The sequence below is a fragment of the Stenotrophomonas maltophilia group sp. RNC7 genome, assembly GCF_030910085.1.
Lineage (GTDB): Bacteria > Pseudomonadota > Gammaproteobacteria > Xanthomonadales > Xanthomonadaceae > Stenotrophomonas > Stenotrophomonas sepilia.
Genome location: NZ_JAVFVN010000888.1, coordinates 1 through 110,802, shown reverse-complemented (window position 1 = coordinate 110,802; position 110,802 = coordinate 1). Strand labels below are relative to the sequence as shown.

Annotated in this window: 112 protein-coding genes and 1 pseudogene (1 of these 113 only partly in view); 69 read left to right on the top strand and 44 right to left on the bottom strand. The window is 65.6% G+C overall.

Annotated elements, in window-relative coordinates; translation table 11 throughout:
- A protein-coding gene (locus tag RCF13_RS22365; protein WP_134967798.1) for a sigma-54 dependent transcriptional regulator crosses the window boundary here: on the top strand, nucleotides 1–828 show its 3' portion. 528 nt of this gene lie to the left of the window's left edge; 828 of the gene's 1,356 nt are visible here — the last part of the coding sequence; its start codon lies off the left edge, out of view; it ends in the stop codon at nucleotides 826–828.
- Nucleotides 829–835: 7 nt separating this feature from the next.
- Here RCF13_RS22365 and RCF13_RS22360 read toward each other — a convergent pair whose 3' ends face one another.
- On the bottom strand, nucleotides 836–1,717 hold the full coding sequence (locus RCF13_RS22360) for a PD40 domain-containing protein (RefSeq protein WP_134967797.1): 882 nt from the start codon (nucleotides 1,715–1,717) through the stop codon (nucleotides 836–838).
- Complete coding sequence (locus tag RCF13_RS22355; protein ID WP_231352122.1) at nucleotides 1,714–2,754, bottom strand: hypothetical protein; 1,041 nt, start codon at nucleotides 2,752–2,754, stop codon at nucleotides 1,714–1,716. The genes RCF13_RS22360 and RCF13_RS22355 overlap by 4 nt, the downstream gene beginning before the upstream one ends.
- Nucleotides 2,755–2,845: 91 nt before the next feature.
- Between RCF13_RS22355 and RCF13_RS22350 the strand changes: the two genes are divergently transcribed.
- Genes RCF13_RS22350 through RCF13_RS22335 form a run of 4 tightly spaced genes read left to right on the top strand, consistent with a single transcriptional unit; the run spans nucleotide 2,846 to nucleotide 4,893 of the window.
- Nucleotides 2,846–3,772 (top strand): LysR substrate-binding domain-containing protein, encoded by a 927-nt coding sequence (locus RCF13_RS22350; protein WP_134967796.1) that lies wholly within the window; start codon nucleotides 2,846–2,848, stop codon nucleotides 3,770–3,772.
- Entirely contained in the window at nucleotides 3,769–4,230 is a 462-nt protein-coding gene (locus RCF13_RS22345; RefSeq protein ID WP_061478312.1) for an AraC family transcriptional regulator, read from the top strand. Before RCF13_RS22350 ends, RCF13_RS22345 begins: the two co-directional genes overlap by 4 nt.
- 10 nt (nucleotides 4,231–4,240) lie before the next feature.
- Entirely contained in the window at nucleotides 4,241–4,666 is a 426-nt protein-coding gene (locus tag RCF13_RS22340; protein WP_061478311.1) for a VOC family protein, read from the top strand.
- Nucleotides 4,663–4,893: a hypothetical protein gene (locus RCF13_RS22335; protein WP_134967795.1), complete on the top strand. Its 231-nt coding sequence runs from the start codon at nucleotides 4,663–4,665 to the stop codon at nucleotides 4,891–4,893. Before RCF13_RS22340 ends, RCF13_RS22335 begins: the two co-directional genes overlap by 4 nt.
- Nucleotides 4,894–4,900: 7 nt before the next feature.
- On the opposite strand, the gene RCF13_RS22330 is transcribed toward RCF13_RS22335, so the two are convergent.
- The 3 genes from RCF13_RS22330 to RCF13_RS22320 form a co-directional block, all read right to left on the bottom strand.
- Nucleotides 4,901–5,596, bottom strand: coding sequence for an HAD family phosphatase (locus RCF13_RS22330; protein WP_134967794.1), 696 nt, complete (start codon nucleotides 5,594–5,596; stop codon nucleotides 4,901–4,903).
- A gap of 104 nt (nucleotides 5,597–5,700) precedes the next feature.
- On the bottom strand, nucleotides 5,701–6,441 hold the full coding sequence (locus RCF13_RS22325; protein ID WP_061478308.1) for a DNA/RNA non-specific endonuclease: 741 nt from the start codon (nucleotides 6,439–6,441) through the stop codon (nucleotides 5,701–5,703).
- A 311-nt stretch (nucleotides 6,442–6,752) separates the two neighbouring features.
- On the bottom strand, nucleotides 6,753–7,766 hold the full coding sequence (locus tag RCF13_RS22320) for a DUF4034 domain-containing protein (protein ID WP_134967840.1): 1,014 nt from the start codon (nucleotides 7,764–7,766) through the stop codon (nucleotides 6,753–6,755).
- Nucleotides 7,767–7,925: 159 nt separating this feature from the next.
- Here RCF13_RS22320 and RCF13_RS22315 point away from each other — a divergent pair, with 159 nt between their 5' ends.
- Nucleotides 7,926–9,500, top strand: coding sequence for an alpha/beta fold hydrolase (locus RCF13_RS22315; RefSeq protein WP_134967793.1), 1,575 nt, complete (start codon nucleotides 7,926–7,928; stop codon nucleotides 9,498–9,500).
- A gap of 4 nt (nucleotides 9,501–9,504) precedes the next feature.
- On the opposite strand, the gene RCF13_RS22310 is transcribed toward RCF13_RS22315, so the two are convergent.
- The gene (locus RCF13_RS22310; protein ID WP_235643208.1) at nucleotides 9,505–9,717 is read right to left on the bottom strand and encodes a hypothetical protein; all 213 of its coding nucleotides are present in this window, start codon (nucleotides 9,715–9,717) and stop codon (nucleotides 9,505–9,507) included.
- 25 nt (nucleotides 9,718–9,742) lie between these two features.
- Between RCF13_RS22310 and RCF13_RS22305 the strand changes: the two genes are divergently transcribed.
- Both RCF13_RS22305 and RCF13_RS22300 read left to right on the top strand, forming a co-directional pair.
- Nucleotides 9,743–9,955, top strand: coding sequence for a hypothetical protein (locus RCF13_RS22305; protein WP_134967791.1), 213 nt, complete (start codon nucleotides 9,743–9,745; stop codon nucleotides 9,953–9,955).
- A gap of 106 nt (nucleotides 9,956–10,061) precedes the next feature.
- On the top strand, nucleotides 10,062–10,631 hold the full coding sequence (locus RCF13_RS22300; RefSeq protein ID WP_231352120.1) for a hypothetical protein: 570 nt from the start codon (nucleotides 10,062–10,064) through the stop codon (nucleotides 10,629–10,631).
- Here RCF13_RS22300 and RCF13_RS22295 read toward each other — a convergent pair.
- From RCF13_RS22295 to msuE, 3 genes are read right to left on the bottom strand one after another with little or no spacing between them, the layout of a single operon-like run.
- Entirely contained in the window at nucleotides 10,588–11,622 is a 1,035-nt protein-coding gene (locus RCF13_RS22295; RefSeq protein ID WP_134967790.1) for a methionine synthase, read from the bottom strand. The two genes, RCF13_RS22300 and RCF13_RS22295, sit on opposite strands and share 44 nt — an antisense overlap.
- 39 nt (nucleotides 11,623–11,661) lie before the next feature.
- The gene (locus RCF13_RS22290; RefSeq protein ID WP_134967789.1) at nucleotides 11,662–12,639 is read right to left on the bottom strand and encodes a DUF1852 domain-containing protein; all 978 of its coding nucleotides are present in this window, start codon (nucleotides 12,637–12,639) and stop codon (nucleotides 11,662–11,664) included.
- Between the two features lie 56 nt (nucleotides 12,640–12,695).
- Nucleotides 12,696–13,283: an FMN reductase gene (gene msuE, locus RCF13_RS22285; protein ID WP_134967788.1), complete on the bottom strand. Its 588-nt coding sequence runs from the start codon at nucleotides 13,281–13,283 to the stop codon at nucleotides 12,696–12,698.
- A gap of 75 nt (nucleotides 13,284–13,358) precedes the next feature.
- Between msuE and RCF13_RS22280 the strand changes: the two genes are divergently transcribed.
- Together RCF13_RS22280 and RCF13_RS22275 are read left to right on the top strand one after the other, a co-directional pair.
- Nucleotides 13,359–14,273, top strand: a complete 915-nt coding sequence (locus RCF13_RS22280; protein ID WP_134967787.1) for a LysR family transcriptional regulator — start codon at nucleotides 13,359–13,361, stop codon at nucleotides 14,271–14,273.
- Nucleotides 14,273–15,142, top strand: coding sequence for a methylenetetrahydrofolate reductase (locus RCF13_RS22275; protein ID WP_061478299.1), 870 nt, complete (start codon nucleotides 14,273–14,275; stop codon nucleotides 15,140–15,142). Before RCF13_RS22280 ends, RCF13_RS22275 begins: the two co-directional genes overlap by 1 nt.
- Nucleotides 15,143–15,148: 6 nt before the next feature.
- Here the strand turns inward: RCF13_RS22275 and RCF13_RS22270 are convergent, their stop codons facing one another.
- Nucleotides 15,149–15,427, bottom strand: a complete 279-nt coding sequence (locus RCF13_RS22270) for a hypothetical protein (protein WP_061478298.1) — start codon at nucleotides 15,425–15,427, stop codon at nucleotides 15,149–15,151.
- A gap of 205 nt (nucleotides 15,428–15,632) precedes the next feature.
- Between RCF13_RS22270 and RCF13_RS22265 the strand changes: the two genes are divergently transcribed.
- Together RCF13_RS22265 and RCF13_RS22260 are read left to right on the top strand one after the other, a co-directional pair.
- Nucleotides 15,633–16,160, top strand: a complete 528-nt coding sequence (locus tag RCF13_RS22265; RefSeq protein WP_061478297.1) for a DUF6622 family protein — start codon at nucleotides 15,633–15,635, stop codon at nucleotides 16,158–16,160.
- Between the two features lie 108 nt (nucleotides 16,161–16,268).
- A complete protein-coding gene (locus RCF13_RS22260; RefSeq protein ID WP_134967786.1) occupies nucleotides 16,269–16,649 on the top strand; it encodes a hypothetical protein in 381 nt (126 codons plus the stop codon).
- Nucleotides 16,650–16,710: 61 nt separating this feature from the next.
- On the opposite strand, the gene RCF13_RS22255 is transcribed toward RCF13_RS22260, so the two are convergent.
- Nucleotides 16,711–17,613, bottom strand: a complete 903-nt coding sequence (locus tag RCF13_RS22255; protein WP_134967785.1) for a LysR family transcriptional regulator — start codon at nucleotides 17,611–17,613, stop codon at nucleotides 16,711–16,713.
- A gap of 109 nt (nucleotides 17,614–17,722) precedes the next feature.
- Here RCF13_RS22255 and RCF13_RS22250 point away from each other — a divergent pair, with 109 nt between their 5' ends.
- The 5 genes from RCF13_RS22250 to RCF13_RS22230 all read left to right on the top strand — a co-directional run bounded on the left by RCF13_RS22250 (nucleotide 17,723) and on the right by RCF13_RS22230 (nucleotide 23,154).
- Complete coding sequence (locus RCF13_RS22250) at nucleotides 17,723–18,844, top strand: 4-oxalomesaconate tautomerase (RefSeq protein ID WP_231352757.1); 1,122 nt, start codon at nucleotides 17,723–17,725, stop codon at nucleotides 18,842–18,844.
- A gap of 75 nt (nucleotides 18,845–18,919) precedes the next feature.
- On the top strand, nucleotides 18,920–19,978 hold the full coding sequence (locus tag RCF13_RS22245; protein WP_231352119.1) for an ABC transporter substrate-binding protein: 1,059 nt from the start codon (nucleotides 18,920–18,922) through the stop codon (nucleotides 19,976–19,978).
- Nucleotides 19,979–19,992: 14 nt separating this feature from the next.
- The gene (locus RCF13_RS22240; RefSeq protein WP_134967784.1) at nucleotides 19,993–20,826 is read left to right on the top strand and encodes an ABC transporter ATP-binding protein; all 834 of its coding nucleotides are present in this window, start codon (nucleotides 19,993–19,995) and stop codon (nucleotides 20,824–20,826) included.
- Entirely contained in the window at nucleotides 20,810–21,586 is a 777-nt protein-coding gene (locus RCF13_RS22235) for an ABC transporter permease (RefSeq protein WP_005409726.1), read from the top strand. Before RCF13_RS22240 ends, RCF13_RS22235 begins: the two co-directional genes overlap by 17 nt.
- Nucleotides 21,587–21,720: 134 nt before the next feature.
- On the top strand, nucleotides 21,721–23,154 hold the full coding sequence (locus RCF13_RS22230) for a porin (RefSeq protein ID WP_231352118.1): 1,434 nt from the start codon (nucleotides 21,721–21,723) through the stop codon (nucleotides 23,152–23,154).
- A gap of 24 nt (nucleotides 23,155–23,178) precedes the next feature.
- On the opposite strand, the gene RCF13_RS22225 is transcribed toward RCF13_RS22230, so the two are convergent.
- The gene (locus tag RCF13_RS22225) at nucleotides 23,179–24,426 is read right to left on the bottom strand and encodes an arsenic transporter (protein ID WP_231352117.1); all 1,248 of its coding nucleotides are present in this window, start codon (nucleotides 24,424–24,426) and stop codon (nucleotides 23,179–23,181) included.
- 294 nt (nucleotides 24,427–24,720) lie between these two features.
- On the opposite strand from RCF13_RS22225, the gene RCF13_RS22220 reads away from it, so the two are divergent.
- The 3 genes and pseudogenes from RCF13_RS22220 to RCF13_RS22210 all read left to right on the top strand — a co-directional run bounded on the left by RCF13_RS22220 (nucleotide 24,721) and on the right by RCF13_RS22210 (nucleotide 25,437).
- Entirely contained in the window at nucleotides 24,721–24,912 is a 192-nt protein-coding gene (locus RCF13_RS22220; RefSeq protein ID WP_134968613.1) for a hypothetical protein, read from the top strand.
- Nucleotides 24,888–25,118 (top strand): annotated as a pseudogene (locus RCF13_RS22215) (penicillin-binding protein); the annotation flags it as partial. The gene RCF13_RS22220 and the pseudogene RCF13_RS22215, both read left to right, overlap by 25 nt.
- A gap of 106 nt (nucleotides 25,119–25,224) precedes the next feature.
- Complete coding sequence (locus RCF13_RS22210) at nucleotides 25,225–25,437, top strand: hypothetical protein (protein ID WP_134968614.1); 213 nt, start codon at nucleotides 25,225–25,227, stop codon at nucleotides 25,435–25,437.
- Nucleotides 25,438–25,534: 97 nt separating this feature from the next.
- Here the strand turns inward: RCF13_RS22210 and RCF13_RS22205 are convergent, their stop codons facing one another.
- Nucleotides 25,535–26,095 carry a fasciclin domain-containing protein gene (locus RCF13_RS22205; RefSeq protein ID WP_061478290.1) on the bottom strand — a complete coding sequence of 187 codons (561 nt, stop codon included), beginning with the start codon at nucleotides 26,093–26,095 and terminating at the stop codon, nucleotides 25,535–25,537.
- A gap of 415 nt (nucleotides 26,096–26,510) precedes the next feature.
- Between RCF13_RS22205 and RCF13_RS22200 the strand changes: the two genes are divergently transcribed.
- The 8 genes from RCF13_RS22200 (at nucleotide 26,511) to RCF13_RS22165 (ending at nucleotide 40,131) form a co-directional block, all read left to right on the top strand.
- Nucleotides 26,511–29,639 carry a TonB-dependent receptor gene (locus RCF13_RS22200; protein WP_188218361.1) on the top strand — a complete coding sequence of 1,043 codons (3,129 nt, stop codon included), beginning with the start codon at nucleotides 26,511–26,513 and terminating at the stop codon, nucleotides 29,637–29,639.
- A 130-nt stretch (nucleotides 29,640–29,769) separates the two neighbouring features.
- Nucleotides 29,770–30,528 (top strand): SapC family protein, encoded by a 759-nt coding sequence (locus RCF13_RS22195; RefSeq protein WP_134968615.1) that lies wholly within the window; start codon nucleotides 29,770–29,772, stop codon nucleotides 30,526–30,528.
- Between the two features lie 3 nt (nucleotides 30,529–30,531).
- The gene (locus RCF13_RS22190; protein WP_134968616.1) at nucleotides 30,532–31,554 is read left to right on the top strand and encodes a cupin-like domain-containing protein; all 1,023 of its coding nucleotides are present in this window, start codon (nucleotides 30,532–30,534) and stop codon (nucleotides 31,552–31,554) included.
- Nucleotides 31,555–31,565: 11 nt separating this feature from the next.
- Complete coding sequence (locus RCF13_RS22185) at nucleotides 31,566–33,098, top strand: tryptophan halogenase family protein (RefSeq protein ID WP_231352116.1); 1,533 nt, start codon at nucleotides 31,566–31,568, stop codon at nucleotides 33,096–33,098.
- 165 nt (nucleotides 33,099–33,263) lie between these two features.
- Nucleotides 33,264–34,757, top strand: a complete 1,494-nt coding sequence (gene xylB, locus RCF13_RS22180) for a xylulokinase (protein WP_235643209.1) — start codon at nucleotides 33,264–33,266, stop codon at nucleotides 34,755–34,757.
- 43 nt (nucleotides 34,758–34,800) lie between these two features.
- The gene (xylA, locus tag RCF13_RS22175; RefSeq protein ID WP_134968617.1) at nucleotides 34,801–36,135 is read left to right on the top strand and encodes a xylose isomerase; all 1,335 of its coding nucleotides are present in this window, start codon (nucleotides 34,801–34,803) and stop codon (nucleotides 36,133–36,135) included.
- A gap of 31 nt (nucleotides 36,136–36,166) precedes the next feature.
- Complete coding sequence (locus tag RCF13_RS22170; protein WP_134968618.1) at nucleotides 36,167–37,576, top strand: sugar porter family MFS transporter; 1,410 nt, start codon at nucleotides 36,167–36,169, stop codon at nucleotides 37,574–37,576.
- Nucleotides 37,573–40,131 carry an exo 1,3/1,4-beta-D-glucan glucohydrolase gene (locus RCF13_RS22165; RefSeq protein WP_308141557.1) on the top strand — a complete coding sequence of 853 codons (2,559 nt, stop codon included), beginning with the start codon at nucleotides 37,573–37,575 and terminating at the stop codon, nucleotides 40,129–40,131. The genes RCF13_RS22170 and RCF13_RS22165 overlap by 4 nt, the downstream gene beginning before the upstream one ends.
- A gap of 8 nt (nucleotides 40,132–40,139) precedes the next feature.
- On the opposite strand, the gene RCF13_RS22160 is transcribed toward RCF13_RS22165, so the two are convergent.
- Nucleotides 40,140–41,198: a LacI family DNA-binding transcriptional regulator gene (locus tag RCF13_RS22160; protein ID WP_181357884.1), complete on the bottom strand. Its 1,059-nt coding sequence runs from the start codon at nucleotides 41,196–41,198 to the stop codon at nucleotides 40,140–40,142.
- 92 nt (nucleotides 41,199–41,290) lie between these two features.
- Here RCF13_RS22160 and RCF13_RS22155 point away from each other — a divergent pair, with 92 nt between their 5' ends.
- Genes RCF13_RS22155 through RCF13_RS22125 form a run of 7 tightly spaced genes read left to right on the top strand, consistent with a single transcriptional unit; the run spans nucleotide 41,291 to nucleotide 53,321 of the window.
- Nucleotides 41,291–43,465, top strand: coding sequence for an alpha-glucuronidase family glycosyl hydrolase (locus tag RCF13_RS22155; RefSeq protein ID WP_308141556.1), 2,175 nt, complete (start codon nucleotides 41,291–41,293; stop codon nucleotides 43,463–43,465).
- A 32-nt stretch (nucleotides 43,466–43,497) separates the two neighbouring features.
- Nucleotides 43,498–45,450, top strand: a complete 1,953-nt coding sequence (locus RCF13_RS22150; protein ID WP_231352756.1) for a sialate O-acetylesterase — start codon at nucleotides 43,498–43,500, stop codon at nucleotides 45,448–45,450.
- 53 nt (nucleotides 45,451–45,503) lie between these two features.
- A complete protein-coding gene (locus RCF13_RS22145) occupies nucleotides 45,504–47,198 on the top strand; it encodes a glycoside hydrolase family 43 protein (protein WP_134969005.1) in 1,695 nt (564 codons plus the stop codon).
- Nucleotides 47,195–49,888: a glycoside hydrolase family 3 protein gene (locus RCF13_RS22140; protein ID WP_231352113.1), complete on the top strand. Its 2,694-nt coding sequence runs from the start codon at nucleotides 47,195–47,197 to the stop codon at nucleotides 49,886–49,888. Before RCF13_RS22145 ends, RCF13_RS22140 begins: the two co-directional genes overlap by 4 nt.
- 59 nt (nucleotides 49,889–49,947) lie before the next feature.
- Complete coding sequence (locus RCF13_RS22135) at nucleotides 49,948–51,432, top strand: MFS transporter (RefSeq protein ID WP_134969006.1); 1,485 nt, start codon at nucleotides 49,948–49,950, stop codon at nucleotides 51,430–51,432.
- A 16-nt stretch (nucleotides 51,433–51,448) separates the two neighbouring features.
- Nucleotides 51,449–52,486 (top strand): glycoside hydrolase family 43 protein, encoded by a 1,038-nt coding sequence (locus RCF13_RS22130; protein WP_134969007.1) that lies wholly within the window; start codon nucleotides 51,449–51,451, stop codon nucleotides 52,484–52,486.
- Nucleotides 52,476–53,321, top strand: coding sequence for an aldose epimerase (locus RCF13_RS22125; RefSeq protein WP_061478278.1), 846 nt, complete (start codon nucleotides 52,476–52,478; stop codon nucleotides 53,319–53,321). Before RCF13_RS22130 ends, RCF13_RS22125 begins: the two co-directional genes overlap by 11 nt.
- 89 nt (nucleotides 53,322–53,410) lie before the next feature.
- On the opposite strand, the gene RCF13_RS22120 is transcribed toward RCF13_RS22125, so the two are convergent.
- The 4 genes from RCF13_RS22120 to ptsP all read right to left on the bottom strand — a co-directional run bounded on the left by RCF13_RS22120 (nucleotide 53,411) and on the right by ptsP (nucleotide 59,938).
- Entirely contained in the window at nucleotides 53,411–54,664 is a 1,254-nt protein-coding gene (locus tag RCF13_RS22120) for a carbohydrate porin (protein ID WP_061478277.1), read from the bottom strand.
- A 14-nt stretch (nucleotides 54,665–54,678) separates the two neighbouring features.
- Entirely contained in the window at nucleotides 54,679–56,385 is a 1,707-nt protein-coding gene (locus tag RCF13_RS22115; RefSeq protein WP_134969008.1) for a fructose-specific PTS transporter subunit EIIC, read from the bottom strand.
- 86 nt (nucleotides 56,386–56,471) lie between these two features.
- A complete protein-coding gene (locus tag RCF13_RS22110; protein ID WP_231352111.1) occupies nucleotides 56,472–57,428 on the bottom strand; it encodes a 1-phosphofructokinase family hexose kinase in 957 nt (318 codons plus the stop codon).
- Nucleotides 57,425–59,938 carry a phosphoenolpyruvate--protein phosphotransferase gene (gene ptsP / locus RCF13_RS22105; RefSeq protein ID WP_134967936.1) on the bottom strand — a complete coding sequence of 838 codons (2,514 nt, stop codon included), beginning with the start codon at nucleotides 59,936–59,938 and terminating at the stop codon, nucleotides 57,425–57,427. The genes RCF13_RS22110 and ptsP overlap by 4 nt, the downstream gene beginning before the upstream one ends.
- A 157-nt stretch (nucleotides 59,939–60,095) precedes the next feature.
- Between ptsP and RCF13_RS22100 the strand changes: the two genes are divergently transcribed.
- From RCF13_RS22100 to RCF13_RS22085, 4 genes are all read left to right on the top strand, one after another.
- A complete protein-coding gene (locus RCF13_RS22100) occupies nucleotides 60,096–61,079 on the top strand; it encodes a LacI family DNA-binding transcriptional regulator (RefSeq protein ID WP_134967935.1) in 984 nt (327 codons plus the stop codon).
- A gap of 96 nt (nucleotides 61,080–61,175) precedes the next feature.
- Nucleotides 61,176–61,796 (top strand): hypothetical protein, encoded by a 621-nt coding sequence (locus RCF13_RS22095; protein ID WP_231352110.1) that lies wholly within the window; start codon nucleotides 61,176–61,178, stop codon nucleotides 61,794–61,796.
- 45 nt (nucleotides 61,797–61,841) lie between these two features.
- A complete protein-coding gene (locus tag RCF13_RS22090; protein WP_231352109.1) occupies nucleotides 61,842–62,288 on the top strand; it encodes a Rap1a/Tai family immunity protein in 447 nt (148 codons plus the stop codon).
- A 147-nt stretch (nucleotides 62,289–62,435) separates the two neighbouring features.
- Complete coding sequence (locus tag RCF13_RS22085; RefSeq protein ID WP_061478271.1) at nucleotides 62,436–62,669, top strand: hypothetical protein; 234 nt, start codon at nucleotides 62,436–62,438, stop codon at nucleotides 62,667–62,669.
- Nucleotides 62,670–62,684: 15 nt separating this feature from the next.
- Here RCF13_RS22085 and RCF13_RS22080 read toward each other — a convergent pair whose 3' ends face one another.
- From RCF13_RS22080 to RCF13_RS22070, 3 genes are all read right to left on the bottom strand, one after another.
- The gene (locus RCF13_RS22080; RefSeq protein ID WP_134967933.1) at nucleotides 62,685–63,236 is read right to left on the bottom strand and encodes a cysteine hydrolase; all 552 of its coding nucleotides are present in this window, start codon (nucleotides 63,234–63,236) and stop codon (nucleotides 62,685–62,687) included.
- Between the two features lie 3 nt (nucleotides 63,237–63,239).
- The gene (locus tag RCF13_RS22075) at nucleotides 63,240–63,878 is read right to left on the bottom strand and encodes a DUF6766 family protein (protein WP_134967932.1); all 639 of its coding nucleotides are present in this window, start codon (nucleotides 63,876–63,878) and stop codon (nucleotides 63,240–63,242) included.
- 100 nt (nucleotides 63,879–63,978) lie between these two features.
- Entirely contained in the window at nucleotides 63,979–64,167 is a 189-nt protein-coding gene (locus RCF13_RS22070; RefSeq protein ID WP_134967931.1) for a hypothetical protein, read from the bottom strand.
- Nucleotides 64,168–64,315: 148 nt separating this feature from the next.
- On the opposite strand from RCF13_RS22070, the gene RCF13_RS22065 reads away from it, so the two are divergent.
- The 8 genes from RCF13_RS22065 (at nucleotide 64,316) to RCF13_RS22030 (ending at nucleotide 70,197) form a co-directional block, all read left to right on the top strand.
- Nucleotides 64,316–65,479, top strand: coding sequence for a zinc-dependent alcohol dehydrogenase (locus RCF13_RS22065; RefSeq protein WP_134967930.1), 1,164 nt, complete (start codon nucleotides 64,316–64,318; stop codon nucleotides 65,477–65,479).
- A 10-nt stretch (nucleotides 65,480–65,489) separates the two neighbouring features.
- Nucleotides 65,490–65,987 carry a hypothetical protein gene (locus tag RCF13_RS22060; RefSeq protein ID WP_134967929.1) on the top strand — a complete coding sequence of 166 codons (498 nt, stop codon included), beginning with the start codon at nucleotides 65,490–65,492 and terminating at the stop codon, nucleotides 65,985–65,987.
- A 109-nt stretch (nucleotides 65,988–66,096) separates the two neighbouring features.
- Nucleotides 66,097–67,038, top strand: a complete 942-nt coding sequence (locus tag RCF13_RS22055; RefSeq protein WP_134967938.1) for an acyl-CoA dehydrogenase — start codon at nucleotides 66,097–66,099, stop codon at nucleotides 67,036–67,038.
- Nucleotides 67,026–67,784, top strand: a complete 759-nt coding sequence (locus tag RCF13_RS22050) for a PIG-L family deacetylase (RefSeq protein ID WP_308141555.1) — start codon at nucleotides 67,026–67,028, stop codon at nucleotides 67,782–67,784. Before RCF13_RS22055 ends, RCF13_RS22050 begins: the two co-directional genes overlap by 13 nt.
- The gene (locus RCF13_RS22045; protein WP_231352108.1) at nucleotides 67,781–68,368 is read left to right on the top strand and encodes an SAM-dependent methyltransferase; all 588 of its coding nucleotides are present in this window, start codon (nucleotides 67,781–67,783) and stop codon (nucleotides 68,366–68,368) included. Before RCF13_RS22050 ends, RCF13_RS22045 begins: the two co-directional genes overlap by 4 nt.
- Complete coding sequence (locus tag RCF13_RS22040) at nucleotides 68,365–69,054, top strand: glycosyltransferase (protein WP_134967927.1); 690 nt, start codon at nucleotides 68,365–68,367, stop codon at nucleotides 69,052–69,054. Before RCF13_RS22045 ends, RCF13_RS22040 begins: the two co-directional genes overlap by 4 nt.
- Before the next feature lie 177 nt (nucleotides 69,055–69,231).
- Nucleotides 69,232–69,660, top strand: coding sequence for a BLUF domain-containing protein (locus RCF13_RS22035; protein WP_134967926.1), 429 nt, complete (start codon nucleotides 69,232–69,234; stop codon nucleotides 69,658–69,660).
- Between the two features lie 138 nt (nucleotides 69,661–69,798).
- Entirely contained in the window at nucleotides 69,799–70,197 is a 399-nt protein-coding gene (locus tag RCF13_RS22030; RefSeq protein WP_134967925.1) for a BLUF domain-containing protein, read from the top strand.
- A gap of 15 nt (nucleotides 70,198–70,212) precedes the next feature.
- Here RCF13_RS22030 and RCF13_RS22025 read toward each other — a convergent pair whose 3' ends face one another.
- Complete coding sequence (locus RCF13_RS22025; RefSeq protein ID WP_061478260.1) at nucleotides 70,213–70,605, bottom strand: response regulator; 393 nt, start codon at nucleotides 70,603–70,605, stop codon at nucleotides 70,213–70,215.
- A 133-nt stretch (nucleotides 70,606–70,738) separates the two neighbouring features.
- Here RCF13_RS22025 and RCF13_RS22020 point away from each other — a divergent pair, with 133 nt between their 5' ends.
- The 3 genes from RCF13_RS22020 to RCF13_RS22010 all read left to right on the top strand — a co-directional run bounded on the left by RCF13_RS22020 (nucleotide 70,739) and on the right by RCF13_RS22010 (nucleotide 72,780).
- The gene (locus RCF13_RS22020) at nucleotides 70,739–71,152 is read left to right on the top strand and encodes a hypothetical protein (protein WP_271162700.1); all 414 of its coding nucleotides are present in this window, start codon (nucleotides 70,739–70,741) and stop codon (nucleotides 71,150–71,152) included.
- Nucleotides 71,153–71,310: 158 nt separating this feature from the next.
- Nucleotides 71,311–71,832, top strand: a complete 522-nt coding sequence (locus RCF13_RS22015) for a ferritin-like domain-containing protein (protein ID WP_231352104.1) — start codon at nucleotides 71,311–71,313, stop codon at nucleotides 71,830–71,832.
- A 39-nt stretch (nucleotides 71,833–71,871) separates the two neighbouring features.
- On the top strand, nucleotides 71,872–72,780 hold the full coding sequence (locus tag RCF13_RS22010) for a manganese catalase family protein (RefSeq protein WP_049416476.1): 909 nt from the start codon (nucleotides 71,872–71,874) through the stop codon (nucleotides 72,778–72,780).
- 121 nt (nucleotides 72,781–72,901) lie between these two features.
- Here the strand turns inward: RCF13_RS22010 and RCF13_RS22005 are convergent, their stop codons facing one another.
- The gene (locus RCF13_RS22005; protein WP_134967924.1) at nucleotides 72,902–73,219 is read right to left on the bottom strand and encodes a KGG domain-containing protein; all 318 of its coding nucleotides are present in this window, start codon (nucleotides 73,217–73,219) and stop codon (nucleotides 72,902–72,904) included.
- Nucleotides 73,220–73,522: 303 nt separating this feature from the next.
- Here RCF13_RS22005 and RCF13_RS22000 point away from each other — a divergent pair, with 303 nt between their 5' ends.
- From RCF13_RS22000 to RCF13_RS21990, 3 genes are read left to right on the top strand one after another with little or no spacing between them, the layout of a single operon-like run.
- Nucleotides 73,523–73,990 carry a BLUF domain-containing protein gene (locus tag RCF13_RS22000; RefSeq protein WP_134967923.1) on the top strand — a complete coding sequence of 156 codons (468 nt, stop codon included), beginning with the start codon at nucleotides 73,523–73,525 and terminating at the stop codon, nucleotides 73,988–73,990.
- Nucleotides 73,987–74,754, top strand: a complete 768-nt coding sequence (locus RCF13_RS21995) for a DUF72 domain-containing protein (RefSeq protein WP_134967922.1) — start codon at nucleotides 73,987–73,989, stop codon at nucleotides 74,752–74,754. The genes RCF13_RS22000 and RCF13_RS21995 overlap by 4 nt, the downstream gene beginning before the upstream one ends.
- The gene (locus RCF13_RS21990; protein WP_134967921.1) at nucleotides 74,747–75,481 is read left to right on the top strand and encodes a DNA-formamidopyrimidine glycosylase family protein; all 735 of its coding nucleotides are present in this window, start codon (nucleotides 74,747–74,749) and stop codon (nucleotides 75,479–75,481) included. Before RCF13_RS21995 ends, RCF13_RS21990 begins: the two co-directional genes overlap by 8 nt.
- A gap of 39 nt (nucleotides 75,482–75,520) precedes the next feature.
- Here the strand turns inward: RCF13_RS21990 and RCF13_RS21985 are convergent, their stop codons facing one another.
- The 3 genes from RCF13_RS21985 to RCF13_RS21975 all read right to left on the bottom strand — a co-directional run bounded on the left by RCF13_RS21985 (nucleotide 75,521) and on the right by RCF13_RS21975 (nucleotide 76,798).
- Nucleotides 75,521–76,018 carry a DUF892 family protein gene (locus RCF13_RS21985; RefSeq protein WP_134967920.1) on the bottom strand — a complete coding sequence of 166 codons (498 nt, stop codon included), beginning with the start codon at nucleotides 76,016–76,018 and terminating at the stop codon, nucleotides 75,521–75,523.
- Between the two features lie 112 nt (nucleotides 76,019–76,130).
- Nucleotides 76,131–76,547, bottom strand: a complete 417-nt coding sequence (locus RCF13_RS21980) for a low affinity iron permease family protein (RefSeq protein ID WP_134967919.1) — start codon at nucleotides 76,545–76,547, stop codon at nucleotides 76,131–76,133.
- Nucleotides 76,544–76,798, bottom strand: a complete 255-nt coding sequence (locus tag RCF13_RS21975) for a hypothetical protein (protein WP_134967918.1) — start codon at nucleotides 76,796–76,798, stop codon at nucleotides 76,544–76,546. The genes RCF13_RS21980 and RCF13_RS21975 overlap by 4 nt, the downstream gene beginning before the upstream one ends.
- Before the next feature lie 270 nt (nucleotides 76,799–77,068).
- On the opposite strand from RCF13_RS21975, the gene RCF13_RS21970 reads away from it, so the two are divergent.
- Nucleotides 77,069–79,750, top strand: coding sequence for an excinuclease ABC subunit UvrA (locus tag RCF13_RS21970; RefSeq protein WP_231352102.1), 2,682 nt, complete (start codon nucleotides 77,069–77,071; stop codon nucleotides 79,748–79,750).
- On the opposite strand, the gene RCF13_RS21965 is transcribed toward RCF13_RS21970, so the two are convergent.
- Nucleotides 79,747–80,028 (bottom strand): hypothetical protein, encoded by a 282-nt coding sequence (locus RCF13_RS21965; RefSeq protein ID WP_134967917.1) that lies wholly within the window; start codon nucleotides 80,026–80,028, stop codon nucleotides 79,747–79,749. The two genes, RCF13_RS21970 and RCF13_RS21965, sit on opposite strands and share 4 nt — an antisense overlap.
- A 313-nt stretch (nucleotides 80,029–80,341) precedes the next feature.
- Between RCF13_RS21965 and RCF13_RS21960 the strand changes: the two genes are divergently transcribed.
- Both RCF13_RS21960 and RCF13_RS21955 read left to right on the top strand, forming a co-directional pair.
- The gene (locus RCF13_RS21960) at nucleotides 80,342–80,557 is read left to right on the top strand and encodes a hypothetical protein (protein ID WP_019659700.1); all 216 of its coding nucleotides are present in this window, start codon (nucleotides 80,342–80,344) and stop codon (nucleotides 80,555–80,557) included.
- Complete coding sequence (locus RCF13_RS21955; protein WP_061478250.1) at nucleotides 80,545–80,844, top strand: hypothetical protein; 300 nt, start codon at nucleotides 80,545–80,547, stop codon at nucleotides 80,842–80,844. Before RCF13_RS21960 ends, RCF13_RS21955 begins: the two co-directional genes overlap by 13 nt.
- A gap of 43 nt (nucleotides 80,845–80,887) precedes the next feature.
- Here RCF13_RS21955 and RCF13_RS21950 read toward each other — a convergent pair whose 3' ends face one another.
- On the bottom strand, nucleotides 80,888–81,199 hold the full coding sequence (locus RCF13_RS21950) for a hypothetical protein (RefSeq protein WP_061478249.1): 312 nt from the start codon (nucleotides 81,197–81,199) through the stop codon (nucleotides 80,888–80,890).
- Nucleotides 81,200–81,436: 237 nt separating this feature from the next.
- The gene (locus RCF13_RS21945) at nucleotides 81,437–82,390 is read right to left on the bottom strand and encodes an alpha/beta hydrolase (RefSeq protein ID WP_061478248.1); all 954 of its coding nucleotides are present in this window, start codon (nucleotides 82,388–82,390) and stop codon (nucleotides 81,437–81,439) included.
- Between the two features lie 168 nt (nucleotides 82,391–82,558).
- Here RCF13_RS21945 and RCF13_RS21940 point away from each other — a divergent pair, with 168 nt between their 5' ends.
- The 8 genes from RCF13_RS21940 (at nucleotide 82,559) to RCF13_RS21905 (ending at nucleotide 90,172) form a co-directional block, all read left to right on the top strand.
- Nucleotides 82,559–83,128 (top strand): TetR family transcriptional regulator, encoded by a 570-nt coding sequence (locus RCF13_RS21940; protein WP_134967916.1) that lies wholly within the window; start codon nucleotides 82,559–82,561, stop codon nucleotides 83,126–83,128.
- Between the two features lie 62 nt (nucleotides 83,129–83,190).
- Complete coding sequence (locus tag RCF13_RS21935; protein WP_021202431.1) at nucleotides 83,191–83,667, top strand: nuclear transport factor 2 family protein; 477 nt, start codon at nucleotides 83,191–83,193, stop codon at nucleotides 83,665–83,667.
- A 78-nt stretch (nucleotides 83,668–83,745) separates the two neighbouring features.
- On the top strand, nucleotides 83,746–84,477 hold the full coding sequence (locus tag RCF13_RS21930; protein WP_134967915.1) for a hypothetical protein: 732 nt from the start codon (nucleotides 83,746–83,748) through the stop codon (nucleotides 84,475–84,477).
- Between the two features lie 223 nt (nucleotides 84,478–84,700).
- A complete protein-coding gene (gene paoA, locus RCF13_RS21925; RefSeq protein WP_231352099.1) occupies nucleotides 84,701–85,348 on the top strand; it encodes an aldehyde dehydrogenase iron-sulfur subunit PaoA in 648 nt (215 codons plus the stop codon).
- A complete protein-coding gene (locus RCF13_RS21920) occupies nucleotides 85,345–86,295 on the top strand; it encodes a xanthine dehydrogenase family protein subunit M (RefSeq protein ID WP_134967913.1) in 951 nt (316 codons plus the stop codon). Before paoA ends, RCF13_RS21920 begins: the two co-directional genes overlap by 4 nt.
- Nucleotides 86,295–88,499: an aldehyde oxidoreductase molybdenum-binding subunit PaoC gene (gene paoC / locus RCF13_RS21915; RefSeq protein WP_134967912.1), complete on the top strand. Its 2,205-nt coding sequence runs from the start codon at nucleotides 86,295–86,297 to the stop codon at nucleotides 88,497–88,499. Before RCF13_RS21920 ends, paoC begins: the two co-directional genes overlap by 1 nt.
- A 9-nt stretch (nucleotides 88,500–88,508) precedes the next feature.
- Nucleotides 88,509–89,570 (top strand): XdhC/CoxI family protein, encoded by a 1,062-nt coding sequence (locus tag RCF13_RS21910; RefSeq protein WP_134967911.1) that lies wholly within the window; start codon nucleotides 88,509–88,511, stop codon nucleotides 89,568–89,570.
- Nucleotides 89,546–90,172, top strand: coding sequence for a nucleotidyltransferase family protein (locus RCF13_RS21905; protein WP_134967910.1), 627 nt, complete (start codon nucleotides 89,546–89,548; stop codon nucleotides 90,170–90,172). The genes RCF13_RS21910 and RCF13_RS21905 overlap by 25 nt, the downstream gene beginning before the upstream one ends.
- 104 nt (nucleotides 90,173–90,276) lie before the next feature.
- Here RCF13_RS21905 and RCF13_RS21900 read toward each other — a convergent pair whose 3' ends face one another.
- From RCF13_RS21900 to RCF13_RS21875, 6 genes are all read right to left on the bottom strand, one after another.
- The gene (locus RCF13_RS21900; RefSeq protein WP_134967909.1) at nucleotides 90,277–90,747 is read right to left on the bottom strand and encodes a hypothetical protein; all 471 of its coding nucleotides are present in this window, start codon (nucleotides 90,745–90,747) and stop codon (nucleotides 90,277–90,279) included.
- Complete coding sequence (locus RCF13_RS21895) at nucleotides 90,748–91,104, bottom strand: hypothetical protein (RefSeq protein ID WP_134967908.1); 357 nt, start codon at nucleotides 91,102–91,104, stop codon at nucleotides 90,748–90,750.
- Nucleotides 91,105–91,561: 457 nt separating this feature from the next.
- Entirely contained in the window at nucleotides 91,562–92,317 is a 756-nt protein-coding gene (locus RCF13_RS21890) for a tetratricopeptide repeat protein (protein ID WP_134967907.1), read from the bottom strand.
- Between the two features lie 186 nt (nucleotides 92,318–92,503).
- A complete protein-coding gene (locus RCF13_RS21885) occupies nucleotides 92,504–93,775 on the bottom strand; it encodes a caspase family protein (RefSeq protein ID WP_134967906.1) in 1,272 nt (423 codons plus the stop codon).
- A 2-nt stretch (nucleotides 93,776–93,777) separates the two neighbouring features.
- On the bottom strand, nucleotides 93,778–94,398 hold the full coding sequence (locus tag RCF13_RS21880; protein WP_146136443.1) for a hypothetical protein: 621 nt from the start codon (nucleotides 94,396–94,398) through the stop codon (nucleotides 93,778–93,780).
- 45 nt (nucleotides 94,399–94,443) lie between these two features.
- Entirely contained in the window at nucleotides 94,444–95,529 is a 1,086-nt protein-coding gene (locus RCF13_RS21875) for a site-specific integrase (protein ID WP_308141554.1), read from the bottom strand.
- A 103-nt stretch (nucleotides 95,530–95,632) separates the two neighbouring features.
- Here RCF13_RS21875 and RCF13_RS21870 point away from each other — a divergent pair, with 103 nt between their 5' ends.
- The gene (locus tag RCF13_RS21870) at nucleotides 95,633–96,550 is read left to right on the top strand and encodes a DNA-binding protein (RefSeq protein WP_134967903.1); all 918 of its coding nucleotides are present in this window, start codon (nucleotides 95,633–95,635) and stop codon (nucleotides 96,548–96,550) included.
- 258 nt (nucleotides 96,551–96,808) lie between these two features.
- Here the strand turns inward: RCF13_RS21870 and RCF13_RS21865 are convergent, their stop codons facing one another.
- On the bottom strand, nucleotides 96,809–97,231 hold the full coding sequence (locus tag RCF13_RS21865; protein ID WP_308141553.1) for a hypothetical protein: 423 nt from the start codon (nucleotides 97,229–97,231) through the stop codon (nucleotides 96,809–96,811).
- A 196-nt stretch (nucleotides 97,232–97,427) separates the two neighbouring features.
- Here RCF13_RS21865 and RCF13_RS21860 point away from each other — a divergent pair, with 196 nt between their 5' ends.
- Both RCF13_RS21860 and RCF13_RS21855 read left to right on the top strand, forming a co-directional pair.
- Nucleotides 97,428–97,790, top strand: coding sequence for an SEC-C metal-binding domain-containing protein (locus RCF13_RS21860; protein WP_197637399.1), 363 nt, complete (start codon nucleotides 97,428–97,430; stop codon nucleotides 97,788–97,790).
- A gap of 16 nt (nucleotides 97,791–97,806) precedes the next feature.
- Nucleotides 97,807–98,451: a hypothetical protein gene (locus tag RCF13_RS21855; protein ID WP_308141552.1), complete on the top strand. Its 645-nt coding sequence runs from the start codon at nucleotides 97,807–97,809 to the stop codon at nucleotides 98,449–98,451.
- Between the two features lie 124 nt (nucleotides 98,452–98,575).
- Here the strand turns inward: RCF13_RS21855 and RCF13_RS21850 are convergent, their stop codons facing one another.
- From RCF13_RS21850 to RCF13_RS21815, 8 genes are all read right to left on the bottom strand, one after another.
- Complete coding sequence (locus RCF13_RS21850; protein ID WP_126412179.1) at nucleotides 98,576–99,121, bottom strand: hypothetical protein; 546 nt, start codon at nucleotides 99,119–99,121, stop codon at nucleotides 98,576–98,578.
- Between the two features lie 826 nt (nucleotides 99,122–99,947).
- Nucleotides 99,948–100,994: an ATP-binding protein gene (locus tag RCF13_RS21845; protein ID WP_072167141.1), complete on the bottom strand. Its 1,047-nt coding sequence runs from the start codon at nucleotides 100,992–100,994 to the stop codon at nucleotides 99,948–99,950.
- A 22-nt stretch (nucleotides 100,995–101,016) separates the two neighbouring features.
- Nucleotides 101,017–102,867, bottom strand: coding sequence for a hypothetical protein (locus RCF13_RS21840; protein WP_024956856.1), 1,851 nt, complete (start codon nucleotides 102,865–102,867; stop codon nucleotides 101,017–101,019).
- Nucleotides 102,860–103,576, bottom strand: a complete 717-nt coding sequence (locus RCF13_RS21835) for a hypothetical protein (RefSeq protein ID WP_049401583.1) — start codon at nucleotides 103,574–103,576, stop codon at nucleotides 102,860–102,862. Before RCF13_RS21835 ends, RCF13_RS21840 begins: the two co-directional genes overlap by 8 nt.
- A 375-nt stretch (nucleotides 103,577–103,951) precedes the next feature.
- The gene (locus tag RCF13_RS21830; RefSeq protein ID WP_024956858.1) at nucleotides 103,952–104,275 is read right to left on the bottom strand and encodes a hypothetical protein; all 324 of its coding nucleotides are present in this window, start codon (nucleotides 104,273–104,275) and stop codon (nucleotides 103,952–103,954) included.
- Nucleotides 104,276–104,995: 720 nt separating this feature from the next.
- A complete protein-coding gene (locus tag RCF13_RS21825; protein ID WP_126412177.1) occupies nucleotides 104,996–105,235 on the bottom strand; it encodes a hypothetical protein in 240 nt (79 codons plus the stop codon).
- Nucleotides 105,236–106,151: 916 nt separating this feature from the next.
- A complete protein-coding gene (locus tag RCF13_RS21820; RefSeq protein WP_126412175.1) occupies nucleotides 106,152–106,898 on the bottom strand; it encodes a Pycsar system effector family protein in 747 nt (248 codons plus the stop codon).
- Between the two features lie 597 nt (nucleotides 106,899–107,495).
- Nucleotides 107,496–109,028: an adenylate/guanylate cyclase domain-containing protein gene (locus tag RCF13_RS21815; protein ID WP_043033494.1), complete on the bottom strand. Its 1,533-nt coding sequence runs from the start codon at nucleotides 109,026–109,028 to the stop codon at nucleotides 107,496–107,498.
- 133 nt (nucleotides 109,029–109,161) lie between these two features.
- Here RCF13_RS21815 and RCF13_RS21810 point away from each other — a divergent pair, with 133 nt between their 5' ends.
- Together RCF13_RS21810 and RCF13_RS21805 are read left to right on the top strand one after the other, a co-directional pair.
- Nucleotides 109,162–110,082 (top strand): TIR domain-containing protein, encoded by a 921-nt coding sequence (locus RCF13_RS21810; protein WP_134967901.1) that lies wholly within the window; start codon nucleotides 109,162–109,164, stop codon nucleotides 110,080–110,082.
- A 2-nt stretch (nucleotides 110,083–110,084) separates the two neighbouring features.
- On the top strand, nucleotides 110,085–110,666 hold the full coding sequence (locus tag RCF13_RS21805; protein WP_181357854.1) for an adenylate/guanylate cyclase domain-containing protein: 582 nt from the start codon (nucleotides 110,085–110,087) through the stop codon (nucleotides 110,664–110,666).
- Nucleotides 110,667–110,802: the final 136 nt, after the last annotated feature.

Genomic DNA, 110,802 nt, shown 5'->3' with positions numbered 1-110,802 from the left:
GGCAAGGAGCTGGCGGCTCACGCGCTGCATGCGTTGTCCGGCCGTGCGGGCAAGCCGTTCATCGCGGTCAACTGCGGTGCCATTCCGGCCAACCTGGTGCAGTCGGAGCTGTTTGGCCACGAGCGCGGCTCGTTCACCGGCGCCGACAAGCGCCAGATAGGCGTATTCGAAGCCGCACACGGCGGCACCGTGTTCCTCGACGAGGTGGGCGACCTGCCGGCGGAGGCGCAGACCAGCCTGCTGCGCGTGCTGCAGGAAGGCACCTTCGAGCGCGTCGGCAGCAGCCAGCCGCTGCGGGCCGACGTGCGTGTACTCGCGGCCACCCACGTCGAACTGGAACACGCGGTGGCGCAGGGGCGGTTCCGTAGCGATCTCTACTATCGGCTCAATGTGCTGCGCCTGCTGATGCCGCCCTTGCGCGAGCGTGGCGCCGATGTGCAGCTGCTGGCCGAGCACTTCCTGCGCTGCTTCCGCCTGCGCCACAGCGTGCGTGCACGTGGCTTCGCGCCCGCTGCGCTGCAGGCGATGCGGCGCTTCGGTTGGCCCGGCAACGTGCGTGAACTGCTCAACCGGGTGCAGCGGGCGGCGATCATGGCCGAAGGCGAGCTGATCAGCGAGCGTGACCTTGAACTGGGTGGGGCCGAGCATGCGCCGCCGGGCGCGATGCTGCAGGATGCCCGCGGCCAGGCCGAGCGCGATGTGCTGCTGCAGACCCTGCGCCAGACCGGCTACAACGTCTCCGAGTGCGCACGGCAGATGCAGATCTCGCGGGTGACCGTGTATCGGCTGTGCCGCAAGCATCGTCTGGAACTGCCGGCGCAGCGTTGAGTGCGGATCATGGTTCGCCCGAACGGTAGCGGATGCGGTACAGGTCCAACCCCGCACCGTCTGCGCGCCGCGCCGAATAGGTCAAAGTGTCAGGTTGCGAGCCATCCAGCATCGCACCGTAGCTGTCGCCGGAGGCTTCGTTCACCGGGGAGGGCAATGCATGGCCCGCGTCATAACGGCCTCCACGCTCGTAGGCAATGAACTGGCGGACCGGTGCAGTGGCGAAGTCCAGGGCGCGGGCAAACACCACCGTTCGGCCGTCGCCCAGGAACGTGGCATCGAACTCCTGTGCGGCGGTATTGATGCCACCCGCCAGCGGCCGCGCCGGCTGCGCCACGCCGCCGATCATCGTGGCGCTGTAGAGGTCATGGCCGCCGGCACCGCCCGCGCGATCGCTGGAGAACAACAGCGTACGACCGTCCGGCGAGAGCATCGGCGCGAACTCGTCGGCCGCGCTGTTCACCGCGGGGCCCAGATTCTCCGGTTCGCCGAATCGACCGTCACGTCCAATGCTGACCCGGTACAGATCGTCGCCGCCCTGGCCGCCTGCTCGATCCGAACAGAAATACACCGTACGGCCATCGGCAGAAAAGGCGGGATCGAAGTCTCGTCCCGGCGTGTTGAACGAGACCGGCGTCGCCGGCCGCCAGCGCTGCCCGTCGTGGCGGGAGACCCAGATGTCATACCCGCCCGGACCGCCGGGACGGTTGCGGCTGAACCACAGCGCGGTGTTTCCGTCCGGGCTCAGGGTCAGTCGAATCTCGTCGTACTGCGTGGATGCAACGCCCGGCGCAAAGCGTTCAGCGGAGCCGACGATCTGCAGCACCCTTGAGGGAGTCGCGGGGGGCGACGCAGCAACCAGCAGCATCACGGCCAGCCGCGCTTTCATGCCTGCCGCTCGAAGTCGCTGACCCAGTTGGTTTCCCAACTGCGTCCCCCATCGGTCGAAGCCGCCTGTTCCCAGCGCGCCGAGCGCGGGGTAATGCGTGACCAGATCACCCGCGTCTGGATCGCCCGTCCGTCGTGCTGGTCTTCGCCGAAGAAGCGGCCGACACCGGCCTCGAAACCACCGCGCAGCGGCGCGCCGATCCGGGTCGGCTCCCGGCCATCCAGCCACCAGCTCAGCCAGTGCCGCTCAGCGGCGTTCCAGGCGCGGATACCCATGCCGCGCAGCGGTGCTCCCGGCACGTCCATAAGGTTGTCGCCTACGTTGCCGAATCCTCCCAGTACCGCCCAGTTGTGCAGGGTGCCGTTAAACGCGTCCCACGCATCACTGCCTGCCAGCCGAGCGCGCAGGCGACGATGGCGCACGTTCCAATGGCCCACCAGGAAATCAAAATCGCGCGGTGCATCCGGCAGCTTCGGAAGCGGAGAGGGGACCGCCGCAGTGCGGCGGAACCAGTTGCGCCAGTTCACTTCCCAGTGCGCGCCGGCATCGTCGGAGAACGCCTGCTCCCACCACGGCTCCTCGCCATGGATGTCATGCCAGCGGAACCAGACGTCGATGGGGCGTCCCTTGAAGTGATCACGACCACGGAAGCTGCCGCCATCGCCTTCGAAGACGCCGCGCACGGGCGCTTCGATATGGGCAGGGTTGCGCCCATCGATCCACCAGATCGACCACGTGGAAGACACTGGATCAAAAGCACGCACGCCCAGGCCTCTGTACGGGCCCGAAGGCAGCGCCATGACGTTGTCATCGATGGTGCCGAGCCCGCCCAGGGTGAGCCAGACCGCGCTGGCGCCGGTGAAGGCTTCCCAGCGGGTGTCGCCCACCAGGCGCTCCTTCAGGCGTTGGTGCCGGACCTGCCAGTTGCCCTGCAACCATTTCCAGTCTTCGCTGTGGCTGGACAGGGGCCGCCCCGAGGGTAGGGCGCTTGAGGCTGCCACTGCGGCCAAGGTGGCCAGGAACTGCCGTCGATCCATGTGCGTGACCCCTTGCCGGAAGTGCCTCCATCGTTGCGGGTGCGAGGGGGATTGACCACGCAGATATCCGGGCTCAGGCTAAGCCACACTTATGGTGACCCAACGCCAGCTTCCATCGCTTGCCGCCATCCGCGCCTTCGAAGCGGCGGCGCGGCTGGGCAGTTTTGCCCGTGCCGCCGAGGAGCTCGACACCAGCGCGGCATCGGTGAGTTACCACGTGCGCCGGCTGGAGGCCCAGACCGGCACCTGCCTGTTCCTGCGCCATGCACAGCACGTAGAACTGACGGCGACGGGTGCCAGCGTCGCGCAGGAGGCCACCCGGGCATTCGATGCACTGCGTGCCAGCTTCATGCGCGCCGCAGACATGGATGCGGCGCGACTGCGCCTGTCCGTGCTACCCACGCTGGGCACCAGTTGGCTGACACCGCGGCTGGGCAGTTTCCGCAGCCGCCATCGGAGCATCGTGCTGGAACTGGACCTGTCGGCAGAGCCGCAGGACCTGGCCGCCGGGCATTTTGATGCTGCCATCCGCAATGGGCATGGCGAGTGGCCCGGGCTGCAGGCCACGCCCCTGTTCCCCAGCATTTTCACCCCGTTGTGCGCGCCAGCGCTGCTGCCGGCGGCAGACGGGCTCGGGCGCCGGGCCTTGGAGGTTCCGCTGCTCGGCAGGCCCGACTGGTGGGCACTGTGGTTTTCCGCACATGGCGCGGTTCCGCCGCCGGCCGAGGCGAGCCTGGTCAGCCCCTTTGCGGTAGAGCATCTGGATGTCGGCGCGGCCATTGCCGGGCAGGGCATCGCCATTGCCTCGCCAATCCTGTTCCAGGCCGAACTGGACAGCGGGCGCCTGGTGCAGGCACATCCCGGTGTGGCCAGCGACGGGCGTGTCTTCTGGTTCGTGGCACCGACGGCGCGCAGCCGGAGCGCCAAGGTCATTGCATTCGGTGACTGGCTGGGCGAGCAGGCCGCGCAGGCCAGGCATGCGGCGCGACATCATCTGGCGCGCACGGTGGCGGCATGAACCAGAGCCCTGAACTGCTGAGACGCCTGCTGCGTGCCAAGGACCGGATGGACCATGCCAGCCACGAGGACTGGCCGGTGGCCCGCCTGGCCGAAGTGAGTGCCGTATCGCCCGCGCATTTCGCGCGTTCGTTCAAGCAGGCCTTCGGGCTGCCGCCGCACCGCTACCTGCTGAGCCGCCGCATCGAACGGGCCGTGGCGATGTTGCGTGACACCGATCTGCCGGTCACCGAGATCGCCGCGCAGACCGGCTGGAGCAGCCTGGGCACCTTCGGCCGCATCTTCCGTGACATCACCGGCGACAGCCCGGGCAACGTGCGCGAGCGTGAGCGGGCCGGCCAGGCGACGCCGGCCTGCGTGCCGGAGTGCCACGCACGTGCCGCGCAGCGACCGGACCTGAACATGGCAGTTTTGGAGAAGCGCCGGCGCGCGGCGGTTGCTAACGTGGATCCCACGTGAGGGAGGTCCCATGACAAACACTGTGAACACGGTCGGCCTCTATGTGCGCGACCAGGATGAAGCGCTCGCGTTCTACGTCGGCATGCTCGGTTTCGAAGTGCACACCGATGTGCGCAATGGCAGCTACCGTTGGCTGACGGTACGCAGCCCCGACCAGGACGGATTCCAGCTGGGGCTGTTCGTTCCGGGCCCGCCCACACACGACGCGGCCACCGCGCAGGCACTGCAGCAGCTGGTGGCGAAAGGCGCAATGCCGCCGCTGGTGCTGGCCGTCGATGACTGTCGGGCGCGCTATACGCAATGGCTGGCACGGGGCGTCGAGTTCACCCAGGAGCCGGTCGAACGCTATGGCGCCATCGATGCCGGATTCCGTGACCCGTCCGGCAATGGCTGGAAGATGATCGAAGCCCGCTCCGAAGCGAGGCGCCGTCAATGAGCCGGGGTGGCTGGGCGCGGCCCGTGCATCGCTGGACCTCGATCGTCTTTACCCTGGCGGTGATCGCCAATTTCGCCGCTCGCGGGCTGGGGCAGGGCGAGCCGGCAGCGTGGATCACCTATTCGCCGCTGCCGCCATTGTTCCTGCAGCTGTTCACTGGCCTGTACCTGTTCGTGCTGCATTACACCGGGACACGCCGCAGCGCCACGCTGGGCGCTGCAGGCTGAGGCCGCCTCAGGCAGCAGCGTCGGCGGCGTAGGCCGCCAGCAATGCCGGCAGCTGGTCCATGCGCTGGAAGATCACCTTCGCACCCGCAGCGCGCAGGGCCTCCGGCGTGCTGTGGTGCGGGCCGCCCTCGCTGAAGCCAAACACGGTTGCACCCGCCGCGACGCCGGCGGTCGCGCCGGTCACGGTGTCTTCAATGACCGCGCAGCGCTTCGGATCCACACCCAGCGCGGCAGCGGCCGCCAGGTAGACGTCCGGGTGCGGCTTGGTGTTCGGCATGTCCTGGCCGCTGTAGACGTGGTCGCCGAATGCATCGAGGATGCCGACCTTGCCCAGCTGCAGTTTCACCTTGATCAGGTCGGCACCGGACGCGCAGGCAATGCGGCCACCGGTCGCTGCGGCGATCGCACGCACGGCCTCGGGTGCCCCCCGGATCGGCTCCAGATCCCGTTCCAGCGCCCGGTTGCGCTGCTGGCGGAACTCCTCCAGCCATTCCTCGGTGAACGGCTTGCCGGTGCGCTCTGCGATCAGCCCGGCCAGATGGGCCACGGATTGGCCCAGGAAGACCTCGCCGGCCTGCGCAGGCGTCAGCGGCCAGCCGCGTGCGGTCAGCATTTCCGAGAGCACGCGGGCCACCAGCGGCTCGGAATCGACCAGTACGCCGTCGCAGTCGAACAGCACGGCATCGAAGGGGAAAAGGGGCATCTACAACTCCAGGGCGCAATGCGGTGGTGCAATTGCCCGTCATTTTCCCACAGCCATCCTTGCCTGGCACCCGGACCGGGTGCCACGCATTCCCGGCAGGCCGATCAGCCCAGATCACAGCCCGCCGGCTGCGGCCAGGTGCTGGCAGGCAGCATGTTCTTCAGCGAGGTCGGTGCGTTGATCGCCACATAGCTGGCGCCCAGCAGCTCCTCCAGATCGGCAATCGTCACCAGGTAGTTGTCCAGGCTGCCCAGGTTGGCCTCGTTGGGAATGATCCAGCTGATCGCCTTGGCGGTTCCGGTGTTCGGGTCACGGGTGATGATCGTCTTCCAGAAGAACTCCGGGGTCGGGATGCCATGGCTGGCCAGGAAGTAATCGTTGGCGGCGTCGCCGTAGACCACGCCACCGTAGACGTCCACTGGTGCGATGTCGCGGTAGCACTCGGCCACGTTCTCGGCCTTCACCCAGATGCCCTGGTTGAAGCTGGACACCTGCGGCACGATGTTGGTCATGTAGTTGGCGCGGCGGATGTAGGTCGCGTCGTAGTCCATGTGGTTGGACGTGACCAGATGGCCACGGTCATAGCCGGATCTGATGCTGGCGTAGGACGCGGTGCTGGTCTGGCCCAGGCAACCGGCCGGCAGGTCCGGGTCCTTGTAGAAGCTGGACGGCCGTGCGGCCGAACCGGTATCGGCGGTAAGCGTGTACTCGTAGCGGGTGGCGCTGTGGATGCTGCAGTCGTAGGTCAGCACGAAGCCGCCCTTGTTGAGGGTGACCACCTGGGCCTGTGCAGCACCGGCAAAAGCACTGAGTACGAAAGCAAAGACAAAGCTTGCAAAGCGCATTTCGATTCTCCAGCAGAAGATTCAGGGCGCAGCCGCCCGTCACGACCTGGCCGGGGCGAGGACATGCGGAGATGCTGCGGAGACGGGTGCTGCGGATTGCGGTGGAACCTGGCCGCGTTGTTGGGCCATCAGCCCTGCGGTGTCATAAGCGTCACAAGCTGGCGCCTTGTGGTCAATGACGAAAGGGCGAAGCTGTGATCATGCGCAAGCACTGGTGATATGTCAGATCACGCGGCGCGTGGATGACACGCGCGCGTGCTAGGCGCCTGGCAGGCCTGCCAGCTGCGCCCCTGGGCCTGCGGCGGCGGGCGCTACAGGAATGTTTCCTGTTCTTCGTCCGGCGCCAGGCATGCGGCCTTGCTTTGCTCGGTCGAGTGCGCAATGGCCGCCTCGTCGAAACCGGCGCGGCTCAACCACAAACGATTCCAGCGGACCAGTGCGTCGCCGTCGCGTGCCAGGCAGGCATAGCGGACGATCGATTCCAGGTTGTCGATGGTCGGGTACTGCTGGGCGATTTCGTCCAGCCCCTGGCGCATCAGCGGCCAATCGGGCTTCGCTGCGCGGAAGTGATCGGGCGAATATTCGGTGGCCGACCAGTACAGCCGTGCGTAGCGCATGGCCCCCTTCTTCTTTGGTGCACTGGCCATCGAGTGCCGCGCGAAGGCTCCCATCTTCTGCGCGCTGCCACCCCAGGCCGGCGTGAAGTACTCCATGGCAATGAGGTGCAGTGGTTCGTAGTCGGGGAAGGCCTTCGCTGCGCGATCAACGAGCGCCAGCATTTCGTCGTCATCCGCGCTTTCGCGCAGCGCGATCAGCACGTTCATTTCGTGCCAGAACGGGTCGCCGCCGGCAACATCCTCATGCGATTGCAGGTAGGCCCGCGAAACCGCGTTGTACTCATGGAACTGTGCCCAGTCTTCGGCGTTGACGGTGTTGGCGTAACCGTTGCCGCGGTAGCTCCAGGCCAGGTTGAGTGGAATCCGTGCGGTGATCAGGTGGGCCGCCGCAGACTTCGGCGCGTGCTGAACCCAGCGCGCCGCCCATGCAGACCAGTCATTCCAGGCTTGAACCTCCTGCCGCGACGTGCCGATTGCACGCGACATGCAGATGTAGAAACGGCCGAGCCGGGATTGGCCGGCGGCGTTGAGCTCGCCCTTGCGGAAACGCGCGGCCATCGCGTCGAGTGCCGCAAAGTCGTCGTTGGCCATCAGTCGCGCAATCTCCGCGCAGTCGTTGGCCGGTTCGGGGGCATCTTCCGCCAACACTGAAGGGGCGAACAGACAGGCGACGCTGGAGAGCGTGCCTGCGACGAGCATCCTGTGCATCGGGGGCGTCCTTGCTTTGATGGGAGACTGCGGAGGGCCCGCAGTGCCTCGAAGCATAGCAAGGCGCGCTTTGCGGCATGTTGCGTCGCAAGGTGCCAGCCACCATTCGCACTGGTACGGTCCGATCCGTTGCACCACCACCGACGGGGAGAGACAACGATGCGCAAGGTTCTGCTGCTGTTGATCCTGCTGACCGGGCTGGCGCCCGCGGCCCTGGCGGCCACGGTCAAGACCACCCATCGCACCATCCCCAGCTGGGATGGCACGCCCCTCGGGGCCTTCGTCATCGAACCCCAGGATGCCGGCAGTGGCCGCTATCCGCTGCTGGTGATGCCCAGCAGCTGGGCAGTGCCCAGCGTGGAGTACGTGGGCGTGGCACAGTCGCTGGCGCAGCGCGGCTATGTGGTCATCAGCTACAGCTCGCGCGGCTTCTGGGAGTCCGGCGGCAGCATCGACATCGCCGGGCCCGCCACGGTCGAAGACGTCAGTGCCCTGATCGACTGGGCGCTGGCCAACACCCGGGCCGATCCGGCCAGGATCGGTGTCTCTGGCATCTCCTACGGGGCCGGCACCAGCCTGCTGGCGGCGGCACGCGATCCGCGCATCAAGGCCGTTGCCGCGCTGAGCGGCTGGGCCGACCTGCAGGCGTCGCTCTACAGCCATGACACGCCCAGCGCACAGGGCATCGCCCTGCTGGTGGCAGCGGGCCTGGCGACTGGCCGCCCCGGAGCGGAGCTGACCACCATCAACCGCAATGTGCTGGTCGGCAACTACCAGGGGGCGGTGGACTCGCTGCTGCCGGTAGCGGCACAGCGCAGCCCGGCCAGCAGCCTTGATGAGATCAATGCCAACCAACCCGCGGTATTCCTCGCCAACGCCTTCAACGACAGCCTGTTCCCGCCGGGCCAGCTGGTCGACTTCTTTACCCGCCTGAAGGGACCCAAGCAGTTGCAGCTGCGCCATGGCGACCACGCCCTCAACGAAGCCTTCGGTGCGCTCGGCATTCCCAATGAAGTCTATGCCGTGGTGGGCGACTGGTTCGACCACTACCTCAAGGGCGTGGCCAATGGCATCGACCGCCAGCCGGCGGTGCAGTTGAAGTCGCAGAAGGGCAGCTGGAGCCGTTATCCGGACTGGCAGGCCACCTCTACCGGCGCCGTAAGCTACGGGCTGACCGCGCCGACCGGGCTGCTGCTGCCCACCGGAGGGCTGGCCGAGAGCGGTGGCGGCACCGGTTGGAACTACCGGATCGGCAGCGGCCTGCTGACTGCCGCCAACTCCGGCGTGGTGATGGCGTCCGGCGCGCTGCAGATGTTCAACCTGCCGCCCGGCGCCTATGTGCCGTTCGTTGGCCGCAACGCCGCAGGCGTCTGGCAAGGCCCGATCTACTGGAGTGCACGCCGCCTGGATGGCGCACCGGAAGTGCGGCTGACGGTGACGCCCACGCGCGCCAACACCACGCTGTATGCCTACCTGTATGCCGAGGATATGCTGGGCAACGGCCAGCTGATCAGCCACAAGCCGTACACCCTGCGCGGTGCCACGCCCGGCCAGCCGAGAACCATCGATCTTCGCCTGGAAGCCAGCAGCTGGAACCTACCGACCGGCAGCCGGCTGACCCTGGTGGTCGATACCGTGGACCTGCGCTATGCGGGCATCAGCCAGCTCGGCGGTGCGGTCACCTTCAGCTCGCCGGCCAACGCGCCTTCGGTGCTGAAGGTGCCGCTGCATTGATGGGTCAGTGCAGGTCCAGTGGATTCATCGAAGCGTCGCGGACACAGGGATCACCGGCGTCCGGTGTCAGGCGCGCCTCGATGTCCGGTGGAAACCGCGGAATCCTGCTGGTCTGCATCACCACCCAGCGCATGATCGTGTGGCGTGCCCGGTAACCACGCTCCACGAACGTTTCTTCGGCGCTCTTCACCACCTCCCCGCATAAGGTGGGAGCCATTCAGGGCGTTGCGGTGGACTCAACGATGTTCGACTACCAGGACTGGACCTTCAACGCCAATGGCCGAACCGGGGTGCCCCGGGTGGAACTGGATGGCGACGGCGGCGGCACCATCAACCGTTACCGGTTGACCCTCGGGCCCGCCCAGTCCGGGCTGTGCATCAAGGTGGCCTCGCAGGAGGAAGCCGCCAAGAGGCTCGAAACCGAGGTGGAGAAACTGCTCGGCCCAGAGTGGTAAAGAGGGGAGTGGTAAAGAGGGCTTCACTGCGGCAGATGCGTTGTGAGGTTGCCAGCGCCACTCCGCAATCTCAGTCCATGCGACGGCCGACCGTATTCTTACGGCCATGCATTCGCCCTCCAGCGCTCCCGATTTCATGATAGCCCGCCGGCCCTCGGGCTGGGTGCAGAGCGGCGAGCGCTGGGACCTGTGGTGGAACGGGCGTTCCGTAGCCAACATCGTGCCGCATGCCGTGCTCGGGTTCCGGGTGTACCTGGACGCACGCAAGATGTCCCAGACCAAGGTGGTGGCCGCCACGAATGTGCGGCAGGCCAGGCGCTACGCCGAGCGCTGGTGTGCCGCGCGGCTTTGCCCACAGCTGCGGCTGCGCGAGGCGGTGGCACGCCTGGTGGACGTGGCGCCGGAATCAAAGGCTGCGCCGTCGCCCGCACTTTCGCGGGAACAACGGCAGCAGGCCCGCCGGCTGGCCGAGGCTGGGGCGGGTGAGGTGGTACGGATCAAACAGGCACTGACGCCGCGACAGCCCGCGATGAAGACCCGGCCGGAGCTGCAGGGGCGAGGTGGAGCCTGGTCGATACCCGGGCAGGCTCCGTCAAGCCGGCATTCGAACGGCAATGCCTCCCCGGCCAGGCTTATGCCGAGAGTTCCTCGCGCACGATCCTCGCCCCCGCGCTGAGTGCGCGCAGCTTGCCCCTGGCCACATCGCGCGCCAGCGGCGCCATGCCACAGTTGGTGCTCGGGTAGAGCTTGTCGGCATCCACGAACTGCAGCGCCCTGCGCAGGGTGTGGGCCACATCCTCCGCCGATTCCACCGTGTTGCAGGCCACGTCGATGGCACCGACCATCACCTTCTTGCCACGCACCAGCTCGATCAGGTCCATCGGCACGTGCGAGTTCTGGCATTCCAGCGAGATGATGTCGAGGTTGGAGGTCTGCAGCTTGGGGAACGATTCTTCATACTGGCGCCATTCCGATCCCAGCGTCTGCTTCCAGTCGGTGTTGGCCTTGATGCCGTAGCCGTAGCAGATGTGCACGGCGGTCTCGCACTTCAGTCCTTCGATCGCACGCTCCAGCGCGGCCACGCCCCAGTCGTTCACTTCGTCGAAGAACACGTTGAAGGCCGGCTCATCGAACTGGATGATGTCAACGCCGGCGGCCTCCAGCTCCTTCGCCTCCTCGTTGAGGATCTTCGCGAACTCCCAGGCCAGTTTCTCGCGGCTCCTGTAATGCGCGTCGTACAGGGTATCGATCATCGTCATCGGGCCGGGCAGCGCCCACTTGATCGGCTGCGTGGTCTGGCGGCGCAGGAACTTCGCATCCTCCACGAACACCGGCTTCGGACGGCTCACTGCGCCGACCACGGTCGGCACGCTGGCATCGTAGCGGTTGCGGATGCGCACGGTCTCGCGCTTCTCGAAATCAACGCCGCTGAGGTGTTCGATGAAGGTGGTAACGAAGTGCTGCCGGGTCTGCTCGCCGTCGCTGACGATATCAATGCCGGCATGCTGTTGTTCCTGCAGCGACAGGCGCAGCGCATCCCGCTTGCCTTCAACCAGGGCTTCGTCCTGCAGCTTCCACGGTGACCAGAGCTTCTCGGGCTCGGCCAGCCAGGAAGGCTTGGGCAGGCTGCCTGCAGTGGAGGTGGGGAGCAGCGTCTTCGTCGGCATTGTGTCGTGTGTCCTGGGGGAGAATGGAAGTTTGATGGATCAGCGGGCGGCCCACTGCTCAAGCACGGCGCGGTATGGCTTGATGAAGTGCTCTTCGGTGAACCGGCCCTGCTTGATGGCCAACTGGCTGCGCTCTTCGCGGTCGTAGACGATGCGGGTGGAGGAGTAGTCCTGGTGCTTCAGGCTGGGCTGGTAGACCTTGCCGGCCACGGAGTTGGCGTTGTAGATCTCCGGGCGGTAGATCTTCTGGAAGGCCTCCATCGTGCTGATGGTGCCGATCAGTTCCAGGTTCGAGTAATCGCCCAGCAGGTCGCCCTGGAAGTAGAACGCCAGCGGTGCGACGCTGCCCGGTGGCATGAAATAGCGCACCCGCAGGCCCATCTTGTCGAAGTACTGGTCGGTGGGGGAGAACTTACCCTGGCGGTATTCCACGCCCAGGATCGGGTGATGGTTCTCGGTGCGGTGGTAGGTCCTGCTGCTGGAAACACTGATGCAGATCACCGGCCCCTTGCTGAAGTTGGCACGGTAGGCGTCAGACTCCAGGAAGTGCTGGAACAGCTTGCCGTGCAGGTCGCCAAAGCCCTCCGGAAGGCGGAAGGTGTCCTTGCCTTCGTTGCTGGCCGGCAGCACGACGCTGAAGTCGTAGTCACGGACATAGGACGAGAAGTTGTTGCCGACGATGCCTTCGGTGCGCGCGCCGGTGTGCGTGTCAACGATGGTCGGGCGCAACACTTCGATCAACGGGAAAGGATCGCTGCCGTCGGCGCCGTCGATGTGCATCTCCACCGAGATGATGTCGAGCTCGACCGCGTAGCGATCGGCGCTTGGGTTGTCCCAATGCGCCAGATCATTGAAGCGGTTGTTGATCATGCGGATGGTGTTGCGCAGGTTTTCCTGCCGGGACGCGCCGCGCGCCAGGTTGGCGAAGTTGGTGGTGATGCGCGTGCCTTCGGCCGGCTGGTAATCCTCGTTGAAGGGGATGCGCGTGATGCTGAAGGTGAAGGTGTCGGTCGTCATGGGCGGCGTTCCGTGTTGCGGGGTGGCACCCGGATGCGGGCGAGGGCATCCGGCATTCAAAGAGCTGCGGCGGTCTCAAGGGCGGTGGCACGATGGCGGGGCAGCGCCAGCAGCGGCATGGCCCGCCGTACCGCCAGTCGCGCCCGCTCGATCAGGGCGTCGCTGTGCACGCGGCCGTCGGCGAAATCGCGATCGGTGGCGTAGATACCCAGTGGCAGGGTGCGCGCCTGGAAGAAGCTGAAGAGCGGGCGCAGCTGATGGTCGATCACCAGCGAGTGGCGCTCGCTGCCACCGGTGGCGGCCAGAAGGATGGGGGTGTCGACCAGTGCGTCCTGGTGGATGAAGTCGAAGAAGTGCTTGAACAGCCCCGTGTACGAACCCCGGTAGACCGGCGTTGCCACCACCAGTACATCGGCCTGTTCAACAGCAACCAGCTGCCGCTCCACAGCGTCGGACACCTGTGAGCGCCACAGTGCGCCGGCCAGCTGCGGCGCCAGCTCGCCCAGTTCGATCAGGTGTTGCTCGCAATGGATGTCCTCGCCGATCAGGCCCAGCAGATGCTCGGCCAGCGTGGCGGCCCTGGAAGGGCGTTGCAATCCGCCGGAGACGGCGACGATTCGAAGGGGGCGGGCAGGTGAAAGCATGACCCGATCCTAGTCAGTGCCTTCCATGACGTAAAATGGTATTACTTCACCAATCCATGAGCGAGATTCATCATCATGCTGGAGCGGATTCACCTCAGCATCGTGCAGCAGGTCGAGCTGCAGGGCTCGCTCACCGCTGCTGCCGGCGTGCTCAACCTGACCCAGTCGGCGCTCAGCCACAGCATGAAGAAGCTGGAGCAGCAGCTGGGTACCGATGTCTGGCTGCGCGAAGGCCGAAGCCTGCGGCTGACCCAGGCCGGGCAATATCTGCTGGCAGTCGCCAACCGGGTGCTGCCACAGCTGGACCTGGCCGAGGAGCGGCTGGGCCAGTTCGCACAGGGCGAGCGTGGCGCGCTGCGCATCGGCATGGAATGCCATCCCTGCTACCAGTGGCTGCTGAAGATCGTCTCGCCGTATCTGGCCGCGTGGCCGGATGTGGACGTGGACGTCAAGCAGAAGTTCCAGTTCGGCGGTATCGGCGCGCTGTTCGGCTACGAGATCGACCTGCTGGTCACCCCCGACCCGCTGCTGAAGCCGGGCCTGAAGTTCATCCCGGTGTTCGACTACGAGCAGGTGCTGGTGGTGGCCAGCAACCACGCCCTGGCCAAGGTGAACCACGTAAAGCCGCGCCAGCTCAGCCAGGAAGTGCTGATCAGCTACCCGGTGCCGTTCGAGCGCCTGGACATCTACAACCAGTTCCTGCTGCCGGCCGGCATCACGCCGCGGCGCCACAAGGCCATCGAAACCACCGACATCATGATGCAGATGGTGGCCAGCGGCCGCGGCGTGGCCGCCATGCCGCGCTGGCTGGTTGAGGAGTACGCCGCGCGCATGGACGTGGTGCCGGTGCGCCTGGGCGCCAAGGGCATTCCCAAGCAGATCTATCTGGGTGCGCGCGAGGCCGATACCGGCATCGACTACCTGCAGGCCTTCATCGAACTGGCCCGTAACAGCTCGCCGCTTGCCGGCAATGTGGGCGGAGCGCGTTGATGCCTGCAGGCCTGTCACTGCGGGCGGACGCCTTCATCAACGCCTTTTCACTGGAAGTCAGTGCGAAGGCCATGCCCGCGCTGTGCGCCGAGGCGGATCGGATCCCGTGCGGTACCGTCATCTCCATTCCCTGGCTGGCCAGCGAGGATGACGACGCCCGACTGGCCGCCGCGCGCACGGTGCGCGCGCTCGGATTCGAGCCGATGCCGCATCTGTCTGCGCGGCGCGTCGGGTCACGCGCAGCGCTTGAACGCTTTCTGCAGCGTGCCGCCAGCGAAGCCAGGGTCGCGCGTTGCCTGCTGATCGCGGGCGACTTGGCCACGCCTGTCGGACCGTTTGCCGACAGTGCTTCGATCATCCAGACCGGTGTTCTGGAGCAATCCGGCATCAAGGTCGTTGCTATCGGCGGGCACCCGGAAGGGCATCCTGTAATGAGCAGTGACGAACGCTGGCAGGCGCTGGAGGGAAAATGCCAGGCCATCGAAGCACGTGGCATGGCCCCCTTGGTCGTCACCCAGTTCGCCTTCGATGCCGATACCGTGCTGGCCTGGCTGGATGCACTGCGCGCGCGTGGCATCACGGCTCCGGTGCTGGTCGGGGTTCCGGGGCCGGCAAGCATCCCCCGGCTGATGCGCTACGCCGCGATGTGCGGCGTGGGCGCCAGTGCATCGATGTTGGCCCGGTATGGCATCTCGATCGGCCGGCTGCTGGGAACGGCGGGGCCGGAGGTGTTCGTTGACCGCCTGGTGAAGGGGCTGACCAGCGCCCATGGCCCGGTCAGCCCGCACTTCTTCCCGTTCGGCGGTGTTGCGCCGTCGCTGGAGTGGATGGCGCAGTACCGGCGGCGCATTTCCGGCACCGGTGGTTGAATCGCCTCAGCCCGGCAGGTCGCACTTCATCCTGCCGTCCACGTAGTACGGCTTGGGTACGTTCGGGTTCGGGCTGGTCTTCTCGAAGACCACCTCGAACGAGGCAGCATCGGGCGAGCCCTTGCGCTCGGTACACGCGTCCTGCAGTTTCTTCTTGACCGCAGTGATACCGGCATCGCGGTTGGCGCCCTCGGCGCTGTTGGTCAGATTCACGGTCTCGGCCGAGGCCAGCGGGCTCAGCGCGAGCAGGCCGCCGGCCAGCATCAGTGCGTGCAGCTTGGTCATGGTTTTTACCTCGCAGGTCTCCAATGAGGCCCCAGCATAGGGCCGGGCCGTTAACGGCATGTGCCCGGCCGGGTGAGGGCAGGGCGGGCGCGCCTCGGCGTAACCCGCGATGGCTGACAGCTGTCACTGGCTGCAACCCGGGCGGAAGCGAATAGTGAGCGCCAAGGCGAGGGAACCTCGCCACCACTCACCAAGGGGACCGCTCATGAGCATGCTTCAGCACCTCGCCTCGCAGACGCCGATCTGGGTCTGGCTGCTCCTGGCCTTCCTGGTCACCCGTGGCATCGCCGCCATGAAGCCGGCCGAGACCTCGCTGCAGAAGCTGGCGATCGTACCCGCCTTGTTCGCCGTCTGGGGTGCGTGGTCGGTCAGTCATCGCTTCGGCGCGTCGCTGAGCGCCTGGAGCGAATGGCTGGCCGGCATCGCCACGGGCGCCGCGCTTGCCTGGCTGCTGCTGAATCGGTTGAAGCTGACGCTGGACCGCAGTACCGGCAAGCTCTGGCGCAACGCGGATTTCAGCCTGCTGCCGCTGCTGTTGATCACTTTCCTGGTGAAGTACGGGTTCGAAGTCGCATTTGCGGTGTCGCCGTCGCTGTCCGCCAATGCTGGTTTCAATGCCGCCTACCTGCTGCTGGCAGGCGGATTCACCGGCATCTTCGTCGGCAAGTACGGCCGATACCTGGCCTCGCTGCGGATGGATGCGGCAGGCAAGGGGCTGGAAACCGCAGGCTGATTGAACTGGTAGTGCCGGCCGCTGGCCGGCTTCCCCATGCAGGGTTGTGCGGGGCTGACGCAGGCGTCACGATGCCCACCACTGGCCACCACCGGAAACGCTGACGTCATGAAGACCACATCCTGGTTCTGGATCAACGTGGCCAGTCACTTCAGCATTGTCGCCGCCCTGGCCTGGCTGCCCGCACGGTGGACGGGCCAGCTTGTAGAGGGTTTGGCCGGCACTCAGCCGGCTATTGGCGATGCCCAGCATGTGGCCCTCGTTGGTTCCATTTTTGGCTTCTGCGTGACCGCACTGATCTTCATGGGGGCGCTGACAGTCACCGGCGAACTCCTGGGTTTCTCCAGGCCCTATGCGCGGCGGCCGGAGGCCCAGAACGAAGCGCAGGTCGTCCACCGGAAGGTGCTGCTGACTGCATTCGCCACGCTCTCATGGGGGGCCGTGGGATCGCTTGCAGGTATTGCGTCGATCTTCGCGGCTTCGTCATGAAGGGCGGCCCTGCCAGCGTCTGGCGCGCCGGAACGCATAGGCGCGTGAACCGCGCAGTTGCTCACGCCTCCCCGCGCCACTGGCTCATCAGCATCTGCAGGAATCGCTCCGCCGTGGGCGAGAGCAGGGCGCCGCGGCGGCGGACGATGCCGATCGTGCGTGACACCACCGGGTTGCCGATCGCGCGTGTCACCAGGGTGGCGTGATCCCCGTCCGGCGTGGCCATCTTTGGCAGCACCGACACGCCGATGCCCGCCTCGACCATGCCCAGTGACGTCGACAGGTGGGTCACTTCATAGTGCCAGCTCAACTTGAGGTTCTCGCGCGCCAGCGCGCCGTCCAGCAGCGTGCGGTTGCCGCTGGTGCGATGCACGGTGATCAGCTGGTGCTCGGCCAGATCAGCCCATTCCACCTTGCGCTTGCGGGCCAGCGGATGATCGCGTCGGCAGGCGAGGACGAAGGGGTCCTCAGCCAGTACGTCGAAGTCGAGATTCGGATCGTTGGCGCCCATGAAGTTGATGCCGAACTCGACTTCGCCACGTTCCACTGCCTGCAGACCCTCCGTCGCCGGGATATCCAGGATGCGGAAGCGCACGTTCGGGTGCGCTTCGTGGAAACGCGCCATCACGCTGGGCAGGAAGTAGAACGCCGCCGTCGGCAGGCAGGCGATGGTCACGGTAGCGCCGCGGGTGTCTTCGCGGCCGCGCAGCGAGAACAGTGATCCATCGAATTCCTCCAGCATGCGGCGCACCAGCGGCAGCAGGTTCTCGCCGACAGCGGTGGTACTGACGCTGCGCGTGGTGCGCTCCAGCAGCGGCGACCCCACCGCCTGCTCCAGTTTCTGGATGCGGCGGCTGAGTGCCGGCTGGGAGACGTGCAGGATTTCCGCGGCGCGATGGAAGCTGCGGGTCTCCGAGACCAGCAGGAAGGCGCGTAGATCCAGGATTTCGCAATTGATGCTCATGGGGTATCAATCATCCAAAAATCAGCAATTCACAGATCAATTGGGGCCATGCCAGTATCGAATCACAGAGGGGTCATTCATCCCCTATACGCATCAATCTAGCACACGTATGTCCAACGATCTGCTCAGCATTCCCTGCGTCCTCATGCGCGGCGGCACCTCCAAAGGCCCGTTCTTCCTGGCCAGCGACCTTCCGATGGACATCGCTGAACGCGATCGCCTGCTGCTGGAAGTGATGGGCTCGGGCCATCCGTTGCAGATCGACGGCATCGGCGGTGGCAACGCGCTGACCAGCAAGGTGGCGATCATCGACCGCTCCAGCCGTCCGGACGCCGATGTCGACTACCTGTTCGCCCAGGTACGGGTAGAGCAGCAGGTGGTGGATACCTCGCCGAACTGCGGCAACATGCTGGCGGCCGTAGGCCCGTATGCCATCGAGCGTGGGCTGGTGCAGGCGCAGGATCCGCAGACCGAGGTGCGCATCCACAACGTCAACACCGGCAAGCTGATCATCGCCACGGTGGAAACGCCCGGCGGCAACGTGGTGTACCGAGGTGACACGCGAATTGCCGGCGCGCCGGGCTCGGCCTCGCCGGTCAGGCTCGCTTTCCTTGATGCGGCAGGCGCCCGCACCGGCAAGCTGCTGCCCAGCGGCCACGCGCAGGAGACCATCGATGGTGTGCCGGTCAGCCTGGTGGACTGCGCTATGCCGATGATGCTGGTGCGTGCCGAGGACCTGGGCGTGCACGGCGATACCCCGCCCGCCGAACTGAACGCGGACGCGGTATTCATGCGCCGGCTGGAAGCGCTGCGCATCGAGGCGGGCGCCCGCATGGGCATCGCCGACGCCGGCAACAAGGTCATCCCCAAGCCGGTGTTGCTGTCGGCGCCGCAACATGGGGGCGATCTGCAGGTGCGCTATTTCATGCCACACCAATGCCACACCGCGCTGGCCATTACCGGCGCGGTCGGCCTGGCCACCGCCGCCGTTACGCCGGGCACGCTGGCCCACACTTTGGTCGGATGCCTGTCCGTTCCCGGCAGCATTACCCTCGAACATCCGAGCGGGGCCCTGGAGGTGGGCCTCAGTCGCAGCTCGCAGGACGCGCCGGTCGTTGCCAGCGTCGTGCGCACCGCACGCCGGCTGTTCGAAGGACGCGTGTTTGCCACCACGCCAGCACTTGCCGTGGCCGGTTCCACCCAAGCCCGCCAATGGACGTCAGCGGCATGATCTGAACCCGGACGGGCCGGCGCAGGTGCGCATGCCCGCCATTACAACGTAGATGCTTCACTCCTGGGAGGGATGATGTACAAGCAGTTCTTGATGGCCGCGCTGTGCGCGGCTGGTCTGGCCGCGGCCGGATGCAGCAACAGCGGGCGCACCGAAGGCGCATCCGCCGTCGGTGGTGACAATGCACCGGTACGCATCAGCGTCGGCTCCTACAACCTCAACAACCTGCCGTTCTTCATCGCCGACGCCAAGGGGTACTTCAAGGACGTCGGCCTGCAGGTGAAGACCGAGAACTTCGCCCAGGGCGGCTCCAAGGTATTGCAGGCGCTGGTGGCCAATTCCACCGACGTGGCCGTCGGCTTCTACGACCACACCATCCAGATGCAGGCCAAGGGCAAGGACGTGGTGGCCTTCGTGCTGCTCTCGCGCAACTCCGGCCTGGTGATGGCCGGCCGCGAGGATGCCAGCTTCGATCCGGCACGGCCGGAAACCATCAAGGGCCAGAAGGTCGGGATCACCGCGCCGGGCTCATCGTCGGACTTCTTCGTCCGTCACTTCCTCGCTCAGCACGATATCCCCGTCGACAGTGTCTCGCTGATCGGCGTCGGCTCGGGCGCCGCTGCGGTGGCCGCGCTGGAGCAGGGCAAGATCGACCTGCTGGTCAACTACGACCCGGCCGCCACCCTGATCACCGAGCGCAAGGTCGGCAGGATCCTCCTCGACGCGCGCAGCGATGACGGCGCCCGCCAGGTCTATGGCGGCCTGTACCCGACCTCGGTGATGTACGCCAACCAGAGCTTCCTGGACAAGCGCCCCGAAGCGGCCGAGAAGATCGCCCGCGCCGAACAGATGGCGTTGAAGTTCATCGCCGACAACAGTGCTGAAGACATCGTTGCGGCGCTGCCGGACAGCTACGTTTCTGGCGACCGCGCCACCTATGCGCGCGCGGTGGAGAACGCCCGCGCGATATTCACCCGCGACGGTCATTTCACGCCGGCTGATCTGGAAACGCCGTTGAAGGTGCTGCGCGAGTTCAATACGGATGTGGCCAAGGCCGACATCGATCTGTCCCGCACCTACACCAATGCCTTCGTCGAGCGTGCCAACGCTGCGGCGCCGGCTGCCCAACCGTAAGCGGAGGTAACCCCATGGCCCTCAATGCCACCGTGCGCCAGTTCAATGGTGCACCGCAGCTGGAGCCTGCACAGACCATGGTCGCCATCAAAAAGGTGACCATGTCCTTCGGCGAATTCACCGCCGTCCGTGATGTCGACATCCAGGTGGGGGACGGCGAGTTCCTTGCCATCGTCGGGCCGACCGGCTGCGGCAAGAGCACCATCCTCAATTCCGTGGCGGGCCTGCTGAAGCCGTCGTCCGGCCAGGTCAGCATCGATGGCCGCGCCGTCAGCGGCGTCCAGAAGTCGGTCGGCTACCTGTTCCAGCAGGACGCGCTGCTGCCGTGGAAGACGGCTTACCAGAACGTTGAGCTCGGCCTGCGCTTCCGTGGTGTGCCCGAAGCCGAACGCAAGGCCAAGGCCAACGCGTGGCTGGCCAAGGTCGGCCTGGCCGGTTTCGAGCACCGCTATCCGCACCAGTTGTCCGGTGGCCAGCGCAAGCGCGTGCAGATGGCGCAGGCGCTGATCGTCGAGCCGAAGGTGATCCTGATGGACGAACCTTTCTCGGCGCTGGACATCCACACCCGGCACCTGATGCAGAACGAACTGCTGCGCCTGTGGCAGGAGGACCGGCGCTCGGTGATCCTGATCACCCACGACCTGGAAGAAGCCATCGCCCTGGGGGACCGCGTGGTGGTGCTGTCCTCCGGCCCAGCCAGCCGTGTCGTGCGCAGCTTCGACGTGGATCTGGAGCGTCCGCGCAATGTGGCCGAGATCAAGCTGGATGACCGTTTCACCGACCTGTACCGCGACATCTGGGCCTGCCTGCGCGGCGAAGTGGAGAAGAGCTATGCACGCCAAGACTGACAAGTTCATCCAGCTGGCCCTGGTAGTCGCCGTGTTCGGCGGCTGGGAAGGCGGCATCGCGCTGGGCGTGATCGATCCGTTCTTCTTCCCCTCGCCAACGGCGATCGTGCAGCAGGCCTGGACCTGGCTGTCCGATACGTCGTTCTACCAGCACGTCTACATCACCCTGACCGAAACCGCGCTGGGCTACATCATCGGCACCGGCCTGGGCGTGGCCGGCGGTGTCTGGTTGGGCCTGAGCCGCCGCTCGGCGCGCATCCTCGATCCCTTCATCAAAGGCTTCAACGCAATTCCGCGCGTGGTGCTGGCCCCGATTTTCGTGTTGTGGCTGGGGCTGGGCCTGTGGTCGAAGGTGGCGCTGGCGGTCACCCTGGTGTTCTTCACCACGTTCTTCAATGCCATGCAGGGCGTACGCGAGGTGAATCCGGTGGTACTGGCCAATGCCCGCATCCTGGGCGCAAGCCGCAGCGACCTGCTACGCCATGTCTACTTCCCGGCAGCAGCCAGCTGGATCCTGTCCTCGCTGCGCACCTCGGTGGGCTTCGCCGTGGTCGGCGCGATCATCGGTGAGTACCTCGGCGCCTCGGCGGGCCTGGGCTACCTGATCGCGCAGGCAGAAGGCAACTTCAACGCCGTCGGTGTGTTTGCCGGCATCATCATCCTGGCCGCCTTCGTGCTGGTCATCGACGCGCTGCTGGACGTGGTCGAGAACAAGCTGATCACCTGGCGTCCCAACGCCCAGGCCCAGGCCACCAGCTGACCGGGCCGGGCTGAGCCCGCCTGCCGCGCCGCCGGGACGATCCGGCGGCGCGCGCTTCCTCCCCCGATCTTCCCCCGCACCACCGCAACAGGCCAGCGCCGGGCCAGGGGGCCGGCTGGCCGGAGAGAGAGTCCATGAACCATTCCACCGTGCTGCCACCGGCAGCGCTGTCGGTCGCGCTCGGCCTGCTGTTGGCCAGTGGCCATGCTGGCGCCCAGTCCACGTCTTCGCTGCCCGCGCCGCTGAGCCAGGCTGAGCTGTCACGCCTGGTGCAGCAGCAGGCGCTGCAGATCCAGCAGTTGGAGGCGCGCCTGCGTGCCGTGGAGGGCGGGCACAGCACCGCCGGTGCGGCGGCCGCAACGCAGCCCCCCGCGCTGGACACCCGCGTCACCGCACTGGAATCCAGCCAGGCCAAGGCGCCCAAGGTCACCTGGTCCAAGGGCGCACCGGAGTTCAGCAGTGCCGACGGCACCGTGGCGTTCCGTCCGCGCGGACGCCTGTTCGTCGACGCATCCAGCACCGATGGATCGTCAGTGAGTGACCGCAACATCTCCGGTACCGAGATCCGCTCGGTGCGGCTGGGCGCCGAAGGCCGCTACGGCATCCTCGGCTGGGCGGTGGAAGGTGACTTCGCCGACAACGCGGTGGCGTGGAAGTCGGTCTACGCCACCGTGGACCACCGCCTGTTCGGGCTGCCGGCCGACCTGACCGTGGGCAACCGCCTCAACGACCGGGGTATCGACGGCTCCAGCAGCACGTCCAACACGCCGTTCCAGGACCGCAACGTGGTCGGCACGCTGATGCTGCCGCAGCGTGGCCTGTTCGGTGTCGGCCTGACCGAGCGCGTGTACGGCAAGGACTGGCATGCCAGCCTGTCGGTGGCCGGCAACGATCTCAACAACGCCGGCACCGACAACGACAGCCAGACCTGGGCCACGCGCGTGCACTGGAACCCGGTGGCCAACGACGCAGTCACGGTGCACCTGGGGGCCTGGGCCTTCCACGAGGAGATCGCCGCAGGCGCCAGCGGCGTCGTCCGCAGTTCGGCCATCGCCGGGCACTTCAACGACCTGGTCAAGATCGCGCCGGGCACACTGCTGGGCGCCGAGCGCAGCACGTCCTATGGCGCGGAACTGGCAGGCTTCTTCGGGCCGGCCTGGGCGACCGGCGAATGGGGTACGCGCAACCTTCGCGGGGCCGACGCCAGCGGGCGCTACGATCTGGACCACCAGGCCTGGGCGATTTCGGCGGGCTGGTTCCTGGCCGGTGCAAGGCCGGCCTATTCGGGCAGGGCCGGCACCTGGGGCCGGGTGAAGGTGGCTGACCCGGTCACCCGCGGCGGCGCCGGGGCATGGGAACTGAAGGGGCGCTACGAGGACGTGGACTATGCCGAGCTGCCCAGTGGCGGTACCGGCCACGCGTGGACGCTGGGTGCGAACTGGTATCTCAACGACTTCAGCCGCGTGATGTTCGAGGCGATCCGTTGGCAGACCCGCAACCGCAGCGGCACCGGCCAGGGCAGGGATGAAGGCACCACCTTCAACACCCGCCTGCAGGTGGCCTTCTAGAAGCGCATGCCGCTCGCGCGCCGATCAGAGCAGCAGCAATGCTCCGATCAACGCCGGCGGCATCACCAGCGCGCCGACGCGCAGGAAGTCGAGCGCGCTGACATGCTCGCCCTCGCGGCGCAGCGCCACCAGCCACAGCATCGTCGCCAGCGAACCGGTGACCGACAGGTTGGGTCCCAGATCCACGCCGACCAGCAATGCGGCACGGGTCTGCGCCGGCAGGTCGGCCATCTGCCCCAGCGAACCGGCGGCCAGGCCGACCGGCAGATTGTTGGCCACGTTGCTCAGCAGCGCAGCCGCGCCACCGGCCAGCCAGCTGGCCTGGCGGGGAGACGCCTGCGCCACGGCCTGCAGCGCGCTGGCCGCGCTCTGGATGACGCCGGTCTGCGCCACCGCTTCCACCAGCACGAACAGTCCCGCCACCAGCGGCAGCACGCCCCAGGACACGTGTCGCAGCAGTGGCAGCGGGCTGCGCCGCTGGCGGATCGCCACCACTGCCACACTCAGCGTGCCCGCGCAGAACGTGGTCAGGCCCAATGGCCCGTTCAAGGCGGACGTGACCAGCAACACGGTGCCGGTGAACAGCACGCCCAGTGCGCTCAGCCGGCCGCCGTCGGTCAACGGGCGATGCGCCGGCGCGGCCACCAGCGGCTGGGCGATCTCGCGCCGGTGCACCCAGCGCAGGACCAGATAGGTGGCACCGATCGCCGCCGCCGACGGCAGCGCGAACTGCGCCAGCCACCTCGGCAGCGGCGGCATGTGCTGGCCGTACACCACCAGGTTGGCCGGATTGGAAATGGGCAGCACGAAGCTGGCCGCATTGGCGATGAAGGCACAGACGAACAGGTAGGGCAGGGGATTGGCGCGCGCCGCCTTGCAGGCGGCGTAGACCGCCGGCGTCAGCACTACGGCCGTTGCATCGTTGGACAGGAACACCGTCACCAGCGTGCCGACCAGGAACACCAGGTCGAACAGGCGTCGCCCGGATCCGCCCGCATGCCGCACCGCGTACAACGCCAGCCAATCGAACAGGCCTTCGCGCCGCGCCAGTTCGGCCAGCACCATCATGCCGACCAGGAACAGGTAGACGTCGCGGCCTTCGGCCACCGCGCCCCATGCGGTGTGCAGCGACACCGCGCCCAGCAACGGCAACAGGGCGGCAGCGCCCAGCGCCCACACATATTCGGGGATGCGGAAAGGACGGAACAGCAGGCCGAGGGTGGCAACGGCGACGGCTGCCCAGATCAGGAGGGGGGCTTGGGAGGCAAGCATGGAGTGGGGCTTCAGCGGCACCTGCAGCGACCCCGGCGCAGGGGGGCCTGGCGCGCGCGATCAGCGGATGGGCGGCCGCTGCAATCATCGCAGGTTCCGGGTCGCCGCATCATACCGTGCGGCGCGGCATGGCGACCGCGCGGACGACCGCGTTGCAGGTGGGCCGGGGGCGGCGCCCAGCCCGCGTCCAGCACGCAAGCGCGCCATGACTTCAGGTACTGCAGAGTGACTACACATGTAGTCAAACTGCACGCACACTCATTGGACGAGATTGCGATGCCAGGATCCTGCTGGTTGTCCTGCGCCCTGGCCCTGGTGTTCGGCATCGCCGGGCCCAGCCAAGCGGCGACGCGTGCCGAAGCCCTTGCCGCGATCGAGCGCAACGCGCGCGCCGCGCATTCCGATGCGGTCCTGGTGATGCACGACCGGGAGACGCCGCTTGAGCTGAAGCCCGCCGCCGGAGCCAGATCTCCGCGCGCGGCCTGAAGCTCGCCGATCTCTACGACATCACACGGGGACCGGTCGTCGGCTTTGCCGCCAACGGCTACCTGGGCCAATACCTGATGATCGTCCCGGAACAGCGGGTGGTCGCCGTGCGTCTGATCCACCGGCGCGAGACCCACAGCGCTCCACAGGACGACTATCCCTCCTTCTTTGCCGATGTCCTGCAGTTGGCGCGGACACTGCGATAGGCCCTGTCGCCATCATGTCCACGCGCGCTGAACATCTTCCTGGAGCGTTCTTCACTGGCGTGCCGCCTAAAGTGGGATGACATCTTGGCCGCACACCAACTTAGGCATGTTTGATTATCAGGACTGGACCTTCCACGCCAATGGCCGAACGGTAGTTGCGCGGGTAGCGCTGGACGGCGACGGTGGCGGCACCATCAACCGCTACCAGCTGGTGCCGGGGCCGGCGCAGTCGGGGCTGTGCATCAAGGTCGCCTCCCAGGACGAGGCCGTGCAGAAACTGGAGGCCGAAGTGACCAAGCTGCTCGGGCCGGAGTGGTAGCCACGACGCCATGCCGGGCAGGGATCCGCATGGTGACGTCGGGATGACCGGCCCCGGGCAACGGGCATCGCGCCGGATGCCCGTTGCGTGAGGCCGCTTACTTGGGCATCAGCACGGTGTCGACCACGTGGATGACGCCGTTGGACTGGCCGACATCTGCAATGCTGATGCCTGCCTTTCCACCCTTTGCGTCGATGACCCAGAGCTTGCCATCGTGGAGCGCCACGGTGAGAGGCTCACCCTGCACGGTCTTCAGGGTGGCCTTGCCGCCGTGCTTGCGGGCATCGGCCAGAAGCTGGGCCGAACTGTAGCTGCCCGGGACGACGTGGTAGGTCAGGATCCGGGTCAGCTGTGCCTTGTTTTCAGGCTTCACCAGTGTATCGACAGTGCCTGCAGGCAGCTTTTCGAAGGCCGCATTGGTGGGCGCGAAAACAGTGAAGGGCCCGGCCCCGTTGAGGGTGTCGACCAGGCCGGCTGCTTTGACCGCTGCAACCAGCGTGGTGTGATCCTTGGAATTGACGGCGTTCTCGACGATGGTCCTGGTGGGGTACATTTCTGCCCCGCCCACGATGACGGTGTTGGCGGCGAAAACCGAGGAGCCGGACGAAACGAGTACGGCGAAGCCGACTGCGGCGGCGATGCGCTGAAGAGCGTTCACGGTGCGTTCCTTTCTGGATGACCCGCAAGTGCGGGCATCTTTCCTACGTCGGGTGAGCGTGACCGGATGCAGCAACGGCCGAGTCATTGGCGCGCTGCCGGTTTTGCTGCGCTGCATGGTGACAACGGCGAACCTCGGTGATTACTCTCCGCTGCAACGCGATGGTAGCGCTACCAGTCGGACGGGGATCCAGGGTCCGGGAGGCTGCCTTCTTTGCCGCGTGTTTGTCCTGGCAGGCTTGAAAAGCAAGTGTAAGTCGCGGCGTGCCCGAGCACCCGTGCTGTTCGGTTTGGAATGCGGGCCACGCCCGTGCGTGCCCCTGGGAGGGGGCGGTACATCCATTCGATCGTATGTCAGAGGGGACTTTCATGAGCACCTGCAGTTTCCGTGGCACCCCGGGCCCGAGGTCCGGTTCATGAGCCGCGCGTTGGCGAAGTTCCGGTCCCGGGCCATGTTCACCTTCGTAGGTGGTGCCCTGGTCATCAATCCCGCCTTTGCGCAGGACGCCGCACCGGCGACCGGGCCGCAGCCGCAGAGCCAGTCGCAACCCACCCAGCTTGATGCAGTGCAGGTCACGGGCATACGCAACAGCCTGAGCCAGGCCATGGACATCAAGCGCGACTCGGCGGGCGTGGTCGACGCGATCAGTGCCGAGGACATCGGCAAGTTCCCCGATACCAATCTTGCCGAGTCGTTGCAGCGCATCACCGGCATCTCCATCGAGCGCCGTGACGGCGAGGGTGCGCAGGTGACCGCGCGTGGCTTCGGCCCCCAGTTCAACATGGTCACGCTCAACGGTCGGCAGATGCCGGGTGCCGATGCATTCGGTGCCTCTGGACAGGTCGCCATCGGCGGTGTCGACGGCGGCACCCGCGCCTTCAATTTCGCGCAGCTGGCCGCCGAGGCCATCAATGGTATCGAGGTCTACAAGACCAGCCAGGCGCAGGTGCCCAGCGGTGGCATCGGTGCGACGATCAACATCCTGACCTCGCGTCCGCTCGATCACGCCGGCATCGTGGCCAGCGCCGGGGCGAAGCTGGTGTCCGACCAGAGCCAGCCGTTCGACAATGACCTGACACCGGAGCTGTCGGGCATCTTCAGTTACAGCAATCCGGAAAAGACCTTTGGCGTCAGCCTCAGCGCGAGCCAGCAGAAGCGCAAGGGTGGCTCGGTACAGGCCACGGAGAACTACTGGAACGTGCAGCCGTGGACAGGGTCGATGCCGGGCAACCCGACCGTGGTCAATGCTCCGGCCGTCGGCCAGCTTTACGCGAGGCCCAATGACCTGCGCTACGCGTTCTCCGAATTCGAGCGCGAACGCGTCAACGGCCAGGCCGTGCTGCAGTTCGCACCGACGGACAGCCTGACCCTGACCGTGGATTACACCTACTCGACCAACGAGATCACCGAGAATCGCGGCGAGCAGGGCATGTGGTTGCAGAACAGCAACTACACCAACGTCGAGTTCGACACCAGTGGCGCCGTCGCGACGCCGGTCTACATCCGTGAAATCGCCGGCACCAAGGATTTCGGCCTGGAACAGCAGCGCAGCATGCAGGAATACAAGCTGGGCTCGCTGGGCTTCAACGCCGTCTGGAATGTCAGCGACCGCTTCAAGCTCAGCTTCGATGCGCACAACTCGAAGAACGAGAGCCGCCCGAATGACCCGCTCACCGGCGGTGGTTCGATCTTCATGAGCATCGCCGGCACCAACAACTGTACCCGTGGCCCGCATTGCGGTGGCTCCTGGGTGCAGGAGCTGAACTTCAACAATGGCCTGCCGGTTGGCACCCAGGTCTGGTATCCCAGCACCGCCGATGCGGTCGCCGGGACCAATGGCGTGGTCAACCCGGGCTTCCAGGAAGGCGAGGTTGGCACGCAGGTGCTGCGCGTCAACGCGCAGACCCAGATCAGCGAGATCAAGCAGGCCCGCGTCGATGGCGAATGGAACTTCGACCACGGGCGCTTCCAGTTCGGCGTGGACACCAACAAGTCCACCACCCACCGCATCCAGGCCGCCGAGGCCTACTCGACCCTGGGCGACTGGGGCGTGGCCAACGTGGACCGGGATACCGCCGCAGGCCTGATGGACCTGCTGCAGCCGGTCAGCATCGTCGGCCTGTTCGACGACTACAGTGCCAACAGCTGGCCCGCCTGGCGCGGCAATGCCGGGCAGCTCGCGCAATGGGCATCGCGCGAGTACGGCGTCGGCCTGGGTGTGAACCCGCAACGCGCGGCCGACAACTTCGTGGAAGAGAAGACCAAGGCGGCGTACTTCCAGGTGGAGCTGGACGGGGAGCTGGGTGGCATGCGCACCAACACCCGCCTGGGCGTGCGCTATGAAACCACTGACGTGGTGTCGACCTCGGTCATTGCCGTCCCCGAGTCCATCGAGTGGCAGGCCAACAACGATTTCCGCATCGTGCTGTCCGATGAGCAGCAGCCCTTCACAGAGAAGGCGCGGTACAGCTACATCCTTCCCAACCTTGATTTCAGCATCGACCTCACCGAGGAGCTGAAGGGACGTGTTTCGTTCGGCAAGAGCATCGCCCGCGCGCCGTACGGCAATCTCTATGCGGGACCCGGGGCCCAGCAGCCGTTCGGCTCGGTGCTGATCGATCCCTCGTCGCGCGCCAGCGGCAACTCGCAGAACCCGAGCCTGAAGCCGCTGGAATCGGACAACCTCGACCTGGGGCTGGAGTGGTACTTCGCCGATGCCAGCTATGTGTCATTGACCTACTGGAACAAGTCGGTCAGCAACTTCATCGGCAACACCGTCGTCCAGGAAAGCCTGTACGGCCTCACCGACCCGACCTCCGGGCCGGATGCGCGGGCGGCGTTGGACTTCCTGACCAGCGGCGCCTGCGTCGCCCAGGTCGGGCCGGCCAATGCGGCCGCCTGCTCGGCCAACGACACCTCGCTGTTCACCGCGCTGGCATTGCTGCGCAACAATCCTGCCGGCCTCGGCGCCTACAACGGCACTGATGCGCAGGTGCTGGCCACCGAAGCGGCCTACGATCTGTATGGGCAGCCCAACGATCCGCTGTACCAGTTCAACGTCAATCGCCCGATCAACCAGAACAAATCCAAGCTGCATGGCTGGGAGCTGGGCGGCCAGTACTTCTTCGGTGACACCGGCTTCGGCGTGCTGGCCAACTACACCGTGGTCAAAGGCGATGTCGGCTACAACAATGGCGGCGATCCGGGCATCGACCAGTTCTCGCTCACCGGCCTGAGCGACACCGCCAACGCCATGCTGATGTACGAGAAGTACGGGTGGTCTGTGCGCCTGGCATGGAACTGGCGCGACCAGTACCTGATCCTGGCCAACCAGGGCTCCAGCCGCAATCCGTACTATGTGGAGCCGTACGAGCAGTGGGATCTCAGCGTCAACTACGCGCTGGATGACCACTGGTCCTTCAGCCTGGAGGCGATCAACCTGACCGGCGAGGATGTGCGGTGGCGCTCGCGCACGTCGCAGATGATCGTCAAGCTGGCAGACCAGAGCCCGCGCTACATGCTGGGCGTCCGCTACAAGTTCTGAGCCCGGTTGCCGACGCGTCCGGCACGGCACCGCTGCCCGCCAGCGGTGCCGTGCCGGGACGGTGTCGCCGCACCTGTCGCGCCTGCGCTACGCTGCCGGCCAGCCACCCCGCACTGGACTGGATACCCTGATGGCCCGCTACGAAATGCTCAACAACATCGCGCATCGGGACCTGAAGGTCGCCACCGGATTCGGGCCGCAGTTCGGCGATGCCGTGGGCATGGTGCCGGCCTATCCCAGCGAGTTCGCCGAACTGCAGCGTGAGTATCCGATCTTCCTGCGCAGGGAAAGCGGGACGGAAGCGTGGCAGTCCGTGGCCCTGCTGGGTTTCGAACAACACGAGAACCTGTTCCTGCAGGACGGGCGCTGGAATGCTACCTACCTGCCAGGCGCGGCGGCCAAAGGGCCGTTCCTGATCGGCTTCCAGGAGCACTACGTGGATGGCCTGCTCACCCAGGATGCGGTGATGCACGTGGACCTGGACCATCCGCGCGTCATCGACGGTGGCGGGGAGCCGGTGTTCCTGCCGCAGGGCGGCAACACCCCTTACCTGGACCACATCGCCAGCGTGCTGCGCGGCATCCACGAGGGCAGTGCCTTCGCGGCCGGGATGTTCACGATGCTCGACGACTGCGGCCTCATCCAGCCGGTCACGCTCGACGTGCAGATCGCGCCGCACCACCGGGTGAGCGTGAGCGGATTGCATGGCATCGACCGCGAGCGCCTGGCGGCGCTGGACAGTTCGCGACTGGCTGCGTTGAACCGCGCCGGTTACCTGGAAGGTGCGTACCTGATGCTTGCCTCGCTGCATAACATGCGCCGCCTGATCGCCGAGAAGCAGCGCCGTCTCCGCGTCCAGGACTGCACCGCGCAGGCGGCCAGGAACTGACCGGTGTACGCCCGCCTGCCGATGCGGATCCTGGAAGGCATCGATCCTGCCGCCCTGCCATTGGCTGCCCTGGTGGAGGCCGGTGAGCCGGTCGTACTGCGCGGCATCGCCACCGATTGGCCACTGGTCCAGGCCGGGCTGAGCGGGGTGCAGGACGCAATGGCGTACCTGTGCAGCGTCGATGCGGGTGCGCCTATCCAGTACTCGTTCGGCGGCGCCGAGATCGGGGGGCGCCCGTTCTACAGCGCGGACTTCACCCGGTTGAATTTCGAAGTGCGGCGCGGCGGGCTGGCCCGGGTGCTGGAAGAGATCGCCGCGACGCTGCATGCACCGCAACCGCCAACCTACTACGTGGCCTCGCTGCCGATCGCGCGGGCACTGCTGCCGGCATTCGCGCAGGCCAACGACGCCGGTCTGGCGAAGCAGGGCATCGACGCCACCGCCAGCATCTGGATCGGCAACCGGGTGACGGCCTCGTGCCATTTCGACACACCCGACAACCTCGCCTGCTGCGCGGTGGGGCAGCGCGAGTTCACCCTGTTCCCGCCCGACCAGATCGACAATCTGTATCCGGGCCCGCTCGATCCCACGCCGGGGGGACAGGTGGTCAGCGTGGTGGACTTCGAACAGCCCGACTTCGATCGGCATCCACGTTTCCGCGAGGCGCTGGCGCAGGCGCGCCGCGCGGTGCTTGGGCCCGGCGATGCGATCTTCATTCCCAGCATGTGGTGGCACCATGTACGCAGCCTGGAACCGTTCAACGTGCTGGTGAACTACTGGTGGCGAAGCTCGCCGGCCTGGCTGGGATCCGCGCTGGCGGCGCTGCACCACGCGATGTGGTCCGTGCGTGATCTGCCGGCGCGCGAAAAGCAGGCCTGGGAAGGGCTCTTCCGCTACTACGCCTTCGGCCCTGGCGAGCGCGCGGGGCAGCACCTGCCTGACGCCGCTCGCGGGGATCTGGCACCGTTCGACGAGCAGCGCGCCCGCCGCATGCGCGCGATGCTGCTGGGCAGGCTCAACCGTTGAGAGAGGGCACCATGTTGGATACCCAGAGCACGCCTTCAGGGCGCATCCGCAAGGTGGTCATTGCCGGTGGCGGTACGGCGGGTTGGCTGGCCGGCTGCGCGCTTGCGCACCAGTTCCGTGACCAGCTGCAGATCACGCTGGTCGAGTCCGAGCAGATCGGCACGGTCGGTGTCGGTGAGTCCACTGTGCCGCCGATCCGCACCTTCCACCGCTTCCTGCAGATCGACGAGCAGGAGTTCCTGCGCGCGGTGGCAGGCACCTTCAAGCTGTCGATCTCGTTCGAGAACTGGCGCCTGCCGGGCGATCGCTTCTTCCATCCGTTCGGCACCATCGGCCATGGCACCTGGGCGGCCCCCTTCCATCACTTCTGGCTGGACAGCCTGCGCCGCGGCATGCCCTCGGACCTGGGCGACTTCTGCCTGGAGAGCATCGCCTCGCGTGGCGACCGCTTCTCGCTGCACACCCAGCCGCAGGCCAGCTATGCGTATCACTTCGATGCCGGGCTGTATGCGCGGTTCCTGCGCGGCAGGGCCGAGGCCCACGGCCTGCGCCGGATCGAAGGCCGGATCGCCCAGGTCAGGCAGCACGCGCACGACGGTTCGGTGCAGGCGCTGGTGCTGGACGACGGCCAGGTGATCGAGGGCGATCTGTTCATCGACTGCACCGGCTTCCGCGGCCTGCTGATCGAGCAGGCACTGGGCACCGGCTACGAGGACTGGCACGAATGGCTGCCGTGCGACCGGGCCGTGGCGGTGCAGACCGAAGCGGTGGCGCCGCCGGTGCCCTATACCCGGGCGATCGCCCACGAGGCGGGGTGGCGCTGGCACATCGCGCTGCAGCACCGCGTTGGCTGCGGGCTGGTGTATGACAGCCGCCATCTGTCCGATGACGAGGCCGCCGCGAAACTGCTGCGCGATGCCGGGGCTCCACCCTTGCGCGATCCATGGAAGGTGCCGTTCCGCAGTGGACGCCGGCTGAAGGCCTGGAACAGGAACGTGGTGTCGCTCGGGCTGGCCAGCGGCTTCATCGAACCGCTGGAGTCGACCAGCATCCATCTGACGATCAGCGCGGTAGTGCGCCTGATCCAGCTGTTCCCGTTCGACGGCATCAGTGCGTCGCTGGTGCAGCTGTACAACGATGTCAGCCGCCAGGAAATGGAGCATGTGCGCGACTTCATCATCCTGCACTACCACGCCACGCAGCGCAGCGAACCGATGTGGAAGGCCTGTCGCGAGATGCGCGTGCCGGAGTCGCTGCAGCAGCGGCTGCAGGCGTGGCGCGAGCGTGCGCATGCGTGGCAGGACCCCGGCGAGCTGTTCCGCGTCGAATCCTGGACCAGCGTGCTGCTCGGGCAGGGCATCGCGCCCGGTCCTGCGCACCCGCTGGCGCGGGCCGTGAGTGATGTCGATCTGCGCACCTTGTTGAAGGGCATCCAACGGCCTGTGCAGCAGGCCGCCGCGCAGATGCCGGCGCAGGCGGAGTTCATCGCGCAGTACTGCAGGTCGGGCGTGGACGTGTGGCGTTCGACGGCAGCAAGCGCGTAGCAGGGTTTTGCGTTGCAGCACGCTTTTTCCGCTGCAGCTGGTTACAGTGCGGCAACACCGCGGGCGATGACGCGCGCGGTGGCAACGAGGGGGCCGGACACCACGCCCCCTTTTTGAGTCCACGGAATGTTAGCGCTACCTTTTTGTTGATCGGAGGCGGTTTCGATGGGTCTGGTTGCAGGGATCGATGCAGGGACGCAGAGCCTGAAGGTGCTGGTCTATGACCCGCGGAAGCAGGCGGTGGTGGCCTCGGCCAGCGCGCCGCTCGCGCTGGACAGCGGTGCCGATGGCAGCCGTGAACAGGCGCCGGCCGACTGGGTGTCGGCCCTGCGCGACTGCTTTGCCCGGATCGATCCCTCGCTGCGCGCGCGCATCGTCGCACTGGCGGTATCGGGCCAGCAGCATGGGTTCGTGCCAGTTGACGATGCTGGCGAGGTCCTGGCACCGGCCAAGCTGTGGTGCGACACCAGCACCTCGGCCGAATGCATCCAGATCATGGACGCCGTGGGCGGGTTCCAACGAACCATCGCGCTGGCGGGCAACCCGATCCTGGCCGGCTACACGGCCTCCAAGCTGCCCTGGACCCGGATCCACCGTGCCGACGCCTATGCGCGGCTGGCGACCATCCTGCTGCCACACGACTACCTGAATTTCGTGTTGACCGGGCAGCGGTTCTGCGAGCTTGGCGACGCGTCCGGAACCGGCTGGCTGGACGTGCGCACGCGCACCTGGTCGCAGGAACTGCTGCGCGCCACCGATCCTGATCGTGATCTTGCTGCCTGCCTGCCGCCGATCGCTGCGCCCGATGCCCTGTTCGATATCGCGCCGGAGGCCGCGGCCGCGCTCGGGCTTGCAGCGGCGGTGAAGGTGGCCGTTGGTGGCGGCGACAACATGATGGCGGCGATCGGCACCGGCTGCGTCACGGAAGGGCGGCTGGCGATGAGCCTGGGAACCTCCGGAACGCTGTTTGCGTATTCCGGCTCGCCGGTGATCGATCCGGATGGCGCGTGGGCGGCGTTCTGCTCGTCCACGGGGGGCTGGCTGCCGCTGATCTGCACCATGAACTGCACCGTTGCCACCGAACGCGTGGCCAGCGCCTTCGGTTTCAGCACCCGCGACGGTGACGCGCATCTTCGCGCAACGCCGCCGGGGGCAGGGGGCCTGGTGATGCTGCCGTTCCTCAATGGCGAACGTACCCCTGACCTGCCGCTCGGCAAGGGGGTGCTGGCGGGCCTGGATATCGCCAATTTCACCCCGGCGCATCTCTACCGCGCCGCCATGGAGGGCGCGACCTACAGCCTGAAGTACGGCTACGACGCCTTCATCCGCGCGGGCATGCAGTTCGATCGCATCGTGCTCACCGGCGGCGGCAGCAACAGCGCTGCCTGGCGTCAGCTGGTGGCCGATGTATTCGGCCTGCCGGTGGAGGTCCCGGTGCAGGCCGAGGGTGCGGCGTTTGGAGCGGCGCTGCAGGCGTTGTGGGCGCTCGCCCGATCGCAGGGCAACGCCACTTCGATCAGCGACATCACCGCACGGCACGTCACCGTCGATCCCGCGCTGTCCGCGCGCCCGGATCCGGATCGCAGCGATGCCTATGCACGGGCCTACGCACGCTTCCTCAGTCATCTTGATGCCATCACGCCGCTGCAGCGCGGCTGATGGCTCCTCCACAACACCCCGTACAACGACAGGAGCACGCACCATGAGCACGCAGCCCTTCATCGGCGCCAAGGAATACTTCCCCGGCGTCGGCCGCATCCCGTTCGAGGGCAAGGGCTCGGACAATCCGCTTGCCTTCAAGGTCTACGATGCCAGCCGGGTCATTGGTGGCAAGACCATGCAGGAGCATCTGCGCTTCGCCGTGTGCTACTGGCACACCTTCTGCAATGCCGGGCACGATCCGTTCGGCCCCGGCACCCGGCAGTTCCCGTGGGAGGCATCGTCGCCGCTGGCCACGGCAGAAGCAAAGGTGGACGCGGCGTTCGAGTTCTTCACCAAGCTGGGCGTGCCGTACTGGTGCTTCCACGATATCGACCTGGCGCCGGATGCCGACGACATCGGCCAGTACCAGAAGAACCTCTCGCATATGGTGGGCCTGGCCAAGGCACGCCAGGAGGCCACCGGCGTCAAGCTGCTGTGGGGCACGGCCAACCTGTTCTCGCACCCCCGCTACATGAACGGCGCATCGACCAATCCCGACTTCGCGGTGGTCGCGCGTGCAGCCGTGCAGGTCAAGGCCGCCCTGGAGGCCACGGTCGAACTCGGTGGCGAGCACTACGTGTTCTGGGGCGGGCGCGAAGGCTATGCGTCGCTGGCCAATACCCAGATGAAGCGGGAGATCGAGCATTTCGCGCGCTTCCTGACCATGGCACGCGACTATGGCCGCAGCATCGGGCTGAAGGGCAACTTCCTGATCGAGCCCAAGCCGATGGAGCCGATGAAGCACCAGTACGACTTCGACAGTGCCACGGTGGTGGGCTTCCTGAAGGAAAACGGGCTGGACAAGGACTTCAAGCTCAACATCGAGGCCAACCACGCCACGTTGTCCGGCCATACCTTCGAGCACGACCTGCAGGTCGCGTCCGATCATGGCCTGCTCGGCAGCATCGATGCCAACCGCGGCAACGCACAGAACGGCTGGGACACCGACCAGTTCCCCAGCGATCTGTACGACACCGTGGGCGCAATGCTGGTCGTGCTGCGCCAGGGCGGCCTGGAGGGCGGGTTGAACTTCGATGCGAAGGTGCGCCGTGAGTCGACCGACCTGGAGGATCTGTTCATTGCCCATATCGGCGGCATGGATGCGTTCGCACGCGGGCTGGAGGTTGCCCATGCACTGCTGACCGAGTCGCCGTGGGAACAATGGCGTGCGCAACGCTACGCCAGCTTCGATTCCGGCGCCGGCCAGGATTTCGAGCGTGGCACGCTCAGCCTGCCGGACCTGGCGGCACTGGCCGCCCGCCTCGGCGAACCGCGCCAGGCCAGCGGCAAGCAGGAGCGTTACGAAAACCTGCTCAACCAGTACCTGCTGCGCTGAGCGCGGCAACGGTGCATTCAAGGGGACGGGGATGAACCAGGCAGCAGGCAGCGGTGAGAACACGCGGCTGATCGTACTGATCAGCGTGGTGGCGACGATTGGCGGTTTTCTGTTCGGCTTCGACAGCGGCGTGATCAATGGCACCCAGGATGGCCTGCACCAGGCGTTCCGGTCCGGCGAGTGGATGCAGGGCTTCGAGATCGCGTCGATGCTGCTGGGCTGTGCGGTGGGCGCGTTCAGTGCAGGCCGGCTGGCCGACCGGCTCGGCCGTCGCAACGTACTGATCCTTTCGGCAGTGATGTTCCTGCTGTCGGCGCTCGGTGCCGGGGCGGCGGTCTCGTCGGGCTGGTTCATTGCGGCACGGGTGGTGGGCGGATTCGCGGTAGGCGCGGCCAGCGTGATCTCGCCGGCCTACATTGCCGAGGTCGCTCCGGCCCGTTACCGCGGCCGCCTGGCTACGGTGCAGCAGATCGCGATCATCACCGGGCTCACCGCCGCGTTCCTGTCCAACTACCTGCTGGCGGCTGCAGCGGGCGCGTCGACCGAACCGCTGTGGGGTGGGCAGGCCGCCTGGCGCTGGATGTTCTGGATGCAGGCCGCGCCATCACTGGTGTTCCTGCTGCTGTTGCTGACCATTCCGGAGAGCCCGCGCTACCTGGTGGTGAAACGGCGCAAGGACGACGCCCTGCGGGTACTGACCCGGCTGCTGGGCAGCGACAAGGCCAGGGCCACGCTCGAGGAGATCGATGCCTCGCTGTCCAACGACCATCATCGCCCGCGCCTGTCCGATCTGAAGAGCCGGGCGACCGGGCGGATCCGCCCGATTGTGTGGGTCGGCGTCGGGCTGGCCTGCTTCCAGCAGCTGGTCGGCATCAACGTGGTGTTCTACTACGGCGCCGTGCTGTGGCAGGCGGTCGGCTTTTCCGAGAACGACGCGCTGCTGATCAACGTGCTGTCCGGCGCGCTGAGCATCGGCGCCTGCGTGGTCACCGTGCTGCTGATCGACCGGATCGGCCGCAAGCCCTTGCTGTGGTTCGGCTCGGCCGGGATGTCGCTGTCGCTTGCTCTGGTGGTGGTGGCGTTTGCCAGCGGTTCGCTGGCCGACGGGCATCTACAGCTGCCCGGCCGCATGGGCACGCTGGCGCTGGTGGCGGCCAATGCCTACGTCGTGTTCTTCAATCTGTCCTGGGGGCCGGTGATGTGGGTGATGCTGGGCGAGATGTTCCCGAACCAGATCCGCGGTTCGGCACTGGCAGTCGCCGGCGCGGCGCAGTGGACCTCCAACTTCGTGGTCACGGTGACGTTCCCGATGCTGCTGGCCGCGGCAGGGCTGGCAGCCACCTACGGCATCTACCTGGTGGCTGCCGTGATCTCGGTGATCTTCGTCGTCCGACATGTGCACGAGACCAAGGGCAAGGAACTGGAGCAGATGGAAGGATGAGCGCCATGACATCGCAGACCTTCGTAATCCGCAGCGGCGCGCTGGTCGCCGCACTGATGCTGGGATTGCTCGGCTGCCGCGGCCAGGACCGGGCTGCCGCCGCCGCAGCCACCGACAAGGATCCCTGGCCGGAGGTCACTTGGCCGCTGGCTGCGGACCCGGCGCTGGAGAAGCGCATCACCGACCTGATGGCCGGCATGACGGTGGAGGACAAGGTCGGCCAGCTGGTGCAGGGCGACATCGCCAGCGTCACTCCAGATGATGTGCGCCGCTACCGGCTCGGCTCGATCCTGGCCGGGGGCAACTCCGATCCCGGTGGCCGCTATGACGCGTCGCCGGCCGAATGGCTGGCGCTGGCCGACGCCTTCTACGACGCCTCGATGGATACCTCGAAAGGCGGCAAGGCCATTCCGCTGCTGTTCGGCATCGATGCCGTGCACGGGCAGAGCAACATCATTGGCGCCACGTTGTTCCCCCACAATATCGGGCTGGGCGCCACGCGCGATCCGGAGCTGCTGCGGCAGATCGGTGGCATCACCGCGCTGGAGACCCGCGTCACCGGCATGGAATGGACGTTCGCGCCAACCGTTGCCGTACCCCAGGATGATCGCTGGGGACGCACCTACGAAGGCTACTCCGAATCGCCGGACGTGGTGGCCAGCTATGCCGCCGCCATGGTGGAGGGGCTGCAGGGCAGGGTGGGAACCCCGGAGTTCCTCGATGGCCGCCATGTGATCGCCTCGGTGAAGCACTTCCTGGGCGATGGCGGCACCACTGACGGTAAGGACCAGGGCGACACCCGCATCAGCGAGTCAGATCTGGTGCGCATCCACGCCGCCGGATATCCGCCGGCAATCGCCGCCGGCGCGCAGACCGCGATGGCGTCGTTCAACAGCGTCAACGGTGAAAAGATGCATGGGCACCGGCACTACCTCACCGATGTGCTCAAGGGCCGCATGAACTTCGGAGGCTTCGTGGTGGGTGACTGGAATGGTCATGGACAGGTCAAGGGCTGCACCACTACAGACTGCCCGGCCACGATCAACGCGGGCCTGGACATGGCGATGGCCTCGGACAGCTGGAAGGGTTTCTACGGGACGACGCTGGCTGCGGTGAAGGATGGGCGGATCACGCCGCAACGCCTGGACGATGCGGTGCGCCGGATCCTGCGGGTCAAGTTCCGCCTTGGGCTGTTCGAGGCCGGCAGGCCTTCCACGCGGGCCGTCGGCGGGCAGTTCGCACTGATCGGCGCGCCGGCACATCGCGCGGTTGCCCGGCAGGCCGTGCGCGAATCGCTGGTCCTGCTGAAGAACCAGAACGGCCTCCTGCCGCTGTCGCCGAAGCAGCGGATCCTCGTGGCCGGCGACGGTGCCGACGATGTCGGCAAGCAGGCCGGCGGCTGGACGCTCAACTGGCAGGGCACCGGCACCACCCGCAAGGACTTCCCCAATGCGGACACGATCTATGAGGGCATCGCGCGCCAGGCCAGCGCGGCGGGGGGTGAAGCCGTGCTTTCCGTCGACGGTCGCTACGCAGTGAAGCCCGATGTGGCGGTGGTGGTGTTTGGCGAGGACCCCTATGCCGAGTTCCAGGGAGACCGGCCGACGCTGGCCTACAAGCCCGGCAACGAAACGGACCTGGCGCTGCTCAAGCGGCTCAAGGCCGATGGCATACCGGTTGTCGCGGTCTTCCTGAGCGGGCGGCTGCTCTGGGTGAACCGGGAAATCAATGCCGCCGATGCCTTCGTGGCTGCGTGGCTGCCGGGTTCGGAAGGCGCCGGGATTGCCGATGTGCTGCTGCGCGGAAGCGATGGCCGCGTGCAGTACGATTTCAAGGGCAAGCTCAGTTTCAGCTGGCCGCGCACTGCCACCCAATACGCCAACAACGTCGGCCAGAAGGACTACGATCCATTGTTTGCGTTCGGCTTCGGCCTGACCTACGCCGACAACGGCGACCTGGACGCGCTGCCGGAGGCATCGGGCGTGACCGGCAACGAGGGCGCGACCGGCGTGTTCTTTGCGCGCGGTGACGCGGGTCCTGGCATGGCGCTGCGGCTCGAGGATGCTGCTGGCCAGGGCCTGAGCGTGACCCGCGTGCCGGATGCATTGCCCGATGATCGGCTGAAGATCACCGGCGTGGATCATCTGGCGCAGGAGGATGGGCGACGCCTGGCCTGGTCGGGCAATGGCGAAGCCGTCGCGGCACTGCAGTCGCACACGACGCTGGACCTGCAGCGCGAATCCAACGGCGACCTGATGCTGCTGACCACGCTGCGGGTGGACGCAGCCCCGAAGGGTGATGCGTGGCTGTCGGTCGGTTGCGGCGTGGGCTGCTCGGCGCGCATCGCCATCGGGCCGGCGCTGGCGGCGCTTCCACAGGGCCAGTGGAAGCGTGTCGGCGTGCCGCTGAAGTGCCTGGCCAAGGCGGGCGCCAAGCTGGACGCGATCGACCGACCGTGGTCGGTGGCGACGGGCGATGCGATGACGATCTCCGTGTCACGCGTCGCGCTGGGTGCGCTGAACGAAGCCGAGGTCACCCTCGGATGCGGAGCATGAGGCCTGCGCTACCGCGCACGGGGAGGCGCGGCGACCGAACCGCGTGCGATCAGCCGATGCGGCATCACATGATCGCGCAGCACCGTTGCGTCCCCCGCCGGACGGCGGATGGTGCGCAGCAGGATGTCGACGGCCGCGTTGGCCATCGAGGCGATGGGCTGGTGGATCGTGGTCAGTTCCGGCCACACGGTGGTGGCGGCCGAGGTGTCATCGAATCCCACGACCGACAGGTCGCGCGGCACTTCCAGCCCGCGTCGGTGCGCGACGGATATGGCGGCGGCGCCCATGTCGTCGTTGCTGGCGAAAATCGCGGTCGGTGGCCGGCGTTGGGACAACAGCTTTTCGGCCGCAGCCAGGCCGGATCGGTAGGTGTAGTCACCGTGCTGGACCAGGCCGGGTTCCACCGCCAGCCCGGCGTCGCGCAGGGCGGTGACGAAGCCGTCGTAGCGGAGCGCACTTGCGCTCAGGTCATCGCGCCCACGGATGAAACCGATGCGGGTGTGTCCCTGCCGGAGCAGGTGATCGGTCATTTCCTTGCCGGCACTGAAATCGTCGATGCGGACGCAGGACAGGGCCTCGCTCAGGCGCCCCGATGCGATGGCCACCACCGGAATGCCAGCCTTGACCAGTTCGCTTACGGCGGCCTGCGATTCGCAAAGGGGCGGCGGCAGGATCACCCCGTCGACGCGTCCGGCGAGCGCGCGCGCCGCCCTGCGTTCGGATTCGGCATCCAGGTTGTCCCAGTAGTCGATGACCAGCTGGATGGCGGAACTGGAGGCGACGCGCAGCAGGCCCACCAGCAGTTCGCGCAGGTAGGCGCCGCTGGGGTTGGTGTAGATCAGCGCAATGCGCGTGTGCTGTGCGGCGGCCAGCGAACTGGCGGCAAGATTGGGCGTATAGCCCAGCTCACGCACGGCGCGCAGCACGCGCTCGCGGGTGACGTCGCGCACCTTGCCCTGGTTGATCACCCGCGACACGGTCATCGGCGAAACGCCGGCAAGGGCCGCAACCTCGTCGATCGTCACGCCAGCGGTTCTGCGGCGAACCGATTTCTTCGGCTTGTCCAATGCACGATCCCTTTGTTCTTGGTGGCGCTGCCGCGCGGGTGCGAAGGACGATGATGCGCTGCCCCGGGCCCGGACGTAGTCTACAAAGGCGCATGTTAACGCCGTTGTTGCGTGCTGTCGGCACGCGCCTGTTGGCCGTGGTCGCACTGCTGGCCTGTGCTGGCGGGGCACGGTCGGAGGATGGCTATGCGCTGTGGATGCGCTACCAGCCGGTTGCCGCAACGGTTGCTGCCGATTACCGGCGGCAACTGGCCGAAGTGGTGGCCCCGGATGGCACGCCGATGCAGCGCGCCACCCGCGACGAGCTTGCGCGGAGCCTTTCTGGATTGCTGGGAACGGCACCGCCAATGCGAACGGCAATCACTACTGACCATGCCCTGGTGCTGGGTACGCCGCAGTCTTCGGTGCTGGTTGCCGCGTTCGACAACGAGATCGCCACGTTGGGCGACGAGGGCTTCCTGATCCGGCAGGTCCGGACCGAGGGGCGCGATGTGCTGCTGGTGGCGGCACGCCGGGATGTCGGCGTGCTGTATGGCACGTTCCACCTGCTGCGCCTGTTGCAGCGTGGCATGCCGCTGCAGGGGCTGAACGTGCGGGAGTCGCCGCGGGTCGCACTGCGTGTGCTCGACCATTGGGACAACCTGGACCGCTACGTCGAGCGTGGCTATGCAGGCAGCTCGCTGTGGGACTGGCAGACGTTGCCGCAATGGCGTGACCCGCGCTACACCGACTACGCCCGTGCCAACGCTTCGCTCGGCATCAACGGCACCGTCCTCAACAACGTCAACGCCAGTGCGCTGAGCCTGTCGCCGGCCTATCTGGCCAAGGCCGCCGCGCTGGCCGACCTGTTCCGCCCCTATGGCATCCGGGTCTACCTGAGCGCACGCTTCAGTGCGCCCATCGAGCTCGGCGGCCTGGCGACGGCTGACCCGTTGGATCCCGGCGTGCGGCGCTGGTGGCGCGACAAGGTCGATGAGATCCATGCGCACATTCCGGATTTCGGCGGCTTCCTGGTCAAGGCGAACTCGGAGGGGCAACCCGGCCCGCAGGATTACGGTCGTTCCCATGCCGACGGCGCCAACCTGCTGGCCGACGCGCTGGCGCCCTACAACGGCGTGGTGATGTGGCGGGCCTTCGTGTATTCGCACGAGGTTCCCGAAGATCGCGCCAAGCAGGCGTACAGCGAGTTTGTCGGGCTGGACGGTGCCTTCCGGCCCAACGTGATCGTCCAGGTGAAGAACGGCCCCATCGACTTCCAGCCGCGCGAGCCGTTCCATCCGCTGTTCGGCGCGATGCCACGCACGCCGCTGATGATGGAGCTGCAGATCACCAAGGAGTACCTGGGTTTTGCGACGCACCTGGTGTACCTGGGAACGCTCTACGAAGAAGTGCTGCAGGCCGACACCCATGCCCGTGGCGAAGGCTCCACGGTTGCCCGCGTGGTCGATGGTTCGCTGGAGGGCCACGCACTGACCGGTATCGCCGGCGTCGCCAACATCGGCATGGACCGTACCTGGAGTGGCTCGCACTTCGACCAGGCCAACTGGTACGCCTTCGGCCGACTGGCATGGAACCCGCAGCAATCCGCGCGCGCGATTGCCGAAGACTGGGCAGCGCTGACGTTCTCGCCCGACCCGCAGGTGACCGGCCCGATCGTGCGGATGATGATGGACTCGCGCGAGGCGGCAGTGGATTACATGACGCCGCTGGGCCTGCATCACCTCATGGCACGCGGCCATCACTACGGCCCCGGCCCCTGGGTGGAGGGCGGCCCGCGTGCGGACTGGACGTCGGTCTACTACCACCGCGCAGATAGCCAGGGCATCGGCTTTGACCGCAGCGCCAGCGGAAGCAACGCCGTGGGCCAGTACGCGCCGCAGGTGGCCGAGGTCTATGGCGACCCCGAGCGCGTGCCCGAGTCGCTGCTGCTGTGGTTCCATCATGTGCCGTGGGACCGCCGCATGCGCTCGGGCAGGACGCTCTGGGATGAGCTGGTCGGGCGCTATTCGCGCGGCGTGCGCCAGGTGCAGTCGATGCAGGCGACCTGGGCCGGCCTGCGCGGCCGGATCGATCCGCAGCGGCATCGGCACGTCGCGGCGTTCCTGCAGATCCAGCACGACGAAGCGCAATGGTGGCGTGACGCCAGCGTGGCGTACTTCCAGTCGCTCAGTGGCCGGCCGCTGCCCGCCGGCGAGCAGCCGCCGCCGCATCCCTTGTCGTACTACCAGGCCTTGCAGTTTCCGTTCGCACCGGGGGATGGCCGATGAGCAGGTTCGGAGCAGTCGGGTGTGCGCTGTTGATGATGGCTGCGCTAGTGGTGGCGATGCCGGCCGCAGCGCGGGAAACGACGGGCCTGCTGCATCCCCTGTTCAGGGATCACGCGGTCCTGCAGCGCGACGGGCCCATTGCGGTCTGGGGGCACGCAGGCCCCGGGCAGCCGGTTTCCGTGACGTTTGCCGGGCAGGCGGTAAGCACCCGGGCGGACGCCGCAGGCGGCTGGCAGGCGACGCTGCCCCCGGTGGCCGCGGGCGGTCCGCATACGCTGGAGGTAAACGCCGGGACACGTCGGGAGATGGCGCGCGACGTGCTGGTCGGCGACGTGTGGCTGTGCTCGGGCCAGTCGAACATGGAACTGCCGGTGTGGCGCTCGCTCAACGCAGCCAGCGAGATCGCCGCAGCCACGATGCCACGGATCCGGCTGTTCACCGTGCCGCAGCACGCCGCCGTGCAGGCACAGGAGAGCTTCAACGGCAGCACTGCCTGGACATCGGCAACGCCTGATACGGTGCGCGATTTCTCCGCCACCTGCTTCTACTTCGCGCGCGAACTGCAGCGCACCGTCGACGTGCCGATGGGGCTGATCGAGGCGGCGTGGGGCGGCTCGCGGATCGAGGCCTGGACCAGCGTGGGTGCGCTGCGAGAGCAGGGCGGCCTGGACGAGCCCCTCGATATCCTCGCGCGGTCTGCGCGTGATCCGCTGGAGGCACGCGCAGCCTGGGGCCGCTACTGGCAGCACTGGTGGGCCATGCGTGACGGCGCGCTGCCCGGCGACGCACCTTGGCGCGCGGACACCGATGACGGCGGCTGGTCACGCGCACCGGCCGCGCTGGGGGCGTGGGAGCGGTGGAACGTGCCCGCGCTTGCCGACTACAACGGCATGGTCTGGTATCGCACGCAGGTGGTGCTGAGCGCTGAACAGGCTGCACGCGGCGCGACCCTGGAGCTGGCATCGGCCGACGAGGTGGACGTGAGCTGGGTGAACGGCGTGTCCGTGGGCAGCCAGTACGGCTCCGGCCAGAGGCGCTACCCGTTGCCCGGCGGCCTGCTGAAAGCAGGGTCCAACAGCATTGCGGTCAACGTGCTGGACACCTACGGTGAAGGCGGCCTGGCTGGCCCCACCACGGCATACGGCCTGCAGTTCGACAACGGTGAGCGGGTGGCACTGCAGGGTCCGTGGAAGTACCGGGTGGCGCCGGGCCAACAGGCGCCGCCGTTTGCCCCCTGGCAGGCCGCCACCGGGCTGTCGACGCTGTACAACGGAATGATCGCACCGCTCGGCGCTTTCGGGCTGCGCGGCATGCTGTGGTACCAGGGTGAATCGAACACCGGTGATGGCGCGGCGTACGCGGCGCGGTTGCGTGCGCTGCGCGACGATTGGCGGCGTCAGTTCGGTGCGCGCACGCCACTGCTGTTCGCGCAGCTGGCCAGCTATGGCCAGCCGCCGGTTGCGCCCGCCGACAGCGGTTGGGCGCAGGTGCGCGAGGCGCAGCGGCGCGTCGCCGCCGAGGACGCGCAGAGCGGGCTCGCCATCGCCATCGACATCGGCGATGCCTACGACATCCACCCGCCGAACAAGCAGGAGCTCGGGCGCCGCCTGGCGCGCGTGGCCCGCTACGTGGTGTACGGCGAGCAGGATCTGGCACCGTCAGGTCCGCGGGCGGTCACCGCCGTGCGGACGCCCACGGCCGTCGCCATTGCGTTCGAGGATGTCGAAGGCGCGCTCACCGCAACCGGTGCGCTGCGTCCGATCGGCTTTGAACTGTGCGAGGCCAGGGGCCATGCGCGCCACTGCGAGTACGCCGACGCCGAACTGGATGCACGCCGGATCCTGCTGCGAGGCCCGCTGTCGACGCGCGCAACGCATGTCCGCTACTGCTGGGCCGATGGCCCGGTGTGCACGCTGCGCGATCGCAGCGGGGCGCCGGCCGGCCCGTTCGAACTTCCCATTGCCGAAGCCGAGGCCCGACGATGATGACGTTGTCCACGCAGTCCCCTGTGGCCCGCGACAGGGCCGGCCTGAGATCCATGGCGCGCAAGCTGCTGGCGGCAGTGTTCCTGCTGTCGGCCGCAGCCGCCCGGGCCAGCGCGCCGCCGGACGCTCCGCCGGTGTACTTCGACTGGTTCGAGTACCGCGGCAATGACCAGGCGTTTGAAGTGCCGCTGCCGGCCGGGCACTACCGCAATCCGGTCCTGGCCGGCTTCCATGCCGATCCCAGCATCGTGCGCGCGAACGGCCGGTTCTATCTGGTCAATTCCAGCTTCACCTACTTCCCGGGCATTCCGGTGTTCGAGAGTGCTGACCTGGTGCACTGGAAGCAGATCGGCAACGTGATTGACCGCCCCACGCAGCTGGATTTCGACGGGCTGAGCGTGTCGCGCGGCATCTTCGCCCCCACCATCGAGTACCACGACGGGGTCTTCTACGTGGTGACCACCGCCACCGACAGCGGCGGCAACTTCATTGCCACGGCGCGCGACCCGGCCGGGCCGTGGTCCGATCCGCACTGGCTGCCCGGCATCGATGGCATCGATCCATCACTGTTTTTCGACGACGACGGCAAGGTGTACCTGGTCAACAACGATGCACCGCCCGGTCCGCCGCGCTACGACGGGCACCGCGCCATCTGGATGCAGCAGATCGATCTGCCGGCATTCAAGCCGGTCGGGCCACGCCGGGTGCTGGTTGATGGAGGCGTGGAGCCGGCGAAGAATCCGATCTGGATCGAGGGACCGCACATCTACAAGCGGGAGGGCTGGTATTACCTGTCCGACGCTGAAGGAGGTACCGGGCCGCAGCATTCACAGGTGGTGCTGCGCAGCCGCGCGGTGTGGGGACCCTACGTTCCCTATGCGGGCAATCCGATCCTGACCCAGCGCGAGCTGCCGGACGACCGTCCGCTGCCGATCACCAATGCCGGCCACGCCGACCTGGTCGAAGGCCCGGATGGCTCGTGGTGGGCGGTGTTCCTGGCCAGCCGCAACTATCAGAAGCGCCACTACAACACCGGGCGCGAGACCTACCTGTTGCCGGTGCGATGGCAGGATGGCTGGCCGCAGATCCTGCCGACCGACCAGGCCATTCCCTACGTGGCCAAGGCGCCGTCATGGATGCAGGGCGAGGCATCGCAGGCCCCGTCGACCGGCAATTTCGTGGCGCGCGACAATTTTGATGGCCCGGCACTCGATCGCCAGTGGCTGCGCGTGCGCGTGCCCAGGCATGCCTGGGCTGACCTGCACAAGCGCCCCGGGATGCTGGCCGTGCACCCGCTTGCCGAGGATCTGGACACGTTGCGCAATCCGGCATTTCTCGGCCGGCGCCAGCAGCACCTGCGCTTCGAGGCGAGCACCGCGATGACCCCGCCAGCCCCCGGTGTCGCCGCCGGTCTGGCGGCGTTCCAGAGCGAGGCGTACTGGTACTTCCTCGGCGTTCGTGACCTTGGCGGGGGGCGCCTCTCGCTCTTCCTCGAAGCGCGTGACGGGGGTGGCAGCACGCGCACGCTGGCCAGCCGTGACGTGCCGGCGTCTGCAGCACTGCGCCTGAAGATTGCCGGCAACGAGGGCGCCTACGCGTTCTCGTTCGACACCGGCGACGGGCAGGGCTGGCAACTGCTCGCGGGCGACGTGGACGGCACCGTTCTGAGTACGGACCGGGCAGGCGGCTTCGTGGGCGCACTGCTGGGTCCCTTCGCGCGCGACGAGCGCACCGGGAGAAGCAAATGAGACTGTCGATTTCGTCCAGGACCCGCCGCCGTACGTGGCGTGGCCGGGCCACCCTGTTCGTCCTCACCTGCGTGGCGGCCGCGGCGTCCGCGGCCGCGCCACGGCCCTGGCTGGATGCCTCGGCAAGCTTCGAGCAACGGGCCGCCGCACTCGTCGCGCAGATGACCCTGGAAGAGAAGGCCGCGCAGATGCAGAATGCTGCACCGGCAATCGAACGGCTGGGAGTGCCCGCCTACGACTGGTGGAATGAGGGGTTGCATGGCGTCGCACGGGCGGGGCAGGCCACGGTGTTTCCGCAGGCAATCGGCCTGGCCGCGACCTTCGATGTACCGTTGATGGGGCAGGTGGCCACGACCATCAGCGACGAGGCCCGCGCAAAGCACCACCAGTTCCTCCGAGAAGGCGCGCATGGCCGTTACCAGGGCCTGACCTTCTGGTCGCCGAACGTCAACATCTTCCGCGACCCGCGCTGGGGTCGCGGACAGGAGACCTACGGCGAGGATCCCTACCTCACCGCGCGCATGGGCGTGGCCTTCGTACGCGGGCTGCAGGGCGACGACCCCGTCTACCGCAAGCTGGACGCCACCGCCAAGCACCTGGCCGTGCACAGCGGCCCGGAGGCCGACCGCCATCACTTCGATGCACGCCCGAGCCGGCGCGACCTGTATGACACCTACCTGCCGGCGTTCGAAGCGCTGGTGAAGGAAGGCGAAGTGGATGCGGTCATGGGCGCCTACAACCGCGTGTACGGCGAGTCCGCCAGCGCCAGCCGTTTCCTGCTGCGTGATGTGCTGCGACGCGACTGGGGCTTCAAGGGCTACGTGGTCTCGGACTGCTGGGCCATCGTCGACATCTGGAAGCACCACCATATCGTTGCCACGCGCGAAGCCGCCGCGGCGCTGGCGGTCAGGAACGGCACCGAGCTGGAATGCGGCCAGGAGTACGCCACGCTGCCTGCGGCAGTGCGCCAGGGGCTGATCAGCGAAGCGGAGATCGACGATGCGGTGACCCGCCTGTTCACCGCACGGATGCGCCTGGGCATGTTCGATCCGCCGGAGCGGGTGCGCTGGGCGCGCATTCCGGCCTCGGTGAACCAGGCGCCGGCCCATGATGCGCTGGCCCTGAAGGCCGCGCAGGCATCGCTGGTGCTGCTGAAGAACGACGGCGTCCTGCCGCTGTCGCGCGACACCAGGCGCATTGCCGTGGTTGGACCCACCGCCGACGACACCATGGCGCTGCTCGGCAACTACTTCGGTACACCGGCCGCGCCGGTCACCATCCTGCAGGGCATACGCGAGGCGGCCAAGGGCGTTGAAGTGCGTTATGCCCGCGGCGTGGACCTGGTGGAAGGGCGCGACGATCCCGGTGCCACGCCGTTGATCGAGCCGACCTTCCTGCGGCCCTCGGCGGACTCGCCCGAGCGCGGCCTGCGCGCCGAGTACTTCCGCACGCCCGACCTGTCTGGCACTCCGGCCCTGGTACGTACCGACGCGCAGATCGGCTTCCGCTGGGACCGCGGCTCGCCGACCGACAACCTGCTGGCACGCGGCGAAGCGGCACCGGGGCAGGGGATTCCCAACGACCGCTTCAGCATCCGCTGGAGTGGCCAGCTGCTGCCCCCCGTGTCCGGTCGTTACCGGCTGGAGGTGGCCGGCGATGATGGCTACCGCCTGTACCTGGACGGCAAGCGTGTGATCGATCACTGGGTGAACACGGATCGCCTGCATGCCGAGGGTGTCGAACTCGACCTGCAGGCGGGGCGTGCCTATGACCTGAAGCTGGAGTACTACGACGACCAGCGCGATGCCGGCGTGCGCCTGGGCTGGCGCATGCCCGGTGCCAAGGCGCCGTTCGATGAAGCGCTCGATGCCGCACGCGATGCCGACGTGGTGGTGTTTGTCGGAGGCCTTACCGGCGATGTCGAAGGCGAAGAGATGACGGTCAACTATCCGGGCTTTGCCGGTGGCGACCGCACCGACCTGCGGTTGCCCGCGCCGCAGCGCACCCTGCTGGAGGCCCTGCACGCTACCGGCAAGCCGGTGGTGATGGTACTCACCGGCGGCTCGGCCATCGCCGTGGACTGGGCGCAGGCGCATCTGCCGGCGATCCTGATGAGCTGGTACTCCGGGCAGCGCGGCGGCACCGCCGTCGGCCAGGCGCTGTTCGGCGACATCAATCCGGCGGGTCGCTTGCCGGTCACCTTCTACAAGGCCGGCGAAGTGATGCCGGCATTCGACGACTACGCGATGGAGGGCCGCACCTACCGCTACTTCCGCGGCACGCCGCTGTACCCGTTTGGTCACGGGCTCTCGTACACGCGCTTCGATTATGGAGCGCTCCGCCTCGATGCGGACACCATCGGCGCCGATGGCCGCCTGGGCGTGACGGTGGATGTGACCAATGCGGGCACACGCAGCGGTGACGAAGTGGTACAGCTGTACGTGCGGCGCGAACACGCCGGCAGCGGCGATGCCGTGCAGGAACTGCGTGGCTTCCAGCGCGTCCAGCTGGCCCCGGGCGAACGCCGCACGGTGACGTTCACCCTGCAGGCGGCGCAGGCCCTGCGCCACTATGACGAGGCGCGTGCGGCGTACGCGGTGCAGCCCGGTGCCTACGAGGTCAGGGTGGGGGCATCCAGTGCCGATATACGTGCGCAGGGCAGGTTTAACGTGGTGCCCGCGCATGACTGATCGCCCCCGCCGGCATCGGTTCCTCTTCGACCAGATTCCTTTTCAAGGACGTCCGCTGCATGGCAAGCACTGAACACGCGCTATCGGTACGCGAGAAGCTCGGCTACAGCCTGGGCGATCTCGCCGCCAACCTGATCTTCCAGACCCTGATCACCTACCTGGCGTTCTTCTACACCGACGTCTACCGCCTGCCGGCTGCCACCGCGGCCACGATCATCTTCGTGGTGGGCCTGCTGGGTGCGTTCGTGTTCACGCCCTTGATCGGCATCGCGGCTGACCGAACGTCCACCCGCTGGGGCCGCTTCCGCCCGTGGATCCTGTGGACGGCCATTCCCTTTGGCGTACTGTCGCTGCTGGCGTTCAGCACCCCGGACCTGGGCGAGCGCGGAAAGGTGATCTATGCACTGACCACCTACGCGCTGCTGGTCTGCGTCTACGCCGCGAACAACCTGCCGTACTCGGCGTTGAGCGGCGTGCTGACCGGCAGCATGGCCCAGCGCAACAGCCTGTCGGCCTACCGCTTCGTGGCGGTGATGATCGCGCAGTTCATCATCCAGGTGCTGCTGATGCCGCTGGTGCTGATCCTGGGTGACGGCGACCGGGTGCGCGGCTTCCAGCAGGTCATGACCGCCTTCGCAGTGATCGGCACGGTGTTCTTCCTGATCACCTTCGCCACCACCCGCGAGCGCATCGTGCCGACGCGCGAGCAGACCGGCGGCATAGTGCAGGACCTGTCCGACCTGCTGCACAACCGCCCGTGGCAGGTGATGCTGGCGCTGACCGTGCTGGTGTTCATCAACCTGGCGTTGAAAGGCGGCACCTACATCTATTACTTCCAGTACTACATGAGCGAAGCGGCGCTGGCCGGCTTCCTGGAAAACTCAGGCTTCAACGGCCTGATCCGTGCATTGAATGGCGCCCTCGCCAGCGCCGGCTTCGCGGCGTTCACCTGGCCGAAGGACGCGGCCACCTCGGCGTTCAGCCTGTTCAACGCGTGCGGCATCCTCTGCATGATCCTGGGTATTGGTGCATCACGGCGGCTGGCGGATCGCTTCGGCAAGCGCGACGTCTTCGGTGGCGCCCTGTTTGTCTCGACCCTGTTCCTGCTGGCCTTCTACCTGTTTCCACCCACGGGCGTGGCGGTGGCCTTCGCTGCCTTCATGCTGCATGGCTTCTGCTATGGCATCACCATCCCGTTGCTGTGGGCGATGATCGCCGACGTCGCGGACTACTCGGAGTGGAAGAACCATCGGCGGGCGACCGCGATCATCTTCTCGGCGATGCTGTGCGGGCTGAAGATCGGCCTCAGCGTGGGCGGCGCACTGGTCGCCGCGATCCTTGCCCACTACGGCTACCAGGCAGGCCTGGTGCAGCAGCCTGAGGCCGTGGTGCAGGGCATCCGCTTGACCGTAAGCGTCTACTGCTCCCTTCCTTTCCTGCTCGCCGTGGCGCTGCTGTTCTTCTACCGGATCGACAAGCGCGCGGAAACACGCATCGAGCAGGATCTCCACCTGCGTCGCCGTTCCGCCGACGCCTCTGCGTAACGCCAAGATGACAACCATGATCGACCTCTCTGCCGGTGAAGACGGCCAGGCCAGCGAAGCCCGACTTGCACAGCTCAGCGCACACGCCATTTCGCAACCGCTGGTGACCCACATCTACACGGCCGACCCTTCGGCGCACGTGTTCGAGGGACGCCTGTACATCTATCCGTCGCACGACATCGACGGTGGCCAACCCTTCGATGATGAAGGCGGCCATTTCGGCATGCAGGATTACCATGTGCTGAAGATGGATACGCCCAACGGCACCGCCGTCGATTGCGGCATGGCGTTGCACGTGCGCGACGTGCCCTGGGCGCGGAAACAGATGTGGGCCCCCGACGCTGCCTGCCGCGATGGCCGCTACTACCTCTACTTTCCGGCCAAGGATGCCGGGGGCCGGTTCCGGATCGGCGTGGCGATCGGTGCGCGACCGGAGGGCCCGTTCGTGCCTCAGCCGGAGCCGATCAAGGGCGCGTACTCGATCGACCCGGCCGTGTTCGAAGACGACGATGGCAGCCACTACCTGTACTTCGGTGGCATCTGGGGCGGGCAGCTGCAGAAGTATCGTGACAACCAGTACAGCGAAGCGCACGAGGAACCCGCGGGCAGCGCGCCGGCCCTGGGCCCGCGCGTGGGCCGCCTGGATGCCGGAATGACCGAGCTGGCCGAACCCACCCGCGAAGTGCAGATCCTGGATGAGCATGGCCAGCCGCTGCGTGCGGACGACCATGCGCGCCGCTTCTTCGAAGGCCCGTGGCTGCACAGGTACCAGGGTCGCTACTACCTGTCGTACTCCACTGGCAACACCCACCAGCTGTGCTACGCCGTGGGTGACAGCCCGTACGGGCCGTTCACCTATGCTGGCGTGATCCTCACCCCCGTGGTCGGTTGGACCACCCACCACTCCATCTGCCAGTTCCAGGGACAGTGGTACCTGTTCTATCACGATGCGCTGATGTCCGGCGGCATTACCCACCTGCGCTCGGCCAAGTGCACGCCGCTGCACATGGAGCCGGACGGAAGCATCCGCACGATCAATCCCTATGGGGCCTGAGCGCATGTTGCCGAGGGATGATGCGCTGGCCCCGCTGCCGGCCGGTCAGCTGCACTGGCTGAGATGCGGCGAACTGGAGGTTGCGCTCGCCGCAGCGGCGGGCGGGCGCATCGCGCGCCTGCGTTACCGGGGCGTGGAATGGCTGGTGGACGCGCAGGAGACCGGGGCGGCGGCGATCGCCTGGGGCTGCTACCCGATGGTGCCGTGGGCCGGGCGCATCCGCCGTGGACAGTTCCGTTTTGACGGCATGCCGCATCGGCTGCCGCTCAACTTCGACGGGCATGCCATCCATGGGGTGGGCTTCTCGCGACCCTGGCAGATCGACCGGCTGGATGCGGCCGCAGCCGAGGTCTCGCTGCAGCTGCCGCGCGACAGCTACTGGCCCTTCGGTGGCATTGCCATGCTGGAACTGCGGTTGCAGGGGCACACCCTGCAGATGCGCCTTTCGGTCCAGGCCGGCGAGCAGGCGATGCCGGCGGTGCTGGGCTGGCACCCCTGGTTCAGGAAGCCGGACCGGTTGCTGTTCAATCCTCGCGCGATGTATCCGCGGGACAGGGAAGGTATTGCCACGCTGCCCCACGTGGAGCCCACCACCGGCCCCTGGGATGACTGCTTCGTTGCCGACGGTGACATCACGCTGGTACACGAAGGCCAACGCCTGCGGCTGAGGTCGGACCACGACCACTGGGTGGTCTACGACGCTGCGCCGCACGCCACCTGTGTCGAACCGCAGAGTGGCCCGCCGGACGGCTTCACGCTGGCACCGCACCGGCTGGAGCCTGGCCAGCGCCTCGCGTTGACGTTCGAACTGGCGTGGGTGGCGGACAGCAGCTGAAGCCCGGCCAGAGTATCGGTACGCCGCCCGGACCGGTTGTGGACCCTGGTGCCTGACACGGGCTGCGCCTCACCACCACGTGCCATCTGCTACAGGTTCCAGTCAACCCGCATGCCCGCGATCAGTGCATTCGGCAGGTCCCGCTGCCGCGCAGGTTCGTTGAACGGGTCCGGATGCACGATGTAGTGCAGGTTCGGTGCAATCCTGAGCTGCGGGGTGAGCTGGATGCCATAGCTCAGCTCCATCATCACCTGGCTTCCGTGCGGGGTGCCGCTGCCGCCGGCGGCAGCGCGGGCCAGGCGGAGGTTCTCCAGCGCGATGTCGCTGTACTTCTGCCGGGTGACGACGAAGCCGATGCTGTCCTGCGGCCGGCCGGCGAACGTGCCATTCTGCACAAGCCCGGCCTGCAGGAAGTGATCCTCGATCAGCTGCCCGGAGGTACCCTTGAGCGCCGCGCCGAAAAGAGTCAGGCCGCGGCCATTGCCATCGCCGGTAAGCTGCTGCTCGAAGCGCGCGAACGCACCGGAGCGACCATGGCGTGCCGTGTACTCCTGGCCACTGAGCAGCGCGGGAATGCCGTTGGCATCGCGCAGCGGATCGCGATAGGTCGAGTTGTCCTGCCAGCCACCGAGTTCGTAGCGGGCTTTCAGTCGTGCCGAAGCAGGGCTGCGCCAGCCGATCGTGTAGGGCACGATCCAGCCGGTGGCCTGGTTCGTATTCCACTTCAAGCCATGCTGGCCGTCCTCGGCCTGGCTGGGATCGACCTGGTAGGCACCGATGCGGACATAGACATCGGGCGTCACCCAGGCCGTGGCGTCGGCCATCCAGCTTGATACGGGCCACCAGGTGAAGTTGCTGGTGCGGAAAACGTAGGTCGGGTTGCCGCACGCCGAGTTGCCCTGGAAGTACTGGCACAGCTCCGACCCGAGGTGGTGGATGTTGGCGACGCTGCGACCGGCCTCCAGCACCAGCCGGTCGTTGAACAGCTTCTGTTCCAGGGTCAGGTTGGCCAGGCGGGTCCCCTGGCCGCCGTAGATTTCCTGCACCGAGGTGCTGTTGCCGGTGCTGCTGTTGGCGAGGTTGGTGCCGTGGCGATTGATGCCATAGGCCTTGATCGTGGCCCCCCGCCAGCCGAACGCAGCGTCGAGGTCAACATCGGCGCCGAACATCAGCTGGCCGGCGTAGGCGGTGCCGCTGCGCTTGCCACCATCGAGCGTGGCGGCCGCCTCGCCGGTGTAAGCCAGTTTGGGAGTGAGGACATCACTCGCGTTGGCAGCTACGGCCAGTGAGGGCAGGGCCAGCAGGATCGCTACCGGCACCAGGCGGCAGGAAGGGCAGGTCATGGGCGGGGTTCCTTTTACAGGGTGGGGGCCGTGACCGGCTTCTTGAGGATGCGCAGTGCAATCGCGGTGACCGCCACGCCGGCCAACAGCGCCAGCAGGTAGACACCAAGATGGGTGACTGCGTTCGGGATCGGCAGCACGAACACACCGCCGTGCGGCACCTTCAACTCGACGCCTGCGGCCATCGAGATCGCACCGGCCACCGCCGAGCCGAGGATCAGCGCAGGAATGGTGCGCAGCGGATCGCGTGCCGCGTAGGGAATAGCCCCCTCGGTCACGAAGCTCAGGCCGAGCACGCCGGCGGCACCGGCGGTGCCGCGCTCCTCGGCAGTGAAGCGGTTGCTGAACAACCACGTCGCCAGCGCGATGCCCAGCGGTGGCGTCATGCCGCCGATCATGGTCGCCGCCATCGGCGTGTACACCTGGCTGGAGATCAACGCGGTGGAGAAGGCGTAGGACGCCTTGTTGACCGGTCCACCCATGTCAACGGCCATCATGCCGCCCAGCAGCAAACCGAGCAGGATCGCGCTGCTGCCTTCCATGCCGCGCAGCCAGTCGGTCAGCCAGGCCAGCAGTGCGGCCACCGGCGTGCCGATCACGTACATCATCAGCAGGCCGACCAGCAGCGTGCCCAGCACCGGCAGGATCAGCACCGGCTTGAGGCCTTCCAGGCTGCGCGGCAGGCGCAGCGCACGGTTGATCCAGTGCACGCCATAGCCGGCGATGAAGCCCGCGAGGATGCCGCCGATGAAACCTGCGTCCATGTTGACCGCAACCAGCCCGCCGATCATGCCGGGCGCGACGCCGGGGCGGTCGGCGATGGAGTAGGCGATGTAGCCGGCCAGCGCCGGCACCATCAGCATGAAACCGGACTTGGCGCCGATCTGGAACAGCGACCAGGCCAGCGTCCCCTTGTGTGCGTCGTCGAAGGCATAGATGCCGCCGAGTGCGAACGCCAGGGCGATCAACAGGCCGCCGGCTGTCACGAACGGCAGCATGAACGACACCCCGGTCATCAGGTGCTTGTAAGGACCGGTGGCCCTGGGCTTTTCGGTCGTGCGGCCTGAAGTCGCCGTACCTGCCTGCACGCCGGCCTCGGCCAGCGCCTTGCGGATCAGGTTCTGGCCGTCATTGATCGCCGGCTTGGTACCGCTCTTGAACAGGCGCTTGCCGGCGAAGCGCGCCAGATCGACTTCGCGGTCGGCGGCGATCAGCACCACATCGGCGGCGGCGATTTCTTCATCGCTCAACGCATCCTGCGCGCCGACCGAGCCCTGTGTTTCCACCCGGATCGCATGGCCCAGCGCTTTGGCAGCCTGTTGCAGGCCTTCTGCCGCCATGAAGGTGTGAGCGATGCCGGTGGGGCAGGAGGTGACGGCAACGATGCGCTTGCCAGCCCCGGTGGCGGGGACACTGGCCGGCGCGGCTGCGAGCGGTGCAAGCGCGGCGACCGGATCGTCCAATACCTCGCCCAGGCTGGCATGCACGATCCGGGCATTGCCGAAGCGTGCGATGTCTGCCTCGCCATCGCCCACCAGCAGCAGTTGGGTCGCGGAGGCGGCGTCCGAGGCGGGCAGCGCGCCGGTCACGCCCTGGTCGCTGCGGATTTCGATCATCAGCTCAAGCCCGCGCTGGCGGGCCGCGCGACGCAGGGCCTCGGCGGCAAGTACCGCCTCGATGCTGCGTTCGCCAGCGGCGATGACTACGGTGGAAGCGTGCATGGAAACTCCTGGAATGCTTCGGGTTCGTCCTTGCCGGAGGCATCGCGGGTGGCCCGAAGCCAACCGCTGCTCCTCCGGCAGGTGTTTCAATCCAACCGCTCGATCAGTACATCGCCGGCCCCGGCGCGCACCTGCGCCGGATCGAGCCGCCGCGCGTCTCCGCTATCCAGCCGGCTCATCGAGAATGCCGTGGCCAGTCGTGCACAGGCGGCCAGGTCGAGGGAGCGCTCCAACAGCGCGGCGGCGATGCCGGCGACCATGGCATCACCGGCGCCCACCGTGCTGCCCTGGGCCAGACGCGGCGGTCGCGCGACCAGTGCGCCGGCGCGATCAATGAACAGCGCGCCGTCGGTCCCCATGGAGATGGCGACGAGTGCGACACCGCGTTCGACCAAGGCCTGGCCTGCAGCGCGCAGTGCGCTGCGATCCGGCAGCGACGTGCCGGTCCAGGCCTCCAGTTCGTGGCGGTTGGGCTTGATGGCGTAGGGCAGCGCGCCCTGCGCGCCGTCCAGCGCAGCTACGAGCGCATCGCCGCTGGTGTCCAGCAGCACGCGCGCACCGGCCGTTCCGGCCTGCGCCTGCAACCGCGCCCATGCATCGGCCGGTAGTCCGTGCGGCAGGCTGCCGGACAGCACGACCGGCAGGCCGGGCGCGAGCAGGGCGCCGAGCTGGCGCGACACCGCGTCCAGATCGGCAGCGTCCACGGCCAGGCCTGGCAGGTTGATGTCCGTCGTTTCGCCGTTGGCCTCTTCGACCAGCTTGATGTTGGTGCGGGTATGGCCCGGAACGCGCAGGCAGCCGTCAATGATGCCCCGCTCACGGAACAGCGTGCGGAACACGCCGTCGTTGCCGTCGCCCAGCACACCCAGCGCGGTGATCGGCACGCCCCAGTCGGCCAGGCAGGCCGCCACGTTGATGCCCTTGCCGCCTGCGTCGTCGCGGGAGCTGCCGGCGCGATGCACCCGGCCTGGCTGCAGGCGGGCCACGCGCACGGTCTGGTCGATGGCCGGGTTCAGGGTCACGGTGACGGCGCGGGCAGTCATGCGCGCGCTCCATCGAGGCCGCGCACCTGCTCGGCGGTTTCGCACCCCAGTGCGGTGCTGGCCAGCGCTTGCAGTTCGGTCATCGCGGTGCCACGCAGGCGCGCCTTCACCGCCGGGATGTCGTTCGGGGTCATCGACAGTTCGTCCACGCCCAGGCCAGCCAGCAACATGGCGCCGAAGGGATCGCCGGCCAGGCCGCCACAGACCCCGACCCAGCGCCCATGCAGCCGTGCGCCTTCAACCGTGGCACGGACCGCGCGCAGCACCGCCGGATGCAGGCTGTCGGCCTCGGCGGCGAGTTCCGGGTTCTGGCGGTCGATCGCCAGCACGTACTGGGTCAGATCATTGGTGCCGATCGAGAAGAAGTCGGCATGGCGCGCCAGTACGTCGCTCTGAGCGGCGGCAGCCGGCACTTCGATCATGATGCCGATCGGCACCACCGGCGCCTCCAGCTCGGCACGCAGGCGCTCACAGATGGCGCGCAGTGCGACCAGCTCGGTCACCGACGTGATCATCGGGAACATGATGGACAGGCGTGCACCGTCCTTGGCGGCGCGATACAGCGCACGCAGTTGCGGCTCCAGCAGGTCAGGGCGGCGCAGCAGCAGGCGCGCGCCGCGCACGCCGAGGAACGGGTTCTCCTCGCGTGGCAGTTCCAGGTGCGCCACCTGCTTGTCGCCGCCGATGTCGAGCGCGCGCACGATCAGCGGGCGGCCGTTGAGTGCCTTGGCCATCGCCAGATAGGTGGTGTACTGCTCCTCCTCGCTGGGCGTACTGCCACGTTCGAGGAACAGGAACTCGGTGCGCATCAGGCCGACGCCTTCCGCACCCTGTTCCAGTGCCAGTGGCACCTGGTCGGGCAGGTTGACGTTGGCGCCGATGTCGATGCGGTGGCCGTCGGGGGTCTGGGCGGGTTGCGCGCGTTGCGCGGCTTCGCGCTCGCGGATCTGCTGCTGTTCGGCGATCCATTCGCGTGCCGAGGCGAGATCGGCTTCGGAGGGAGACAGGTAGAGCCGTCCGCTGCTGCCGTCCATGATCGCTTCGCGGCCTGGCTGGATCGCCAACAGCCCGGCGCCGCCGGCCACCAGTGCCGGCAGGCCCAGCGTGCGCGAGAGGATGGCGGTGTGCGAAGTCGGCCCGCCCTGCGCGGTGGCCAGGCCGAGCACGCGACCGGTGTCGAGATTGGCGGTATCCGAAGGCGAGAGATCTGTGGCGATCAGGATGCACGGTTGCGACGGCAGATCCGCCAGGCCACCACCTTCAGCAGAAGGGTCAAGCTGGGCCAGCACGCGTCGGCCGACATCACGCAGGTCCGCCGCGCGCCCGGCCAGCACCGGATTGCCCAGCGCCGCCAGCCCGGAGGCGATCTGCTCGATGGCCTGGTGCCATGACCACGCCACACCATGGCCTTCGACCATCAGCTGGCAGGTGCGGGTGATCAGGTCGGTGTCGTCGAGCAGCGCGGCCTGCGCCTTGAAGATCGCCGCATCCGAAGCGCCAAGGCGGCGCTGGGTGTCGTCCTGCAGGGCGGCCAGCTGCTGGCGGGTGCGGCCGAGTGCATCCTGCAGGCGTGCGCCGCCCTCGCCAAGCGGGGCAGGACGGTCGGTGACTTCCGCCTGCGTGCTGGCCAGCACATGCACCGGGCCGATCGCCAATCCGGGACTGGCGCCGATGCCAATGATCGTCGCCTGCGCTTCGGGCGGTTTCCACCCGGCGACAGGGGCTGCTGCCTTGCGCTGGGCTGCACGCTCGGCATCAGCCCTTTCCTGTGCGACCAATCCATCCATGACCTTGCGCAGCGCAGCCAACAGCGCGGGGGCATCGGCGCCCTCGGCAGAAACACGCACGGCATCGCCCTCACGCAGCCCGAGCTGAAGCAGCGCTACCAGACTCTTGGCATCGGCCGCCTGATCGCCTGCGCGGACCTGCGCGCGGGCCGCGAAGCCGCGCGCCGTCTCGGCCCAGCGCGTGGCAGGACGGGCGTGCAGTCCGTTGGGGTAGGCGATGGTCCATTCGAAGCGCTCGGCCAGATCCACCGCTGGCGCGTGGGTGGCGGCAATCGCAACATCGCCGGCCAGCGCGTTCACGATCTCGCCCGCCTCGGTGGTGGTGAACAGCCGCTGCAGCGTGGACTCGTCCTGGATCAGCCGGGTCAAGCGGCGCAGCACCGTGATGTGGGTATCCGACTGGGCAGCGATGCCGACCACCAGACGGGTGATCTGTCCCGGGTTCCATTCCACGCCTTGCGGCAACTGCAGCACGGCGATGCCATCGCGGAGCACCAGATGGCGGTCCTCGCCAAGCCCGTGCGGGATTGCTACGCCGTGTCCAAGGAAGGTGTTCGCCAGCGTTTCGCGCCGCCCCATGCTGGCTTCGTACCCCGGCGCCACGCAGCCGGCCGCGACCAGCATCTGCGCGACCTGGGCAATGGCATCGGTTTTGTCCTGCGCCCGCGCGTCCAGGCGGATCAGTTCCCGGCTGGCCGGGGAAGGGGAGGTCTGGGGCGACAAAGGGGGCTCCGCGGAAGGGGTGGCTGGGACGTATTGGGAACGTTCCCACTCGCCATTTCAATGTGCAGTGCACAAAAATCCAATAGTCCTTTGGCGTTAACATGGTCCTGGACGGCCGTCCGGCCTAGAAAAGCGCTCGATTCCGGGAACGTTACCAGTGAGCATCAGCATCAATGACGTCGCACGCGTGGCGGGGGTATCCAAGTCCACGGTGTCGCGGGTGCTCGGCGGCGGCCCAGTCAGCGAGGCCGTGCGCGGCCGGGTGGAGGCGGCGATCCGCCAGACCGGATATCACCCCAACCTGCAGGCAAGACGCCTGCGCGCCCGGCATACCGGCATCATCGGCCTGATCGTGGCCGATATCCGCAACCCGTTCTTTACCGCGCTGATCCGCGCCGTGGAGGAAGTCGCGTACCGGGAAGGCCTTCGCGTCACCCTCTGCAACACCGATGAGGACCCCGAGCGCGAGGCGCTGTATCTGCAGTTGATGCATGAGGAACGCATCAGTGGGCTGATTTTTGCGCCCACCCGGACCACGGTGGGGCGGCTGGACCGGCTCACGCTGGATTACCCTACGGTCCTGGTTGATCGTGCCGCACCCGGTGGCTCGATCGACAGCGTGGTCCTCGACAACGCAGCGGCGATGGCGGGCCTGGTCGAACACCTGGCCGAGCGCGGTTATCGCCGCATCGGTGGCCTGTTCGGCAGCACCAGTACCACGGCGGCCGAACGCCGCGACGGCTATATCGCAGCAATGCGCAGGCACGGGCTGGAACCGGACTACCGCGAGGTAGAGCCCACGGCCGAGGCCGCCATCGCAACGGTCGAGCAGTGGTTGTCCAGTCCTTCGCGTCCCGATGCGCTGGTCGCCAGCAACAGCCTGCTGATGATGGGGGCGCTGAAGGCCGCACGCAGCGCAGGTTTGGCGATTCCAGACGCGCTGGCGCTGGCAGGCTTCGACAACGAGCGATGGACCGAGCTGGTCGAACCGGGTATTACCGTGGTCGAGCAGCCGGTTGAAGAGATGGGGCGGGCCGCGATGTCGCTGTTGCTGGAGCGCCTGCGCATGCCGGAGCTGCCGGTACGCAGACTGGTGATGACGGGAAGGTGCGTGGTCAGAGGGTCAACGGCTGCGCGATAGTCTGGCGCAGTCCATGAGGCTGGCACTGGGGTGTTGGCGGGTCGCGCGTTGTCTGCTAAAAGCCATCTGGACACGCAGACCCGATGGATCATCGCCTTGTCAGAGCCTTATTCAGCGCTGTTGCGCCTGCAGTTGCGCCACGAAGATCTCTCCAGATGGCTGGCGGCGCCCCTGCCTTCGCCATCCCGATGGTCCGACTGGCAATGCATCGCCGGGTCGTGGCGCTTGCGCAACGGTGAATGCCTGGCGTCTTCAAGCGACGAGGCGTTGGATGAACTGCTCGCAGACTGCCAGGCCCTGCTGGCCCGCTACCCCGACAATCGCGCCGCATTGAAGGCCTTCCTTGCATCCGCGCAGGCCGATAACATCCAGGTTGCCGCCTATGACCGCACTGGTACGCACTTTGTTGCGGGATCGCTGACGTATTCGGAAAGCCTCTACGATCTCATCGCGTTTCTGACTGTGGCACGGGGCGCGGCCGATTTCCTGAAGGCGGGCGACCACGGGGTGGCACTGGTCCACGACTATCTCTGGGCAGAGGAAGGTGCGCGCGAGACCGTTGCCGCGATTGCCCTCGCCGGCCAGGGGCAATCCGGATTCCTTTCTTCCACGGACCTGGATACCGCTGCCGCGCCCTTCGACGCCTTGGTGGATGCCATGCTGGACGCTGAGGACGACCCGGCGTTTCAACCACGCAACCAGCTTGATCAACTCTGACCGGCGCCGCGTGGAATCCGGAAAAACGACAGCCAGGACCCTGATATGAAAGGACATCACGCCCGCCGCGCGCACCGCCGCATGCGTTGGCTCCTGACACTGGGCCTCGGCGCCCTGGTGGGACCCGCCGTGGCAGGCACAACGCAACCGGAACGCACCTGGCTTGTCAGTGGTGCGGAGCTCATCACGCTGCTGCAGGGCAAAGGCGCTGACGGGTTCTGCGATGGCGAACACTGCCGGGGGCTGTCCAGCGCCCGGGCCAGCAGCTATATCCTGGGCGTCGCCGATGCCAGCCGCGGTCAGTGGTGTGGGCAGGGCCGGATCCTTCCGCATGAACTGGTCGATCAGGTGTCTTCCCATCTGCGGCAGCTGCCCCGCGAGCGATTGCAACAGGATGCGTCTCCCCTGGTTGTCGAAGGGCTGCGCGCGGCGTTTCCCTGTGGTCACGGCAAATCGCCTGATGGCAGTGCCGAGCCCGGCAAGGCACGCTGAGACGCGTGGGCTGGGCGTTGCCAACGCGCGCTGCGGCCTGCGTAATGAACACATCGGTGTTCTGCACGCTGGCGACACGATGCATTCACGACCGCCGACACCCGCGCCCGCGACACTGCATGCTCTTTCCTCCGCATGAGGTGCCCCATGGCCACCTGTGATGTCTGCGGCAATGACTACGACAAGAGCTTCACCCTCCAGCAGGGCGGACGCAGCGGCACCTTCGATTCGTTCGAGTGCGCCATCCATGCGTTCGCACCGCGCTGCGCACATTGCGACTGCGCGATCATCGGGCATGGCGTTGAAGGAAACGGTCATATCTTCTGCTGCGCACATTGCGCCGGTCACGCCGGTGTAAAGGGAATCGCAGACCGGGCCTGAGCCCGCTCCGGCCGGTCATGCCGGGACCAGCGAGGCGAGCCGTGCGACCCGGGCTGCACCCGAATCGGCGAGCAGCGCCATCGCACGCTGTTTCCGGGCCGCCGTCCCCGCCACGGCCTCCCGTGCCACCACTACGTCGAATTCCCTGGCGTTGGCGTCCAGCGCGGTAGCCAGGACACATGAATCGGCCGTCATCCCGCTGAGCCAAAGGCTGCGCACGCCAAGCTTGGCCAGCAGAATCGGCAACGGGCTGGCCAGGAACGCCGAATGCTTGGGCTTGAGCACGAAGTAGTGGCCGGGCAGGGGAGAGAGGAGGTCGGCAATCCGCCCGGCCGGTCCTCCGTCCCGCTGGCACTGTGCTACCTGTTGGCGGAAGTCACGCTTCCAGTCCGAGAAGTTGTCATTGGCGTAGATGACCGGCCATCCGTGGTGATCAAAGTGGTCTCTCAAGCGTCGGATCTGTGCGGCCGCCCGCTCCGCTGCTGGCGCCAGCGCCTGCGCGCCTGGGAAGTCGAAGCGACTGAACATGTCGATGATCAGCAAGGCCGGTGGTGGGGCATCCGCCATCGTTCAATCTCCTGTCTGTGCGTGCGGGGCCTCGACCGGCTTGGATTGCGGTGAGTCCTTCTGCCGCAGGAAGATCGTAAGCACGACCAGGGACAGCACGGCAAGGAATTCGCTCTGCCAGTTCTGCATCGATTCGAACCAGAACGTGCTGCTGGCCAGATGCTCCAGGAAACCCGGCACCGGCAACCCCTGCAGCTGCTGCTCGACCTGCTCGGCGCGCCAGCTACCCAATGCATGCAATGCAAAACTGAGCAGGAACAACAGCCCGAAGGCAATCGCAAGCGAGTGACCGTAAAGCACCTTCCATGCGCCGCCGCGACGAACCGGCCACGGCGCAGGGCCCGGCTCGACGCGGTTCTGCTCCTGCGCCGGGTCCAGGGGCCGGGATTCGGCCGAGCCACGCTGGCGCAGGGTGACGGTCAGAAGAACGTACATTCCCATCTGCAGGAACTCGCTCTCCCAGTTCTCGAATGTAGCGCTCACGAAATGCCCGGTCGCCAGGTAGTGCCAGAGGTCGATCGGCGCGCGCCCGTGCTGCGTCAACGCCTGATTGTGCACGTGATGTCCCGCAACTGCCTGCCCGACAATGAAGACGACAGTGAGTGCAAGCAGTACCAGCGAGAGACCGTTGCGTTTCCACATGCAACACCTCTTTCAGCCTGACCAGAAACCGTGCATGCAGCTTGCGCCGGCAGCGCACCATGACGCGTGAACCCGGCGCATCCAGGGATGTGAGGCGGCCTCAACGCTTGCCCGTCGGATCGGGATCGGGACGCTCGTAGTCCTCGGGTACGGCCTTGGGGCCATCACCGTCGTCCGGCATGTCGTGCTCCTTCCACTTCGCTCGATCATTGTGCCGCTTGTCCGGCGTGTGCGCTTTCGATTGATCGTCCACGTCTGTTGTTGGATTGAAAGGCAGCTTGTCGTTCATGGTGAGCTCCTGTGGCGGGTGTTCGCAGCGTGCCCCGGGCCGGGTTAACGCCACGACGCCGCGGAATGAACGCTGCGCACACCTGGATGTCACCGGGGCAGGAGGACGTCCCTGCAATGCTGTCGTTCCGATCTTCTGGAGAAGCACGATGCAGGCATTGACCTATCACGGACGCAAGGATGTGCGCGTCGAGACCGTGCCGGACCCGGTGCTGGCAGCTGAGGACGACCTGATCCTGAGGGTTACCGCCACCGCCATCTGTGGCTCGGACCTGCACCTGTACAGGGGCAAGATCCCCGATCTGCACGACGGCGATGTGCTGGGGCACGAATTCATGGGCGTGGTGGAAGAGGTCGGCAGCGGCGTAACCCAGGTGAGGCCGGGCGATCGCGTGGTGATCCCTTTCGTGATCGCTTGTGGCGAGTGCTTCCACTGCCGGCTGGCCGAGTATGCCGCCTGCGAGACTACCAACCCGGGCAAGGGCGCCGCGCTGAACCAGAAGGGCCTTCTGCCTCCAGCGGCCTTGTTCGGATACAGCCATCTGTATGGCGGCGTGGCAGGTGGACAGGCCGAATTCGTGCGCGTGCCCAAGGCGAATGTGGGCCCACTGCGTATTCCGGAAGGCGTGGCCGACGAACAGGTTCTGTTCCTGTCGGACATTCTGCCCACCGGCTATCAGGCCGCGCTGAACGCAGGGGTCAAGCCGGGCTCGACAGTGGCGATCTTCGGTGCCGGTCCGGTGGGACTGATGAGCGCGGCCTGCTGCCGGCTGCTGGGAGCGGAGACCATCTTCATGGTCGACCATCTTCGCTACCGCCTGGACTACGCGCGCCGTGCCTATGGTGTGACGCCGATCGACTTCAAGGAGATCGAGGACCCGTCCGACTACATCCTGACCCAGACCAGTGGGCGCGGCGTGGATGCCTGCATCGAGGCCGTCGGTTTCGAGGCCGAGGGCAGTGCGCTGGAGTCAGCGCTGACCGCCGTGAAACTGGAAGGCAGCAGCGGCGTGGCCATCCGTCAGTGCATCGCAGCCGCCCGCCGCGGCGGCGTGGTCAGCATTCCCGGTGTCTATGCCGGTTTCATCCACGGGTTCCTGCTGGGCGATGCGTTCGACAAGGGCCTGACATTCAAGATGGGGCAGACTCACGTGCAGGGACTGATGCCGGAACTGCTGGACGCAATCCTGGAAGGAAAGCTGGATCCGGGAGACATCATCTCGCACCGGATGCGCCTGGCCGACGCAGCGCAAGGTTATGCAATGTTCGATGCCAAGGACGACGACTGCCGCAAGATCGTATTGACTCCCTGAGCGGGCCGTCATGAGTTGGATTGTCATGGCATGTGTCTACGCAGTCTGGCTGGCCGCCGGTGCGCTGGACTTCCACTTTCACCGGCGTACCGACCTGCCGCACACGTCCGCGATGCGCGAGAGCCTGCTGCATGGGCTGCAGCTGCTGCTCATCGGCAGCGGCGTACTGGCGTGGCTCGTGCTGGAAAGCACGTGGTCGCTCGTCACGCTGCTGGCAGTCCTGGTCATCGCGCACGCAATCGCCGGCTACTTCGACACTGTCAGCGCGGACGGGCGGCGACGCATCAGCCCGGCCGAGCAGCACGTGCACAGTGTGCTCGACGCCGCTCCTTGGGTCCTGCTGGGCGGGGTGGCGTGGCAGGCCGAACCTCGATGGGCAGTCAATGTGGCACCGGCAGCACCGGCGCTGTGGTGGTTCGTATTGCTGCCGGCACTTGGCCTGGTGGTGTTGCCCTGGCTATGGGAGCTGCGCCTGTGCGTGCGTGCCAGCGAACATCGCCAGCGGTGAGCGCGTGAGGAACACTGCGCCGGGTATTCATGTGGCCGCCACACCGCCAAGACAGTGATGTGACCGCAGGGCGCCTACGTTCATGACCTATCTTCATTGCAGATCGGCCATGCAGGATGTGACGTTGCCTTCTTCGCTGTTCAACCGTGCACGCCAGGTTCTCGCCCAGCAGCCCGCACTGCCTTTGCCCGGAAGTGGCCACACGCTGCAGCGCTGGCGGGCGCTGGCGGCGTGGGGCGCAGAGGATCTCTGCCTGGCCAAGGTACTGGAAGCGCATTACGACGCCCAGGCGATCATTGCCGAGCTGAACGCGCCTGTGGTTGCTGAAGGGCAGCTGCTGGCGGTATGGGCCGCAGAAGGCCCAGCCAACACCCTGCGCATCGACGCCGGCGATGGGCTGTATGGCGACAAGCCCTGGTGTTCAGGCAGCGCTTGGGTGGATGCGGCACTGGTAACCGTGCGGAGCACACAGGGCGTGTGGCTGTGCCACGTGGCGGCGGAGCATTGGTGCACGCTTTCGGGTGAGCCCTGGCCGGCCGCTGGCATGGCTGGCATTCCGTCCACGACGGTGCGCTTCGATGGCGCACCGATGACGATTCTGGGAGCGCGCGACGCCTACCTGCAACGCCCGGGCTTCTGGCACGGCGGGGCGGGCATCGCGGCGGTCTGGTTTGGCGCAGCGGTGGCACTGGCTGAACGCATGCGACCAGCCTGCAGCGACGGCAACCGCGCACGACTGCTGGGTGCAGTGGACCTTGCCCTGGGGCCGGCTGCGGCGCTGCTTCGCGAAGTGGCCGCGCGCATCGACGACGCGCCCCAATCGGCGCATCGGGAAGACGTAGTGCGGCTGCGCTGCGTGGTCGAGCGGGCGGCGACGCGCGTCCTGGACCTTGCAGGTCGGGCGCTCGGGCCGGCGCCGATGTGCCTGGAAGACGGTCACGCCCGCCGCTGGGCGGACCTGACGGTGTTCCTCAGGCAGTGCCACGCCGATCGGGATTGGCAGTGGCTGGGTGAGCAGCGGGCAGCAGAGGAGACCGCATGGGCGCTGTAGCCAGCACACCCCTGCAAGGACAGGGAACGCAAGAACAGGCCTGGCTGCGCTGCGATTGGCTCTGGCAGCAACCGTCCACGCCCGCCCGCTCGCTGTGCGCCGACCATGACCGCCTTGTGGTCGTTGCGCCGCATCCCGACGACGAGATCCTTGGCTGTGGCGGGCTGCTCCATCAAGCCGCGGTACAGGGCATGGAGATTGGCGTCATTGCCGTGACGGATGGGGAAGCGTGTTATCCGGGTGAACCTTGGTGGACACCGGACCGCCTGCGGTCGGCGCGTCGGGCAGAGCTTGCCGCGGCGCTGGCGGAGCTTGGGATTCCGGCTGACGCCACGTTTCATCTCGGCATCGGCGATGGCGCGGTCAGCAAGCACGAACAGGGCCTGCAGGACTGGCTGCAGCAGCACTTGCAGCCGGGTGATCTGGTACTGGCGCCCTGGCGCTTCGATGGGCACCCCGATCACGAAGCGGCAGGGCGTGCAGCCTGCCGCGCCGCGCGCGCAGTGGGTTGCTGTCGCCTGGAGTACCCGGTATGGGGCTGGCACTGGCTGGATCCGGCCTGCGCGCACATGGCGTGGGAGCTCCCGCGACTTGTCGATATTTCCCCAGCGGCGTCGGTGAAACGAAGCGCCATCGCCCGGTTCCGGACGCAGACCGGCAACGTGCCGGGCCTGAACAGCCCGCCGGTGCTGCCTTCCCATGTACTGGCCCGATTTCTCCGCGATTACGAGGTGTTCCTGGCATGAGCGCGCAACCGTACTTCGATGAACTGCATGAGCAGGAAGATCCTTTTGGCTACCGCAACCGGTGGTATGAAGAACGCAAGCGTGCATTGCTGTTGGCCAGCCTGAGCCAGCGCCAGTTCAATCGTGGCTGGGAGCTGGGTTGCTCCAACGGCGTGCTGACCGAGGCCCTGGCGGCGCGCTGCGAGCGCCTGCTGGCCACCGACATCAGCCCGCGCGCAGCGTTCCGGGCCCGCCGCAACCTGGCCCACCTGCCGCACGTGCAGGTCCACTGCGCCAGCCACCCCGAGCAATGGCCGCCGGGCCGCTTCGACCTGATCGTCTGCGGTGAGATGGGCTACTACCTGGGGACGAGCGCCCTTCGCGAGCTACGGGCCGGAATCGATGAAGCACTTCGTGACGACGGATTGCTGGTCGCCTGCCATTGGTTGTCCCCGTTCCCTGGGCGGGTGAGCCGGACCGAAGTCGTGCATCGCTGCCTGGGCGACGGCCTGCACGAAGCCTTCCACTATCGCGATGCGGACTTCGTGCTGCAAGGCTGGACGCGCGGCACGCTGTCACTGGCCCGCAACGAGGGCCTGCGGTGATAGGCGTTCTGGTCCCCGCGCACAACGAGGCAGCCAGCATGGCGCGCTGCCTGCAATCGATCCGAAGAGCTACCCTGCACCCGGGCCTGGGCGGCGAAGCAGTGGACGTGGTGGTTGCACTGGACGCTTGCTCGGATGCGACGGCGTCCATCTGCCACCAGCAGCGCGTCGGCATTGTGCGGCTGGATGCACGCTGCGTAGGGGTTGCCCGCGGCGTGGCCGCCGCCGAGCTGCTGAGTCGTGGCGCCAGGTGGCTGGTCAGCACGGACGCCGATAGCGAGGTCCCTGGCGATTGGTTGGTTGGACAACTGGCGCAGCCGTGTGACGCCTTCTGCGGACTGGTGGACATTGCGGCGACCTGCCCGTCCGAACAGCGCCTGCGCAGGGTATTCCAGGGGCGGCAGCAGTGGGGCGAGGGCCACGGGCGCATCCATGGTGCCAACCTGGGTGTCTCTGCCCGTTCCTATCGTGCGGTTGGCGGTTTTCCTGCCTTGCGCTGCGGGGAAGATGTTCAGATGGTGAGGGCGCTGCAGGCCCGCGGCGCGGATGTACGCTGGGCCGGAGCTCCCGTCGTCCTGACCAGCGCCCGTCTGGAAGGGCGCGCCGCAGGGGGATTTTCGGCTTATCTTGCTGATATGGGGGCGGCGGGTGCCCCTGCCGTGCTGACCGGGCCGGCCATTGCGTAAGCACCGGCCGTTTCGCCGCACCGCAGCATGCGCTCGCGCCGTCAGGCGTCTCCGATCCAGCCCGAATCCATGAAACCCGCGCACATGGGCCCATGCGTGACGCGCTTCCTGTACGCGTTTACGGCGTGTGAACGCTGTCGCCCTTAGATTGATCGGCTGGGAGAGTAGGAGCAGCCGATGCCGAACAGCGCGATTGTCTACGCCAGCCGGGCTGTCCCCGGGTTCACGCCGGAACGCCTGGCTGCACTGATGGAAGATGCGGCCCGCTTCAATCGATCAGCGGGCGTAACCGGCGTCCTGTTGTTTGACGGGCAGCGCTTCCTGCAATACATGGAAGGCCCCGCCGACGGGTTGGATGTTGCGTTCTCCCGCGTAAGCGGCGCCCGCAGCCACACCGAACTGACCGAACTCGGGCGTGGCCGTGTCGGGCAGCGGCGGTTGCCGTTCTGGCCAATGCGCTGCCTGTCGGTCAGCGCGGGCGAGCTGCAGAGGATTGCCCTTGCCGACTGGAGCCATTTCATCCAGCGGGCGGTAACGAGCCAGGACGAAGGGGGAGCGATGGAAAAGCTGCTTGCAATCGTTGAGCCCTACGCGAACGCCGCCTGAAGTCCGGGTCGGGTGTTAGCGGAGTGTGCAGCCGAGGGGAGGGGGCGGTGCCCCAGCGCCTGAAGGCCCTCATCCGCGCCTACAACGGGGCAGCGATCATTGCCGTGCAGGAAACCTCCTGCGCCAGAAGGGACGAATGTGCCCCTCCGCGCGATCGCCTACGCAAATGAGGCGATACCGGGGCTTTCCATGGACCATGTGGACGACCTCGCCAGGGCCGCCGCCGGCTTCAACTTCGAATCCGGCGTTACGGGTGTGCTTCTTTATGATGGGCTCCGCTTCCTCCAGTACATCGAGGGACCGGAAGACAGCATCAACGTGGTGTACAGCCGCATTCTCAGTGCCCGCAGCTATCGCGAACTGATCGAACTGGGCCGCGGCAGGGTTTCAGGCCGGTTCTTTCCTTATTGGTCGATGCGGTTGCTGTGGGTTGAGGCCTCCGAGATCCGCAGCGTGGCGCGTAGCAACTGGGACGGGCTCTCCCGTGGTGGTGCGCTGTGCCAGCTGAGCCTGGTGGTGGCCCCGCACCTCGGTTGACCGCTGCGGTTGGGGTCAGTGTGCGGAAGGGGGTGCGCAGGCGTCGCCCACCACGCGCCGCACCGTCTCCTGCAACTGATCGACGTGGAACGGCTTGGCCACGAAGGCGGCGCGGCGGTGGCGCTGTGGCACCAGCTGGTCATAGACCGCAGAGACGAACAGAAAAGGGATGCCAAGTTCCGCCAGGCGATCGGCGACTGGAAACACCACGCCGTCACGAAGCTCGACGTCCAGCACGGCGCCGTCGAACCGCTGGGTGTCCAGCAGCCCCAGCGCGTCGAACACGCTGTAGGCGTGTGTCACCTGGTCGCCTGCCTCCTCAAGTGCATGTTCCATCAGTACTGCCAGGTCGAGCTGGTCTTCCACCAGCAGCAGGTTGCATCTGCGCTGGCTCATTCCGGATTGCATGTGTGCAGTCTGTATTGCTTCGGGAGTGCCAGTCTGTGCTGTGCAGCATCAATACGGCGCGTGCGGGTTGTCAGCCCCGCGCGAAGCCCGTGCAGCGCGCTTCCAGCACCGTCGAGGCAGCGTGCAGGGCCGGATGGCGTTCGTTGACGGCGCCTTGGCGCGTGCCATGGATACTGCCGCCGTCCCCCGCATTGGAGCTTCTCTCATGCCGCTATCTGGAACCGATTCTGCTTCCCCACGCGTGCTGCGTGTCGAGTGCATGCCGCTCGACTGCGGTGGCACTGCGATCGTAGTGGAACTGGACCGCATGCCTGAACGCACGTGGATGAAGTCGCTCAAGCGGGCGCTGCAGGCCGACGATCTCCTGGAGGGCGCGCACGCCAAATTCGATGGGCGCTTCGTGTATGTCGTGGGCGTGGAAGGCGGCGCTCATCGTATGCAACATCGTGTGGTACAGGCGCTGGTGGCAACGGACGCTCCGCGCGCGTCGGGCGGCAGCCGGCAAGGTCAAGCCGGCGGCGCGGCACTGTCCAGCCCGATGCCCTGATCGCGGACCGGGGCCAGCCCGCAGTCCGTGCATGTTATCGCTGCATCAGGGCCGCGTGCAGCGGCCACCTCCAGCGGTTCACAGCGCCCGACAAGGCGGTGATTGCCAGCGCTCCACCATGTTCTCCGGAGGCATGTCGCCCCAGACCGGAGATCGAGATGGCGGACCACAACGACACCCGACGCGAACGCCTGCTGAAATGGCTGCAGGATGCCTACGCCATGGAACAGGAAGCGGAGACCATGATGAAGGCCATGGCTTCGCGGATCGAGAACTACCCCCAGCTCGCTGCCCGGATCGGCCAGCACGTCCAGGAGACACAGGGGCAGGCCGCTTCCCTGCGGCAGTGCATCGAGGCGCTGGGAGGAAGCGCGCCCACCGCAAAGGGATTGTTCGCCAGCATGACCGCCGCCATCCACGCCGCTGGCAACACCCTGATGGAAGATGAGGTAGTCAAGAGCGTGGGCCTTTCGTTCGGCTTCGAGAACACCGAGATCGCCACGTACCGGGCGCTGGTGATCGCTGCCGAGCGCGCCGGCGCGCCCGACATTGCGGCGGTGTGTGGCCAGATCCTGCAGGAAGAGGTTGCCATGGCGCGCTGGCTGGAGGACCACCAGGACGGCCTGGTCGGTGCGTTCCTCAACCGTGACGAAACGCCTGGCGCCCAGGCCAAGCGTTGACCGCAAAGCCAGCCCACGCCAGCCACTGGAGAAATCCTCATGTTCTTTCATCACAAGAAACTGATGTATACCGTGCGCGTCCGCGAATCCAATCCGCAGCTCGCCAGCCTCATGCTTGAGCAGTTCGGCGGCCCGCAGGGCGAGTTGGCCGCCGCGATGCGCTACTTCACCCAGGGACTTGGCGAATGCGATCCCGGGCGCAAGGACCTGTTGATGGACATCGCCACCGAGGAGATCAGCCACTTGGAGATCATCGGCACCATCATCGCCATGCTCAACCGCGGGCCCAAGGCGATCCAGTCCGAAGGGCTTGCCGAGGCCGAGGACATGCGGCTGCTGGGCCAGAACAGCACCAGCCACACCGAACAGATCCTGTACGGCGGCGGCCCGGCGCTGGTCAATTCCAGCGGGGTGCCGTGGACAGCCGCCTACATCGACTCGATTGGTGACCCCAGCGCCGACCTGCGCTCGAACATTGCGGCCGAAGCGCGCGCCAAGCTGGTGTATGAGCGCCTGATCAACGTCACCGACGACCCGGGCATCAAGGATGCGCTGCGCTTCCTGATGACCCGCGAGATCGCCCACATGAAGTCGTTCGAGAAGGCGCTGCACAGCATCCAGCCCAACTTCCCACCGGGCAAGCTGCCGGGGGATCCCGCGTTCACCGATCTGTACATGGACATGTCGCAGGGCGACGGCGCCGACGACCTGCAGGGCAGTTGGAACAGCGGCGAGCTCTGGGAGCGGGTCAGCGACCGCGAGGCACAGGCCGCTGTGGACGGTGGCGACGGCAGCGGCACGGTAGACCTGGATCCGCGCGAACAAGCGGCGGTGCAGGCCATGACCCTGCGCACGCTCTCCGACCCGGAAGCGCGGCCGACCACCGGGGCCGAGCTGGGGGCCGGCCCAGGCGCGGGCGCACTGGACCTGCCGCCACGCGAGCCGTGAAAAACCTGGGGCGCCCACCTGCGGCGCCCCAGTTGAAACGCCCGTGAGTGACGCGAGGGCGCACGAAAGTGGGCGGACATCACGTCCGCCCACGAAGGGGTACATCGGGTTTCAATGCCGATCAGCGCTGCTGGCCACCGCGGCTGTTGCCGCCGCCACGTTCCTGCTGTTGCTGCCCCTGGTTGCCGCCCTGGTTGCCACCACCGCGACTGTTCTGGCCGCCTTCGCGGCCGATGTCAGCCATGTGCTGGCGGTCCTGGCTCACTGTTTCGCCGCCCTTGCGGCCGGCTTCGCGTGCTTCTTCCGAGCTGAATTCATGGGCGTTACCTGACTCGTGCGCGGCACGTCCACCCTTGGCGGCGATCTCGCGCTGCTTGTCCTCGTCCATCGAAGCGAAACCGCGGTTGCTGTTGCCCTGGTTCTGGTTCTGGTTGGCCATGGAAAGTCTCCTTGGGTTCAGCCGCCCGATTGGCGGCAGCGACCATCTTCCAGATCCGGCGCTAGACGGCGGTGGCATGGCTGCCAGCGTGGCGTCATCCGGAAGCCCGGGATTCCTTATCCTGCCTCCACGAACCATGGTGCACGCGTGTGCGCACCGGCAGACACGTCTTCCGCAACCCAACCGCGCGTCAACGCGATGCGGAAGGGACACGCCACTGTTCGACGCAGCGTCCACACCGATCTCACCGCGCGTACGCTCCGCGTGGCTATGGTAGAGCGGTCTGCAACAACCGGTGGTGCCATGCCTTTTCGAGCAATTGCCTACGCAAGTGAAGCCTCCCGCAACCTGACGGAACAGCGGCTGCAGCAGCTTGTGGCGGAGGCGGTGCAGTTCAACGAATCCGTCGATGTCACCGGTACACTGCTGTTCGATGGCTCGCGCTTCCTGCAGTACCTGGAAGGCCCGGAGGCAGGAATCAAGGCCGCTTACATGCGCATTCTGGGAGCCAGCAGCCACAGTGGGATCGTCGAGCTGAACCGGGGCAGGGTGGGGCGTCGACAGTTTCCGCACTGGCGGATGCGCAGCGTGCGGGTGGACGAGCTGGCGCTGGGAAAGGTCGCCATCTCCGACTGGACCGGCTTCGTGCGCAGCGCGTCGGCGCTCGACTCGGGGAAGAGTGCACTGGATCGTCTGCTGTCGGTTTCGCAGTCGCACACGGAGGCAGGTGTGGGCGGCATCACGGAACCGGACGGGCAGCTCGCACGATGAAGGCCACAGCCGCCCCGGTTGCGCCCGCCCCACCACGCGTCGGCTGTGCGGGTTGGTCGCTGCCGCGGGCGGATCAGGAAGCGTTCGGCGCGGGCGACAGCCTGCTGCAGCGTTATGCCACACGCCTGCCGATGGTGGAGATCAACTCGTCCTTCTATCGACCGCACCAGCCCAGGACTTACGCGCGATGGGCCGCGAGCGTGCCGGAGGGCTTCCGGTTCGCGGTGAAACTGCCGCGCGAGATCAGCCATGAGCGTCGGCTGCGCGATGCGATGCAGCCGTTCGAACAGTTCCTGGATGGCGTGCTGGCGCTGGGTGGAAAGCTGGGGCCGCTACTGCTGCAGTTGCCGCCCAGCCTGGTGTACGACACGATCACGGCCGAAACCTTCCTGCGGGGCCTGCGCGCCCGCACGCGGGCCGATCTGGCGTGCGAGCCGCGCCACCCGAGTTGGTTCACGCCGGAGGTCGATGCGCTGTTGAGTGCGCATGGCGTTGCACGGGTTGCCGCGGATCCGGCACGGGTGCCGGCGGCAGCGATTCCCGGCGGTGACCGCACGTGGAGCTACTGGCGCTGGCACGGCCAACCGCAGATCTATCGCAGTGCGTACAGCGAGCAGACCCTGGCGAAGCTGGCGCAACGGCTGCAGCGCGAAGCCGATGCGCAACGGCCGGCCTGGTGCGTACTGGACAATACCGCACTCGGCCACGCCACCCGCAACGCCCTGCGCCTGCAGGCGCTGCTGCAGAAGAACGCCCATGCCTGAAGGTCCTTCCATCGTGCTGTTGCGGGAAGCGGCGAGCCATTTCAAGGGGCACGTGGTCCGCACCGTGTCCGGTAACAGCCGCATCGACCTGTCACCGCTGCAGGGCCGCCGGGTCAAGGCGGTCCGCAGTTGGGGCAAGCACTTCCTGCTGGAATTCAGCCGCCACACGCTGCGCATCCACCTGATGATGTTCGGCAGCTGGCGCATCGACGAACGGAAGCCAACCCCGCCGCGTGCATCCCTGATGTTCGACAATGGCGAGCTGAACTTCTATGCGTGCTCCGTGCGGCTGATCCACGAGCCGTTGGACGATGTCTACGATTGGCGCGCGGACGTGATGAACGAGGCCTGGGATCCGAAGCTGGCCCGGCGCAAGCTGAAGGTCCTGCCGGACGTCCTGGTCTGCGATGTGCTTCTGGACCAGAGCGTCTTCGCCGGCGTGGGCAACATCATCAAGAACGAGGTGCTGTTCCGGATAGGCGTGCATCCCGCCTCCCGGCTGGGCGACCTGCCGCCACGAAGGCTTACCGCCTTGATCGAGCAGGCTCGCGCCTACAGCTTCGATTTCCTGGAGTGGAAGCGCCGCTTCGAGCTGAAGAAGCATTGGCAGGTGCACACGAAAAAGGTCTGTCCCCTGTGTGGTGGCCCGATCAGCAAGCTCTATCTGGGGACGACGCGGCGACGCACGTTCTTCTGTCCCAATGATCAGGTACTGTACGGGACCTGAGGCTGCCGTCCGTGGCAGCCGTATTCCGCGGCGCGCCGATCAGGCGGCCTGTGCAGCCTTGGCGTTGCCGCCGCCCTTGGCCAGCAGGGTCAGCTTCTCGTCGGTGGCCTTTTCTTCCTCCAGCGTCTCCAGCAGCAGCGGCAGGGCGTCCTTGTAGCCCAGCTGCTTGGCCAGCGCGGCGATGGTGCCGTAGGACGCAATCTCGTAGTGCTCGACCTTCTGCGCGCCGCCAATCAGGGCCGCATCCCGCACCGGTCCCTTGTCGATGCTGTCGATCACTTCCTTGCCTTCTTCCACCAGGCCCTCCATCGCCGCACATTTGATGCGCTTCAGGCGAATGCCCAGGATCTCCACCACCTGGTCGATGCGCTCGATCTGGCCCTGGGTTTCTTCCAGGTGCGTTTCGAACGCTGCGGCCAAGTCCGGGTTCTCGGCCGCACGGGCCAGGCGCGGGAGGGCCTTGGTCAGCTGCTTCTCGGCACTGTAGATATCCGAGAGTTCATGGATGAACAGGTCTTCCGCCGTCTTGATAGCCATACTGGGCTCCGCAGTGAGTGGAGTGCTCAGCGTAGGTCCTGCCCGGTTGCGATCGGGCAGGGGCCAGGTGAAGGCGGCATGTGAGCGCCCGCAGGATTACTGCGCACGGTCTTTACGAGAGTGCGCCCGAACCACACGGCATGCAGCGCTCCTTCCTGGACTTGATGTCTGCAGCGGTCTTCGCCAGTGCCTCGTAGCGCTGGCGAATGTCCTCAAGATGCGCCGGCTCCATCGACTCCAGGTTCAACAGCTCCTGGTTGGCGTCCATGCTGACCCGGATCAGTTCATCCAGCTTGATGTGCAACGCGGCCGTATCGGCGTTCTGCGTGTGCTGGATCAGGAACACCATCAGGAAGATCACGATGGTTGTTCCCGTATTCACCACCAGCTGCCACGTGTCATTGAAGTGGAAGGCCGGCCCGCTGGCAGCCCAGGTGATGATCACACCCAGCGCCGCGACGAATGCCCCCAGGCTGCCGGACAATCGCGCCGTCGCGGCCGCGACACGGGCGAAGCGGTGCCGCATCACGCGTCACCTCCCGCGGCCTCCTCATCCGTGCGGCGATCTGGCAGCCTGACCCGCTCACCCAGGCGCTTGTCCTGCTCGTCCGGCGTTGGCGCAGCGACGAAGGGGGAGATCGGATCACTGGCGGGGAAGGTTTCCTGCAGCGCTTCGTCATGATTGCGGTGGTTGTGCAGCTTAGCCTGCAGCGGACTGACAGGATCGGGGCGCTGCGCCTCCGTGTCCGGATGGGGAAGGTCTTTCTGGTCGCGTTGCATGGTGCATCTCCAGGTTGATCACCACCTCGCAGGTGGCGGGGCCAGCATAGGAATGCGTTGTGAGCGGCCCCATCAAGGGCGGGGCAACGTGGCGTCAATCCTCAGGCAACGCGCGTTAACAATCAGCGTGGCGGCGCGGTCTGCGTCGGCCATGGCGTTCTGATGCGGCACGTGGTTGCGCACCCCCTCACGCCATTCACCCCGCAACAGCGAGAATGGCCTACCGGGCGCACCATGCGCGATCCGCCCACCGAATGCAGGAATGCTGAGATGTCCAACACCCCCTTTGGCGAATCGTCATGTGTTGCCGCAGCCAGCGGCTGCATCGAGGTCCGCGGTGCGCGCGAGCACAACCTGAAGAATGTCGATGTCTCCATTCCACGCAATGCACTGGTGGTTTTCTCCGGCGTGTCGGGATCCGGTAAGTCCTCGTTGGCCTTCGGCACGGTCTTCGCCGAGGCGCAGCGGCGCTACTTCGAATCCGTCGCGCCGTACGCGCGTCGCCTGATCGACCAGGCCGGCGTGCCCGACGTGGATGCCATCGACGGCCTGCCGCCGGCGGTGGCCTTGCAGCAGCAGCGCGGCGCGAGCAATGCGCGCTCGTCGGTGGGCAGCGTGACCACGCTGTCCAGCCTGGTGCGCATGATGTACTCGCGGGCGGGGGCCTACCCGGCCCACCAGCCCATGCTGTACGCCGAAGACTTCTCGCCCAACACCCCACAGGGTGCCTGCAGCACCTGCCACGGCCTGGGGCACGTCTATGAGGTGACCGAAGCGCTGATGGTGCCGGACCCATCGCTGAGCATCCGCGAGCGCGCCATCGCCTCCTGGCCACCGGCCTGGCATGGCCAGAACCTGCGCGACATCCTGGTCACGCTGGGCTACGACATCGATGTGCCGTGGAAGAAGCTGCCGAAGAAGGACCGGGACTGGATCCTGTTCACCGAGGAAACCCCGACCGTGCCGGTCTATGCCGGGTTCACGCCCGCCGAGACCCGCGCCGCGCTCAAGCGCAAGCTCGAGCCCAGCTACATGGGCACGTACACCGGCGCACGCCGCTACGTGCTGCACACCTTTGCCAACACCCAGAGCGCGCTGATGCGCAAGCGTGTTTCCCGCTACATGGAGGGCCGGCTGTGCCCCGCATGCCACGGGAAGCGCCTGAAGCCGGAAGCGCTTTCAGTCACCTTCGCCGGCGTGGACATCGGCGAGTTCCTGCGGCTGCCGCTGGACCAGCTGGCGACGTTGCTCGAGCCCATCGCGCAGGGCGACTTCAGTGCACACAGCCACGGCGCGCGTACCAGCAGGCGTGCAACGCCCCGCGATCGCGCCAAGCGGGCAGCAACCGGCCGCGCGACCCACGCCGGCGCACCCGACGTGCGCCTGACCTCAGCCTTGTCTGAGGAAAAGCGCCTGGCGGCGCAACGGCTGGCGGGCGGGGTCATGGCGCGGGTACGGCAACTTCGCGAGCTCGGCCTTGGCTATCTCTCGCTGGATCGCGCCACGCCCACGCTGTCGGCCGGCGAACTGCAGCGCCTGCGCCTGGCCACGCAGCTCAGCTCGCTGCTGTTCGGTGTGCTGTACGTGCTCGACGAACCGTCGGCCGGCCTGCATCCGGCCGACAGCCAGGCGCTGTACGAGGCGCTGGAACGCCTGCGCGACGGCGGTAACTCGGTGTTCGTTGTTGAACATGATCTGGAGCTGATGCGCCGCGCGCAGTGGCTGGTCGATGTGGGCCCGCAGGCAGGGGAGCATGGCGGACGCGTTCTCTACAGTGGCGAGCCCGATGGCCTGCGCAACGTTCAGGATTCGCGCACGGCGCAGTACCTGTTCGACCAGGTGCCCGCGCCGGTCAGCCGGCAGCGCAGTGCCAACAGCTGGCTGGTGCTGCAAGGCATCCATCGCCACAACCTGCACGGTGTGGATGCGCAGGTGCCGCTGGGGCTGCTGACCGCAGTGACCGGCATTTCCGGATCGGGCAAATCCAGCCTGATGGCGCAGGCGCTGCCCGAGCTGATGCTGCTGCACCTGGGGCACGAGACGGTAGATGACAGCACCGACAGCGCGCCCACGGATGGACCCAGCTTGATCGAAGCCACTCGGGGCCAGCTGGCCGGCGACGTGGACGCGATCCAGCGCGTGGTGCAGGTGGACCAGAAGCCCATCGGCCGCACGCCACGCTCCAACCTGGCTACCTACACGGGCCTGTTCGACCACGTGCGCAAGCTGTTCGCCGCGACACCCGACGCGCGCCGCCGCCGATTCGATGCGGGCCGCTTTTCGTTCAACGTGGCCAAGGGGCGATGCGAGACCTGCGAAGGCGAGGGTTTCGTCAGCGTCGAACTGCTGTTCATGCCCAGCGTCTATGCACCATGCCCCACCTGCCACGGCGCCCGCTACAACGAAGCCACGCTGAGGGTGCAGTGGAACGGCCGCAACATTGCCGAGGTCCTGCAGATGACGGTGGACCAGGCCCATGCGTTCTTCGCCGAAGAAGAAGCCATCGCCCGCCCGCTGCAGCTGCTGCAGGAGATCGGCCTGGGTTACCTGCGGCTGGGCCAGCCAGCCACGGAACTTTCAGGTGGCGAGGCGCAACGCATCAAACTGGCTACAGAGCTGCAGCGCAGCCAGCGTGGGCGCACGCTGTACGTGCTGGACGAACCCACCACCGGCCTGCATGCAGCAGACGCGGACAGGCTGCTGATGCAGCTTCAGCGGCTGGTGGACGCAGGCAACACGGTAGTGATGATCGAGCACGACATGCGTTCTGTCGCGCAGGCCGACTGGGTGATCGACGTCGGCCCGGGCGCTGGCGGCGCGGGCGGCACCATCGTGGCGGCGGGGGCACCGCATCAGGTGGCCCGCGCCAAGGGCAGCAGGACGGCACCGTTCCTGGCATCCGAGCTGGGGCAGGGTGTGCGCGAGCGGAATCATCCGGCAGGCGGCGCCTAGCCGCAGGACAGCAGCGTCCAGCAACGATCGGCAATCTCTGCCGCGCCAGGGTGGCCGCGCAGGCTTGATCGTTTCGCAAGGCGGCACTGCAGATCGTCCATCCAGGCTGACCGGGTACCGTGCAGATCTCTCACATAGATGTCGCAGGCAAGCCGGATGACCGGCGCCACTTCGTGCCGGAAACTCACCGCGGGCAACGCGCCCAGGTTGAACGCGGTTTCCCAGTGGGCCAGCTCGCGCTCCACATCGACAACGTGCCTGCTTCTTCCGCGGCTCACGGCGCCTACCCCTGTTCGAAACCTCACTGTACACGCTTGCTGCCGGGAGCCTGTTCATCACAACCGTTCATACAACGCGCTTGCCGGCACGTTCCCGTAACGGCAACAGGCCCACAGTCAATCGGCAGCACACTTGCTGCGACGGAGCAATCGTGGCGCAGCGTTCGGCTGGCTGGAGTCGTTCCGCAGGGTCCAGCAGGACGAAGCACACGTATTCGAATGCGCAAAGCGCGCCGATGCGGCATCTTCCTAGGCGTCGCATCCGGACCTGACATCGCGCAGGCGTATGCTCGGGTCATCCAGGAGCAACGCGATGACTTTTCCGATCTGCATCTACGATAGAACGGGCACGGGGCTCCGGCTGCCCGCGGGGTGGTGGATCGACCTTCAGTCCGATCTGCCCGCGCTGGTGAACGGCGCCGCACGCATCGACCTTCCGCGCTCTTCGAAAGACGAGCATCCACGCTTGGATCCAGAGGTCCTGAGGGACCTTTTCCGGCGCATCGGGGGTTCGCAATGGCTAGGTTGAATCCGGTGCGTTCCCTGGGAGTGCGGTGGCTGTTCTTCCGTCTTCGCAACGGCCAATCCATCAGTCCCGCCAGGTTGATGTCCGTCTGGTCCGAGGCTGCCGAATCCAATGAGTGCGCCGTGCGCCGCGAGATCATCGACGGCGCAGGCTACGTCTATGCCCTGTACGCACCCAACAGCCTGCTTTCCCCCCGGCGTGTGGAGCTGCGCATGAGAGCGCTGCTGGAGGAGGCGGGCTACGCCTTCACGATGGGTAGCCTGGCAGGGCGTCACCCCGGCGACGGTTGAGGCGCGGCGCTGAGGCGCCGGCCGGACAGTCCATGCGTCGCTCTCATTCGGGGCCATCAGGCTCCAGTGGTTCGTCAGGTGCGGGATCGAAGAGCGCCAGCATCCGTTCCCGCCGACACTGTTCGAGCCAGTGGTGCCATATCTCCACCTCGTCCATCAGCCCCGTGGCACCGCACGCGGGGCACGTGAGCGTCGTGCCCAACGGACTCGTCTTGAGGCCCTCGTCCTGAGTCATTGATGAGCGCAAGCCGCAGCTCTTGCAGGTCGATCGCAACTGATCGAGGCGAACGATGGCGCCATTGCGCGCAAGAAGGGGCTGGATCGCGTGGATCCGGAAGGCATTGGGAGGATGCATGGCCGTGTCGTCTGGGGCTGGACACGGGAGCAAAGGATTCTGCGCCGGAGAAGAGCCGTGAGAACGCAGTGTGCCTTGTTGGAGGTTAACCCTTCATCAAGGTGCACACCGCGCTCCATGATTGGCCTGAAATCCCACGGCCGCAATCGTGCACTGACGTGGCAGCCGGCGCTCGTCCGGTGCCGGCCCTGCCTCTGGGCAGGAAGGGCTCCGCCATCACGACGGAGCCCCGTACACTCACTTTTCCTGCAGGAACGCCAGCAGGTCCTGGTTGACCTTGTCCTTGTGGGTGTCGGTCAGGCCGTGCGGCGCACCCGGGTAGACAATCAGCTTTGCGCCCTTGATCAGCTTCGCCGATTGGCGGCCTGAGATGTCGATCGGCACGATCTGGTCGTCGTCACCGTGGATGACCAGGGTGGGCACATCGAATTTCTTCAGGTCTGCGCGGAAATCGGTGGCCGAGAACGCGGCGATCGAATCGTAGGTGTTCTTGTGGCCGCCCTGCATGCCCTGCGCCCACCACGCATCGATCAGCCCCTGCGACACCTTCGCGCCCGGGCGGTTGAAGCCATAGAACGGGCCCGACGGAATGTCCTTGTACAGCTGCGCGCGGTTCTCCATCTGTGCCTTCCGGATGCCGTCGAACACTTCGATCGGCAGGCCGTTCGGGTTGTCGGCGGTCTTCAGCATGAACGGCGGTACCGAGCTGATCAGCACCGCCTTCTTCACCCGCCCGGTGCCATGCCGGCCGATGTAGCGCGCCACTTCACCACCGCCGGTGGAGAAGCCCACCAGGGTCACATCGTGCAGATCCAGCGTATTGATCACCGTGGCCAGGTCATCGGCGTAATGATCCATATCGTTGCCGTCCCACGGCTGGCTGGAGCGGCCGTGGCCGCGACGGTCATGGGCAATGACGCGGTAGCCGTGGTTGGCCAGGAAGATCATCTGCGACTCCCAGCTATCCGAGTTCAACGGCCAGCCGTGGCTGAAGGTCACGACCGGGCCGTTCTTCGGGCCCCAGTCCTTGTAGTACAGCTGCACGCCATCGGCGGTGGTGATGTAGCTGGCGGTGCGCGCGATGCTGGTGACTGCCGCCGGCCTGGGCGGTTCGGCGGCCTGCGCGGACAGGCCGGCCTGGACCGAGAGGGCGAGGGCGGCAACGGCCAGGGTACGGGCGAAGGTGTTCATGCGGGAACTCTCATGGGTGGGTGGTGAGACGTACTTTGCGCCTGCAATCAGGCGTCCGGGTGATGAACTGTCCTGATTTCTTGATAGATCGTCTTGCACGGATGTGCGCGTACGAATCGATCGCGATCGCCCGTTGACAGGGTAGAACGAGCGTTCTACTTTGCAGCCATGAGCAAGCTCACCACCGACACCCAACAGAAGATCCTGGCCACGGCCGAGGCGCTGATCTACCAGAACGGGATCCACGCCACCGGCATGGACCTGCTGGTGAAGACCTCGGGCGTGGCGCGGAAGAGCATCTACCGCCACTTCGAGAACAAGGACGACGTGGCCGCCGCCGCGTTGAAGGCGCGCGACGTGCGCTGGTTGGCCTGGTTCCGGAACGAATGCGATAAAGCGGACACCCCGGAAGCACGCATTCTCGGCATGTTCACCGTGCTCAAGGGGTGGTTCCAGTCCGAGGGCTATCGCGGTTGTGCGTTCATCAATACCGCGGGCGAGGTCGGCGACCCGGCTGATCCCATCCGGCAGATCGCGCGTGATCACAAGCAGAAGCTGCTCGATTACACGCTGGAACTTACCGAACAACTGGATGTGGAGCAGCCGGCGGATCTGGCCCGTCAGTTGCTGATCCTGATGGAAGGCGCCATCACCCTGTCGCGCGTGATGGGTGATTTCGACGCCGCAGACACCGCGAAGGATGTCGCGAAGCTGTTGTTGGAACAGGCCAAGCGTTAGCGCCTGGGTACGCCAGATCCTTTGAAGCAATCCGTGTATCCATTTCGATTGGAGGTCTCCCCGTGTCCGCAGAACAACCCCGTCCGCCGCTTCCTCCGTTCACCCTCGAATCCGCCACCCAGAAGGTGCGTCTTGCCGAGGATGGCTGGAATTCCCGCGATGCCGACAAGGTGTCGCTTGCCTATTCGCTCGACACCCAGTGGCGCAACCGTGCCGAGTTCACCAACGGCCGGGAGGAAGCCCGGCAGTTCCTGGCACGCAAATGGAACAAGGAACTCGAGTACCGCCTGATCAAGGAGCTCTGGGCCTTTACCGAAAACCGCATTGCGGTCCGCTACGCGTACGAATGGCACGACGACTCCGGCAACTGGTTCCGTTCCTATGGCAACGAAAACTGGGAATTCGGAGAGGATGGCCTGATGCAGCGCCGCTTTTCGTGTATCAACGACATGCCGATCAAGGAGAGCGACCGCAAGTTCCATTGGCCGCTGGGCCGTCGCCCGGATGATCACCCGGGGTTGTCGGAGCTGGGTATGTGATTCCCGCTGAGGCGCCACCTGAAGCGCGCTCAGGTACGATGGGGCGGCCGGCATCCGCGCCGGCGGGCAGGGGGCGCAATGGACATGCAGGCACGGGGCGGATTCGTTCCGCCCGCGAAGACCGATTCCCAGGAACTCACGTTCCACTGGCTCTACCAGCGGGTGCAGGGGCTGGTTGAGCACAGCATCTACCCCAAGGCGGGAAGGGTGGAGACGTGGGCGTTCCGCATCGGCATGGGTGCGGCGATCATCGGCATTCTCATTGGTCAGCTTCCGGATCGATGGCTGCCTGTTGGCGCAGTGCTCCAGGTGGTGGTTGCCTGCCTGGCAATCGAAATCGGAGGGTTCATTGTCGGTGGCGTCCTGGCCGCCCGCAGGGGCATTCGCCAGTTCAGCCAGCCGCGGCTCTCCCACGCCCGGGAGATGGATGAAGACTTCGCTCACTGGCAAGCGGTGGTGACCGAGCTTCGCGGATTCCCGCGCGTCCAGCGCGAGCGGCGACTCAAGTTCGTCAGCACCTTGCGCACAAACATGATTGAGCGCATGGGCATGATGTATGGCGGCCTGCAGCGGCTGGGACCATTCCCGCTGTTGATTGCCCTCTACCTGCAGTTCCGTGGATGGAAATGGGGTGACTGGGCGGGCGCTTTCGATGTTGGCCTGCTAGGCGCACTGCTCATCTTCGCCATGGTGCTGCTGTACGTGCTGGGCTGGATGCTGATCGGCCTTCGCACCAGGCTCGATACCTACGTTGCCTTGTTGGAGGGCTCCATCCACGAGCCCGAGCCCTCCCAGTCAACGCCCTTGTAGCGTCGGCCTATCGTGTTCTTCATGTTGAGGGACAAACAGGATTGTGAGCCATCCAGTGAGGCATACGCATGGCCCAAGTTGGTAGGGTCGTATATTTCGCCGACTTCACAGATCTGTACCCCGCAGATGGGCATAGTGGCCTTTGGGTAGTGTGAGCGCGTCCATCCAGCCACGGGGGTTCCCCGAACGCCAGGAGGTCACTGTGCCAAGTTGTGATGAAGGAATGAAGTTGACGCGTCGCCAAGTGATCGCCGGTGGCGTCACGACCGTGGCGATGTCCGCCGCACCGGGGGCATCATCGCTCGCCGCCGAACTGGCGGCGCCCACGCCGCCCAGGCCCCCGGTCATCGGCACGGTGGCCTTGATCGTCAACGGCGAGCGGCGGGAGCTTGAGCTCGACACCCGGACCACGCTGCTCGATGCCCTGCGCGAACATCTGAAGCTGACCGGCACCAAGAAGGGCTGCGACCACGGTCAATGCGGTGCCTGTACCGTGCTGGTCAACGGTGAGCGCATCAATGCCTGCCTCAGCCTGGCGGTGCAGCACCAGGGCGATGCCATCACCACCATCGAAGGCCTCGGAACCCCCGATGACCTGCATCCGATGCAGGCCGCCTTCATCAAGCATGACGGCTACCAGTGCGGGTATTGCACGCCGGGGCAGATCTGCTCGGCGGTGGCGGTACTGGACGAGATCAAGCGGGGTGTCCCCAGCCATGTGCAGGCGGATGTCAGCGCACGGCCCCGGGCCACCAACATGGAAATGCGCGAACGCATGAGCGGCAACCTCTGCCGCTGCGGCGCCTATTCCAACATTGCCGAGGCGATGGCAGAGGTCGCTGGCGTGACCTCTGCAGGGAGGCGCGCATGAGGGCCTTCAGTTACGAACGCGCGAAATCCCCGGCCGAGGCCGCCAAGGCCGTCGCCGGTACCGAGGGCGCGAAGTTCCTGGCCGGAGGGACCAACCTGCTCGACCTGATGAAGCTGGAGGTCGAGACGCCAGCGCATCTGGTCGATGTGCAGGACATCGGCCTGGACAGGATTGAACCCACCGACGAGGGCGGCCTGCGCATCGGCACGCTGGTCACCAATACCGCGCTGGCCTCGCATGAGCGCGTGCGCCGCGACTACGCGGTGCTGACCCGCGCGATCGTGGCAGGTGCCTCCGGGCAGTTGCGCAATAAGGCCACCACCGGCGGCAACCTGCTGCAGCGCACGCGCTGCCCGTACTTCTACGACCCCAATCTGCCCTGCAACAAGCGCCTGCCCGGATCCGGCTGCGGCGCACTCGAGGGGTTCTCCCGGCAGATGGGCGTGATCGGCACCTCGGACAGCTGCATCGCGACCTATCCGGGCGACATGGCGGTGGCCCTGCGGGTGCTGGACGCCTCGATCCAGACCGTCAGCGGTGACGGCAGTACGCGCAGCATCCCGATTGCCGATTTCCATCGTTCCCCCGGCGACAGGCCGCAGCAGGACAACGTGCTGCAGCGCGGTGAGCTGATCACCCACGTCACGCTGCCGGAGCCCCTGGGCGGTCGGCACGTGTACCACAAGGTACGTGACCGCGCGTCGTATGCGTTCGCACTGGTGTCGGTCGCCGCGGTCGTGCAGCGAGACGGCTCGGCGCGGTTCGCCTTCGGTGGGGTTGCGCCGAAGCCGTGGCGCGTCGAGCCAGCCGAACCCCTGCTGCGCGACGGCGTAAAGGCCGCGACCCGGCAGGTGTTCTCCGGTGCCCGTCCGACGCCGGAGAACGCGTTCAAGATCGCGCTCGCCGAGCGCACCCTCGCAGCGGTGCTGGTGGAAGGAGAGCGCTGATGCCCCTTGAATTCAACGCCCCCGCCGGCGACAACCTGTTCGACAAGGCCAAGGTCGTCGGCAAGTCGACGCCGCGCATCGACGGTCCACGCAAGACCACCGGCACCGCCCCCTATGCCTACGAGCGCCACGACGTGGCGCCGAACCAGGCCTACGGCTACATCGTCGGTGCGGGCATCGGCAAGGGGCGCATCATTTCGATGGATGCCTCCCGCGCACGTGCCGCGCCCGGCGTACTGGCGGTCATCACCGCACCGGAAACCAAGCCGGTCGGCACATCGAACTGGAACAATGCACCGCTGTTCGGCGGGCCCGAAGTAGCCCACTACCACCAGGCCATCGCCTGCGTGGTGGCAGAGACCTTCGAGCAGGCCCGCGCCGCCGCGGCGCTGATCCGCACCCGCTACGAGCGCGGCAGGGGGCGCTTCGATTTCCCCGCCCTGGCGCCGTCCGCGCCGCTGGCAAAGGGGCGCGGTGGCAAGCCCGACCGGCAGACGCTCGGCGATTTCGACACCGCCTACGCGAGCGCCGCGGTCAAACTCGACCAGACTTATCACACCTCCGACGAAAGTCATTCGATGATGGAGCCGCACGCCACCATCGCCGCCTGGGAGGGCGACACGCTCACGCTGTGGACGGCGAACCAGATGATCGACTGGGCCAGGCAGGGCATGGCGGCGATCCTCGGCATCGATCCTGCCAAGGTGCGCGTGGACTCGCCCTATATCGGCGGCGGCTTCGGCGGCAAGCTGTTCATCCGTGCCGACGCGGTGCTGGCCGCGTTGGCGGCCAAGCAGGTCGGGCGGCCGGTGAAGATCGCGCTGCAACGCCCGTTGATGCCCAACAACACCACGCACCGGCACGCCACCCTCCAGCGCGTGCGGATCGGCTGCGGAAAGGATGGCCGGATCTCCGCCATCGCCCACGAGAACTGGTCGGGCAACATCAACGGCGAGGACGGCGAGAACGGCACCCTGCAGACGCCCAAGCTCTATGCGGGCGCCAACCGCCTGGTGGCCAACTACATCGCCACGCTCGACATGCCCGAAGGCAATGCGATGCGCGCACCGGGCGAAGCACCGGGCCACATGGCGCTGGAAGTGGCGATGGACGAAATGGCCGAGAAGCTGGGTCTGGACCCGATCGCGTTCCGCATCCTCAACGAGCCCGAGGTCGTACCCGGCGATCCGTCCAAGAAGTTCTCCGACCGCAACCTGGTGCGCTGCCTGCGCGAAGGCGCGGAGCGCTTCAACTGGAACAAGCACAACGCCAGGCCGGCGCAGGTCAGGGAAGGGCATTGGCTGATCGGCATGGGCGTGTCCGCGGGCTATCGCGGCGCACCGACGATGAAGTCGGCGGCGCGGGTCCGGCTTGACGGCCAGGGCGGGGTGATTGTCGAGACCGACATGACCGACATCGGCACCGGCTCCTACACGATCATCGCGCAGACGGCAGCCGAGACCATGGGCGTGCCGCTGGACCGGGTCCAGGTGACCCTCGGTGACTCCCGTCATCCTGCCTCCGCCGGTTCCGGCGGCCAGTGGGGCGCGGCAAGCTCCACCGCGGGCGTGTACGCGGCGTGCGTCAGCCTGCGCCGTAAGGTGGGCGAGAAACTGGGCTTCGACGGCGACACCGCAGACTTCGCCAATGGCCGCATCCAGGCGGGCGGGCGGACGATCAAGCTGGCGGAAGCGGGGACACTGTCGGCGGAGGACGGCATTGCCTTCGGCGACTTCAAGCAAGGCTACGACGTCGGCACCTATGCAGGGCATTTCTGCGAGGTTGCCGTGCATGCCTACACGGGAGAGACGCGCATTCGCCGCATGCTTGCCGTATGCGATGGCGGCCGGATCCTCAATCCGCTGTCCGCACGCAGCCAGGTCATCGGCGGGATGGTGATGGGTGCGGGCGCGACCCTGATGGAGGAGCTGGTGGTCGACAAACGGCTTGGCTTGTTCATCAACCACGACCTGGCCGGCTACGAGGTTCCCGTGCACGCCGACATCCCGTATCAGGAGGTGGTCTTCCTCGACACGCTGGATCCGGTGATCTCGCCGATGAAGGCCAAGGGTGTGGGCGAACTGGGCATCTGCGGGGTTGGCGCCGCGATCGCCAATGCGATCTACAACGCAACCGGCGTGCGCGTGCGCAACTATCCCATTACCCTGGACAAGCTGCTGCCCGGCTTGCCCGACGTGGGCTGACCCTTGCGCATGGACCGACCCGCAGCCTCGCCCACTCTGGAGGCCTCCGCCGCAGGCGGAGGGGAGCCCTGCGATCTTGCCGAGGACCTGTCCGCAGCGCCGGGCTTCCTCGCCGAAGGCAGCCCGCGCGGCGTACTCGAGACGGCCTTGACGCGCGTGCGCGCGGGGGAGCACGCCGTGCTCGCGCTGGTGCTGGAAATCGATGGCTCCACCTACGCCGGTGCCGGCGACATGGTGCTGTTCTGCAACGGCAGCCAGGTCGGCTGGCTGAGCGGCGGATGCCTGGAGCCGGAGCTCGCGCGACGCGCGGAGCAGGTGAGCGCGGCAGGGCGGGTCGACTGGATCGAGATCGACACCCGCAGTGACGACGACCTGTTGAGCGGGTCCGCGCTCGGCTGCCGCGGCCGGCTTCGGATTGCGCTCCTGCCATTGCGTGCCATGTCCGGCATCGACGACGTCATCGAGGCCTGGCTCCGCGAGGGCGTGCCACTACAGCGCGAGCTGCGCGCATCGGGGCAGATCGTTTTCCGCGCGGGCTGTCGCGAGCGGACGTGGCAGCTGCACCCGATGGACGGTACGCAGTCCTTTGGCGAGGGCGCATGGCATTTGCCGTTGCCCCGGCTTCCGCGGGCTCTGGTGTTGGGGGGCGGCCCCGAAACGCCCTTCCTCGTTCCGTTGCTGCGCGGCCTGGGGTGGCGGGTCAGCGTGGCCGAACGGCGAGCGCGCTGGGCCCCAGCCGGGCAGTACGCCGATGCGCATCTTCAGACCAGCCCGGCCGAGGCCCTCCATGGCGACCCGTGCGACGCGGCACTGGTGATGCATCACGATTTCGAACTGGACCGGGAGACGCTGGCGGCCCTGGCTGATACCAAAGTCGCGTTCATTGGGCTGCTGGGTCCGCGGCGAAGGCGCGAGGACCTGTTCAAGCTGCTGACACCGGATCAGCGCCACCGCCTTTCCCCGAGACTTCGATCACCTGTCGGCCTGAATATCGGCGGCCGGGGGCCAGAGGCGATTTCGCTCAGCATCGCCGCGCAGCTGCAGCAATGGCGAAGCGCGCACGGCAGGTGACTGACGCGCATGCGGTCGTCGTGCTGGCTGCCGGCGGGAGCACCCGACTTGGCCAGCCCAAGCAGCTTCTGACCCGGCAGGGCGAGACCCTGGTACATCGCGTGGCGCGGTTGGCGCGGGAGCTCGCGCCAGCGCAGGTGCTGGTCGTGGTGGGCGCGAACGCACAGGCCGTGACATCCAGCATTGCCGGGCTGGATGCCACCCCGGTAACCAACCACCACTGGGAACGCGGCCTGGCGAGCAGCCTGCAGGTTGCCGGCGCACACCTGCTGGCCACGGTGACCGTGGTGATGGTCGTGGCATGCGACCAGCCCGCGATCGAGCGCTCCCATCTGCAGGCGCTGCTTTCCGGTGCCCGCGCCTCGGCGTCAGGGTGCGCTGGCACCCGTCATGGAGACGCGCTTGGCATTCCTGCAGTAGTGCCGCGCGCCTGGTTCACCGCTGTCGGTGCAGCCGGTGACCGGGGCTTCGGAGCGCGCCTGCGGGAACTTCCTGTCGATATGGTGCATGTCCTACAGGCGCCGGAACTGGGCCTGGATATCGATACGCCAGAAGATCTAGCGCATGCGCGCGATGCGGGCTGGATCGATGCCGGGAGGTGACCCGCATGATCACAGGGCCAATGCCTGTCGCGCACGTGACGAGCGGAAGGACTGGAGCTCGAACCCTCGCTGCCCTCAGCCCTGTAGAGTCGAGCCATGCTCGACTACGGCACGCCACATCGCGCCCCGTCAGGCACATCACCAGCAAGAATCTGCAGCACCCGATCCAACAGAACAGGCTCCGGCACGTCAGCCAGCACCTGCTCCAGGTAATCCAACGGCTCCAACTGCCATTGAAGCAACGCGCCAAGCTGCAGAACCGCGGGCGCCCGCTGCTCTGCGTCCAGTGAGACCTGCAACAGCAGATGGTGCGGGCGCCTCTCCAACCACAGCACGGGTATGCCTCGGCAATGAACCTGGAACGCGGCATCCCGATGCCGCTCAACGAACTGGAAGCCCTGTCGTGGCCCAGCCTCCACGAACTGCACGGCTTGGCGGCGCAGTTGTGAGAATCGATCATCGTTGACGCTTTGGAACGCGACAGGCGAGGGCACCGGCGGCGCCGGCCACAGCGCCTGTGCCCCAACCACCACCACAAGACAGAGCGCGTTGGCCGCCCAGCGGCACCACGCCACTCAGCCCTCCGGATGCAGTCGGGTACTGGCGTGTGCGGTAAGGCCGATGCCAGCCATGATCAGCCCCTCCATCACGCGCGGACCGACGCACTGTCCCAGTTCGCCGTTCTCGCGGGCACGTTGCGCGGCCAGTAGGATCTCCAGCACCACCCGAAGGCCCGCGAGCGAGCAATCGGTATCCGCCAGTGCGATGCGCCGGCCCGGCATCTGGTGGCGTTCCGGCCAGGGCTGGCCATCGGAGGCGGCACCGGCGCCGATGCTGTGCAGCAGGGCGATGAGAGTGTTCGGGTCCAACGCGGGGCCGTTGGCGGGCGCATCGTGGATCGGGTGCGGGGCAGGTGAGTGGGGCTGGGTCATGGCTGGGCTCCTTGCGTGCAGGCAGAAGCCGCCACCGATAAAGGTGGCGGACGATGCGTGGTTCGAAACCCGGTCTACGCTAAGCCGGCGGGCACAAGGCCCCCACGCACCGCCCGCCATAGTCGGCCGACGGTTGCCAGCCGGCATCACCCAGGGAGTGATGCCGACTGGCAAGCGCTTACTTCAGCGTAGAACCGGGGATTCGAAGCCCCGACCACCCGTTTCCGGTGGCACGCAAAGGAATACGCCCGGTTGTGCGCGATGCCAATGCAGTAAGGCCGATGCCGACACCACTTTCAACATTTTCAGAATCGTTGCATATGGCGCAGGGGGGCCGGATCTTTGCGCTGCAAGGCTAACGGCGATGTTGGCGATCGGTGTCCGCGGACTGTCGGTATCCGCTCACCGGGATCATAAGGGAGGCGGATGCGACAATTTTGCCAGAGGCTGTCAGGCCTCAGTAACCCTTCAACGCAGCCTTGGTTCGCTCCAGCCATGCGGCATTGTGGCTGCGCGCGTGGCGCGACCAGTGCTGAGCATCGTCGATGATGCTGGCGAACAGACTGCGGGCTTGCTCGCGATCGTCGGGTTGCGGCTGCGCCATCAGCCATTCGGCGTAGAGGCAGCGAGCGGCCGCGTCATTTCCGCACTCCACCGCGCGCTCGAACGCGGCACGGGTGCCGGGCGCTTGGGCGGTTGCCAATGCCTGCGCGTAAAGCAGCGTCTGTTCCGGCTTGTGGCGCACATCCGGATGGCGGGCGAACAGGCCGTCCAGCGTCTCCACCGCAAGCGCGGGCTGTCCGGACTCGAGGCGAGCGCGGGCGAGTCCGGTCAGGATGTAGGGATCGTCGCCCAACGGCGAGCTGGCTGCCTGCTCAAGCAAGGTTCTGGCTTCCTCGGCCTGGCCGCCATCCAACAGCGTCATGCCCAGGCGAACCCGGTTCTGCACGGTCGGCGTGCGCGCCAGTTCGGCACGGGCGTTGCGCAGGTCCTGGCCCGGGTCCATGAGCTGCTTGGCGGAACGGACGACCTGCCGGGCGCCGCGCGAATGGCGGACTTCCGGGAAGTAGATCGCCAGGAAGTAGACGACGCTGCCGAGCAGTGGGAACGAGAAGAGCAGGATGAGCCAGTAGAGGCTCTGGCCCGAGCGGATGGCGTGCACCGCGAAGTAGATGGCGGCCAGTACGTGGAGTCCGATTCCGATATAGGGCATGTGTGCCGCCTCGTCCTTGTGAGGGGTGGAACTATAGTTGGGGAGGGGTGGGGCGCCAATGGGCGGGGTGATCGGGCGTGACGCGTCACGTTAATAGAGTGGATTCTGCAGAGCGGAGCGCAGCATGCCACTATGTGGCGGGGCTGCATTGATGGAAGGGGATACATGGAACGTACGCAGAAGACGCTAACGATGGCTGATGTTGCTGGATGGGGTTCGGCGCTCGTCACGTTCGGATTGATTCAAGGGGCCTTCTATCTGAAGGCGTATTGGGGGCACTTCGGCCTGGATCCCTTTCAGTTTGTTGCGGTGAGTGAGCTTGCGCTCGCAGGGCTTGCGGGGATCGGCATGGTGTTGTTCCTCATGCCTCAGTTGTGCTGAGCAGCATTCCGCCACCAAGTCGTCACACACATCGCGGGAAAGCTGATAGCACTCCGCCTCATGCAACCACGGCAGGAGAGCCGCAAGCATCGCCGCACAAACTTCCGATCTAAGCATGGCCTCGCTGCTTCCGACTATTCGAGAACAGGTGGCTTCGTAGTATGTCCTAGCGAGCATACCCCTTCGACTGCCATCTGAGCCAAATGCTTTGAGGCATGCGCCAAGCCCATCAACGAAAGTCCTGGGCTCCCAAACCTCGGGAAGAGTATAGTGAATCTTCCACAAATCTGATATTTCGCGCTGCGCAGGCTGATCGCATGCATCGCCCGCCGTCTTCAACGCCTGCCGCAGCTCGCTATCATTCAAAGAGTAGTTCGGATTGATGCAGAACTGCGGTGGACCGTAGAGGTTCAGACCCCACATTACAGGGCTCTGTCCAATCACTCTCAAGCTCTCGTGAATTCTTCTGCCGACCTCCAACAAATCCAGAGTTTGGCTATCGTCTCGAAGAAATTTCTCCCCTGTTATGTACGACACGAGTGCTTGAGTTGCAAACCCTCCTTCGGCAGTCTCCTTGGCAACCTGATTGCTCGCAGATGCAGCAAACAACGTGATACCAGGTGTGCCGACCTCCCCGTACAAGGTTCCCTTGAGGAGAACGTTGAGGTCTTCTATTAGGCCACCACTTTCACAGGCATCTATCACGATGTTTGTCTGAGCGGGTTTGGCTTCATTGATGTAACGAAACAAGTCCCCCAACGACAACGATGTTACAGAGAGCGCACCAATTCGTGTATCGCGCAGGCAAATGAAAAAGCTCCCGTTCGCCACCTTGCCGTGCCCGGCGAAGTAGATGGTCAGTACGTCGAGCTTCGGGCCATCAAAAAGGAGCTCTTTCAGAGCCAGCCGAACGACGTCGGTGCACGGAGAACGAAGTAGAGTTGATCGATCCGCATCATAGAATGGGACGTTTGCGCTCAAAAGTGCGTTGAAAACCCTATCGGCATCCCTCTCTGCCCCCGAGAGAGGAGTTACATGATCATAGGAGTCACATCCAATTGCCAGAAGAGCTCTCATTCTCACTCTCCCCCGTAGCTCACGAAACGTGCCTTTCGTTCAATTTCACGCTGGAGAGCGGCCTGAATCTTCCTTTCTTTTAGTTCTTCAAATCTCTTCCTGAAATCATCCGACGCTGACTCCAAGGCATGGAGCATTCTAATGGCTACTTCTTTGCCCGCATGAAGAGCAGGGAGTTGTACGTTGCCAAATCTGTCGGCGCCGAATTCGATCTTGTCGATGGTCTCGTAGAATGTCTCCGCCAAGGACGCTTGCGAACTCGCTGAGACCACGTTACCTGAGGACTCACAAGTTTCGCTAAGCAGCCCATAGACACTTCCTGCGAGCTGCGCCTCCATATCTTCTGCAGCCCGACGCATAGCGGATGCTAGGCTCTCAACGTTGTGATCCGCGATGTCGTCGAGGCTAGTTTGTATCTCTGTCGAGTGGACCTTGAAAGAATCGTCATCCGATCTCTCGCTCGCACTCCAGAGTCTCCATCCGGCGCCGTGTCGTAAGTGGTGCACGTTCTTGCCAGATACAAATTTCTGCGTTGCCTCGTGGTGCGCTTCTGCCAACCTTTGAGTGAACGCGTCCATGAACTCCTTGGCGCCGCGCGTCATGGAAAAATAAAATCTACTCATAAGTTTGTCCGATGAGAAGTTTGCATCACTGAATGATCGCTCGCCTCAGTCTTCAAGTAGCCGAGCACCTGGGTTTGCTGCAGCACCACCAGCTTGAAAGTACCCCAGAACGCTTGACACTGACCGGTGCTCGGTCAGCTGCATGATTGCCGGCAGGGCAACACCCTGGCGGCTGGCCTCGGTCACGAACCCCGAGCGCAGGCTATGCCCGCCAAAATCGCCCTCCAGTCCGGCCAGGCGAGCCCGCCGCTGGACAATCTCACCCACAGCCGCCGGGGACAAGGCAGGGCCAACCCGCTGTTTCCAGAGCCGCCGGAAGATCGCCCCTTCGATGATCCCGGCTGCGTCCAGCCAGTCCTGCAGGGCGAGGGCGGCCCGATCGAGCACCGGCTTGTCCGGGGTCGAGGTCGCCGTAACCCCGGCCTGCTGGGTCTTACTGTGCTCCAGCCGGTAGATATAGCCCGCCTCGCCAATCCGGCGCAGGTCGCGCAGGTCGGCAGCGGCGATCTCGCTGCGCCGGCGGCCGCCACTAGCGAACCCGAAGCAGAGTAGGGCGCGATCCCGAATTCCTTCCAGGCTGTCGTCACAGGTGGCCAACATGGCCTCCAGCTCGGCCAAGGTGATCGCAGTCTTCTTGCGCGGGCGCTCGCCGCGTTTGACCGCGGCCCGCGCCGCGCGGCTGAGCACGGTGCGAATTGCAGGCTGCTCGCAGGGATTGGCCACGTGCTTGAGTCGGTGCGCGGTGGACAGCACGGCAACGCGATGGCGCACGGTGGCCAAGGTCCACGGGCCGACCTTGGCTTTGAGGCCGGCGGCCACCAAGGCCTGGTCGACGGCTGGTGGAAGTTCCCAGGCCAATTCGCCATCAGCCGACCGGCGCTGCACATGGTCGACCACGAACTGCAGCACGATGGCTTCGGGTACCGGCAAGGCCAACTCGATGCCGTAGCGCGCCACGTGCCAGCCGGCCCAGTAGCGCAGAGCGCTGCTGTAGCTGCGGGTGGTGTTCTCGGCTGCGGCTTCGGCCAGCAGCTCGCGGACCGCATCGGAAGCCTGTTGGGCCAGCTGTTCGGGCAGTGCTAGGCAGGTGGCCGTCGCGGCAAGTGCGGGAATTGTAGAAATATCTTCCATACTATGTAATGTACGCTACGCTTAGCCGATCGTACCCGCGATAATCATCACTTATCGCGCGTACGCTACCAGCAGAGTAGGGCGCCAGTAAAGGAGACTTCGCATGGCCCGGGGCATCACTGAATCTGACGTCCATAGCGCCGCCGACGAATTGGTCGGCAAGGGCGAACGCCCAACCGTCGAGCGGATCCGGGCTCACCTGGGGACAGGCTCGCCGAACACCGTGACCCGCTGGCTGGAGACGTGGTGGAAGCGACTTGGCACGCGCCTGCAGCCAGCGCGTCCGGACCTGGAAGATGCACCAGCGGTGTTAGCAGAACTCGCCGGACAATGGTGGGAGCTAGCGTTGAGTCATGCCCGGGAGGCCGCCCATCGAGAGCTTGCAGCGGCTGAGCAGTCACTGGCCGCCCGGCGTGATGCACTGGAGGCAAAATCCCGGCTTGTAGCTGACGAGCTGACGCAAATGCGCTCAGAGCGCGACGATGCTCTCACAGGAGAGAGGATTGCCGCTACGCAAGCTGCAGAGCTACAGCGATTGGTTGACCAGCTCCGTCTGCAGATGTCAGAGCTTGTAGAGCAGCGGGATGTCGAGCTTCGAAGAGCCGATCGAAATGAAGCATCGAGACAGCAACTCGACGCCAGGCTTCATGAGGCGCTAGAAACGGCGAAATCTGAGCGAGAAGACTGGGCCGAGTACACCAGATCTGTCGAGAATCGGGCGCTCAGCGATGTTGATCGCGCCCGACAGGAGGTGAAAGAACTCCAGGTGCAGCTAAGCAAGGCATCCGAGCAACACAGGGCTCTTGAGAAGCAGCTGCGCCAGGATATCCAGACCGCCCAAGCAGCGGCCGCCACGGCCAGTCAGTCTGCCGATATCCTGCGTGGCAGATGTGACGCGCTCGAGGGACAACTTTCAGGGCTTCGAGATTTGCCAGCTCAGCTGGAAGTTGCATTCAAGCGATCCAAAGAAGTTCGCATCGCTGCTGATGTTAGGCCGAAACGCAAGCGGCCGAAGCAATGAGCGCGCTGAAGTAGCACTTTTACTTGGAAGGCTCGCCTCCAGAAGGCGAGCCGAATCACCTCGGTTACTGCAGTCGAGCCTAGTGGACGCCAACTAATGGCGCTACTTACTTGATGGAGGCGCCAACTTCAGAGAAGTAGCACTAATACGTTGAGCGGCGTAACAACTTTAATTGGGTCGGCTCCAGCCATTGCCACGCCGAGGACACGAACGCGGCCACGGCCCGATACAGCAGTTCGCATAATGTATACGCCCTCTTCACAGCGGAGGGGGCGCAAGCGAGCGGGGTATGGCCGTAGGCGCCCATACGTCACTGCCGAGCAGTTCCGTGATGCCCGGATTTTCTCCGGGCTCACCCGCCTGGACGCCGCCGAGATGCTCGGGGTGTCCCTTCGCACCATCGGTAGCTGGGAGCTTGGCCGGTCCAGGCCGTCTTGGGCCGCCTTCAAGCTCCTGCGTTTCCTCAAGCATGGCGCTTTCATTGATCCGGCATGGGCTGGCTACGCGGTCGTCCGTGGCCGCCTGATCACGCCCGAGAACCATGCGATCGAGCCTCACGATATGGCCTGGCTGTCGCTGCTGGTGCGGCGCTCGCGGGCGTTCTCCGACCTGTTGAAACAGCGGCAAGGGCAGGCGGCCGACGCCGGCGCTCGCGCCGGTGCGGCCGCTGACCTCGGTCAATTTTCATCCGTTCGGGGAGCCTCAGATGGGGCGCCCAGCAGCGGCCGCGAAGCGGCCGCTGCGCTGGGCTTGTCTCTATATAGGACAAGTGACAAGTATTTTCCCGCCCAAGTGGCTCGGGCCCTACTGCTGACTGGCGATGCCAGTCTTGTGGGGGTCATTGACAGTGGGGCCAAAGTGGGGCCAAAGTGGCCCCATGAAAAAGCCCAAGCCCGAAGTACAGAAGTTCAACCTGAGGATGCCTGTGGATCTGATGGAACGTGCCCAGGAGCAGGCCTCGGTGATGGGGGTCTCACTCAACGCGTTTATCCTGATGGCCCTGTCGGATTTCGTGCGCCGGATCGACCAGCAGGCACGAGCGTCGACGGATGCCGAAGCGGAATCGATCATCGGGGCGCCGATCAAGCCAGCCCCCAAGCCGAGGGCCAGCCGTGCCAGCACTGCGAAGGCGACAGCGTCGAAGCCGGTGGAACCGCCAATGCCACGCGTTGGCCGCAACGAACCGTGCCCGTGCGGCTCGGGCCGCAAGGCCAAGCACTGCCATCCGGCGTACTGCTGAGCTCCGGGGGTGCAGCATGATGCTGACCTTCCGCGACGGCCTTGAATGGGTCCAGCCGCAGTCGGCGGCGTACCCGTCGCCGAAGGCCTGCTGCTACTTCAGCGAGCGCGAATTGCTCGGGCTGGCCCTTGATTCCTACAGGGCAGCTTTGCGTGGTCTATCTCCGCCTGCAGGTGAGCCATGGTCGCTCGAAGGGTCAGCCTGGGCTGGCCCTGAGTCGTTTGTTGAGGGGCTGGCGTTGGAGCTGGTCACCCGGTTGCGTCGGCGCGCCTATCTCACTGGCCACATGATTCCGGCTCAGGAATGGTCGCCTGACGATGCACGGGGGGCGGTGGGAACCCCCGCGGATATGGCGCATGGATGCGCCGCTGTTGACGCGGTTGGACCCGCGCAAGGTGCGTGTCTGCCGCACCGAAAACGCCCGGCCTCTAACGCATTGATTTTAGAAGATATGGATGGGGTGAGCTTAGCCTCTTCCTGGCAGCTTCCGTCCACCAAAGATGCCCGATATTTCCGGAAGTCCACCAAAGATGCCCGATATTCCCGGAAGTTCACCAAAGACGCCCGGCATTTCCAGAAGTACATAAATAACGCCCAACAGTTCCGGAAGCCCATAAAACACGCCCACGACTGCCGGGGGTTCATTAGAATTGCCAATTAGCCCACGCGGCGGCAAAGCCTCCCCTTGTGTTGCGTACTCGCATGAAGGCTACTGCCGTTCGCAGTCCGGCACGAGACAGTGCCGTTGCCCCAATGATGGCAAAAATTGCTAAGAACTGCCTGCCTTAGGATTTCTGCTGGATTCTAGCTGTTTTTCGAGGTGTCACCCAGGCGACCCGGACTTCTCTCAAGGAACGGGCGGAACCCTGAAGCTCGATGACCGGATACCCACCTGAAGGCAGTACATCCTTCGGATTCAGCTTGAACACCCTTGCAAGCGTCAACGCCAAGCCTTCCTCATAAGCGGTTGCCAGAACCCACACAAGCGCGTCGACCAAGGCGGATCTTCCCTTAATGCTGTCCAATACCGAAGCGACGATTACGGAAGGGGACCTATCCGGCTTGTCGTTCGCGATACCAAAGGCCGCAGCGGCCAGCTCCAGCGCTGTGCCGCACGCTAACGTTACCATCGGGTCGACAACCGAGAGATTGAGCCAAGTCGCGCCGCTGGCAGAAACACCATAGGGAGCTAGGAACGACTCGTGCCGCTCTACCTCAGTGGGTCCTTGGGTGTCGTAGTGCGTTGAGCGGAAGCTCAGGACAGATAGGCCTTCAAGTCCGACCCTGGCGCATGCCGCTGCAGTGGCCCGCGTCAAAGCATCGTAGGCCATCAATGGGAGCGGAGCGCACATGAGGCCCGAGTTGCCGCCAATCATTGCCCAGCCCCAGAACGCCCCTGGCTCCGGATCGTCAGCGGATGGCTGGAAAGCCTCATACCTTACGTGAGCATTGCCATCGTCCTGGTGGACGGGCGGCATAGGAGTCGTTCTATCAATCAGGCGCGCCAGAGCTGAAGGCCAGCTTTGCGCATCACTGGGGAAGTGAATCACTCGGCCTGCCCGCTGGCGTGATGCCCAATGAAGGTAGTCATCCACCCACTGCGACACTTCACGAGCGGGAAATTGCCTGACGTCCAGTAGCGCTGTGTGGGCGTCGATTGGCTGAAATCCACAAGTACAAGTCCCGAGACCACCGGAGTGGTCAAAACTGGTGCCCAGCGTCCTTCCGCATGCCTCGCAGTGGCTGATGAGCTTCTCGCCATGCCAAGGGCACGCAGAGATGGAAGGAAGGAGAAATAGTGAACAATGGTAGCCGTGAAGTGCGCATGCGGGGCACCGCATATATGGAAGCTCACTACCCGCGAGAAGTCGAAGTGATTGAACTGGAAGCCACGCGGCCGGATTCCATAGATTCTTCGTTGTGACGTCACGGACTTCGATGGCTGACGCAAAAGTATCCTGCACCCGGCCCGGCAGAAGCAAAGGGCGGAGCATGGAGCGCCCAGTCTTACGCCTCACCCCCATGATCATGAGTTGCTCACTTGTTGGCATGCCCAGTGCAACGATCCGCTGCAGCACGCCGTAGCCCGATATGTATGGATAGAACTCATGCTCTGCGCCGACAATCCGAGGCGTAGAAGGATTTACGGCGCGAGAGCTATTCATTGCTTCCCCCTACCTGGTTTGCCGTATTCTGTATCTTCTCAATGATGGCGATTGCCTTGTCGGACATCTTCTCGCGCATGCGAATGAACTCGGTTCGCAGGTACCCGACATGCACAAGCGCAGCACGGACGTCAGATGGAGTGAAGCGTTCGAAACTCTGCTGAAACCAAGCGTTCGTTAGCAGATTCCGCACGGTCGATGTGAAGGAGCACATCGGCCAGCCACTATGTTCGGGAAGTCCCACCTCCCTCCGGAGGGCGGACACAGCATCGCAAATCATCTCCGTTTCAGATTCCAGCCGCCATCCGCGATCAAATGCGTCGGTGGCGAAGTATCTAGAAAATGGCATGTCCTCTGTCGGCCACCATGCTGCGCCGTCGTAGCGCGACAGGGCATGCCTGACCTCATCTCGCGCCGCAAGAGGAAGAAATGGGGCTGAGTCCAGAAACCACCGGCGAACAACATGTGACGGATGGTGCTGCCACATGTCGCCAAGCTCGATGCCCTGCTGGTCACTTTGGTACACAAAGACCAAAAAGAGAGTAAGCCTGTCCTTGCTCATCAAGTTATCAAGATCTTCTAAGCACTGAAACTCAAGATTGGTGAGCCGTTGAGCACTGTCGATGAACAATACGTACCTGCGTACGTCGGCGTGCCCACACGCGGCGCGCATGTGATTGTGTATTCGTGCCCTCAGCTCGTGAGGCCTGGCCGATGACCAGCGCGGCATTCCCAGTTGATGTGAAAGCGCGTGCCAGAAGCTCAGCGGGCTCCTGCATGCATCTGAGGTTGCGACGATTGCCCTGGCCACACCTGCGCGGCGTCCGTCCTCCACGAGCCAGCGCCAGTCGGTTTCGACTAGATAGTCTTGCGCCGTGGATTTGCCAACCCCGCTCTCTGAATAAAGAGAGCACCCATGATGACCCTGCTGAATGTTGTACAGAACGAAATCCGCCATGCGTTCGACAGGCTTCGTGTTGATACGGTAGCCAGACTCAATGAAAAGTGGATGGTCGGGGTCAAGGCGACGGACGGCCATGATGGCCTCCGCAAGGTCCGATCTAGTCATCAAGATTCACCTTGCCTCCCCGGGGGACTCTTACCGGGATGTGAGCTGGCTGGGACCGAATGTCGGGCAGACGGCCGAAGTGCAACTGCTGCAAGCGCGCAAGTTGGTCGACTGCGGGTTGGGACGTGTCTGCAGTAGATCGAAGATGCGCTATGAAGGCTTCAATTGCACACTCCACGCCAGCGATTGAGAAATCACTGCGCTGTTTGGACCAACGACAGATGATCCTTCGCGTCCTCTCGTCATGCGGCGCGCGCGACCAAGGCGCTCGCGCGGTAGCCACTCCGAATGGCACGGTGGCACTTTGAAGTAGCACGATTGAACGAAGATCGCGCCTATTCACGCGCGCAAGAATCCTGGTGCCAATCAGTCCCCATTTATCGTTAAGGGAAGGGGATCGGTAGTCCGCATACAAGTAGGTGACATGGGGCAACTCCCCATTATCCTTGTTGCCTTTTACGGGCAGGCTTACGATTGTCGAAGCCATATCTGCAGCATCCAGGCCACAGGTTTCCGGCGCAAACGCAAACGCTGACTCTTTGCGATTCGTGAGATACGCTAGCGGCGTCATCTGTCCGAGTGCGGAGTGAGGCGTCGCGTTGTAGTTGGCTATGATGACGTCCAGGAGCTCCTCGAGAAGGTGCATCTGGATGGGATGGGCATCCGGAGAGAAGTTGCTGATCCTGATCTTGTTTTCCCCCAGCCGTTTGGCGGGCTCAAAACCGCCGGGGATCTTACGCAGCGCACCACGTTCCAAGCGCGAGAAGAATTGCTCTACAATGGGTCGTGAGCGCGGTGTGTGCGACTTTCCGAAGATCATCACACCTCCCCGAGCCCTGCAGAATGCTGCTTCGAGTGCATGGGCCGAGTGCGCAAGGAAGTTGTCCAGTGCGACAGCGGCCGAGCGCGTGACTATCGGCGTTGCTGCCTGATAGACGGGCATTCCAGCGCCAGGTGCGTAGAAGAGGTCCGGGATCGTCAGGTCCCTGGGAGCCCAGGGTTCCATTGACTTGGACAAGCAGAGCGCTACATCAAGATTGTCATAGCTCTGGCCGACACAGAGAAGCCATCCCGTTACCGCCCTGGATTCAGTCTCTATTTCGATGAGAAGCCATAGCCGTGACACTTTGCGCGTAACACGCGCGCCATTGGGCATATCGATGGAGATCTTGCATTCAACATCGATTTGGTGCGCGTCAAACTCCGTTCTGGCGAACAGGCCCATCCGTACTGCTTGCTCCAAAGCGACAGGAGCGTTCGATGCCGATTGAGGTTCATAAAGGTCCACGTCGGCTACTGCCGACTGCCGCCGCTTGAGCAAAGCAAGCAGCGAGCGCTTCCCCTTGCCAGGATCGTTCAGGGGGAATTTGTCCTCCAGGTTGTGCTGCTTCAGCTCCGCAAGGACTCGTTGGTGCAATTTTACGAACGCGCTTGGAGGGCGGCCCGGCGGCAGATGGGTTGCAAAGCCATCGATCAAGGCTTTAACACTCGGCACAGCTTCGGAGACTTTGTGCCACGCAAATCTTCCTGGAACCAGCGGCAATTCCGCGGGTTCGAAGGAAAGCTCAGTCGAGTAACTGCCCCATGGAATGCATACGCGAAATCCGTGCGGCATGCCATCGTGGGCTATCGTGGGCGCTTTCATTGCCATGCGCTTCAGGCGTTTGTGGCAGATTCCATATCTCCGGGATATAGCGGTGATGGTGGAACGGCCCAGAAGCAAGGCGGTGAGTGCTTCCTTAGCCACGCGGAACTTGGAGAGATGATCTGGTGCAATATCAACCGGATGTGGGGAGTACCACTCGTCGAGTGTCGCCTGATCATAGATTTCGTACCTAGCCATGACGCACCTCCACGAGGGCATCCGGATCCCCTGGGCGATAGTCCACGAGTTGTACGCGGCCGGTGTAGACGAGGCTTGCCACTGCGCAAGCCACTGCGAACCGGGCCTGGCCCGTCTGCAGTTGTAATGCGCTCATGGTGAGGCGCTCAACGTTCTGGAGCATGTCCTCAATCCTCACTTCCAACTGCCTGGCCCCCGCGATCTTTGCATTGGCCCAGACAAGCGGAAGTAGTTCGTAGGCAACAGCGACCTCGCTGGCGCGAGATGCCAGAGAGTTTTCGTGGACAAGTCGCAATACGAGCCCTTGATTCAAGGCCATGTGGATGAGCTCGTCATCTGCGGGAAGCTTGACTAAGCCAACGCTCAGTGAAGCCACCCGTTTTGTAGGGATTACAAACTGGTAGTGCTGGGTGCCATCCCTCCGCCCGACCCAGAAGCTCAACTCAAGGTCGCGCTTCTCGCCTACCGTGATTCGACGCGGCCTCTCAACATACATCTCCACCTGGGGGTCAAATTCGAGCATCAGCGCCTGGCAAAAGTTGACCAGGTCGGCCACCGTTACGGTCCGCCCATTCTTCGGGGACTGAAATACAAAGATTTCGCGGCGGTCGCGCTTGCCGCGTGCTAGCTCGAGAGGGGAATGGGGCAGATGCCCCTCACGGCGGTCTTCGTCCGTCGGTTTGGCGGTCGCGCTTTTTCCTGCGGTCATCATCCTGCTCCTCAGCCGTCGGCTTGCGAACGTCTGCCCGGTCTCGAGATTGGAACAAGGTGCCCATTCAGGTTCGCCTCCGCCATATGAGATGGGGAGGAAATGGGCGCACCCCTCCGCGCGAACGGGAAGTCGCTTGACTTTGTCAAGGAAAAGGGTGAGCCTCAGGGTACAGGCTGAGTTTCACCACCATCTGCTCCAACAGATGTCACTTGCCCCCGCGCCAACGGGGGCAAGTCATTTCCAGGGTTCGGAGATGTTAGTTTCCGGCTCTTGGTACTCTCCTCGGCGCTCGGCGAGCGCATCTTCGGGGACGTCTTGAGTCTGTTCTTGAAACGCTACAAGCCCGGCCCCTTGAGTTTGGGTTGTGGGGCGTCATTCCTGGTTGGGCTTCAGAGCAGCCGCTTCATCTTGCGGGGTGCCAGATACTGCCGGCGGACTGATTGCGGCCCTCAGCCCAACCATCCAGTCGGCGATGTCCATCGCAAAGGCAAATTTGCCGCGGCGGCCGGGCACTTTGAATATCTTCACGGGCAAGGTTCCGCGTGCCTCTGCTTGGCGGAGCGCGTGGCTGGAGCGATAGCCAAGAGCTCGCGGCAAGTTTTCATAGCCGATGAGAGGCCCGAAATGAAAGGTCAATTCTCTTTCGATCTCACGGCGTTCCGGGGCCAGGATTGATTCGTTGGTCCGCTCCGTCATGGCGTGGTCACACCCCGTCGCTTGTGTCCTCCTGATTCTGCCCCTCTAATACGGATGGTGGAAGGAGTAACAAACTCGCGTTTCGTTACCCATCAAAGGTGAATGGGGAGGGGCACGGCCATGGCGCTCAAAGAGATACCCTTTTACGGCGAGGCGCGACTTGCCCGCATGCGTGCAAGCACGAGCATACTTCCCGCCAACCGAGCCGTGCCGTACTGCCTGCGATCACTCAGTGTCGGATTGTGGTTTGAATGCTTGCGAAGCCGAATGGGCCTATCCAGCGCATACGCGCTCGGACAGTCGATATCCCCGGAGCGTCCCGGCTGCCACTCCAATGTGTGGGTGAAATATGCCCATGCGGAACACGTCCCGTCCCAGGCGACGCAGGCAGCAGCCGAGGCGCGCTATCCCGGCTCCCGCATGGTTCTATGTTCACCGGTCTGGGCCGCTCTGAATGTCCACGAGGCACTTGGCGGTTGTGGAGAATCAATACTCATGTCGCTCAGTGCACCTGTGCAACTGGAAGTGTTCAGCGGAGCGAGCTTGCGAGCCGGCATGTTTGTCCGCCGAGACCGTCGGTTACGAGAGATCACCGAGGGCTTGTGCGGGCTGGGCACTCTGGATAGCCTGGCGGCACTAGTGGTGATGTTGAGGGTCGCCCATGAGCAGGGCAGACGGCATGACTGCTTTGCCTTGGGGCGTGCACTGCACGATTGCCTGCTACTGGTGGGGCAGGATAGTCCCATCCAGCTTATTGCCGAAGAGCTGTTCTGGTACTTCAGCCATTTCGTGCTTCCTTTCACAGGGTGCCGGGGTGTTCGGATTGCATCGTCGCGACGCCGCTTGCTCCTGCAGCATGAGGTTCTCTCCCGCCTCGTACTTGAGCTTGAAGACAGCGGGTTCGACTATCTCCCAGGCATGCGTCACCCGCTCTTGCGGGTAGTCCGCAATCAGCAGCATGCTCCGTCTTCGCGCTTCTTCTCGCCCGGCGTCGGACCCTGCAGCGCAACATCGCGGCAGATGGCGCGGTAGCGCTATCAATACAGAGTCTTGTTGAGACGAGGAGGCATCCAGGATGGTGAGCGCAGAGACTAAAGGCTCGACCGATTACGAAATGAGCCGCTTGTGGTGGGCGGCACGGCTGTCGCAGTCGAGTAGAGGCTCAAGATGATTGCCTATCTTGGTTGGGGGTCGCTGGTATGGCAACCCGACGGTCTACCGGTTCGTGGACAGTGGCTGGCAGACGGGCCAACGGTTTGCGTAGAGTTTTTAAGGCAATCCGGCAATGGACGGCTTACGTTGGTCATGCATGCGGCCGCGTCTGCTGTCACCTCCTTCTGGGTTGAGGCTGGTACCGACGACGAGGGCGACGCCAAGCGAGCCTTGCGTGAGCGGGAAGCCATTCCCTCAAAGAACATGGAGCGACACTTGGGGGTCTGGACACATGGCTGTCCAGCACCGGCGAGTATTCCTGGGCTCGCTGACTGGGCCGCTGCTCGCGGGATTACCACTGTGCTATGGACGGCGCTGCCACCGAAGTTCAACGGGGAAGATCAACGCGTCCCATCAGTGGAAGAAGCAGTTGCCTACCTCGCAAGCCTCTCAGGGCAAACTGCGACGCTCGCAGAAGAGTACGTCCGGCGAGCCCCGCCCCAGATTGACACCGTCTATCGTCGTGAGTTTGCTGCACGTCTAGGCTGGCATCCCCTTCCGAAAGGGAGCTAACTGCGACGTGCGTGTGATAGCCGATGGCCAAACTCCGGCAATGGCCAGCACCGTTTCTCACCTTGGGCCGACTTGGGCCGGAAGGCCCGGCCCTGTCAGCGCTGCCCGGGGCTCCGGCTCAACAACTGGATGAGCAGAAGCCACTTGTGTGTCACTTTGCCGGCGGAGGCAGCACAACGATGAGTGCCATCCATGGGGCGATTGCCAGAACAGTGGCAATGTACGCGTACTTCAAACAGCTGAATTTTGACGAGAGAATCTTGGAATTGCGCCAACATTGACCCAGGAGGTCTTCCTCGAACTCCATCAGCGTACGCTCCGCGCACTTCTGCAAGAACTCGTGCTCGGCCATGCTCGACACCCGTTCAAAGAAGATGAGCGAATTTGACCCGCCTCGCAGTTCCGGAAAATATCCGTACCACAGGTGCCAGAAGCTAACAGTAAGCGGTGTAAGGAACAAAACGCCCGCAACCGAGATCAGGGCCGTTAGTTCATCAAGTTTCGGCAGCCGCGTCGCGATCATGGCAAGCATGCCCAGGTTGATACCCAGGCCGACCGAGAGTTTTGTGTCTACACGGGAGAAGAAGCCCAAGACCAAATTCAGCTGCTGCCAAGCGGCACTAACGCGGTCGCTTTGATTTGGCGGGTGGCCGCCAGAATTTTGAGGTTCTTGCACGGGGTGAGTTCTCTGTCTTGAGGGATACGGTTTGTGTTCGTTTGATGGCAGATCGAAGACCGCAGATGTCCAGCGTTCCGCAGCAGCGCGCTCCTGCAGCCGCACAATCCTCAAGGAAAGCTGTGTCGGCCAGCGCACATCGGTGCTGTTCCAAGATGAAAGTGACCAGGGCCGCAGCGTGGTCGCCACATGCAGTGATCGCACCGTCAGGATCGCGGCCACATGGGCAGACTGGGGGTCTCCCGACCAAGGTTTCAGTGCGCGTCGACACCCGAGCAAGGAGTAGTTTGCCGTGCCAGAGCTCGAGCCTCCGCTTCTGAGGGCGCGAATCCTTGCGGACCATGAACTGCCCCGCGAGCACATCTGCCTTGAATGCCGGACCCAGTCGTTCGGCTGCCTGCTCAGCATTGGCCTGATGCTGCGCAGCACGACCGTGCGCGCGGCCGTTCTCCGCTCCAGGAAAGACCCGGCGGGCGTTCGCGCCGATCTGGTAGGTCAGGTACTGGTAGACCGTGGCCCACCAATGCCTCGCTGCTGCTTCGTCTTGGATCCGGCTCGGATTGTCTTCTCCCCAGCCGAGGCAGAAGCTACGGTCACCGTTGATATGCCGATCGGGACAGAACCCCGGCAGCATGCCGGGGTCGGCGATCTCGCGCACTGAGACGTGCTCGCCTGCAACGGAGACGAGCAATCTAAATGCGTACTCGGCTCCGCCGGCCCGAACCACTGTGATCCCAACCAGCCCCCCGACAGGGTCTACGATCAACGTGGCACCGTAGTCCGGTGCCACGCGCTGCAGCAGCTCCAAAGGCCTTGGCGTCACGTCGCGGCCACATGAGGACGGATCGGCTGCGCGAGCGCAGGAGCCACTGCGGGTGCCACTTCAGCGTAGTGTGCCTCCAGTGTTGCCTTCGCCACGCGGTCCCCGGATGCGGCGAGTTCCTCCACCGCTGCGGCATAGTCTAGGTTCGCCGCCTTTCGCTTGTCGGTAAAGACGGTCCGTATCGCGGCGCTGGCGGCCTTGTAGGCATTTTCACCAATGGCCGTCTCCACACCGTCGCAGAGTCGTTGTTGGGCTTCAGATTCCAACACCGCTCGCCCCGTGGCACACCGCAGAAGGCTCCCCTTCATGCCCAGGCGGGAAATGGCAAGGGGGCCAAGTTCGAAGCCAATGGCCAATCCCAGCTCTGCCACTTCCGCGCCTTCGGCGCTCAGTTGCTCCAGGGCAGTGGAGAAACTGCTGCGCAATGCACCCGCGCACTGGGCAGCGGTGCTGACCGTGTCCTGCGCATCTGTCGTCTGTGACGTGCCCTCCAGCAGCACCCCATGAAGGCAGTCGCCAATAAAACGGACACGACGCCCTCCAAAATCCTCGTGTACGACCGCATCCAGCTCAGAGCGCAATACGTGCAGTGTTCGAACCAGATGTTCGGGATCCTCCTCTAAGTGCTTGTCCACGAAGTCGGTGAATCCGTCAATGTCGGCATAGATCGAAACGCCATCAAATCGCCTTGAGTTCGCCGCGCTGAGCAGGGAGAAGTCCAGATCAGAAAGCGGAGGCGTCGGTCGACTGAACTTGAATTCGCCGATAGGGAGCTCGGCCTGTTCATCTTTCCAGAGTTCGATGATGCGCGACTTGGAAATGCCGAGTGCAGCGGCCTCGACGCATGCGGAAATCTGAGCATCGGTCAGCGAAGTGGTGCGGTCCTTGTTGCCGGTCAAGGTAGGCAGTTCAAGCACGGCACGTGCGCCGTGCGTCAGGTAGATGCCTTCAGCCCCTCCATGCCCGGCACACTTGGCCGCCTGATTGGCTGGGGAGCCTAAGAAAAGAGGTTCTCGGCTGGCGCGACGACCATTGTTGACGGCCAACGCCATCCCGCTGTCAATGCCGACACGAACCTGGGCATTGGGGATGTGCGCGTCCGAGTCGCCCGTTTCAGCCAGCACATCGATGGCGAGCTGGGCGATCGCAACCGCGCGCTCGATCCGGGCGCGTTCGTTGGCATCGCCGTACGGCTTGGTCACAACCGCATGCAGCCGCTGGTTGTGAAAGTCCACACGGATGGCATCACTTTCAACGAGGATGCGATGGACGGCGCGGTAGTGCTGATTCAGGAATCGAAGGGCCCGCTTGTGGCAGGTTTCGCCTTCGATGTCAGTGCAGCTAAGCATGTCCGCCAGATTGACGATGTCGATGTAGACATGCGCCCCTTGGACGCGATAGGCGCGATTGACTGGAATATCCACCAGCGAGGTTTCCCGCTTGTAATCGCGGATGTCCACGTCGCGGACTTCGGCGTAACGGGTGGCAATGCGCTTCTTGGTGCGATCTTTTTTCCAGCTGTGTCCCATCGTGCTACTCCCTGCGCCCAAGAGGAGGCCAGGCCGGGCGGGTCGCGTCGCCTACGGCGTGGCTGGCAGCCGGATTCATTCCAGCTCCTTTGGGCGTATATTGGGACCCAGTTCACACTTTCAAGGGGGCAGTATGGGGACTGGGATCGTCGAGCGCCTCGCGGCGGATGATGGCAGGCGACTGATCGCCGCCTTGGCTGAGTTCCGCCTGCTGGCCGGCTTGGACGCGGCCGCAGCCCAGCTGGCACAGGCCGGGGAATTGCTCGACGTGGGGACAGGGCAGGCCTTTATCACTCAGGGCGCCCCAGAGACCGACGTTTTCTTCATTGTCTCCGGCTCCGTGGACGTGCTGGTCAACGGCAAAGTGGTTAATACCCGAAGGGCTGGGGACCACGTCGGCGAAATGGCAGCCATCGAACCGGCGCAACTGCGGGCGGCAACTGTTACTGCACGCGAGCCGACCGTAGTGCTAAAGGTGCCGGAAATCGATTTCAGCAGGATTGCGGATTCACACCCCGTCATCTGGCGGCGGCTGGCCGCGACCCTTTCGCGCCGTCTAAAAGAGCGCAATCACATGATTACCCAACCTCGCGGACAGGTCCGGGTCTTTGTGATGTCGTCGGTGGAGGCGCTCCCTGTCACGCGGTTGCTGGTACAGCACTTCGAGCACGACCCGTTCCTGACGGTGGTATGGGACCACGGGGTGTTCCGCGCCGCCAACTACACACTTGACGAGCTCGAGCGCCAGCTGGAACAGGCAGACTTTGCCATTGCCGTGGCCCACGCGGATGACATGGTCATCAGCCGCGGTGACGAGTGGCCTGTCATGCGCGACAACGTCGTCTTTGAACTGGGTATGTTCATTGGATTCCTGGGGAGTCGGCGCGCCTTCTTGATGGAGCCGCGCGAAGACAAGCTGAAGCTTCCCAGTGATCTCACGGGGCTCACGACCGTCCCCTACCGATACACCCCTGGCCCGGACGCCCGGGCTTTGATTGCACCGGCATGCGAACAAATTCGCTCCCGCATTCTCGAAGCTGGGCCGAGGGACTGACGGTGGCACTGCTGGAAGAGATGACGGCCGCCGTGCAGGCGATAGCACAAACCCGATGGTCTACACGGAGAGGTCAAGTTGTACCCGATCCAGAAGATCTGCGATTGGGCAATGACGCAGTGGAGTTTGATCGTGCCACTGTTTTGTACGCGGACCTGAACGGCTCAACGAATATGGTCGACACCGAAGCCTGGCAGTTGAGTGCAGAGATCTACAAAGCGTTCCTGCACTGTGCAGCGACGATCATCAGGAAAGAGGGCGGCAAGATCACCTCCTACGACGGAGATCGTGTCATGGGCATCTGGGTGGGTGACCGGCAAGCCACGCCGGCGGCTAAGGCCGGGTTGAAAATCAACTATGCGGTCAAGATGATCGTCATGCCAGCGTTGAAACAGCAGTACCCCGACTGGACAGGTACCGTGAGGCATGTCGTCGGAATCGACAGCAGCCCAATCCGAGCTGCTCGCACGGGTATTCGAGGCGGCAACGACATCGTCTGGGTTGGACGCGCGGCCAATCATGCGGCCAAGCTCACGGACCTGGACCTTGCCCCGTCAACCTGGATTACCGATGAGGTGTTCTGATCTGGCCCCCTGAAAACGGACGCCATGAAGCCGTTTCAGGCGGCAGCCCGGAGCTGCCGGGCGTAGTTGTTAGGCGAGTGGTAGCCCAGCGCCGAGTGTAGCCGGGCTGGATTGTAGAAGCCGTGGATGTAAGCAG

Coding starts and splice junctions, on each gene's coding strand:
- RCF13_RS22360 (WP_134967797.1), bottom strand. CDS start 1,717: ATGAAAGCGCGGCTGGCCGTGATGCTGCTGGTTGCTGCGTCGCCCCCC.
- RCF13_RS22355 (WP_231352122.1), bottom strand. CDS start 2,754: ATGGATCGACGGCAGTTCCTGGCCACCTTGGCCGCAGTGGCAGCCTCA.
- RCF13_RS22350 (WP_134967796.1), top strand. CDS start 2,846: ATGGTGACCCAACGCCAGCTTCCATCGCTTGCCGCCATCCGCGCCTTC.
- RCF13_RS22345 (WP_061478312.1), top strand. CDS start 3,769: ATGAACCAGAGCCCTGAACTGCTGAGACGCCTGCTGCGTGCCAAGGAC.
- RCF13_RS22340 (WP_061478311.1), top strand. CDS start 4,241: ATGACAAACACTGTGAACACGGTCGGCCTCTATGTGCGCGACCAGGAT.
- RCF13_RS22335 (WP_134967795.1), top strand. CDS start 4,663: ATGAGCCGGGGTGGCTGGGCGCGGCCCGTGCATCGCTGGACCTCGATC.
- RCF13_RS22330 (WP_134967794.1), bottom strand. CDS start 5,596: ATGCCCCTTTTCCCCTTCGATGCCGTGCTGTTCGACTGCGACGGCGTA.
- RCF13_RS22325 (WP_061478308.1), bottom strand. CDS start 6,441: ATGCGCTTTGCAAGCTTTGTCTTTGCTTTCGTACTCAGTGCTTTTGCC.
- RCF13_RS22320 (WP_134967840.1), bottom strand. CDS start 7,766: ATGCACAGGATGCTCGTCGCAGGCACGCTCTCCAGCGTCGCCTGTCTG.
- RCF13_RS22315 (WP_134967793.1), top strand. CDS start 7,926: ATGCGCAAGGTTCTGCTGCTGTTGATCCTGCTGACCGGGCTGGCGCCC.
- RCF13_RS22310 (WP_235643208.1), bottom strand. CDS start 9,717: ATGGCTCCCACCTTATGCGGGGAGGTGGTGAAGAGCGCCGAAGAAACG.
- RCF13_RS22305 (WP_134967791.1), top strand. CDS start 9,743: ATGTTCGACTACCAGGACTGGACCTTCAACGCCAATGGCCGAACCGGG.
- RCF13_RS22300 (WP_231352120.1), top strand. CDS start 10,062: ATGCATTCGCCCTCCAGCGCTCCCGATTTCATGATAGCCCGCCGGCCC.
- RCF13_RS22295 (WP_134967790.1), bottom strand. CDS start 11,622: ATGCCGACGAAGACGCTGCTCCCCACCTCCACTGCAGGCAGCCTGCCC.
- RCF13_RS22290 (WP_134967789.1), bottom strand. CDS start 12,639: ATGACGACCGACACCTTCACCTTCAGCATCACGCGCATCCCCTTCAAC.
- msuE (WP_134967788.1), bottom strand. CDS start 13,283: ATGCTTTCACCTGCCCGCCCCCTTCGAATCGTCGCCGTCTCCGGCGGA.
- RCF13_RS22280 (WP_134967787.1), top strand. CDS start 13,359: ATGCTGGAGCGGATTCACCTCAGCATCGTGCAGCAGGTCGAGCTGCAG.
- RCF13_RS22275 (WP_061478299.1), top strand. CDS start 14,273: ATGCCTGCAGGCCTGTCACTGCGGGCGGACGCCTTCATCAACGCCTTT.
- RCF13_RS22270 (WP_061478298.1), bottom strand. CDS start 15,427: ATGACCAAGCTGCACGCACTGATGCTGGCCGGCGGCCTGCTCGCGCTG.
- RCF13_RS22265 (WP_061478297.1), top strand. CDS start 15,633: ATGAGCATGCTTCAGCACCTCGCCTCGCAGACGCCGATCTGGGTCTGG.
- RCF13_RS22260 (WP_134967786.1), top strand. CDS start 16,269: ATGAAGACCACATCCTGGTTCTGGATCAACGTGGCCAGTCACTTCAGC.
- RCF13_RS22255 (WP_134967785.1), bottom strand. CDS start 17,613: ATGAGCATCAATTGCGAAATCCTGGATCTACGCGCCTTCCTGCTGGTC.
- RCF13_RS22250 (WP_231352757.1), top strand. CDS start 17,723: ATGTCCAACGATCTGCTCAGCATTCCCTGCGTCCTCATGCGCGGCGGC.
- RCF13_RS22245 (WP_231352119.1), top strand. CDS start 18,920: ATGTACAAGCAGTTCTTGATGGCCGCGCTGTGCGCGGCTGGTCTGGCC.
- RCF13_RS22240 (WP_134967784.1), top strand. CDS start 19,993: ATGGCCCTCAATGCCACCGTGCGCCAGTTCAATGGTGCACCGCAGCTG.
- RCF13_RS22235 (WP_005409726.1), top strand. CDS start 20,810: ATGCACGCCAAGACTGACAAGTTCATCCAGCTGGCCCTGGTAGTCGCC.
- RCF13_RS22230 (WP_231352118.1), top strand. CDS start 21,721: ATGAACCATTCCACCGTGCTGCCACCGGCAGCGCTGTCGGTCGCGCTC.
- RCF13_RS22225 (WP_231352117.1), bottom strand. CDS start 24,426: ATGCTTGCCTCCCAAGCCCCCCTCCTGATCTGGGCAGCCGTCGCCGTT.
- RCF13_RS22210 (WP_134968614.1), top strand. CDS start 25,225: ATGTTTGATTATCAGGACTGGACCTTCCACGCCAATGGCCGAACGGTA.
- RCF13_RS22200 (WP_188218361.1), top strand. CDS start 26,511: ATGAGCCGCGCGTTGGCGAAGTTCCGGTCCCGGGCCATGTTCACCTTC.
- RCF13_RS22195 (WP_134968615.1), top strand. CDS start 29,770: ATGGCCCGCTACGAAATGCTCAACAACATCGCGCATCGGGACCTGAAG.
- RCF13_RS22185 (WP_231352116.1), top strand. CDS start 31,566: ATGTTGGATACCCAGAGCACGCCTTCAGGGCGCATCCGCAAGGTGGTC.
- xylB (WP_235643209.1), top strand. CDS start 33,264: ATGGGTCTGGTTGCAGGGATCGATGCAGGGACGCAGAGCCTGAAGGTG.
- xylA (WP_134968617.1), top strand. CDS start 34,801: ATGAGCACGCAGCCCTTCATCGGCGCCAAGGAATACTTCCCCGGCGTC.
- RCF13_RS22170 (WP_134968618.1), top strand. CDS start 36,167: ATGAACCAGGCAGCAGGCAGCGGTGAGAACACGCGGCTGATCGTACTG.
- RCF13_RS22165 (WP_308141557.1), top strand. CDS start 37,573: ATGAGCGCCATGACATCGCAGACCTTCGTAATCCGCAGCGGCGCGCTG.
- RCF13_RS22155 (WP_308141556.1), top strand. CDS start 41,291: ATGTTAACGCCGTTGTTGCGTGCTGTCGGCACGCGCCTGTTGGCCGTG.
- RCF13_RS22150 (WP_231352756.1), top strand. CDS start 43,498: ATGATGGCTGCGCTAGTGGTGGCGATGCCGGCCGCAGCGCGGGAAACG.
- RCF13_RS22145 (WP_134969005.1), top strand. CDS start 45,504: ATGGCGCGCAAGCTGCTGGCGGCAGTGTTCCTGCTGTCGGCCGCAGCC.
- RCF13_RS22140 (WP_231352113.1), top strand. CDS start 47,195: ATGAGACTGTCGATTTCGTCCAGGACCCGCCGCCGTACGTGGCGTGGC.
- RCF13_RS22135 (WP_134969006.1), top strand. CDS start 49,948: ATGGCAAGCACTGAACACGCGCTATCGGTACGCGAGAAGCTCGGCTAC.
- RCF13_RS22130 (WP_134969007.1), top strand. CDS start 51,449: ATGATCGACCTCTCTGCCGGTGAAGACGGCCAGGCCAGCGAAGCCCGA.
- RCF13_RS22125 (WP_061478278.1), top strand. CDS start 52,476: ATGGGGCCTGAGCGCATGTTGCCGAGGGATGATGCGCTGGCCCCGCTG.
- RCF13_RS22120 (WP_061478277.1), bottom strand. CDS start 54,664: ATGACCTGCCCTTCCTGCCGCCTGGTGCCGGTAGCGATCCTGCTGGCC.
- RCF13_RS22115 (WP_134969008.1), bottom strand. CDS start 56,385: ATGCACGCTTCCACCGTAGTCATCGCCGCTGGCGAACGCAGCATCGAG.
- RCF13_RS22110 (WP_231352111.1), bottom strand. CDS start 57,428: ATGACTGCCCGCGCCGTCACCGTGACCCTGAACCCGGCCATCGACCAG.
- RCF13_RS22090 (WP_231352109.1), top strand. CDS start 61,842: ATGAAAGGACATCACGCCCGCCGCGCGCACCGCCGCATGCGTTGGCTC.
- RCF13_RS22085 (WP_061478271.1), top strand. CDS start 62,436: ATGGCCACCTGTGATGTCTGCGGCAATGACTACGACAAGAGCTTCACC.
- RCF13_RS22080 (WP_134967933.1), bottom strand. CDS start 63,236: ATGGCGGATGCCCCACCACCGGCCTTGCTGATCATCGACATGTTCAGT.
- RCF13_RS22075 (WP_134967932.1), bottom strand. CDS start 63,878: ATGTGGAAACGCAACGGTCTCTCGCTGGTACTGCTTGCACTCACTGTC.
- RCF13_RS22070 (WP_134967931.1), bottom strand. CDS start 64,167: ATGAACGACAAGCTGCCTTTCAATCCAACAACAGACGTGGACGATCAA.
- RCF13_RS22065 (WP_134967930.1), top strand. CDS start 64,316: ATGCAGGCATTGACCTATCACGGACGCAAGGATGTGCGCGTCGAGACC.
- RCF13_RS22060 (WP_134967929.1), top strand. CDS start 65,490: ATGAGTTGGATTGTCATGGCATGTGTCTACGCAGTCTGGCTGGCCGCC.
- RCF13_RS22055 (WP_134967938.1), top strand. CDS start 66,097: ATGCAGGATGTGACGTTGCCTTCTTCGCTGTTCAACCGTGCACGCCAG.
- RCF13_RS22050 (WP_308141555.1), top strand. CDS start 67,026: ATGGGCGCTGTAGCCAGCACACCCCTGCAAGGACAGGGAACGCAAGAA.
- RCF13_RS22045 (WP_231352108.1), top strand. CDS start 67,781: ATGAGCGCGCAACCGTACTTCGATGAACTGCATGAGCAGGAAGATCCT.
- RCF13_RS22035 (WP_134967926.1), top strand. CDS start 69,232: ATGCCGAACAGCGCGATTGTCTACGCCAGCCGGGCTGTCCCCGGGTTC.
- RCF13_RS22025 (WP_061478260.1), bottom strand. CDS start 70,605: ATGCAATCCGGAATGAGCCAGCGCAGATGCAACCTGCTGCTGGTGGAA.
- RCF13_RS22020 (WP_271162700.1), top strand. CDS start 70,739: ATGGCGTTCGTTGACGGCGCCTTGGCGCGTGCCATGGATACTGCCGCC.
- RCF13_RS22015 (WP_231352104.1), top strand. CDS start 71,311: ATGGCGGACCACAACGACACCCGACGCGAACGCCTGCTGAAATGGCTG.
- RCF13_RS22010 (WP_049416476.1), top strand. CDS start 71,872: ATGTTCTTTCATCACAAGAAACTGATGTATACCGTGCGCGTCCGCGAA.
- RCF13_RS22005 (WP_134967924.1), bottom strand. CDS start 73,219: ATGGCCAACCAGAACCAGAACCAGGGCAACAGCAACCGCGGTTTCGCT.
- RCF13_RS22000 (WP_134967923.1), top strand. CDS start 73,523: ATGCCTTTTCGAGCAATTGCCTACGCAAGTGAAGCCTCCCGCAACCTG.
- RCF13_RS21995 (WP_134967922.1), top strand. CDS start 73,987: ATGAAGGCCACAGCCGCCCCGGTTGCGCCCGCCCCACCACGCGTCGGC.
- RCF13_RS21990 (WP_134967921.1), top strand. CDS start 74,747: ATGCCTGAAGGTCCTTCCATCGTGCTGTTGCGGGAAGCGGCGAGCCAT.
- RCF13_RS21985 (WP_134967920.1), bottom strand. CDS start 76,018: ATGGCTATCAAGACGGCGGAAGACCTGTTCATCCATGAACTCTCGGAT.
- RCF13_RS21975 (WP_134967918.1), bottom strand. CDS start 76,798: ATGCAACGCGACCAGAAAGACCTTCCCCATCCGGACACGGAGGCGCAG.
- RCF13_RS21970 (WP_231352102.1), top strand. CDS start 77,069: ATGTCCAACACCCCCTTTGGCGAATCGTCATGTGTTGCCGCAGCCAGC.
- RCF13_RS21960 (WP_019659700.1), top strand. CDS start 80,342: ATGACTTTTCCGATCTGCATCTACGATAGAACGGGCACGGGGCTCCGG.
- RCF13_RS21955 (WP_061478250.1), top strand. CDS start 80,545: ATGGCTAGGTTGAATCCGGTGCGTTCCCTGGGAGTGCGGTGGCTGTTC.
- RCF13_RS21950 (WP_061478249.1), bottom strand. CDS start 81,199: ATGCATCCTCCCAATGCCTTCCGGATCCACGCGATCCAGCCCCTTCTT.
- RCF13_RS21945 (WP_061478248.1), bottom strand. CDS start 82,390: ATGAACACCTTCGCCCGTACCCTGGCCGTTGCCGCCCTCGCCCTCTCG.
- RCF13_RS21940 (WP_134967916.1), top strand. CDS start 82,559: ATGAGCAAGCTCACCACCGACACCCAACAGAAGATCCTGGCCACGGCC.
- RCF13_RS21930 (WP_134967915.1), top strand. CDS start 83,746: ATGGACATGCAGGCACGGGGCGGATTCGTTCCGCCCGCGAAGACCGAT.
- paoA (WP_231352099.1), top strand. CDS start 84,701: ATGAAGTTGACGCGTCGCCAAGTGATCGCCGGTGGCGTCACGACCGTG.
- RCF13_RS21920 (WP_134967913.1), top strand. CDS start 85,345: ATGAGGGCCTTCAGTTACGAACGCGCGAAATCCCCGGCCGAGGCCGCC.
- paoC (WP_134967912.1), top strand. CDS start 86,295: ATGCCCCTTGAATTCAACGCCCCCGCCGGCGACAACCTGTTCGACAAG.
- RCF13_RS21910 (WP_134967911.1), top strand. CDS start 88,509: ATGGACCGACCCGCAGCCTCGCCCACTCTGGAGGCCTCCGCCGCAGGC.
- RCF13_RS21905 (WP_134967910.1), top strand. CDS start 89,546: ATGGCGAAGCGCGCACGGCAGGTGACTGACGCGCATGCGGTCGTCGTG.
- RCF13_RS21895 (WP_134967908.1), bottom strand. CDS start 91,104: ATGACCCAGCCCCACTCACCTGCCCCGCACCCGATCCACGATGCGCCC.
- RCF13_RS21890 (WP_134967907.1), bottom strand. CDS start 92,317: ATGCCCTATATCGGAATCGGACTCCACGTACTGGCCGCCATCTACTTC.
- RCF13_RS21885 (WP_134967906.1), bottom strand. CDS start 93,775: ATGAGAGCTCTTCTGGCAATTGGATGTGACTCCTATGATCATGTAACT.
- RCF13_RS21880 (WP_146136443.1), bottom strand. CDS start 94,398: ATGAGTAGATTTTATTTTTCCATGACGCGCGGCGCCAAGGAGTTCATG.
- RCF13_RS21875 (WP_308141554.1), bottom strand. CDS start 95,529: ATGGAAGATATTTCTACAATTCCCGCACTTGCCGCGACGGCCACCTGC.
- RCF13_RS21870 (WP_134967903.1), top strand. CDS start 95,633: ATGGCCCGGGGCATCACTGAATCTGACGTCCATAGCGCCGCCGACGAA.
- RCF13_RS21860 (WP_197637399.1), top strand. CDS start 97,428: ATGAAAAAGCCCAAGCCCGAAGTACAGAAGTTCAACCTGAGGATGCCT.
- RCF13_RS21855 (WP_308141552.1), top strand. CDS start 97,807: ATGATGCTGACCTTCCGCGACGGCCTTGAATGGGTCCAGCCGCAGTCG.
- RCF13_RS21850 (WP_126412179.1), bottom strand. CDS start 99,121: ATGGCCTACGATGCTTTGACGCGGGCCACTGCAGCGGCATGCGCCAGG.
- RCF13_RS21845 (WP_072167141.1), bottom strand. CDS start 100,994: ATGGCCGTCCGTCGCCTTGACCCCGACCATCCACTTTTCATTGAGTCT.
- RCF13_RS21840 (WP_024956856.1), bottom strand. CDS start 102,867: ATGGCTAGGTACGAAATCTATGATCAGGCGACACTCGACGAGTGGTAC.
- RCF13_RS21835 (WP_049401583.1), bottom strand. CDS start 103,576: ATGACCGCAGGAAAAAGCGCGACCGCCAAACCGACGGACGAAGACCGC.
- RCF13_RS21830 (WP_024956858.1), bottom strand. CDS start 104,275: ATGACGGAGCGGACCAACGAATCAATCCTGGCCCCGGAACGCCGTGAG.
- RCF13_RS21825 (WP_126412177.1), bottom strand. CDS start 105,235: ATGCTGCTGATTGCGGACTACCCGCAAGAGCGGGTGACGCATGCCTGG.
- RCF13_RS21815 (WP_043033494.1), bottom strand. CDS start 109,028: ATGGGACACAGCTGGAAAAAAGATCGCACCAAGAAGCGCATTGCCACC.
- RCF13_RS21810 (WP_134967901.1), top strand. CDS start 109,162: ATGGGGACTGGGATCGTCGAGCGCCTCGCGGCGGATGATGGCAGGCGA.